A 115343-nucleotide genomic window follows, 5' to 3' on the forward strand; every position below is an offset into this window, starting at 1 on the left:
CTATAATACACAGTATAGGGCATTAAGAAGAATTGGAGCTGATTATGGGAAAAATTTTTTGAAATTTATAAAAGATATTAAATTTCATGAAGGTATAAATTTTAAATTCACTCCAGTAAATGAGAAATTTTTAGTTACCCATGGACATCAAGCAGATCCAATTAATTCTGATTATTGGATGATATCAAGATTTCTAGTAAGATATGTATGGAAGTTTCTAAATGGATTAGCAGGATTTAATGATCCAACAAGTCCAGCTAAAAACAATAAAAAGGGAAGTAAGGTTGATAGGAAACTTGAAAAATGGACAAAAGAAAATAGTAAAATGATTCTTTGTGGACATACTCATAATAGTAGAATGCCAGGAACATTTGAACCACCATACTTTAATGATGGTTGTTGTGTTTTACCATATGCAATGACAGCCATAGAAATAGAAAGTGGAAAAATATCTCTTATAAAGTGGAGTGTGGAATCACAAGAATCAGGAGTTCTTTGGGCAAGAAGAAAAGTTATAACTGGGCCAGAAAATCTAGAAGATTACTTATTATGGGCAAGAAATGAGAGAATAAGAATGATAAATAAGGCTAAAGAAGGAACTGAAATTAAAATAGAAAATAAAAAATAAAGGAGAGATATATATGAACTCAATTGACTTACATTGTGATACTGCTAGTAGGTTATTATATGAAAATTTAAAGCTTAAGGAAAGTATTTGCAAAGTTGATATAAAAAAATTGAAGGAAGCAAAAGCATTAGCACAGGTCTTTGCACATTTTATAGAATTAAATATAGTAGATAATCCATATTTAGAATTTAAAAGAATGCATGAAGTATTAATTAAAGAATTAAAAGAAAATTATAATGATATTGAAGTAGTAACAAATTTAAAAGAGTTAGAAAGAGTAAATAATAAAGGGAAAGTAGGGGCCTTATTATCAATAGAAGAAGGTGAAGTATTAGAAGGAAAAGTTGAAAGAGTAAAAGAAGTTTATGATATGGGAATAAGATTCATAACATTAACATGGAATTTTCCAAATAGTATAGGCTATCCAAATGCAGGATATAGATATAAAGATAATGGTTTAACTGATAAAGGAAAAGAAATAGTTAATGAGATGGAGAGGATTGGAATAATACCTGATTGTTCCCACTTATCAGATGGGGGATTTTATGATCTAGTAGATATATGCAAGAAGCCTTTCATTGCAACTCATTCTAATGCAAGATATATTACTAATCATTCAAGAAATTTAACAGATGATATGATAGTTAAATTAGCTAATAAAGGTGGCGTTATGGGATTAAATTTCTGTGCACCATTTTTAGGCAAAGAAAAGGTTCCTACAATTGAATCCATGATATCACATATTAAACATATAAGGAATATTGGAGGTATAGATATACTTTCACTGGGAACAGATTTTGATGGAATTGAAAATGAAGTAGAAATTAGAAATATTGGAGAAATAGGAAAGCTTAGAGATGCTTTAATAAAAGAAAAATTTACAAATTCAGAAATTGATAAGATATTCTTTAAAAATATAAAAAGAGTAATTAAAGAATGTTTATAATATAAATTGAAAACTAGGAGAAAAAGATGGAAAACTTACAAGGGAAAATAGCCTTAGTTACAGGCGCATCACGTGGTATTGGAAAAGCAATAGCCATTGAATTAGCCAAAGAAGGGGCAACGGTGATAATAAATTATTCAAAAGATGATAAGGGTGCAGAAACTACATTAGCAGAAATAATTGCATTAGGAGGATATGGTAAGTTATATAAGTGTAATGTATCTGATTATGATATGTGTAAAGAGATGATTGACTATATTATAGAATCCTTTGGTAAAATAGATATATTAGTAAATAATGCAGGAATATCTACTATAGGGTTATTTATGGATACCTCAAAAGATGATATCGATAATGTTATGGGTGTAAATATCCTTGGAGCTATGTACTTAAGTAAACATGCACTTACGCATATGATTTCTAAAGGAAAAGGAAATATAATTAATATTTCCTCTATATGGGGGGATGTTGGTGCTTCATGTGAAGTAGTATATTCTAGTTCTAAAGGTGCAATAAACTTGTTTACTAAATCACTTGCTAAGGAAGTTGCTCCAATGGGAGTAAGGGTTAATGCAATTGCGCCAGGGGTAATTAATACAGAAATGAATTCCTTTTTATGTGAAGATGAAAAGAATGAACTAGAAGAGGAAATACCAATGGGGAGATTTGGAGAAGCTGATGAAATTGGAAAATTAGTAGCTTTTATATGTAATGATTCATGTAAGTATTTAACTGGGCAAGTAATAAAAGTCGATGGAGGACTTATTTAGAATTAATAATAGACAACAATTAAAATTTTAATTTAAAAATGTCTTTAATCAAGTAAAATCAATGGTTTAAAAGGGGGTCGCGAAACGCGACTCCTTTTACAAAATAAGATATTAACTTTTTAAGGCAATAAAGCTTACTTGAAATTGAATAAATTTTACATTAAATAGATTTCTTAGATTGAGCCTTTTACTAATAATCAGATTATCATATGTATTTTATAATTTTACTAATATAAGTTCATTTTAAATAAAAATTATATGTTAAAGTGATATTCAATATTATAAGTCAATATGGAAAATAGATAATTATTTTTTATATTTCTTATATATTTTATTAATTACTATTATAATAATTTTTATAAGTAAATAGATAAGAAATATATATATGAAACCATATAAACCATAAGCAATATCAGCAAATTCCATATTACCTCTATTTGTTAGTTTTTGTTGTATTTCGATAGCAAAAACTATAACTATCATAACTGTTAAGGTATATATAAAAGATATTGCAGTAATGCTATATTTTGCAAGTTTTTTAAAGGAAATTTGTGTTACTCCAAATATAACTATTCCGATTAAAGCCATAAATATAAAGTGAAGTTGCTTATCATTTAATGAATATCCAGCGATGCTTATAATATCTAAAACTTTATCATGTAAGTCATTAATGATGTTAGCTATTAATTTTAGTATTTCTACCATAGATATTCCCCCTAATTTGTTTTATCATTTATTATATCATTGAATATGGGAATTTACTAATTATGAACACCAAGATATCTTAAATATAGATATCTTATATATAATGTTTATTTAAAGAAGGTTTACAGAATATTATAAATTAGATATAGTTTAATTAGTTAAAAGAAAATAATTAAAGGTAGATTTTATTAAGAGATAAAAATATAGCTCTTAAAAGAGAAAGGATTTAATAATATGGGAAAAGTATTAGTGCTAGCAGAAAAACCTTCTGTTGGTAGAGATATAGCAAAGGTTCTAAAAAGTAATCAAAATAAAGGATCATATATTGAAGGAAATAAGTATGTAATAACTTGGGCATTAGGGCATTTAGTTGGGCTTCAAGATCCGGAAGGATATGATGAAAAATATAAAACTTGGAGTATGGAAACTCTTCCAATGTTACCTAAGTATATGAAGCTTTCAGTTTTAAAAAAGACATCAAAGCAATTTTATGAAGTAAAAAAGCTTTTAAATAGAACTGATATTGAAGAAATAGTAATAGCTACAGATGCTGGTAGAGAAGGTGAGCTTGTAGCAAGATGGATTATAGAAAAAGCAGGTGTTAAGAAGCCTATAAAAAGACTTTGGATATCATCTCAAACTGATAAGGCGATTTTAGATGGATTTAAAAATTTAAAGCCAGGAAGCCAGTATGAAAATTTATATAAAGCAGCAGTATGTAGAGCAGAGGCTGATTGGATAGTTGGACTTAATGCAACAAGAGCATTAACATGTAAATATAATGCACAGCTTTCAGCAGGAAGAGTACAATCTCCAACTTTAGCTATGATAGTTGATAGAGAAGATGAAATAAAGAATTTTAAACCAAAAGACTTTTATACTATATCTGCAAAAGCAAATGGAATATCACTTCAATGGGTTAATAAAGATAATAATTTGAGGATTTTTAATGAAGAAGCAGCAAATAAAATTTTAAATAATTTAAAAGGACATGATGCTAAAATAATATCTATAACAGAAACACCTAAAAAGAAGTTTTCTCCAGCTTTGTATGATTTAACAGAGCTTCAGAGGGATGCAAATAAGATATGGGGATTTTCAGCAAAGCAAACTTTATCAATAATGCAAAGACTATATGAAAATCATAAGATTTTAACATATCCAAGAACTGATTCTAGATATATATCTACAGATGTTGTTTCAACTATTCCAGAGAGATTAAAAGCAATATCTATTGGTGAATATAGAATGGCAGCTTCGGATATATTAAAAGGAAAAATAAATGCGAGTAAGAGTTTTGTAGATAACAACAAGGTTAGTGATCACCATGCTATTATACCAACAGAACAGAAGCCAAACTTAAGTAATTTAAGTTCAGAAGAAAAACATATATATGATCTTGTAGTTAAAAGATTTTTAAGCGTTTTAATGCCTCCTTTTGAATATATACAAACAAATATTAAAGCAGAAATAAATGGAGAAAGCCTTATTGCAAAGGGGCAAGTTATAAAATCAAAGGGATGGAAAGCTTTATATGATAAAGAAATAATAGATGATAATTCAAAAGAAGAGGATTTAAAAGACCAACTCCTTCCAAAGCTTAATAATGGGGATGTATTAAAGATAAACTCAGTAGATTTAAGTAAAGGTCAAACTAAGCCACCAGCTAGATTTAATGAAGGAACTCTTTTATCAGCTATGGAAAATCCACAAAAATATATCAGTGTAGATAAAGATTCTGCTAAAACATTAAATGAAACAGGTGGACTTGGAACTGTTGCAACTAGAGCAGATATAATCGAAAAATTATTTAATTCTTTTGTAATAGAAAAGAAAGGCAAAGAAATTGTACCTACATCTAAGGGGAGACAACTTATAGATTTAGTTCCAAAAGAGCTTAAATCACCATTATTGACTGCAAAGTGGGAAAAGAAATTAGATGGAATAAGCAAAGGAAAAGAAGATTCTAATTTATTTATAAAAGAAATGAGAAATTATGCTATAGCTTTAATTGAAGCTATAAAAGGAACTGATAGTAAATTTATTCATGATAATAAAACAGGTAAGAAGTGTCCTAATTGCGGCAAATATCTTTTAGAAGTAAAAGGCAAAAATGGAGTAATGAATGTTTGTCAAGATAGAGAATGTGGATATAGAGAAAGCGTAAGTAGAAATACAAATGCAAGATGCCCAGAATGTAAAAAGAAACTAGAGCTTAGGGGACAAGGTGAAGGTAAAATATATGTTTGCACAGGGGCAAATTGTAACTTTAGAGAAAAAGCATCACAATTTGAAAAGAGATTTGATAAAAATGCTAAGGTAGATAAAAAAGCAGTTAACAATATAATGAAAAAGATGAAAAAGGAAGCAGAAGAATTTAATAATAATCCTTTTGCGGCTCTTCTAGGTGAAATGAATTTAAAGAAGTAATACAATAATAAAAGCAAAAGAAATAGGTAGAAATACTTATTTCTTTTGTTTTTAATAGAAAATAATTTTTTATAATAATTTTAGAATGTTTATACAAAATAATAATATATTTGCTGAAAAATTTCTATGATAAACATAAAGTTATTTTCAGTTAAAATAAAAAACTTAACTTATGATAAAAATATAAGTACAAGGAGGGTGAAGAAGATGGAAGTGAATAAATTGGATTGCACATGTGGCAAATGTGGATATACTTTTGAGGAATTAAAAGATGAATGTTTAATAATATGTCCACACTGCAAAAAAATTAAAAAATTGCAGGATTTTAATTTAATAGAAGGTTAAATTATAAAGGATTGTATCAAAATAATTTTTGATACAATCCTTTATATTATTTCTGAATCATCAGCTTTTTTTAATGTAAATTCAAATTTAACTCCGTCAGTTGTATTATTGAGTGAATAAGAACTTTCATGTAATGTTAAAATCCTCTTTACTATTGAAAGACCTAGACCATTACTATTTTTAGAAGTTGTTCTAGCCTTATCAATCCTATAAAATTTAGTATATAAATTTTCTATTTCATCTTCAGGAATATAAGCGCCTTTATTTTCGATAGAAATATTAACTAAGTCATTATTAGGAATTACTTCTACAATAACTTCTTTTCCACCAGGAGTATATTTAAGAGCATTACTTATAAGATTTGTAATTACTTGTTCTAATTGAAATACATCTCCAATTACATAACAGTATTCAAGATTTGTTTTTAATTCTAAGCTTATATTTTTTGAAGCAAATTCTAGGGAAAAGCTTTTAATCAGCTTTTGAATAAGTCTAAGTATATTGAATTTTTCTAAAACTAAATCTATATCTCCGGATTCAAGCTTTGAAAGTTCTAACATATTAGTTACTAATTTATTCATTTTATGTGATTCATCAATTATAGTATCAAGGTAAACTAATGCATCTTCACCAGTTGCAATTCCATCTTTAAGTCCTTCTGCATATCCTTCTATTATTCCAATAGGTGTTTTTAAATCGTGAGAAACACTTGCTACAAAATCTTTCCTCATTTCTTCAAGCTTACGTTCCTTCTCGATATCTTCTTCTAATTTTTTATTCTTTTGTTTTAAATCATCTAACGCATTTTCAAGTGTAGAGGATAAAAAATTTAATGTTGTAGCAAGATTACCAATTTCATCATCAGAATTTGCTTCACATTTAATTGTAAAATCCATTGCAGACATTCTTTTTGCGACTTTATTTATATTTATTAATGGTTTAGAAATTAAATTAGCATATACAGATGATAAGAAAATAGCAATTATACTAAAACCTAAAAGCAAATATCCATAAAACTCCTTAGTTACACCAGCAGCTTCATTTATAGGTTGCATTGATGAAACAGATACAATAAGAGAATCATTTTTAGAGTATAACGACATTGGAGATAAAATACCAATTTTCTTAGAATTACTTAGTTTATTTTCAAAAATGCTAGCTTGTGGGTTACCAGAAATTAAAACTTGATTAATAAGATGTTTATCATTAATAAGCTCAGTACAAAATGCAGTTAAAACTTGAAAATCATCTGTATTTTTACCGTAATTTGGTATAAATCTGATTTTGCCATCTAAAGAAAGAATAAGAGCTTTAGAATCAGTTTCTTGTTCAAATCTAATTAATGCCTCAGTTAAAAGAGTTTCATCGGTATAGTAAGAATTTAAAGTGCTAAATTTACTAGCTTCCTTAATCATCCCTTTTACTTTTCGATTTAAATAAAAATCTTCAAAAAATAGAATTTGAAATAGCATACTAAATATTAATAAAACAAATATTAATCCAAATGTTATTAAAAATAATTTTTTTGATATGTTAAAGTTATTTTTGTGCTTCAAATCTATATCCACTTCCTCTAACTGTAACTATATAAGATGCTTTGTCTCCAAGCTTTTCTCTAAGTCTTTTTATATTTGTATCAACAGTTCTTAAATCTCCATAGTAATCTAATCCCCATACATTATCTAATATAGTATCTCTAGATAGAGCGATTCCTTCATTATCAGATAAATAGGATAAAAGTTCAAATTCTTTTGGGGAAAGATTTATAACTTCATTGTTTACCTTAACTTCATGAGATAATTTATTTATAGTTAAACCATCATATTCATTTAAACCAGAAAATGTATCTTCAGAAGTTCTTTTAAGTAAAGCTTTTACTTTTGCTATTAGTATTTTAGGTGAAAAAGGTTTGGTTATATAATCATCAGCGCCCATTTCATAACCAAACAATTTATCTTCTTCCTGACCTTTAGCAGTTAATAATATAACAGGTACTGTAGAAACCTTTCTTATCATTTCTAAAACTGTAATTCCATCGACCTTTGGCATCATTATATCTAATATAACTAGATCTATTTTATTACTAATAAAATAATTAAGGCCTTCATCTCCATCAGCTGCTTCTATAATATTAAATTTTTCTTTTAAAAAATAATCTCTTAGTAAAAATCTAATACGAGTTTCATCTTCTATTAATAAAATGTTTTTTTGCATAAAACCCTCCCTATTATGAAATCTTTAATATAATTATAAATGTCAATACTTATGAGGTAAAGATTAATTGCGTAAATTAAATAAAAAGTAATATTTACTTAACTATAAAACGAATTATATTTTAATATTAATAAATAGTATTAATATTAGAAAAGTTTTCATAAAAATAAATAAAGATAGACTTTGATTATAATTATTTTATTTGAGTATTTATAAATAGTAAGTAATTATTTGATTTAAAAAGACTAATAATGTAGATTCTTAGTTGAAACATATATATAATTATAGTATTGTATTTAGAATATAGTCATATTATATTTTTAATAATCAAGTAGTATGAAGAATGGGTGGATTAATATGTTTAAATTGAATTTTGATGTTGAAAGACATTTTTTAGATAATGGATTAGAAGTTATAACAATAAAAAAAGATACAAAAATATCAGCTATAAATGTTGGGATTAAGGTTGGATCACTTTATGAAAATATGAATGAAAAGGGAATTTCTCACTTTATAGAACATATGTTATTTAAGGGAACCAAAAAAAGAAGTTATGAAGAATTAAATGATGAGCTAGAGTTTTTAGGGGGAGAGTATAATGCATATACAGATTATACATCTACAGTATATACTATAAGCTGTTTGGAAGAGGAATTTAAAAATGCTATAGAAATTTTAGGAGATATGATTATAAATCCTTCATTTAACAAGGCAGAATTAGAGAAGGAAAGAGGCGTAATACTTGCAGAAATGAGAACTAGCAAAGATGATGTTGAAGATTTAAGCTTTAAAAGAACAAACGAAGTAGCATTTAATAAAAGTCCATTAAAATATGATGTTGCAGGTATTGAAGCAAATGTAAGAAATTATAATAGAGATGATTTGACTAATTTTTATAAGAAGCATTATATTCCAAATAACGCTTTAGTTACAGTAGTCTCTTCATATAATCATGAAGAAGCATTGAGTGAAGTAAAAAAGATTTTTGAGGGATGGAAACCTGGAGAAAAAATTAAAAAGAATGTTTTAGAAGAAAAGAATATATGTAAGTCTATAACAACAACTAAATCTAATATAGAGCAAAATACAATAGTTTATTTATATACTTTCTATAATTTAAATAGAGATTTAGAACTTCCTCTTAGAATTTTAAATCATAGATTAGGAGAAAGCTCTAATTCACTTCTATTTAGAGAAGTTAGAGAAAAAAGAGGACTTGCATATGATATTTATACGAGTATAGATATGACTAATAGTGTTAAGACTTTATATATCTATACAGCAGTTGGAGAAGAAGATTTGGATGCAGCTGTAAGAGCAATAAATGAAACAATATCTGGAGTTAAAAGCGGAAGTTTATCAATTGGTGAAAGGGATTTAGAGCTTATGAAAAAAGTTCATAAAACAGCTGTTATTTCGACTTTAGAAGATCCTTCGGAGCTATGTAATTATATGCTTCATCAAGGATTAGATGGAGAGGACTTACATGAATTTGTTAAGGATATGGAAAAGCTACATTATCTTGATATAAATAAAATTCAAGAAGTTGCTAGAGAAGTTTTAAGTAATCCAACAATTCATATATTAAAATCTTAAAATATTGGAGATAATTATGGATATTATTACAAAAATAGAGGTACAAAAGAGAAACAAAGAAAGAGTAAATATATATATCGATAATGAATATTCATTTTCTCTAAGTGCTGAATTGGTATATAAAGAAGCACTTAAAACAAATGAAAAAATTGATTTAGAAAAAATAAAATCTATTGCTAAAGAAGATGATTATATAAAATGTAAGAATGCTGCACTTAAAATAGTAGAAAAGTCATATAAGAGTGAAAAAGAGCTAAGGAATAAACTTTTATTAAAAGGATATGATAATTTAACAATTGATAAAACTTTAAATTTTTTAAAAGAATATAATTTTTTAAGTGATACAAATTATGTGAAAATGTATGTTAAAGATAGAAGTAGACTACAAGGTAAAAAGAAGATAAAATATGATCTAATAAAAAAAGGGATTAACGATAACCTTATAGAAGAAGAAATATCTAACATAGATGAAGAAGAAGAAAGAGAAGTAGCATATAATATGGCATTAAAAAAGTATAATGTTTTATCAAAAAGAGAATCTGACAAATATAAGTTATCTCAAAAGATATATAGATTTCTATTATCAAAAGGATATGATTACGATATAGTATCATATGTTGTAAAAAGAGTAACAAATACTGATGATATGTAGATTATTAAAAAGGAGAGACATTAATGGTTACATATTTAGCTTATATTTTATGTGCTATATTAATGCTTTTTTCAATAAAGGGTAGTATACAAGGGGCTTTAGAAGAAGGAAGTGCTAAGTACTCTTTAACTAGATTAATTTATTATTTTTCTATTTTTATAACATTTTTAATTATGCTTACAAATTTAGATAAGATATATTTAGCAATATTGAAGTTTGTGAGTGATAATTCTAATGTTACTTTAGTTAATAATAATTTATTTAAAGCATTAATATTAGGGATAGTTTTTTTAGCTATACAAACTATAATTTATTGGATTTTAAAATCTTTAAGTGAACCATTAACAAAAGCTTATAAATTATTATTAAGCAAAGGTAAGTTAAGAATAGTATTATTTTCATCGCTTTTTGGATTTTTAAAAGGACTCGTTATTATTTTAATAATGTTTATGGGAATAATCACCTATAATACAACCTTTGGAAGAAGTATGAAAATCAATTTGTTTAACAGTATTAATGGATATAATACTTTAGAAAGTATTATGTCCATTAATAAGCCGGTTCTATCTTATGATGATTTTAAAGAGTATATTCCGGCAAATTCCAATGTGATAGTATATTATAATGGGGTTACCTTAGAAGACGGTATTAAATCATCAAAAGAAATAGATGAAAAGGCAATTGAAATAATAGGAAATGCTAAAAGTGATAGAGAAAAGGCAAAAAGGTTATATTCATGGATAGGATCTAATATAAAATATGATTTTACAAAAGCCGAAAAGGCATTAGGACCAGAAGGTGTAACTAATAGTGGAGCAATTGAAGCTTGGAATACAAGAAGTGGAATTTGTTTTGATTATGCATGTCTTTATGTAGCAATGGCAAAATCAGTTGGCTTAGGAAGTAGAATAGTAACTGGAGATGCATTTGATGGTCAAAATTATGGACCACATGCATGGAATCAGGTGTATCTTGCAGATGAAGGGATTTGGATTAATGTTGATCCAACATTTTATTTAGCAGGAGATTACTTTGATAACAAAGACTTTAATGAAGATCATTTAAATGCTCAAATAGCAGGAGAATGGCTTTAAATATATAAATTAAAAAAGCATTATAACCTACTTAAGGTTATAATGCTTTTTTGTTTTTAGACATTATTAAATTTATTGCTTTTTCACAATCAGTATCAGAACTATCTAAAGACCAAGCTATGTTGAAATAAATTAATGCTTTTTTTATTTCTTCTTTCATTGCATAACAATATGCTAAGTTAAAGAAATATTTGCTTTCTTGCTGCATAGCAAGAGCTTTTTTTATCATTGTTATTGCTGAATCAAAATTCTTAAGTTTTATATAACAAACTCCGCAGTTGTAGTAAGAGCAAGTTGTGCTTTCATTGTTTTCAATTGCCATAGTGTAATATTCAATTGCTTTTTTATATTCCTTAAGATTATAGTATTTATTACCTTCATTAAAGTAATTCATTTTTACCCTCCAAGCGATAATTATATGTATTTAAATTATTGACAGCTGAATAAGTTAATATTCAATATATGAATTTTAAAAGAAAGTGTAGCAAAATTTAGAAATTTTTAAAGAAATTATATTGATAATAAGTGCTATTAAAAAATAAAATTCGACAAAGTTTGTAAAATTGACTTTATTTTTTTATATTTCTCTAATATAATATATTTATGTTTTTTAGTAACGGATTTTAAAGAGCAGGAGAGATGGTATGTGTAATAATAATCCTTATATATTAGTATTAGGAGCGTCAATAGTAGATATAATAGGTTTTAGTAGAAAAAAATATCATGAAAGAGACTCAATACCTGGAAATATAAAAATATCTTTAGGTGGAGTATGTAGAAACATTGCAGAAAACCTAGCAAGAGTAAATGTTAATACGGAGTTTATCTCTATTTTAGGTGGAGATGATCAAGGAAGAAATATCCTAGAAAATTCAAAGTTAATAGGATATAACATGGAACACTCATTGATTTTAGAAGATGAGTATACACCAACATACATGGCAATCTTAAATGAGAATGGAGAAATGGAATCTGCAATAGTTGATATGGACAGCTTAGATAAGATGGAAAGTTCTTTTATTGATTCTAAATCTCATATAATTGAAAATGCTGAATACACAATATTAGATTCTGATAATCCAGAACTTTTAGAGTATATTTTAACTACTTTTAAAGGTAAAACAAAATTTATTTTAGATCCAGTTTCAGCTACAAAAGCAGAGAAAATAAAACATTTAATTAAATATTTTCATACTGTAAAGCCAAATAGGTTGGAAACTGAAGTTTTATGTGGGTTTAAAATTGAAAATGATGATGATTTAAGAAGGGCAGCAGATTATTTCTTATCATTAGGAGTTGAAAATGTATTTATAAGTCTTGATGCGGATGGAATATATTATAAAAACTCTAAGGAAGAAGGAAAGATAGGAACTAGTAGTGTAGAAGTTAAAAATGTTACAGGTGCTGGTGATTCTTTTGTTGCTGGTGTTGGATATGGATATATGAATAATCTTTCTATGAAGGATACTGTTAAATATGCTATTGCTATGTCAATAGTTACAATAACTCATGAAGAAACTATTAATCCAAGTATGAGTGAAAATTTTGTTAATGAGTTTATAAAAAATATGGAATGGATTGAAGGATAATAATAATTACATATTTTCACTTTCTTTCTTAAGATTAAATAAAATAAATAAATTTCTTTTACATAACCTAAGTATATAAACTTGGAGGTGAAAGAAATGGGTAAGAAATCAAAGAATAGTCATAAGAAACATATTAATCATAATCCACAAGTGGAAAGTGTAAAAGCAGCTTTTGGAGAGCCAAAAGCAAAAGAGCATGATAAAAAAGATTTTATAATTTAGTAAATAATAAAAAGATGCTATAATATCATAGCATCTTTTTATTTATTTTATTATAAGGACAATATTGACAAAAATAATAATATATTATAAGATAACCTTACAAAATCATATTATAAAAGCAATGATAAAGAGGAGTAAGGAATACAATATATAAAGAGAATGAAGGTCATCGGCTGAAAGCCTTCTATATTAGAGTATCCTGAAGGTAGCTTTTGAGCATCTTTACTGAACTAAAGTAAGTAAAGGCGGCTTTCTTAGTCGTTAATAAATAAAGAGCTTAATATAAAAAAATTTATATTAAGAAAAAAGGTGGTACCGCGAGTCTTCGTCCTTTTGTGATGAAGGCTTTTTTTATTGCTTAAAATTAATAATCAAGATTATATAATTTTATTTTATTTCTAAATTACAAAAATGAATTTATAAATTAATTATGTGAATCTAAAGTATGAACCTTCAATTTAATACTTTATTACCATTTAGTACATATAATAAAGTTTATTAATTATCTTGATTATATAAAAATTTAATATGTAGTTAGTAAAGATTAATAAGTTATTATATGAACCTTCAAATTATATAATAGAAATAAAATTAATATCTTTATTAAGCTAGTTTTATTAATTTCAATAAAAGCAAACTTTTAGGTATCTATCTTTAATCTATATAAATAAAAAAGGAGGCAAAAAGGATGTCTGAAAAGAAAAACTTAGCAACGACATATAATCCAAAGGAATTCGAAGAAAGAATTTATAAGCTTTGGGAAGAAAAAAAATATTTCACACCAATAATCGATAAAAATAAGAAGCCTTTTTCTATAGTTATGCCACCACCAAATATAACTGGAAAGCTTCACTTAGGGCATGCGCTTGATAATACACTTCAAGATATGCTTATAAGATTTAAAAGAATGCAAGGATACTGTACTTTATGGTTACCAGGACAAGACCATGCTTCTATTGCAACTGAAGTTAAGGTTGAAAATGAACTTTTAAAAGAAGGCTTAATCAAAAAAGAAATGGGAAGAGAAGCATTCTTAGAAAAGGTTTGGGAATGGGCTGATGAGTATAGAGATACAATAAGAACTCAATTAAAGAAAATGGGAGTTTCTTGTGACTTCTCAAGAGAAGCATTTACAATGGATGAAAATTTAAATAAAGCAGTTAGAACTGTTTTTGTTAAGCTATATAACGAAGGCTTAATTTATCAAGGAAATAGAATAACTAACTGGTGTCCAAAATGTACTACAGCACTTTCAGATGCTGAAATAGAGTATGAAGAAAAAGAAGGAAGCTTCTGGCATATAAATTATCCATTAGCTGACGGTAGTGGATATTTAGAAATTGCAACTACAAGACCAGAAACTTTACTTGGAGATACAGCTGTTGCTGTTAATCCAAATGATGATAGATTTAAACATCTTATAGGAAAAACATTAAAATTACCTCTAACAGATAGAGAAATTCCTATAGTTGGTGATGATTATGTAGATATAGAATTTGGAACTGGTGCCGTAAAAATTACTCCTGCTCATGATCCAAATGACTTCCAAGTAGGTCTTAGACATAACTTACCTCAAATAAGAGTTATGGATGATAATGGTGTTATTAATGAGCTAGGTGGAAAATACCAAGGATTAGATAGATATGAAGCTAGAAAGCAAATGGTTAGCGATTTAGATGAGCAAGGTTTATTAGTTAAAGTTAAACCACATACTCATAATGTAGGTACTCATGATAGATGTGGAACTGTAGTTGAACCTATAATATCAAAACAATGGTATGTTAAAATGGAATCTTTAGCGAAACCAGCTATAGAAGCAGTAAAAAATAATGAAACTAAATTTGTTCCAGAAAGATTTGATAAAATATACTTCAATTGGATGGAAAATATTCAAGATTGGTGTATATCAAGACAATTATGGTGGGGACATAGAATCCCAGTTTGGTATTGTAATGATTGTAGAGAAATAATAGTTCAAGTAGATGCACCAGAAACTTGCCCTAAGTGTGGATCAAAACATATGCATCAAGATGAAGATGTATTAGACACTTGGTTCTCCTCAGCTTTATGGCCTTTCTCAACTTTAGGATGGCCAAATGAAACGGAAGATCTTGAATACTTCTATCCAACAAATGTATTAGTTACAGGATATGATATTATCTTCTTCTGGGTTGCAAGAATGATATTCTCAGGAATACACAATATGGATAAAACTCCATTTGATACAGTTTTAATTCATGGAATTATAAGAGACTCTCAAGGAAGAAAAATGAGTAAGTCCCTTGGTAATGGTGTTGATCCATTAGAAGTTATAGATGAATATGGAGCAGATGCTTTAAGATTTATGCTAGTAACTGGTAACTCTCCAGGAAATGATATAAGATACATTCCTGAAAGAGTTGAATCTGCTAGAAATTTTGCAAATAAGATGTGGAATGCTTCTAGATTTGTTATGATGAATCTTGATAAAGAAGTAATGGAGAAATATGCTGATTGCAAAGAATATAGTTTAGCTGATAAGTGGATTCTTTCAAGAATGAATACTTTAGTTAAAGAAGTAACTGAAAACATGGAAAAATATGAACTTGGAATTGCTCTTCAAAAGGTATATGATTTCATGTGGACTGAATTCTGCGACTGGTATATTGAATTAGTTAAAGGCGTATTATATGGCGAAGATGAAAAGCAAAAAGGTATAGTTTATAATGTTTTAAATGATGTTCTTAAAACTGGACTTAAGTTATTACATCCTGTAATGCCATTTATAACTGAAGAGATATATACTACTTTAACTGACGGCGATTCAATAGTAGTTGCAAATTGGCCAGAATATAATGAAGGCTTAAATGATGAAAAAGCTGAAAAGGATATGGACTTTATAATTGAAGCTATAAAAGGTTTAAGAAATGTAAGAGCTGAAATGAATGTTCCACCATCAAGAAAAGCTAAAGTAATTAGCTATGCTACAAGTGAAGCAAAAGATGCATTTATTTCTGGAGTTCACTATATAGAAAAGTTAGCATCTGCATCTGAAGTATCATTTATAGATGATAAAACTATGGTTCCTGAAAATGCAGTATCACTAGTTGTTAAAGGTGGAGAATTATTTATGCCGCTTTTAGATTTGGTAGATAAGGAAAAGGAACTTGAAAGATTAAATAAAGAAAAGAAAAAGTTAGAAGGCGAAGTAGAAAGAATAGATAAAAAGTTATCTAATCAAGGATTCGTAGCTAAAGCACCACAAGCTGTAATTGATGGTGAAAAAGAAAAGAGAGAAAAATATCAAGAAATGCTTAATGCAGTTTTAGTTAGAATAGATACTTTAAAATAGAATATATTATTTTTTAATATTAAAATAATATTCATTGCTATACAACATTAAAAGAATTTATTTTATTATTAAAGAAAATTTTTGTTTCTAATTTAGAGTATTTGGTTTATAATATTTAAGATAAAAGATTTAATAAGATAAAAGGCATTAAAGGCTCTAGCTTAAGCTAGGGCCTTTAGTGTTTTTAAAACATTTGTAATATAGTATTAGCTAAAGTACTACTTGGATCTTTTTCAATAACTTCTTCAGCAATTTTTATTGCATCATAAGTTTTTATAAAGTTATTTGGAAGAGTTGAAAAAATAAGAAACCACTCCTTATATTTAAGTTCATCTTTATATTTTAATGCTTTATTAATATGATTAAATGCTAAATTTTCATATGATAAAGGTGTTAGGATAATAAAAATAAAGTAAGACATTAAATAATGAGCATATGCTAGCTCATCATAAAGATTTTCATTTTCAAAATAATTTATCTTATTAATTAACCAAAAATAAAAATTTGTTTGCATATAGTAATCGTAAGATTTAAGTTCTATCAACTTTTCTTCATCTATTTCAAAAATAGATATTTTATCTAAATTTAACTTCAATGCTTCATTTAAATTGTTCATAATAAGCTCCTTCTTTAGGTTTTATATTTATTATTGTAAAGTACCTTAATATAAAATTCAATTAATAAAAAGTAATAAACTAAGATGCTATATTGACAAAAAAATTTAAAAGTGATAAAAGTAGGATAATTAAGAGTTATTACATAATTAAAAACTTATAATTTATAATGAATTCAAAAGCTTGTTAAAGTAGTTTTAAAGAAATGCAAATTTGACATTATACATTAAATGAATTGAATTATTTATAATTATGAAAAAATAGGAGATATAAAAATGAGAAATTTTAATATATGGTGGCAGCCATTTAAATCCTTAGGTGAAAAGAGTTTTATAAGAAATTTAATTATAAGTTTATTAGTATTATTTTATTTGATATTTATACCAGTAGTAATGATAAATAAAATAAATATAGCAAATAGATTTTTAATAAGTATTACAATTATAATAAATGTTTTACTTATTATAATTGGATATTTTTTAGGTAAAAAGTTATGGGAAAAAGGCGAAAGCATTAAATAAATATTAAGTATAGAAAGAGTGGAGTACTTATGACAGGATGGATAATTTATAATGGAACATTAAATATTCCTAAAATAAATAAGCTTGTAAAATCTTTGATAACTGAAGGAAAAAAGTTAAATATAAGGTTAGAGGCAGTTAAAAATACGGAGATAATACCTACATATAATAATGAAGGAAAAGCTGAGCTTTTATATTTAAAAGAGCTTGAAAGCCCAAAATTTATTATATTTTGGGACAAAGATGTATTATTAGCAAGGCACTTAGAAAAGATGGGATTTAAGGTCTTTAATTCAAGTAAAGCCATTGAATATTGCGATCATAAGGGGTTAATGCATTTAGAACTTTCTAATAATGATATACAAATGCCAAGAACAATATTATCACCAATGATTTTTGATTATTTACTAAATAGTGAAGATTATTTAATAAAATGTTATGAGGAACTTGGCAAAGAAATAATAATAAAGGAATCAAAGGGTTCTTTTGGTATGCAGGTTTATTTAATAAAAGATAAAGAAGAGTTTATTAAAAAGGTTACAGAATTAAATAAAAGAAATGTAGACTTTATTATGCAAGAAAATATAAAAAGTAGTTATGGAAAAGATATAAGAGTAAATATCATAGGGAATAAAGTGATAGGGGCTATGCTTAGGGAGTCTGATAAAGACTTTAGAGCTAATATATCTCAAGGTGGAAAAGGTAAATTAATAAACTTAACAACAGAACAAGAAGAGATTGCATTAAAAGCTCATAAGGTATTAGGTTTAGATTTTTCAGGCGTAGATTTATTATTTGGTGAAGATAATAAACCTATATTATGTGAAGTGAATTCCAATTTAAATTTTTTAAGCTTTGAAGAGCTTTGGGGAAAAAGTTTTGGAGCAGAAATATTAAAATATATATTAGAGGAATGTTTATGATAAAAGGGTTAGTTATTTATGATGAAATAGATGTAGAAAAAAATAAAAGCTATATAAATTGGTTAATAGAAGATGGAATAAAATACAATTTGGATTTGGAACTTATATTAACAAAAGATATAGATTACAAAATTGTAAATTCAAAATATAAATTTGCTATAAATAGATCTAGAGATTTTAAAATAACTTATAATTTAGAATCAATAGGCTTAAGAGTTTTTAATAAATTTAAATTTTGTAGGCTTGGAAATGATAAATTAGAAGCATATAATTTTATGGAAACTTTAGATATTAAATATCCAAAGATTTATAGATGTATTGAAGAGTTAAATAGTAATAAAAAGATAATAGAAAAACCTAAAAATGGACATGGTGGAATAGGTATAAATATATTAAAATATTTTAATTCTGTAGATTTTAATAAAAATGTTTATCAAGAGTTTATTGAAGATTATGTTGGAGATATAAGATTTTATATTATAAATAACAATATAGTAAATTCAGTAATTAGGATTCCTAAAGAGGATAATATTTTATCTAATTTTACAAGAGGTGGCGAGGTTAAATTATTTGAATATTCATCTTTGCAAAAAGAAATATTAGATAAAATACTAAATAATATAGACATAGATTTTGGTGGGATTGATTTCTTACTTTTAGGAAATGGTGAAATATTATTCAATGAATTTGAAGATGCAGTTGGAAGTAGGATGTTAAGTCATTTAGGAGTAAATAATACTATGGAATTATTTTTAGAACATATAAGAAACAGTGTTAAAGGAATGAAATAAATATGAAAGATTTAAAAGCATTAAAATATTTAGAGGAGCTAAGAGTATTAGGTTCAAATTATGGGTTGGAGCGTACAGAAAGATTATTAGAATTACTTGGAGATCCACATAAAAAATTAAAGCTTATACATATAGCAGGAACAAATGGAAAGGGATCAACATCATCTATATTAGGTAAAGTTTTAATTGAACATGGGTATAAAGTAGGATTTTTTAATTCACCATATTTAGAAGAAATAGAAGAAACAATAAGAATAAATGATGATAATATACCTGAAGAAGACTTAGTATATTTATTAGATGAAATAAAGCCATATGTTAATAAAGTAGTAGAAGAAGGATATAAGCATCCAACTGAATTTGAAGTATTAACATGTATTATGTTTTTATATTTGTGCAGAAAAAAAGTTGATTTTGGATTAATAGAAGTAGGCCTTGGAGGAAGACTAGATTCAACAAATGTTATTACACCAATTTTATCAATAATAACTTCTATAAGCTTAGATCATACAAATATTTTAGGAAACACAGTAGAAGAAATAACTAATGAAAAAGCTGGGATAATAAAAGAATCTATTCCAGTTATAACATGTAAGCAAAAGGATGAAGCTATTAATATTATTAAAAGTAAAGCATTATTAATGAAATCTAAATTAACTATTGCAGATTTAAATGATTTTAGTTTATTGGAAATAGTAAATGATGATATTCCTTATCAAAGGGTTTCAATAAATTTTAATAATAATAAACATGACGTAGATTTATCTCTCCTTGGCAAACACCAAATAATTAATTTATCTTTAGCAATTAAAGCATTGGAAGAACTTCAAAATTTAAATTATATAAATGTTAACATTAATAAATTATATAAAGGCGTAAAAAGTGTTAAGTGGAAAGGAAGACTTGAAGTATTGAGGAAAGCTCCATATGTAGTAATTGATGGAGCTCATAATATTGCAGGTATAGTATTTCTTAAAAGTAACATAGAGGAGTATTTTAAATATAAAAATATATATTTAATACTTGGAATTTTATCAGATAAAAATGTTGAAGAAATGGTTAAAATAATAGCTCCATTAGCTGCTGAAGTTTATACAGTAACTGCAAATTCAATAAGAGCAACTAGCTCAAATGAATTAAAGGAAGTGGTATTTAAATATAATAATAATTGTGTTGCTTTTGATGATTATGATAAAGCAATAAATATAGCATTAAGTAAAGCAAATAAAAATGATTTAATAGTTGCATCTGGTTCACTTTATATGATAGGAGAAATAAGAAAGAAATTTAACAATATATAAGGATATTTGTAGATTTTTATTAAGAATAATGTCAGATAACATAATCATTGCATATTTTATATTGAGGTGATTAATATGAAAATAGTGTTAGATTATGGACACTGTTTGTCAGGACCTGATACTGGAGCATCGGGAAATGGGTATAGAGAAGAAGTTTGTACAAGAGAAATTGGAAAAAAGGTTAGAGCTAAATTAGAGAGTTTAGGACATTCTGTTGTTGTTGTATCACCAGATTATGCTTTAAGCGTATCTGAGAGTTTAAGAATTAGAGTTTCTTCAGCTAATTCAGCAGCAGCAGATATTTCAGTATCAATTCATTTAAATGCAGGTGGGGGACGAGGGGCTGAAATTTATACAAAAGGTGGCTCTATTCTTGTAGAAGCATCTAATATTTTAAGAGAAATGAATGCTATAGGATATATAAACAGAGGAATAAAAAATGGTAGTGAACTAGCTGTAGTTGGAGGAATAAGAACTAAATCAATGCTAGTAGAGTGTTGTTTTATTGATTCTAGTGATATGAATATTTATAATCCTGAAAGAATCGCAACTGCTATAGTAAAAGGATTAGTTGGTCAGGAAGTATCAACACCAAATGAACCAGAAACACCAGTATATCCACCAACAACTACCCCTGGTACAGACAGATATTTAAATTTAAATAAATCAGTTAATAGTTGGAGAGTATACCCTTTAAATAAAGCACCTATTATAGGAAATGAAGTAGGATTTTTAGCACCATCAACTTATGGAGGACTATCATATAAAATATTAGGAAATCCACAAAGTAATGTATATACTATAAATACACAAACCTTTGGAAGCGTAAATATATATGCTCCTAGTGATAATGATAGTTCAATTACTACTAATGCTTTATATGGCGATAGCACAGGGGTTTTACCAGGAACACCAGGATCATCTGGAGGTTCATCATCAAGTAAAAGGTATTTGAATTTAAATAAATCAGTTGTTACTTGGAGGGTATATTCATTAAATAGAGCACCTGTTATAGGAAATGAAGTAGGATTTTTAGCACCATCAAGATATGGAGGATTATCTTATGAAATCTTAGGAAATCCACAAAGTGATGTTTATACAATAAACACTGAAACCTTTGGAAGAGTAAATATATATGCTCCAAGAGACAATGACAGCAGTATTACAAATAATCCAATATATTAGATAAATTTTAGTGTAATTAGTAAAATTAATTCTACTAATTACACTTTCTTTATATTTTGCAAAGCAAGATAGTGAAAAATGGAAGAGTTAAGGATTTTTCACCTTAATTTTTTCATTTTTTAATTACTTCATTAAAAATAAATTGATTCGCAATTTATAACTATGAGGAAAGAGTGAATAATATATGATGAAGAGTAAAAATTATTTTATTTTTGATAACAAATGTAACAATAATGATAATTTGAAGTGAAAATGTTTATTTGTTTTTAGAAATATGATAGTATTTTATTAATCATAAATTAAGGAGGCTTTTAACAGATGGCAAAGCATTTACACATAATGGCTGATGAAGGAGCTATAGCAGAAACAGTATTATTACCAGGAGATCCATTAAGAGCTAAGTTTATAGCTGAAAATTATTTAGAAAATCCTGTTTGTTATAATGAAGTTAGAGGAATGTATGGTTATACTGGTACATATAAAGGTAAAAGAATATCTGTACAAGGAACAGGAATGGGATTACCATCACATTCTATATATGTAAATGAACTAATTCAATTTTATGGAGCAAAAAGACTTATTAGAATTGGATCAGCAGGATCTATGAATGAAGATGTTAATGTAAGAGATATAGTTTTAGCACAAAGTGCTTCAACAAACTCAGCAATAAATAAAAGAAGATTTCAAGGTATGGATTATGCGCCAACAGCAAACTTTGATCTTTTATTAGAAGCATACAATAAAGGAAAAGAAAAAGGATTAAATATTAAAGTTGGTAATGTTTTATCTTCAGATTTATTCTATGATGATACTAATGTAGGAATAAAGTTATGGGCTGATTATGGCTGTTTAGCTGTAGAAATGGAATCAGCAGAGCTTTATACACTAGCAGCAAAATTTGGAGTAGAAGCATTATCTATTCTTACAATTTCTGACCACATATTTAAAGGAATAGAAACTAGCCCTGAAGAAAGACAAAAAAGCTTTACTGATATGATGGAAATAGCTTTAGAACTAGCAAAATAATTATTTGTAATTTAAGTGAAGACAGTAGATAATTATTCTACTGTCTTTGTTAATATAAAAAATTAACTAATATGTAATAATAAATAAATATATTTTGGATTATAAGTTTTAAATATGATAAATAATAATAGAGATACTATGTTATTTACTAATATATAGATTATTAAAAATATAAATTTAAAATTTACAACATAGTAAGAAGGAAGGTGATTAATTTGATTGATATATCACTATTAGGATGTGGTGGAGGAATGCCTATGCCAAATAGAAATTTATCTTCACTGTTTATAAACTATAAAGGAAGAAAAATACTAATAGATTGTGGTGAAGGTACACAGGTAGCAATAAGAAGAATGGGACTTGGATTTAAGGCAATAGATTTAATACTTATAACTCATTGTCATGGTGATCATATTGTTGGACTTCCAGGACTTCTTTCGACTATAGGGAATAGTGGAAGAGAGCATCCTTTAACTATAATTGGACCAATAGGAATTACAAATGTAGTAAATAGTCTTAGAGTAATTGCTCCTTATTTACCTTATGATTTAAATATAATAGAAAATCCTAATGAATTATATTTTAATGTAAATAAAGATTTAATCGAATTAGATACAAGTGAAAAAAGTGATTTGATATTAAGATCCATAGAACTTGAACATTCATCTACTTGCTTGGGGTATAATTTTTATTTTAAAAGAAAAAGAAAGTTTGATATAGATAAAGCTACTAAAAATAACGTACCTAAGATATTGTGGAACAAATTACAAAAGGAAGATGAAATAATTTATAATGAGTTTAAATATGACTATACAATGGTTTTAGGAGAAGAAAGAAAAGGAATTAAAGTAAGCTTTATTACAGATACAAGACCAATAAATAGTATTGCAAGCTTCATAAAAAATAGTGATTTATTCATATGTGAAGGTACTTATGGAGATGATAAAGATATAGAAAAGGCTATAAAAAATAAACATATGACTTTCAGAGAAGCAGCAGGTTTAGCGAAAAATGGTAATGTGTGTGAAATGCTTTTAACACATTTTAGCCCAGCTATGTTAAATCCAAATGAGTATTTAGAAAATGCTACTGAAGTTTTTAGTGATGTAATAATTGGAGAAGATGAAATAACAAAAACCTTAAAGTTCAAAGAATAATATTTAAACTTTAAGGTTTTGATAAATTTAATTACTTGAAGCAGCAGCGGCAGCGGCTGCAGATGTTGCAGCAGTTGCTGCTGCTATTTGCATTATAATAACTATATTTAAAGATATATTGTTAGTTGTCTCTATTAATTTTTCTTTGATTAAAGAATTAGTATCTTCTATAGATTCTAATGATAGTAAAGAAGCTATAATCATATTTCTCACATCTCGGCCTAAAGTAAAGCTTCCAAATCCACGTTGTTTCTTTAATGAATTACTTATTGAATTTAAGTCAGTAGCAAATTTTTCATAATCAGCATTAGTAAGAGCTGCAACTCCTAAAATTGGTAAAGAATAGCCTTTTAATGGAACAGATTGATTTCTTAAAACTTTATCCAATAAAATAACTTTATTACATTTTTCCTGGGGTAATCCTTCAAAAAGTGATAGTATATGAGATAAAGCTTGAAGATTATTTCCACTATAAAAACCATTATTTCTTAAAATATTATAACATTCCTCCATATCCAAAAATGTTTGCTCTAAGTTATTGGAAGTTGTTGCAATAAGAGCTGCAGCGCAAATATCATCCTGGCCAGTTAAAAATAAATGATTTTTTTTCATAGTATCATAAGCTTTTCTAGTATTTTTAACTATTAAATCAATATCATTTGTATTTTTGTAATTGTATATTATTTGAGAAGCTAAAACCAAAAACTGATTGTTGAAGAAATGATTCTTCAACTTGCTATATATAATCATAATATCATTAAAGCTTTCTTCTGGATTAGTTTGCATAGATAAATTAACGGCAGTAGTTAAAAGGTTATTTCCCCTAAAGTTAGAAAAGATAGAAGAATTACCTCTTATTATATCTATACAGTTATTAATCTTTTCTACATTTGCGGTAATATTTCTTAATGTTAAATTTAGCGCATTACATCTCTTAAATGTACCCATACCAAAAGTGGATTTTACATTTTCTAAGTTATTACTATTATTGATTAGTAACTCAATTTTATTTTCTATCATAAATTTTCATTCCTCTCAAAATTATATAATAATATTATATATATAAAATAAGATAATATCAATATAAAAACTGCCTTATGTGATAAAAAATAACTCATAAAGAGGTGGTGATATTGTATTAATTGGTATTGAGTATATTAAGGTTAATGTTATAATGGTAATATATAGTAAGTATGGAGGAGTAGGTAAAATGATAAGAAGTAATAAAATTAAATTAAGTATTGTCTTTATGGCTACTATATTTTTTATGTTCACAGGCTGTAAAGCAAAAGTGGAGGAAAATGTAACTCAAGATGCGGAAAGAAAAGAAATATCAATAGTTGTTCCAAATGGAGTTCCATCTACAGCAATCTCAAAATTAATAAAAGAAAATATACAGATTAATGATAATTATAATATTAATTATTCTATAGAAAATACATCAGATACATTAGCAACTTCAGTTATGAAAGGAGAACCAGATATAGCTATAGTTCCATCTAATCTAGCAGCACAAGCTTATAATAAGGGACTCGGTTATAAGTTAGTTGGGACAACTGGGTATGGAGCTTTGTACTTAGTTTCAACTGAAGAAAAAATAGACTTTAATGATATAAAAGGAAAAGAAGTGTATAACATAGGGAATGGACTAACTCCAGATATAGTTTTTAAAGCTTTATTAAAGGAAAGTGGAATATTAAATTATGTAACTTTAAGTTATGTAGGAGGAGCTACAGAATTAGCACCAGCAATATTAAGTGGTAAGGCTAAGTATGCTGTGGTACCTGAACCAGCATTAACTACTATATTAAGTAAAAATCCTAATATAAATATAATAGCTAGTTTAAATGATTTATGGAAAGAAAAATTTAATAGTAAAAATGGATTTCCACAAGCAAGTATAATAGTAAAAGAAGAAATAATAAATAATGATAAGGATTTTCTTAATGAACTTATAGATAAGGTAAATAACTCTATTCAGTGGGTAAATGAAAATAATAAAGAAGCTGCAGATTATTCAGTAGAAAATGGATCACAAGTAGAAGCTTCTATAATAGAAAAATCAATAAAAAATAGTAATATAAGCTTTTCAAAGGCAAGAGATAGTAAGGAAGACTACTTAGAGTATTTTAAGGTTTTAGAAAATGAAAATGCAAAATCAATAGGAGAAAAGATACCAAATGAAGACTTCTTCTATGAAGGATAAAAAGATTATATTCATATCGCTATTTATAATAGTAGTGATATGGATATTTTTATCCAATAAAATTAATAACTCTATTTATTTGCCTAAAATAAGTGAAATAATAAATGAAATATTAAGGATAATGAAAGAAAAGAACTTTTTATTAAATATAATCAATTCATTGCTAAGAGGATTTATAAGCTTTTTTATAGCATTAATAATAGCAATAGTTTTAGGAATATTTTCTGGATTTAATAAATTTGCATATAACTTTTTATATCCAATTAATTCAATATTAAAATCTATACCAACAATAGCATTTATATTAATAGCACTAATTTGGCTAAATAAAAATTATGCACCTTATTTGATAGGAATAATTATAGCATTTCCTATTTTATATGAAACAACTGTGAATTCGATTTTAAATGGAAATAGTGAATTAAATGAAATGGTTGAAGCTTTTGAGGTTAGTTTTTTTGATAAACTTTTAAGCATACATATTCAAGCAATAATAATTAGTATTTCATCTATAGTGACATCAACATTTTCTTTAGTTCTTAAAGTAGTAATAGCAGGGGAAGTTTATGGTCAACCGTTATATGGAATAGGAACTGCAATACAAGGTGAAAAAATTAATTTTAATACATCAGGTATATTTGCGTGGATAATTATAGTAGCAATATTATGTTATATAACTGATAAGATCATTATATACTTTACAGGCAAGCTAATTAATGGGAGGAGGTATATAGTTGATTAAATTTAACAATGTTAACATAAGGTTTGATGATAGAGTATTATATGATGATTTCTCAATAAACTTTGAAGAAAACACTGTAAACTTTATAATGGGAGAATCAGGTATAGGTAAGAGTACTTTAACTAAATATATAAAAGATCAATTAATTTCAAGTGGAAATAAAGTTAGTGTCGTTTTCCAAGAAAGTAGATTAATACCTTGGAAAAATGTATATAATAATTTAGATATTGTGATTAAAAATAGATTAAGGAAAGATGAAAGAAAAGCAAAAATCAATGATATATTACAAAATATGAATTTATTAAATTGCAAAGATTTATACCCACATGAGTTAAGTGGTGGTATGAGGCAAAGAGTAAATATAGCTAGAGCCGTGATATATGATGCTGATATTTTTATCATGGATGAGCCTTTTAAAGGCTTAGATAAGGCAAATAAAGAAAATATTATTAAATATATAAAACAATATTTTTATGATAATAAAAAAACAGCTATAATTATAAGTCATGACATAAACGAAGCAAAAGAGTTTACAAAGAAGATAATTTTTTTAAAGAACGAGCCTGTAAAAAAAGAAATAATTGAAGTTTAAAAGAAGTGAGATTATTAAATAGAGTAATATAGATATAGGATAGTTAGTGTAATAACTAATAAATCCTATATCTTTTTTTATTATATTTTAAAAAACATGGAAAAACATATTTAAACAATTTGTTAATTATATAACAATCAATTATAAAACTGTGATAATCATCACAGTTTTTAGCGATAGTTAATGATAAAATTAAAAATCATAAAATAATATAACGAGTTTAAAAATTATGAATTGGAGATGTAAGTTATATGAAAAAAATTCAATCAACTTGTAATTTATGTGCTTTAGCATGTAACATAGATTTCTATGTAGATAATGGTAAGATTCAAAAGGTTTCACCTACTGTTGATTATCCAGTAAATAAGGGGTTTTGTTGTATTAAAGGATTAAACTTAGATAAGCAACAAACAAAAGTTAAGGCAAGAAAATCCCCATTATTAAGAGATGAAAATGGAGAAATGAAAGAAATATCTTGGAATAAAGGCTTTGAAGTTTTTGCTAAAAAAATGACTGAAATTCAAGCTAAATATGGTAAAGAAAGTGTTGCATATATTAGTACTGGACAAATGACAACTGAAGAAATGGCGTTGCTTGGACATATAGGAAGAAATTACATGGGTATGCATGGAGATGGAAATACAAGATTATGTATGGCGACATCAGTTGTAGCGCATAAGCAAAGTTTTGGTTTTGATGCTCCTCCTTATACTTTAAATGATGCTGAACTTTCAGATACTATAATTTTAATTGGAGCTAATCCAGTTATAGCACATCCAGTTTTTTGGGGAAGAATAAGAAAAAATAAGGATGCAAAAATAATAACAGTTGATCCAAGAAAATCAGAAACAGCAATAAATTCTCATATGTGGGTAGATATTAAACCTAAATCTGATTTAGTTCTATTATATACATTAGCAAATGTATTAATTCAAAATGGTTGGATTGATAAAAAATATATAGATGAGCATACAGAGGGATACGAAGACTTTAAAAATCATGTTTCTAAATTTACTTTAGATAATGTAGAAGAAGAAACAGGAATATCTAAAGAAAGAGTTTTAGAACTAGCAGAAATAATACATAATGGGAAAAGAGTATCATTTTGGTGGACAATGGGTGTAAACCAAGGATATCAAGCAGTAAGAACTGCACAATCTATAATAAACTTAGCACTGATCACTGGAAATATTGGTAGACCAGGAACAGGTGCAAATTCATTAACTGGTCAATGTAATGCTATGGGATCAAGAGCATTCAGCAATACAGCAGGACTATATGGCGGTGGAGATTTTGATAATCCAGTAAGAAGAAAAGCTGTAGCGGAAGCCTTAGAAGTTGACGAAAGTGTATTAGCAACTAAGCCAACGCTTCCTTATAACGTTATAATAGAAAAAGCAATTGCAGGAGAAATTAAGGGATTATGGGTAATATGTACAAACCCAAGACATTCATTTACAAATAATGATGAATTTAAAAAAGCAGTAGAAAATTTAGATTTCTTAGTTGTACAAGATATATATGAAGATACTCACACTGCACAGCTTTGTGATTTATATTTACCTTCAGTTCCAGCTATAAAGAAAGAAGGAGTCCTTATTAATACTGAGCGTAGATTGTCAAAAGTTAATCCAGTAGTACCAAAAGAAGAGGGCGAATTATCTGATTTTGAAATATTCTTAAATATAGGTAAAGCGTTAGGTATGGGAAGTTTACTTGATAATTGGAAAACTCCAAGAGACGTATTTGAATTATTAAAAAAATGTTCTAAAGGAATGCCTTGTGATATAACAGGAGTTACTTATGAAATGTTAGAAGGCAAAAATATGGAAGGCTCAAGAGGAGTTCAATGGCCATTCAAAGAAGGACAAGTTATAGAAGAGGATGAAAGAAGACTTTATGAAGATGGCAGCTATTATACACCATCAAAGAAGGCTAAGTTCCATTTTGAAGATATAGCAGAAAATCCAACAGAGACTTCAAAAGAATTCCCTTATATATTAAATACAGGAAGAGGAACTGTAGGACAATGGCATACTCAAGTTAGGTCTAGAGAAATAGAATATAATAAAATTTATAGCAAAGAATCTTATATTTTAATGAATCCAGAGCTAGCAAGAGAATTAAATATTAATGAAAATGAAAGAGTTAAAATAGCTTCACAAAATGGTAATACTAATGAATTTAATGTTGTTTATTCAGAAAATGTGAAAAAGGATCATATATATGCACCAATGCATTATATTGAAACAAATTCCTTAACTCCTTCAGTTTATGATCCTTATTCAAAAGAACCATCTTTTAAAACTGTTGCAGTGAATATTTTTAAAAAATAGGGGGATTCAATATGAAGAGAATAAAAATAGATAGATCGAAATGTGTTGGATGTCTGACTTGTACAACGGCATGTATTGTTTCTCATAATTCAGAAGATACAAGAAGCAGAATAACAATAGATAGTAGTGGAAAGTATGCTCCAATTTTTTGTAGACATTGTGATAAACCAGAATGTGTTTACACATGCATGACTGGAGCTATGAGCAAAGATAAGGAAACAGGATTAGTTACTTATAATAAAGAGCGTTGTGCAAGTTGTTATATGTGCATAATGGCATGTCCTTATGGAGTATTAAAAGCTGACAGTAGAGCACAAAAGGAAATAATGAAATGTGATGCATGCAAAGATAAGGGGACACCACAATGTGTAGAAAAATGTCCAATGGCAGCTATTACATTAGAGGAGGTGCCTAATTAATGAAATATGTAGTTATAGGAGCATCTGCAGCTGGGATTAGTGGAGCAAAAACATTGAGAGAATTAGATAAGGATGCAGAAATAATATTAGTTTCAAAAGATACTGAAGTATATTCAAGATGTATTTTGCATCATTACATTTCAAATCATAGAAATGTAGAACAATTAAACTTTACATCTATGAATTTCTTTGAAGAGTACAATATAAGATGGATAAATGGTGTTGAAGTTATTTGTGTAAATGATGAAAATAAAACTTTAACTTTATCTAACGATAAAGTTTTAAGTTTTGATAAATTATTGATTTGTAGCGGAGCTTCATCATTCATTCCACCAGTTGAAGGATTAAGAGAAGGAAATAATGTAGTTGGACTTAGAAATTTAGAAGATGCAGTGCTTATAAAAGAAAAGGCAGCTAAGGTTAAAAATGTAGTTGTATTAGGAGCAGGACTTGTTGGAATAGATGCAGTAAGTGGACTTATTGATACAGGTGTAAATATATCTTTAGTAGAAATGGGAAATAAGGTTTTACCAATACAATTAGATGAATATACTTCAGAAGTTTATAAAAAGAAGTTCACAGAAAATGGAGTGAATTTAAAGCTTGGTGTTAGAGCAGAAAAATTAATTTTAGATGAAAATAAAGATCCTAAAGCTTTAGTAATTAATACTGGTGAAGAAATACCATGTGAATTAGTTATTGTAGCTACAGGGGTAAGATCTAACGTTAACTTTTTGAACTATAGTAATGTTGAATGTGATAAGTTTGGATTAATAATAGACGAAAAAGGAAAGACTAATATTAATGATATTTATGGAGCAGGAGACGTAACCGGAAGAAATCCTATATGGCCAACAGCAGTAAAAGAAGGGATAATTGCTGCAAACAATATGTTAGGAAAAGAAATGATAATGACAGATTTCTTTGGAAGCAAGAATACTATGAATTTTGTTGGTGTTGCAACTATGTCTTTAGGTGATATAGAACCAAAGGATGAAACTTACAAAGTTGAAATAAGCATAGATGGCGAAAACTATAAAAAGATAATACACAAAGATGGCAAAATTTATGGAGCAATAATCCAAGGAGATTTATCTTACGCAGGCGTGTTAACACAACTTATAAAAGAAAAAATAGATATATCCAAAGTAACAAAAAATATCTTTGATATAGATTATGCAGATTTCTTTAATATAGAAAAGAATTTTGAATTTAGTTATAAATAATAATCTTTATATGGAAATTAGTATTTTAGCTAATTTCCATATAGTTTAATTAAATATTAAATCTTTATTGCAAATTATGTAGTTAATATTTTATTAATAATATATTTTAAAGAAGGATTATTATAAAAAATATAGAACATAATAAGTATAAATTTAAAGTTAAATAAAGCTATTAAATAAAGCTATTAAAAATTAATAGTTAAAATATACTTAAAGGATGAAAATTATGTCTAAGGTAATTAATATAATTGGAGAAAAGTCAAATGTGGGAAAAACATTTGTAATGGAAGGGTTAATAAGGGAATTAAAAAATAGAAATTTAAGTATAGCAACAATAAAGCATGATGTTCATGGGTTTGATATTGATAAAAAAGGAAAAGATACATATAAACATAGGGAAGCGGGTTCAGAAACTGTAATAATATCTTCAAGTTCTAGGCTTGCAATAATAAAGGAATTAAATGAAGAAACTGAAATTTACGATCTTATAAACTTAGCAATGGATAAAGATATAATTTTAGTAGAAGGATATAAGAAAAGTAATTTAAGAAAGATAGAAGTATATAGAAGTGGTGTTAGTAGTAAAATAATAACACCTAAGAATAATCTTATAGCAGTAGCAAGTGATACAAATTTAAGTTTAAATGATGTTTTAGTTGTAGATAAAAATAATTTTGAAGAACTTGCTGATTTAATAGAAAAAGAAGAAGATTTTAAATTCGAACATTATCAATGATATTTTCTAGAGCATAGTATTGCCTAAGGATACATTCTATGGATACTACGCCTGAATTTTAGATTCACAGGGTGTTTATTTGAAAAGATAGCATCTCCACGATTTGGGAAGGAAAATAAGTTGATTTAAATATAGTATACTTATAGTTAATATAGGTCTAAAAATAAAAGTAAACTTGCTATTATTTTTAGGTTTATATATTAAGTACATTTTAACACTATTTAAAGTGTTTATTTATATTTAAATTAAAAGCTTATTACTCACCAAATTTATGGGTAATAGGCTTTTTTGTATAGAAAAGTATAAAATATTATTATTCTAAAATGATAATTGTATAAGTTTATAGTTATTTTATCTTAATGATTGAAAAGTATGTGTATTTTGCATTTCTCATTCTTCTATTTTCAAGTTGATGTATGTAAATTTTTGTTGACTTGGAGGGAAGTGATGGAATGAATAAGTTTACATACAATATTTTTAAAGGGAGGAAGAACGTGAAATCCTTTATTTCATTAGAAGAAGCAATAGAAATATTAAATAATAATGTGAATAATTTGAGTATAGAAGAGATAGATTTAATTCAGGGATTAAATAGAGTAATAAGTGAAAATATCTATGCACAAATAAATAATCCACCTTTTGATAAATCAGCAATGGACGGGTATGCATTAATTTCTAAGAATACTGAATTAAGTAATAGGAAGCTTAGGGTAATAGATAAGGTTTATGCCGGAGGTGTTTGTAGTAGTGTTGTTAATGACAATACAGCAGTTAGAATCATGACAGGTGCACCAATTCCTAAAGGAGCAAATGCTGTTATAAAACAAGAAGATGTAGATTTAGAAGATGATTTTATTATCTTAAAGAAAAGTATAAATGAAAAGGAAAATATATGCATAAAGGGAGAAGATATCTCAAAAGGAAGTCTGCTTTTAAAATCAAACAAAAAACTTGATTATGCTGATATTGGAATTTTAGCTTGTTCTGGAATAAATAAAATAAAAGTATATAAGAAACCTAAGATAGCGTTTATAAGTACTGGTGATGAAGTCATAGATATAGAATATGAACTAGGAGAAGGGAAAATTTATAATAGTAATAAATATTCCATTTTATCAAGAATAAAGGAGCTGGGTTATGAAGTTAAATACATTGATCATATAAATGATAATTTTCATGAAATAGGTAGCTATATTGAAGAAGTTTCAAAGGAAGTTGATTTGATAATTACAACTGGAGGGGTTTCAGTTGGAGAAAAAGATTTATTAAAAGATGCTATAGACACTACAAGTGGAGAAAAACTTTTTTGGAAAATAACTATTAAGCCTGGCTCAGCGGTTTTATGTAGCATGGTAAATAAATCAATTGTAATTAGTCTTTCAGGTAATCCTACAGCAGCTTTAACAACATTTGAATTATTAGTTAAACCAACTCTTGAAAAATTATCTGGATATAAAGAAATTAAAATAAATCGAGAAAAAGCAATATTATCAAAAGATATCAAAAAGAAAAGTCCTCAAAGAAGGTTTATAAGAGGATATGTAGAGGTTAATAATTGCAAACAATATGTACATATAACACAAATTAAATCAGGAAATGGAATACTTAGTTCTGCAATAAATTCAAATTGCATAATTGAAATAGAAGCTAATAATGATGGGAAAAATCAAGGAGATTTAGTAGATATTATAAAGCTTTAGGAGAAAAAGATGATAGATAAAACATTAGCCATTTTAGCAGGTGGAAAAAGTAGTAGGATGAATTATAATAACAAAGCATTATTACTTTTTAAAGAAAAAACCTTTATAGAAAATATAATGGATGCAGGAAAAGATTTTGATGAAATAATTATCATATCTAATAAAAAAGAAGATTATAGAAAGTTTAACTTAAAAATTTTTGGTGATATTTATTTAGGAAATGGCCCTTTAAGTGGAATACATTCAGCACTTAAAAATGCAAAAAATGATAAAGTTTTATGTATTGCTTGTGACATGCCTTTAATTACAAAAGATACTTTAAACATTATAGGAAATGCAAGTGAAGAATATGAAGTTATAGTACCTAAAATCAATGAAAGACTTCAGCCTTTATGTTCAGTGTATTCTAAAAGTTTAATTCCTAAAATTGAAGATGTTTTAATAAAAAATGAAAATAAATTACAAAAGTTTATAATGTCAACAAAATACAAAATATTAGAAAATGAAACATATAAAGATCTAAATGAAAGAGATTTCTCAAATATAAATACAATTAATGAATATAATGACTTGGAGGAGATTTGATGTATACTGTCGGAATAATAACAAGTAGTGATAAGGGATACGCAGGAGAAAGAGAAGATAAAAGTGGAGCAGTTATTAAAGCGATAATAGAAAATGCAGGCTTTAAAGTTGAAAGAGTGGTAATTGTACCTGATGAAAAGGAAATGTTAAAAAAGGAATTCATACATATGAGTGATGAGTTAAAGGTTAATTTAATATTAAGTACAGGTGGAACTGGATTTTCGAAAAGAGATATAACTCCAGAAGCAACTAAGGAAATAATTGATAGAGAAGCACCAGGAATCTGTGAAGCTATAAGAATGTATAGCCTTCAAATAACTAAAAGAGCAATGCTTTCAAGAGCAGTATCTGGAATAAGAAAAGATACTCTTATAGTAAATTTACCAGGAAGCCCAAAGGCATGTGAAGAAGCTTTAGATTTTATATTAGATGAATTGAAACATGGAATTGGTATATTAATAGGAGAAGCAAAGGAATGTGCAAGAAAATAGGCACATTTATAAAAATATCTATTGAAAATTTGTAACCATGCAAATGATTAACTTTATAGGAGATGCATTAGAATGAAGATGATAAGCGTATATAATTCTGTTGGGTGTATATTATCTCACGATGTTACACAAATAATACCAGGAGAATTTAAAGGAAGACTTTTCAAAAAGGGTCATATTATAAAAGAAGAGGATATTGAAAAACTATTATCTATAGGAAAAGAGCACATTTATGTATGGGAACCTAGTGAAGGAGAACTACATGAAAATGATGCTGCAATTAGAATTTCTAATCTTGTACTTGGGGATGGAGTTTGTAAATCAGAAGAAATAAAGGAAGGAAAAGTTGACTTTTTTGCAGATATTGATGGAGTTTTAAAAATAGACAAAGAAGAGTTATTTAAGATTAATAGTCTTGGAGAAATAATAGTATCAACTCTGCATAATAATACTCCAATAAGAAAAGGTGAAAAAATTGGTGCAACAAGAGTTATTCCATTAATAATTGATGAACAAAAAATCATTAATGCAGAAAAATTAATAAAGGATAAAATAATTTATATAGAGGAAATAAAACCTAAGAAATGCTTACTTATCACAACTGGTAATGAAGTTTATAGTGGGAGAATTAAAGATGCCTTTCTACCAGTAATAAAATCAAAACTTGGATATTATGGTAGTGAAGTTATTAATCAAGTTATTTTGCCAGATTCTAAGGAAAGAATAATAGAAGAAATAAAGAATGGGTTAAAAGAAAATGTAGATATGATTATATGCACAGGTGGAATGTCTGTTGATCCAGATGATGTAACTCCAACAGCAATAAAAGAATGTGGTGGAGAACTTGTTACATATGGTTCACCAGTATTACCAGGAGCTATGTTTTTATTAGCTTACTATAAAGACATTCCAATACTAGGAGTACCAAGTTGCGCTATGTATTCAAAAAGAACTGTATTGGATTTAGTACTGCCAAGAATACTAGCAGATGAAAAATTAACTTTAGGGGATATAGCAGATTATGGACATGGTGGATTATGTTTAGATTGTAAGGTTTGTACCTTTCCACATTGTTCTTTTGGGAAGTAGGAGGATATAATGAATAGTAAATTTACTCATTTTGATAATAGTGGAAATGCAAGAATGGTAGATGTATCAGAAAAAAATAAAACTGAGAGAGTTGCAATTGCAGTTTCAAAAATAAAAGTAAGAAAAGAAACATTAGAACTTATAAAAGAAGGGAAAATAGGTAAAGGAGATGTTTTAGGAGTAGCTAGAGTTGCAGGAATAATGGCAAGTAAGCAAACATCTAATTTAATACCTATGTGTCATCCTTTAATGATATCTAGCTGTAACATTGATTTTGAAATAAGTGAAGAAGAAAATAGCATTGAAATAAAAGCCACTGTAAAAATAGTAGATAAAACGGGCGTTGAAATGGAAGCTTTAACTGCAGCTACAATTTCAGCATTAACAATATATGATATGTGTAAAGCTGTAGATAAAAGAATGGTTATAGAAGGTACTCATTTACTTAAAAAAACAGGGGGTAAGAGTGGAGAGTTTAATTTTTAGATAACTCTTCAAAATAATATGAAAGATAAGTATGATAGAGAAATAGACTATTTAAGAATTTCATTAACTGATAATTGTAACTTAAGATGTATATATTGTATGGAAGAAAAGAATAATACCTTTCTTAAAAATGAAGATAAATTAACTAATGATGAAATATATAGAATAGTATGCGAAAGTGCAAAGCTTGGAATAAAAAAAGTTAGATTTACTGGTGGAGAACCTTTAGTTAGAAAAGATATAGTAGAGCTTATGCAAAGAATAAATACAATACAAGGTATAGAGGAAATATACTTAACTACAAATGGAATATTGCTTGAGGAAAACGCAGAAATTCTTGCAAAAGCAGGATTAAAAGGTGTTAATATAAGTTTAGACTCATTAAGAGAAGAAACATTTAAAAGATTAACTAGATTAGGAGACTTAAAAAAGGTATTAGCAGCAATAGATAAATGTATTTCACTTGGAATAAAAGTGAAATTGAATACAGTTATGATAGAAGATATTAATGATGATGAAATAATAGATTTTGTAAATTTAACATTACAAAAACCCATAGATGTGAGATTTATAGAGCTTATGCCTATTGGGGTAGGAAGTAAATATAAAGGAATTAATAATGAAGCTATTATAGAATTTATAAAAAATAATTATAAAAATTTTGAAGAAGTTAAAAGAATTAAGAGTGGTGGACCAGCAGCTTATATAAAATTAGAAGGTGCTAAAGGTAAGATTGGATTTATTAGTGCTATAAGCAATTGTTTTTGTGAGGATTGTAATAGAATTAGATTAACTTCAGAAGGATTTTTAAAGCAATGTTTACATTTTAATTATGGGATTGATTTAAAAGAACTGATTAGAAATGGAGCTTCTGATAATGAATTATCAATTGCAATAGAAAAGAGTATTTTTGATAAACCAGAAAAACATTTATTCATGAAAAATAGTAAGGATAAAGAATTAAAATTTATGAATCAAATTGGAGGGTAAGAATATGAGCAAAGTTTTAGCTATATGTACAAGTAAACATAAGGGAACTTTAAAAAATGAGGTTGAAGAAGCAAATTTCATAGAGGAATTTGGAATAGAAGGTGATGCTCATGCTGGTAAGTGGCATAGACAAGTGAGTTTATTAGCTTTTGAAAAGATTGATGAATTTAGAAATAAAGGCGGAAATGTTGATTTTGGTGCATTTGGGGAAAATTTAGTTGTTGATGGAATAGAATTAAATAAACTCCCAGTTGGACAAAGGTTAACAGTTGGAGAAGTACTTTTAGAAGTAACTCAAATTGGTAAGGAATGTCATGATAAATGTGCTATATACTATCAGGTCGGAGAATGTATAATGCCTAAGAATGGAATATTTACTAGAGTACTAAAAGGTGGAAAAGTAAGAGTTGGAGATAAATGTACTTTATTAGATAATGAAAAAAAAGTATTTACATTATAATAAAGAAACATCTAGATATTAGATTTTAATAATCAAGTATCTAGATGTTTTTTATTTATACGAAAGTATAAAAGTTTGAAATTTTAAAAATTAAATTATTGATGGTGTTAGAATTTTAATATTTAAGAATACACTAATTTTATAGTTATGGTTTGCTAATTTTTAATTAGATAGATATAAGTTTTTGTTGCTCTCAAAAGCTATGAATGAATAAGTAAATTTATACATACCCAGTTGTTTAATATGTATATAATAAGCGAATAATACTAATAATAGCTATAAAATGTTTAATGAAGAGGAGTAAAAATATGAAAGTTGTTAGATCTACTTGTAACTATTGTTCTATAGCATGTAATTTTGATTTTCATGTTGAAGATGACGGATTTATACAAAGGGTTAAGCCAGCAAAGGATTATCCTGTAAATAGAGGCTTTTGTTGCGTTAAGGGGCTGAACTTAGATAAACAAAATACTATATATGAAAATCCAGTATTACCACTTTTAAGAAATGAAAAGGGAAAGCTAGAACATATATCTTGGGATAAAGCATTTAATATATTTGCAGAAAGAGTAAAAAAAATTCAAGATAAATACGGTAAAGAAAGCTTTGCATTTTTAAGCACGGGACAGTTATGTACAGAAGAAATGGCATTAGCAGGGCATATTGGAAGAACATTTCTAGGTGGAAATGGAGATGGTAATACTAGACTTTGTATGGCAACAGCTGTTGTTGCATATAAACAAAGTTTTGGATTTGATTCCCCACCATATACATTTGAAGATTTAGAACTATCTGATGTAATGGTATTTATAGGATGCAATCCTGTTGTGGCTCATCCAATTCTTTGGAGCAGAGTAATAAAGAATAGGAACAAAGATAAAAAAATTATTACTATAGATCCAAGAAGAAGTGAAACAGTTACTAATTCAGATATGTGGATAGATTTAAAACCAAAAAGTGATTTAAGACTTTTATATACATTAGCGAATATATTGATTGAAAAAGGTTGGATAGATGAAGAGTTTATAAAAAACAGTACAGAAGATTTTGAAGGTTTTAAAAAACATGTTAAAAAATATGATGTAAATGATGTTGAAGAGTATACAGGAATTTCAAAAGGAAGAGTATTAGAATTAGCTAAAATAATACATGAAGGTAAAAGAGTATCACTTTGGTGGACTATGGGAGTAAATCAAGGATATCAAGCAGTTAGAACTGCACAAGCAGTAATAAATTTAGCTCTTATGACTGGGAATATTGGTAAACCAGGTACTGGAGCAAATTCAATAACAGGTCAGTGTAATGCTATGGGTTCAAGATTATTTAGTAATACTACTGGACTTTATGGTGGCGGAGAATATACTGATAAAGCTAGAAGAAAAGTTGTAGCTAAAGCTTTAGAAATTGATGAGGATATGCTACCTAAAAAGCCTACAATACCATATAATGCAATAATTGAAGGTATAAACAATGGAACAATAAAAGCTCTTTGGGTATTAGCAACAAACCCAGTTGTTTCATGGATAAATAGTTTGGAATTTAAAAAAGCAGCCGAAAAATTAGAGTTTTTAGCAGTGCAGGATATTTATAGTGATACAGAAACATCTAAATATGCCCATCTTATATTACCTTCAACAAATGGACTGAAAAAAGAAGGTGTGCTAATAAATACAGAAAGAAGATTATCTAAAATTCAACCAGTACTTGAAAAGAGAAAAGATGAGTTAAGTGATTATGATATTTTACTAGGAATAGGAAAAGCTCTTGGAATGGGAAGTCTTTTAGATAAATGGAAAACACCTAAAGATGCCTTTGAAGTATTAAAAGAATGCACTAGGAATATGCCTTGTGATATAACTGGTGTAAGTTATGATATGTTAAAAGATTCTAAGGGGGTTCAATGGCCTTTTAAAGAAGGCGATGATATTGAAAAGGAAGAAAGAAGATTGTTTGAAGATAAAAAGTTTTATACTCCAAATAAAAAGGCAAAATTTATTTATGAAGATATTATGAGTCCTCCTTTTGAACAAAATGAAGAATATCCATATATTTTAAATACAGGTAGAGGAACTGTTGGGCAATGGCATACACAAACAAGAACAAGAGAAATTCCTGATGTAGAAGCAATTATAATGAAAGAGGGATACATAAATCTTAATACGGACTTGGCAGAGGAGCTTGATATTAAAGAAAATGATATTGTTAAAGTAAGCTCGCCAAATGGAGTAAGTAACAAATTCCTTGTTAAGTTAAGTAGAACTGTAAAAAAAGACCAACTTTATGCGCCAATGCATTATATAGAAGCAAATTCTGTACTACCATCAATATTTGATACATATTCAAAGGAACCTAATTACAAATATGGTCCAGTAAAAATAGAAAAAATTAATTAGGAGATTATTATGAAAAGAATAAAAATCGATAGAAAGAAATGTATAGGATGTTTAACTTGTACTACTGCTTGCAAGGTCTCTCATGGCTCTAGAGATACAAGAGGAAGAATAGTTATTAATAGTGAAGGAAGATATGCACCAATTTACTGCAGACATTGCACAAGACCGGAGTGTGTATATTCATGTCCAACAGGGGCAATGCGAAGAGATGATGAAAGTGGATATGTTATTTATGATAAAAGCCGATGTGCAACATGCTATATGTGCATTATGGGTTGTCCGTATGGAGTATTAAAAATGGATTATCAAACTAATAGAGAAGTAATGAAATGTGATATGTGTTTATCTACAGATACTAAATATCCACATTGTGTAGATAGATGTCCTATGGGAGCATTAACCTTAGAGGAGGTATATAAATAATGGCATATGTTATAGTAGGTGCATCAGCATCTGGAATTAATGCAGCAAGAACAATTCGAGAACATGATAAAGATGCAGAAATAACTTTAGTATCTAAAGATGATCATGTTTATTCAAGATGTATACTTCATCATTTTTTAGATGGAAGAAGAGATATAGAAGATTTAGACTTTTCACCAGACAATTTTTTTGAAATGTATAAAATAAAATGGATAAAAGGAGTAGAAGTTATTGGAATAGATATAAAAGAAAAATTATTAAAGTTATCTAATGAAGATAGTTTAACTTATGATAAAGTTTTACTTGCTACTGGATCATCGTCATTTTTACCTCCAATAGAAAATTTAAGAAGTGCTAATAATGTAATAGGATTAAGGAATTTAGATGATGCTATAAAAATTAAAAATATTGTGCGAAAAGTGAAAAATGTTGCGATTTTAGGTGCAGGACTTGTTGGTGTTGATGCGTTAGCAGGATTATTAGATTACAATTTAAATATAACATTGATTGAAATGGGTGATAGACTTCTGCCACTTCAATTAGATAAATATGCTGCAAATATATATGAAGAAAGATTAAAAAAAGAAGGAGTAAATTTGAAGTTTGGTGTAAGAGCAGAAAAAGTGATTGTAGATGATGAAAATAATCCTATCTCTATAAAACTTAATACTGGAGAAGAAGTACCATGTGAATTGATAATTGCTTGTACGGGAGTTAGAGCCAATGTAGGATTTTTGAAAGATAGTGGAATAGAATGTGACAAGTTTGGTCTTATAATAAATGCAAAAGGTGAAACAAATGTCAGAGATGTTTATGGCGCAGGAGATGTAACAGGAAGAAATCCAATATGGCCAACAGCAGTTAAAGAAGGTATGATAGCTGCAAATAATATGGTTGGTAAAGAAACATTTATGGAAGATTATTTTGGAAGTAAAAATACAATGAATTTTTGTGGAGTGGCTACTATGTCATTAGGTATGGTTGTTAAGCCAGATGAAAGTTATGAAGAAATAACGGATATTGACGGGAAAGATTATAAAAAGATAATTTATAAAGATGGAGCAATTTATGGAGCTATAGTGCAAGGAGATTTATCATATGTTGGGGTTTTGACGCAACTTATAAAACAAAAAATAAATGTTGATAGAGTTAAAAAAACTTTGTTTGATATTGATTATTCAGACTTCTTTAATGAAACAGAAAACTTAGAGTTTGTATACTAAAGAAAAATGAAAAAGGAGTATATTATGGAGAATAAATCTCTGTTAAAAAAGATAAAAAATATGCCTGTACCAATTTTACCAACAATGGTTGGAGCAGCTACTTTATCTAATGTATATCAAATTTTGGGATATACATGGATAAGGCACATAACAATGGTATGTGCAACTATAATATTAATTGCTTATGTTATAAAGATAACAATTTATTTTGACACATGTAAAAGTGAATACAGTAATACAGTTCCTTCAAGTTTATATGCAGGATTTACTATGATATTAATGATATTAGGATCTTATTATTTTGATTTTAATGAAATAATAGGAAAGGGCCTGTGGTATATAGGTATAATATTACATGCAATACATATAATAATTTTCACGTATAAAAATGTATTTCCAGGAGTAGATAAAGAAACGTTTGTTCCAAGTTGGTTTGTAACATATAATGGTATAATGGTTTCGACTGTAGTTGGAATTCCTATGAAGGAACCTTTTATTTGTAAGATTATAGTGTATTATGGGATTGTAGTTTTTTTATTAATAATACCGTTTATGATTTCTAGGTTAAGGAAAGAGCCTATAAATGATGCCTTATTTCATACTCAAGCTATATTATTAGCGCCATCAAGCCTTTGTTTGGTAGGTTATTTAAATTTTATAGATAATCCTAATAAGATATTTGTATATATTCTTTACTCAATAATATTTTTAACACTATTATTTATTTTATATATGTTGCCTAAGTTTTTTTCTTACAATTTTACGCCAGGGTTTGCAGGTTTAACATTCCCTATGGCAATAGGTATAGTTGCATCAATTAAAGCATCTTCATTTTTTATAAAATTGAATAATCATTTTTTAGGGTATGCTATAAAAGAAGTAAGTGGAATACAAATATATATTACTACAACGATAATAGCATATGTTTTGTATAAATTTGTATACATATTATTTAAAAGTTTAAGAACTAATTAAATAAGAATATTACACTTCATTAAGCTAGATATTATTATAGTTAAGAGAAGTGTAGTATTTTTTTATTTTAATAAAAATGATAATTTGTGATAAATATCACGGAAATTATATTTATTAGTGATATAATGCTAGTGTTGAATTATGATAAAAGATCTTTTATACATATATAAGTGAAAAAATTAACAATAAGTATTGAAATTATAATGTGAATTTAATAGAATAATTAAAACTAGCTTAGGAGGAATTATGAAAAATAATTTAATTTTTAGAAAAATAGAAAAATTACCTGTTCCAATATTACCTACAATGGTAGGAGCAGCAACATTATCAAATATTTATTCATCATTAGGATATACTTGGGTAAGACATTTAACAATGTGGATAGCAACTGGTATTTTAATAGCATATTTGATTAAAATTTTAGCATTCTATCCTACTTGTAAAAAAGAATATTCAAACACAGTTCCAGCTAGTCTTTATGCAGGAATAACTATGATAACTATGATATTAGGTGGTTATTACTTTGACTATAATAATTCTTTTGGAAAAATGCTATGGATTACAGGAGTGTTATTACATACAGTACATATAATTATATTTACATATAGAAATGTTATTAAAGGAGTAAATAAAGATACATTTGTTCCAAGCTGGTTTGTAACTTATAATGGTTTAATGGTTTCAACAGTTGTAGGTTCTGTAATGAAAGAACCTTTAATAAGCAAGATAGTACTATACTATGGTATAATAGTATTATTATTAATATTACCATTCATGATTATAAGATTAAGAACACAACCTTTAAAAGAAGCATTTTTTCATACACAAGCAATATTATTAGCACCATCAAGCCTTTGTGTAGTTAGTTATATAAATGTCGTTGAAGAGCCTAATAAAATTCTATTATATTTATTATATATTTTAGTGTTAAGTACACTTTTATTTGTAGTGTACAAGCTACCGAAATTTTTCTCTTATAAATTTACTCCAGCTTTTGCAGGATTAACATTTCCAATGGCAATAGGTACTTTGGCTTCAATTAAAATGTCAGGTTTTTTAATTAATGATGGATATGAAATAATAGGAAATATCATAAAGCAAATATCAGGAATACAAATATATATTACTACAGGCATAATAACATTTGTTCTATTTAATTTTTTTACTATGTTTATGAAAAATATTAAAGAAAATTAAAATATGTTTAATTTAAAAGAAATTGTATAATAATAATGATACAATTTCTTTTTTTATAATTCAAAAAATATATTCACAAATTAATAGAAATAGAGTATTATATAATTATAAAATAAACATATCGGAATAGTGGGATAAATAAGGAGAGGTTAAAATGAAAATAGCAAAAAGTTTAGTTGAATTAATAGGGAATACACCATTACTAGAATTATCTAATTATAATAAGGAAAAGAACACTTTAGCGACTATTATAGGTAAATTAGAATATTTCAATCCAGGAGGTAGTGTAAAAGATAGAATTGGATATGGAATGATAATTGATGCAGAAAAAAATGGAGTTTTAAATAAAGGCTCTGTAATTATAGAACCTACAAGTGGAAACACAGGAATAGCTTTAGCATTTGTTTCTGCTGCAAAAGGGTATAGATTAATATTAACTATGCCAGAAACTATGAGTTTAGAAAGAAGAAATCTTTTAAAGGCTTTAGGGGCTGAATTGGTTCTTACTCCTGGATCAGAAGGGATGAAGGGAGCAATAGCTAAGGCAAATGAACTTAAGGGCACAATAGAAAATTCAGTTATCCTACAACAATTTGAAAATCCATCTAATCCTGAAATTCATAGAAAAACTACAGCTGAAGAAATATTAAGAGATACAGATGGAAAGGTTGATATATTTGTAGGCGGAGTTGGTACAGGCGGAACAATTACTGGAGTAGGAGAAGTTTTAAAAGCTAAAAATCCTAATGTAAAAATAGTAGCTGTTGAGCCAACAAATTCTCAAGTTATTGCAGGTGGAAAGCCAGGACCTCATAAAATACAAGGAATAGGAGCAGGATTTATACCACAAAATCTAAATGTTTCAATAATAGATGAAGTAATTGCAGTAGAAAATGAAGATGCTTTTAAAGCTTCTAAAGATATTGCTAGAACAGAAGGATTGTTAGTTGGAATTTCAGCAGGAGCAGCTATAGTAGCAGCTACAGAACTTGCAAAGAGAGAAGAAAATAAGGATAAAAATATTGTGGTTCTATTACCAGATACAGGAGAAAGATATTTATCAACTGATTTATATAAATAATTCTAATAAAGTCATTGCTATTTATAGTGGTGGCTTTTATTATTAAATATATGAGTTATAATAAAGATTATGTTCATAATTAAAAGATGTAATAATGAATAGAATTTAGATAAGGATATTATTTAATAATAAGAAATTATAGTATATACTTTTAAATTTGCTATTTAAATTGTTTAAATTCAATAACTATTTATTTGATATTATATTTTTGTTTGGATATATATTAATTGAAATATATAAAATAAAAAGGAAAAGGTGATTATGTGAAAATTTCAACTAAAGGAAGATATGGTTTACGAGCATTAATAGACTTAGCTATAAATATGGATTGTGAAAATGTAAGTATAAAGACAATATCTGAAAGGCAAAGTATTTCAGAAAGATATTTAGAACAAATATTTTCTTTATTAAGAAAAGGCGGTATCATAGTTGGGAGAAAGGGTGCTCAAGGGGGATATACATTAGGAAAAAATCCAAGCGAATTAACAATTAGTGAAATTTTAAAAGTTCTAGAAGGCGAAAATATATTTATAGATATAAATGAAGAAGAAGAAAATGAATTAGAAGATTTTATAAATAAAAATTTATGGAAAGATATAAATTGTTTAATAAGCAAATATTTTTCAGATATAACATTAGAAGATTTAGTAAATGATTATAAGAAATCAAAAGATACAATTATATACTATATTTAAGAAGTGGCTTTGCCACTTCTTTTTAAAAGCATTTAGAATCTAGTTCATTTGAGATTGCCATATTATAAATATATGAATTGCAAATTTCAATAATAAATTCTTCTTTTTCCTGAGCTGTAAGAGTAAGTTTGTTTAGCATATTGTGATATTTCATAACATAAGCTTTCATATCTCCAAGAGCCTTATAAGAGTAATAGTTTAAGCTATCGTTATTTATATTATAGTGGTCTTTTAGCAAATTATAAAATATTCTACCACCAAATAAATCTGCTAAAAATCTTGTATATGCATGAGCAATTATTAAATTAGGATTCTTTTCACAAACATGATTAATTCTATCTACATATGCTATAGTAGACGATAGAGGCTTAAATGAGTTAGTTGATAAAATGTTTTTTAAATCTTCTTTGATTAATTCAGATCTATATAATTCTGTTGTTACAAATGGAGTAATTTTTTCTATATCTTTTAATTTCTCTAAATTACTTTCAATAGCTTGATAAACGTAATATAAGTTATATATATATTCAGCGTAACTTTCAACAGTAGCATTTTTTTCTAGAAGTCTTCTTGTAAAACCGTTATTTTCAGTTGCTTTGTGCAATATATTACTTCTATTTCTAATTTCCATCATTAAATTATTCATTATAGTCACTCCTTTAAAATAATAATTAAGTAAAAATTGTTATTACTTAAGTCTTTATATTAATAATAGTTTTTAATCTCTAAAATATCAAACTCCGTATATCCTTAAATTCTTTAAAATTTTTCCTTGAAAACTGAAATTAAGAAGTAAGCATTTCATATCTTGAACTTTGTTCATAATAATCAATATATGAACAAAGTTCATATATTTTATGAAGAATTTCAAAAAGTAGAGCCTATAATTAAAAAAGTTAGTTAATTGTGATATAAGAAATCTTAAAAGTCATATAAATATATTTATATGATAATACATTTATATATATATTAAATTATGAAGAATTATAAATGCAATAAATGTTAATTTCTTTAAAGATAAATGTAAAATTTTATAATATTAATAATTTAAATAAAGACTAGAGTTTAATACTATGTTGTAAGAAAATGGCTAGAATGCTATAATGTAATTGATTTCAAAGGAAGGTGGATGGTGATTCTTATGATTAAAAAAAATTCCAAAACTTTTTCAAGATTTATAACTATCTCTATTATTACCTTGATAGTTTCTTTTATCTTAGGGCAAATTATTTCTAGTTTCAAAGGGTATAATTTTAGCGATGTGCTTTTTGTTGAAGGCATAATAATATTAATGATGGGAATATTTTCTGCAGTTGGAGGAAATCCTATGAGCTTATCTCTTCAAGATTTTGGTCAAATTAATCCACAGTGGCTAGCTAATATAAGCTTAGAAACAAATGAAATCGATAGAAGAAGAATAATTGATTCATGTAAAGTTAATATAAATATTGATATTACAACTATATCTTTAGTAATTGTAGGATCAATATCTTTGCTAATAAGCTTTATTTTATAGAAATATATATAATTTGGGTAAATATTCTCTTTTAAGAATATTTACCCTATTTTTATAATAATTTAAGAGTGATAAATAATATAATATTATAAAGGTGACGAATTTGAAATTAAATAAAGTTTTATTATTAGTAATTATCCCAATTAGTCTTTTGGTTATATTAGTATTATGTAAAGAAAATTTAAGAAGCTATTTTAAGATAAGTTATAGAACTTTTTATAATATAAATATTAGTTATAATGATCTTAACTTATTAGAAAAAGATTTAAATGTTATAGATTTAGACTATAAATGGAAAGAAGATTTAGAATTAAATAATAATCCAAATAAGATAATATATCATCATTCTGCAAGAAAAGAATGGAGTCCTGAAGGGATAAATGAATATCATAAATCTAAAGGTTGGATAGGAATAGGATATCATTATTATATAAGAAAAGATGGAAGTATATATTCTGGAAGACCAGAAAATGCAGAAGGTGCTCATACAAAGGGTGAAAATAACAATTCAATTGGAATTTGTTTGGAAGGAAACTTTGAAGATGAATATCCAAGAGACGAACAATTAGAAAGTTTATATAAATTATCATTATATATATCATTAAAATATGATATATATAAAATAATAGGCCATAAAGATGTTTATAGCACTCTTTGTCCAGGAGAAAACTTTTCGATTGAAGATATTAGAAATCAAGTAATAAGTTTAATTAAAAATTATAATAATGCGCAGTCTCAGAAATCTATTTAATATAAAATTATTGAATTTTAAGTAAGATTTATAGATTTAAAAAAGTTAACCTCTTTTAAACCATTGATTTTACTTACTTAAAGACGTTTTTAAACTCGAATAAAATTTTTATCTATTATTTATATATGAGAAAAAAGAGAAATTCAAATTAGAAATTCCCTTTTTATCTGCTGATATCAAAATTTATTTTGATGCAACCCATGATTATGCAGTTTTTTTATATTCTTCTAATGCTTTAGATAATTGATCTGGACAAGATGTACCTTTACCTTTACAATCAATTCCTTTTAATTTATCAATGGCTTCATCGATGTTCATGCCTTTTAATAGAACTGATAGACCCATAAGGTTACCAGCGCATCCTCTAACAAATTCAACATTTCTAATAATATTATTCTCTACATCTAAATGTATCTCTGTAGAACAAACCCCATTAGTCTTATAAACAAACATTTTATATCCCTCCTAAATATTGTACAAGTAGTATTATATATCTATATTAAGTAGAAATGAAGAGAAAATGTGGAAATTTGAAATAAAAGATAAAAAGTTGTCCCGTTTAACTAAATAAATCATATATTGTAAATGTACATAGTATTTATAGAAATTATTATAAAATATCTTAATTTATATTTAATTTCTAGAAAGGAAGGTGCTATATGAACTCTTTAATTGTATGTAATACAGGTAGTGATTCTATAAGTAAAGTATCTATAGATAAGGATTTTGGTAAAGAAGAATTAGTAACTGAAGAAATATTTTTAAGAAAGATAGACAAGCCTTTAGGACCTAGTAGCGTTTACTTAAATGACAATATAGCGTATACTGCAAATAGTTATAGTAATTCAATATCTTTAATAAATATGAATACATTTAAAGAGGAGAATAGTATTTACGTAGGAGCTCATCCAAATGACTTAGCTATTGAAAAAAACTATTTATATATTGCATGTTCTGAATCAAATTCAGTTGTTATTTATGATATAAAAGAAAAAAGGATAGCACTAGATATAGCAGTTAATAATTGGCCTCATAATATAGAGTTATGTAGAAGTCTTAATTTATTATTTGTATCAAATTTTCAAAGTAATAACGTGTCTATTATAGATGTGACTACAAATAAGGTTATAAAGGAGTTAAGTACATTAGAATATCCAACAAGAGTTAAAGTATCTAATGATAAAAAATTATTATATGTATGCGAAAGCTATATGGGTGACGATAAAGATGGATATATAGAGGTATTTAATATAAAGACATTTGAGTCTTTATATAGAATAAAGGTTGGGAAATCACCTGTAGATATTTTAGAAGATGAGGAAAATATATATATTTGTAATTTTGGTGATGGAACTCTTACTATAATAGAAAAAAGCAATTATGATAAATGGAGAAAAATGAGCTTAGGTGGTATGCCTAAATCAATAATTAAATTTGGTAAAATAGCTTTTGTATCAGATTATTTAAATGGAAGAGTTATATGTATTAACTTAAATGAAAATAAAATAAAAGTCATAACAGTAGGGAAGGAACCTAATGCTATGACTTTGTATTAATTATCATCACTAAATAAAGAGTTCATTATTTTAGTATAAATATCAGAAGGGTCACTTTTCCATCTGTTGCATAAGGATAATGCTTGTTTTTTAGAAGGAACAGATACCTTTAAAGAAATTAAAAGATTTTCATTTTCTAATGCTTGTAAATCGACTATAAAAGCATTATCTTTACCTAATGTATAATCACTATGAATAGTTAACTCCTTTTTTATAGAGTCAATCATGGAAAGAAGATAGTCATCGATTATCTTCTTTTTCATAGTAGAAATTCTATCAGAAAAGAAAGAAAGAACATTTGATCCCTTTTCAGTTATATAAATCAAGTTTTTATCATTTACAATGTCATATCTTAAAAATTCTGATGAAACAAGCTCACTAATATATTGTTGAAGAGTGAAATAATTTATAAAGTTATTTTCTAATATAATTTCAGTAAGTTGAGTATTAGTAATGGGAGACTTTAAAGATTCCATTACATATAAAACTAATAATTTGTTTTCTGCTAATTCTGCCGAGTTTTCGTACATATTAAACCTCCATTTTAGAAAGTATAAATTAATTATATCATAAATTTTACTAAGTTGTTATTATAGTCATTAATAATATTTTTTAGAATATAAATAAATGATAGCAATTTAAGGAGTTTTTTGTGAAAAGGAGATATAGAGTAGTAGTAAGTTTATTATTATTATCATGCTCAATGGTTTTGTCTATTTTATTTAAAGAGGACTTTAAGGAGGTGTCTTTAGAAGCATCTAATGATAAGCCCATTTATAGAGTTAATAAAGATGAAAAGGTTATAGCATTAACTTTTGATATAAATTGGGCTGAAAAAGATGAAATTTATAACATATTAGAGGTACTAGATAAATATAATGTAAAGGCAACCTTTTTTATAATGGGAGGTTGGGTAAATTATAGTGAAGAAAATAGAGAGAAGCTTGTGAAGATAAAGGAGGGAGGTCATGAGATAGGAAACCATAGTTATATTCATCCTATGTTTACCAAGATAGATGAAACTAGGATGAAAGAAGAACTAGATAAAACAGATAAAATTATAGAAGAAACTATAGGAGTTAAACCTAATTTATTTAGATTTCCAAGTGGGGATTATAGTAAAAAATCTTTGGATTTTGTAAGTAGTCAAGGATATAAATGTATTCAATGGGATGTAGACTCAGTTGACTGGAAACAAGTTAGTGCGGATGAAGAGTATAATAGAGTTATGAAAAGAGTAACTTCAGGATCTATTTTACTTTTTCATAATAATGCAAAATATACACCAGGAAATCTAGATAGAATGATAAAAAAACTAAGTGAAGATGGATATAGCTTTGCTAAAGTAGGGCAAATGATATATGAAGATAATTATTATATTGATGATAAAGGTGAGCAAATAAAAAAATAAATTAAAAAATATTGAAAAATGATGATATAATGTATTATAATGGAAATATATCCAGTGGGGTTAAAAAGTATAACTAATTAAATTTATTACTAAGGGAGAGAGGGGTTAGAGATGGACAACTTGATGTTAAATAACAAGATTTATTTAGAGGGAAAAGTAATATCAGAACTAGAATTTAGCCATGAAATGTATGGGGAAGGGTTTTATACATTTTCAATGGAGGTAATGAGACTTAGTGATTCAGTTGACATTTTAAACATAACAGTATCAGAAAGATTAATAGCTAATATGGATTTATCAATTGATAAGGAAATAATAGTAGACGGACAATTAAGATCATATAATAAGTTTGTTGATGGATCAAATAAACTTATTTTAACTGTATTTGCTAGAAATATAGAACCTTGTATTGAAAGAAGTAAAAATCCAAATGAAATTTTCTTAGATGGATATATATGTAAGGAACCTGTTTATAGAACAACTCCATTTGGAAGAGAGATAGCTGATGTATTATTAGCTGTAAATAGGGCATATAATAAATCGGATTATATTCCTACAATTGCTTGGGGAAGAAATTCAAGATTTTGTCAAACTCTAGAAGTTGGAGACAATATTAGAGTTTGGGGAAGACTACAAAGTAGAGAATATCAAAAGAAAGTTAATGATACTGATGTAATTAAAAAAATTGCTTATGAAGTATCAGTATCAAAAATGGAAAAAGTTCAAAATGATCATTTAGAATCAGAACATGAAGGTAATGAGCAAGAAGTTATGTAATATAAAATAAAGGTGAAAAGCTTTGCTTTTCACCTTTTATTATGTAGGAGCTATTTTCTAAGATCATCCAAAAGTTTTGTCTTATCTCTTGTCTGATCATCAACTATTTTAATTATTTTAGCTGGGCTACCAGCAACTACAACACCAGAAGGTACATCTTTAACTACTACCGATCCAGCTGCAACAACAGAACCATTACCTATTTTTACGCCTTCTAATATAACAGAATTAGCACCTATTAAAACATCATCTCCAATCTCACAAGGAGATTTGCTTGGAGGTTCTAAAACTCCTGCAACTACGGCGCCAGCTCCTAGATGTACTCTTTTACCTAATTTTCCTCTAGCACCAACTACTGCATTCATATCTACCATAGTGAATTCTCCTATTTCAGCTCCTATATTAATTACAGCGCCCATCATAATAACAGCATTTTTATCGATTTTCACCTTATCTCTTATTATTGCACCAGGTTCTATTCTTGCATCAATATTTAAAAGGTTTAGCATAGGAATAGCTGAGTTTCTTCTATCATTTTCAAATCTATAATGATTTATAAGGTGTTTATTTTCTTTTATAAATTCATTAATTATATTAGATTCTCCAAAAAGTATATAAAAGTTATTATTACCATACCATTCTAGATCTTTTAAATCGGCATTACCTAAATCTCCGTTAATATATGCTTTCACTGGTGTTGTTTTTTGTGTATCCTTTATGAATTTTGCAATTTCATAAGGATCTATTAACTCATTATAGTTCATATTATACCCTCCTATACTATAAGGTTAGAATGAAGAAATTATATCAATATATTTAATGTATATCAATAGGAAAGAAGTAAAAATATGTTAAAATATATTTAGTTTACAATATAGTTGTACATAATGTACAATTTAAAAAAGGAGTTGATAGTATGAAATTAAATAAAGGACTAGTCCAAGTTTATACAGGAAATGGTAAAGGGAAAACTACTGCAGCCATAGGTCAAGGTATGAGAGCTTATGGAAATGGGTTAAGGATATATATGCTTCAATTTTTAAAAGGAGGCCCAACTGGTGAGCTAAAAACAATTGATGAACTTGGTGATAACTTTAAATTATTTAGATTTGAAAAACCAAGAGACTTTGTTTGGAATTTAAACGAGGTCGAGAAAGAAGAATTGAAGCTTGAAATAAGAGAAGGCTATAAATTTATTTTGAATACAATAAAAGAAAATAAATGTGATGTTTTAATAATAGATGAAATAATGGGAGTTTTATATAATAAGTTCCTAACAGTAGATGAGGTTGTATATATTATTGATAATAAACCTAAAACTATGGAACTTATACTTACAGGAAGAGATATACCAGAAGAAATTTTGAAAAAGAGTGATTTAGTTACAGAAATGAAGTGTATTAAACATTATTTTGAAGATGGTGTTGAAGCAAGAAAAGGAATTGAATATTAGTTATAAATTGTGAATATAAAGGCTACGATAACGAGATATATTTCATAAGTTAAATAGCTACGCAGGCGTTGAATACTTAGTGAAGTTGAACGGAGTTACAACTGATCTTAGTATGAAAGCACATCTACTGAAGCTTGTCTGAAGTAGATGTTCCTATAAATAATTAGGGAAAATTACTATGCTAAAAGTTTTGGTTAACTCGCTGCTCTCAAACAATTAAGCAATACTAAGACCTAGTAGTTCTTCCAACGCCATATAACAATTATTAATCATCAATTAGAAAATGGGGACTGTTAAAATGAATGAAAATTTGAATAATGTTAAAATATCAGGCATAAGAAGATTTTTCAATAAAGTAAAAAAAGTAGATGGAGCAATTTCATTAACTTTAGGTCAACCAGATTTTAAAACACCAAAGGAAATAAAAGAGGGTATGATAAAAGCTATTGAAGAAGATAAAACGGTTTATACCGATAATTTTGGGCTTTTAGAATTAAGAAAAGAAATTTCTACTTATTTAAATAGAAAAGGTATTAATTATTCAGTGGAAGAAATATGTGTTACAGTTGGAGGAAGTGAAGCTTTATATTCATCTATTTCTTCATTAATAAATAGAAATGATAAGGTGCTTATTCCTAATCCAAGTTATCCAGCTTATGAAAATATAGTTAATATTTTAGGGGGCGAATTTATTAGCTATAATTTAAATGATGATTTCTCCATAAATTTTAACGAGTTAAATGAGTTATTAAAAAAGGAAGATATAAAGTATCTAGTATTATCATATCCATGTAATCCTACAGGGGCAGTTCTTAAGAAAAATGAATATTATAAATTAATAGGTTTAATAAAAAGATACAACCTAACTGTTGTTACTGATGAGATATATGAAGCTTTTTGCTATGACAATTATTATAGTGTGGCGATGTGTAATGAAATAAAAGAGAATATCATTTATATAGGAGGATTTTCAAAAATGTTCTCTATAACTGGTGTTAGAATAGGGTTTATTGCTGCAGCTGAGAAATATTTAAAAGAAATAGCAAAAGTTCACCAGTATAATGTATCTTGTACTAATTCAATTGGCCAGTATGGTGTTTTAGAAGGATTAAGGTATGGGTTGCATAATGTAGAAAAAATGAAAGAGGAATTTATAAAGCGGAAAATTTATGTGGAGAATAGATTGACTGATATGGGATTAGAATATTTCTCACCTAGTGGAGCTTTTTATATATTTCCATCTATAAAGCAATTTAATATCAGTTCAGAAGAATTTTGTGAGAATCTATTAAAAGAAGAAAAGGTTGCATGTGTTCCTGGAAGTGATTTTGGTAGTGGTGGAGAAGGATATATTAGAATATCATATTGCTATTCTATTGAAGAATTAGAGATTGCGTTAAACTCTTTGGAGAAGTATATTAATAACTATATATTAAAGAAGGAATTTTTATAGATCTAGAAGTTAGTAAAAGCTGATTAGTATAATTTATAAATATTATATTAATCAGCTTTTAATTTTGAATAAATATTCTTACTTTGTTATATAATAGTTCAATAAAGTGCATAAATTTTGTTTAATAAAGTGCATAAATTTTGTTCATGGTAAACGAACATATTTCAATAAATGTCCGTATGATAAAAAGATTGAATAAATATATTATATTAAAAAAAATATAGATTAATAATAATTAGAAAAATGAAGGATTAATAATTATACTTGCATAAAACAAGAGAAAATGCAAATGTAAGCGTTTACCAATGGTGGGGGGTAATCTTTTGCGAATTTTGAAAAAAACTTTAAGTATTTTGATATATTATTAAAATACTATATGTAAAATTAAAATGTTAATTGACAAATTTCAATAATATAATATAATTATTAATATCTACAAAATGGAATGTGCGTAGAATCATGAATGGGGGTTGAAAACAAATGGTAAAGTATATAGGAAAGAGGCTTTTAACTAGTATAGTTACTGTTTGGGCAGTTGTAACTATAGTATTCTTTCTAGTAAGAATGATGCCGGGTGGTCCATTTGATGGAGAAAAAATAACACCGGATATGAAAGCCCAACTAAACGAAAAATATGGGTTGGACAAACCAGTTGGAGAACAATATACGATTTATATGAAGAATCTTTTAAAAGGTGACTTCGGTAAATCAATGAAGTATAAAGGAAGAGAAGTTTTAACAACAATAAAGAAGAGTTTTCCAAACTCAGCGAAAGTTGGTATGGCATCAATAGCATTCTCAGTTGTAGCTGGAGTTTTACTTGGAATAATAGCTGCTTTAAAAGCGGACAAGTGGCCGGATAGAGTTTGTATGGTACTAGCTACATTAGGGATAACAATACCAAGCTTTGTTATGGGAACATTTTTGATTTATATATTTACAGTTAAGTTGAAATTATTACCGGCAACTGGAATAAGTAAGCCAAGCAATTATATCATGCCAGTTCTAGCCCTTTCAGGAAGTTCTATGGCATTTATAACAAGATTAACAAGAAGTAAATTAATAGAAGTATTAAAGTCAGATTATATAAGAACTGCAAAGGCTAAAGGGTTAAGTGGAAAAACAATTATATTTAAACATGCATTAAGAAATTCATTAATACCTGTTGTTACATATTTAGGACCATTAGTAGCAAGTGTATTAACAGGATCATTTGTAGTTGAAAAAATATTCGCAATACCAGGTCTTGGAAATGAATTCACATTATCTATAACTAATAGAGATTACACATCATTGTTAGGGGTTACAGCATTCTATTGTACTCTAATAGTTATATGTAACTTATTAGTAGATATAGTATATGTATTAATAGATCCAAGAATTAAGTTAGAGGCATAAGAGGGGGTAAAGACATGGAAGATTTAAAAATGAATTTAGATATAGACAAAGAATTATTTACTCCTTTAAGTGAAGAGGAAAAGAATTTTGAACAAATAGTAAGACCAAGCGTTGGATATTGGGCAGATGCTTGGAGAAGATTAAAAAATAATAAAGTGGCATTATTTTCATTAATTATGATTATAATAGTAGTATTATTTGCATTCTTAGGGCCAGTAATAATGCAAAAAGTAATGGGATATACTTATTATGATACAAATTTAAGTGCAACAGATTTAAGACCAAGTGCACAACACTGGTTTGGTACAGATAACCTTGGTAGAGATTTATTTGTAAGAGTTATGTATGGATCTAGATACTCTCTTATAATTGCTATTTCAGCAGCAGCTATAAACTTAGTTATAGGTGTATTATATGGAGGAATAGCAGGTTTCTTCGGTGGTAAAGTAGATAATATAATGATGAGAATAGTAGATGTATTATATTCTATTCCTACACAAATATATGTAATAATCTTAATGGCTACATTTAAAAAGGAAGGATCAACAGGATTAACTACTATTATATTAGCAATGGCAATTTCTTATTGGGTTGGTATGGCAAGAATAGTAAGAGGAGATATCCTTTCATTAAAACAACAAGAATTCGTTCTTGCAGCAAAAGCTCTTGGAGCTTCAAAAACAAGAATTTTATTTAGACACTTAATTCCTAACTGTTTAGGATCTATATTAGTAACATTAACTTTATTCGTACCGCAAGCAATCTTTACAGAAGCATTCTTAAGCTTTATAGGTTTAGGTATAAACGCACCACTTGCATCTTTAGGAACTTTAGCAAATGATGCTAGTGGGTTATTAAGTACTGCTGCATATCAATTATTATTCCCAGCAGGAGCTATTTGTATAATTATTTTAGCATTTAACTTATTTGGTGACGGATTAACAGAAGCTTTAGATCCAAAGAATAAGAGATAGGAGGAATTACAGATGAGTAGATTATTAGAAGTTAAAAATTTAAAAACCTCCTTTAGAACACATATAGGTGATGTACAAGCAGTAAGAGGAGTATCCTTACACTTAGATAAAGGAGAAGCATTAGGAATTGTTGGAGAATCTGGGTGTGGAAAATCAGTAACTATGATGTCTTTAATGAGATTATTAGCTGATAATGCAATTATAGAGTCAGATAACATTATGTTTGATGGCAAAGACATAACGAATCCTACTGAAAAAGAAATGCAAAAAATAAGAGGAAATGAAATGGCAATGATCTTCCAAGATCCTATGACTTCATTAAATCCTTTATTTACAGTAGGACAACAATTAACTGAGCATTTAATAAAACATAAAAATGTTTCAAAAAAAGAAGCAAACGATTTAGCAATAAAGATGCTTGATATGGTAGGAATTCCAAGTCCCGAAAAGAGACTTAAACAATATCCACATGAATTTTCAGGTGGAATGAGACAAAGAGTTATGATAGCTATGAGTCTTATTTGTGAACCTAAGCTTATAATAGCAGATGAACCAACAACTGCTTTAGATGTAACAATTCAAGCACAAATTTTAGATTTAATGAAGGATTTAAAAGAAAAAGTTAATAGTTCAATTATATTAATTACACATGATTTAGGAGTAGTAGCTGACCTTTGTACAAGAATAAATGTTATGTATGGTGGATTAGTAGTAGAAGAAGGATCTGATGAAGATATATTCTATAATGGAAAACATCCATATACATGGGGCCTATTAAATAGTGTTCCTAATCCAAAGAGTGAGATTAAAGAAAAGTTAACACCAATTGAAGGACAACCACCAGATCTTTTAAAACCACCAGTAGGATGTCCATTTGCAGCAAGATGCAAATATACAATGAAGGTTTGTATAGAAAAACAACCGCCGTTATTTGAAATATCAGAAGGACATAGAGCAGCGTGCTGGTTATGTCATGAAAATGCACCAAAGGTTGAGTCACCAATAAGGAGGGAAGAATAATGGAAAAGAAGAATGATGTTATTTTAGAGGTTAAAAACCTTTGTAAATACTTCCCTGTGAATAAAGGAATGTTTGCTAAGAAGAGCTTTGTAAAAGCAGTTGATAATGTTTCTTTTAGTATAAAAAGAGGAGAAACATTAGGATTAGTTGGTGAATCAGGTTGTGGTAAAACTACAACTGGAAGAACTATATTAAAATTATATGAGCCAACTTCTGGACAAATAATTTTTAATGGTGAAGATATAACTAATTTTAGTGAAAAGAAAATGGTTTCTTTAAGAAAGAATATGCAAATGATCTTCCAAGATCCATATGCTTCATTAAATCCAAGAATGACTGTAGGTGATATTATAGGTGAGGCTATAGATATTCATGGATTATATAAAGGCGAAGAAAGAACTAAGAGAATAAGATATCTTTTAGACAGGGTTGGGTTAAATGGAAGCCATATAAATAGATATGCTCATGAATTTTCAGGTGGGCAAAGACAAAGAATAGGTATTGCAAGAGCACTTGCAGTACAACCAGATTTTATAGTATGTGATGAGCCTATATCAGCACTTGATGTATCAATTCAAGCTCAGGTTATTAATATGTTAGAAGAGCTTCAAGAGGAATTTGGTTTAACATATTTATTTATAGCTCATGACTTATCAATGGTTAAGCATCTTTCAACTCACATAGGAGTTATGTATTTAGGAAAAATGGTTGAAAAGGGACCGGCAGATGATGTTTATTTAAAACCTAAACATCCATATACACAAGCATTACTTTCTGCAGTGCCAATTCCAGATCCTAAGGAAGCTAAATCAAATCAAAGAATTGTTTTAGAAGGCGATATTCCATCACCAATAGATCCACCACCAGGATGTAGATTTAAAGGTAGATGCAAATATGCTAAACCAATTTGCGGAGAAGTTGATCCAGAACTTAAGGAAGTTGAACCAGATCACTTTGTAGCATGTCATTTATTCAACGATTAGATATTTATTGCATTAATGCAATTAGTATAAATTTATATATTAAGGGGGACTAACAATGAAGAGCAATAAGCTTCGAAAGATTTGCGCAGTTGCGCTAACACTTACGCTTGGAATGTCTGTTTTCGCAGGTTGTGGAAATAGTGATTCAGCAGATGGCGGAAGAAAATTAATTTATAATTTAGGAGAGGATCCAGAAACAATCGATCCTACGTTAAATACTTCATCAGGAGCAGGATCAATTATTGAAAATGCTTTTGAAGGATTAATGAGACTTGATGAAAATGAAAAAGCTACGCCAGGTGTAGCTGAAAAAATGGATGTATCTGATGATAAGTTAGTTTATACATTTACATTAAGAGAAGATGCTAAATGGTCAGATGGAGAACCAGTTACAGCTAAAGATTTTGAATATTCATGGGTTAGAGCTTTAACTAAGGAAACAGCATCTGAATATGCTTACCAATTATTTTATATAAAAAATGCTGAAAACTTCTATGAAGGAAAAGCTACTAGAGAAGAGTTAGGTATTGAAGTTGTAGATGACCATACATTAAAAGTTACTTTAGAAGCACCTACAGCATACTTTGCAGAACTTACAGCATTTACAACATATTTCCCATTAAGAGAAGATATAGTTTCTGCTAATCCAGAAGGATGGGCAACTGAACCAGAAACTTATATTTCAAATGGACCTTTCAAATTAACTCAATGGGATATGAAAGATCAATTAGTATTCGAAAAAAATGAAAATTACTGGAATGCTAGTGAAATTAAACTTCCAGGAGTAGTATTCAAACTAGTTACTGATCAAAATACTGCATATGCTTCATTAAAATCTGGAGATTTCGATATGGTTGATACAGTTCCACCAGCAGAAATTGAAGGTGGTAAAAATGAAGGCTTAGTTACAATTTATCCAAATCTTGCAACTTATATGATAGTATTAAATGTTGGTAAACAAGATACATTATCAGAAGATGTTAAAAAAGCATTAAGTAATGCAAAGGTTAGAAAAGCATTAAGCCTTGCAATTGATAGAAAAGGTATTGTTGAAAATGTTACTAAAGCAGAACAAGTTCCAGCATACAGCTTTGTTCCAAAGGGAATTTTAAATGAGAATGGTGAAGAATTTGCAACTAAAGAATATTATGATGCAAATGTAGCAAATATAGAAGAAGCTAAGAAATTATTAGCTGAAGCAGGATATCCAAATGGAGAAGGTCTTCCAACATTAGAGTTTATGTATAACACTGAAGGAGACCACAGTTTAATAGCTCAAGCAGTTCAACAAGATTGGGCTAAGATTGGTGTAAAAGTTGAATTGACTAATCAAGAATGGAAAGTATTCTTAAACTCAAGACAACAAGGACAATATCAAATTGCTAGACATGGTTGGTCTGGAGATTATGTTGATCCAATGACATTCTTAGATTTATGGGTAACTGGCGGAGGAAACAACGATGCTGGATATTCAAACCCAGAATATGACAAGATAGTTGCACAAGCTAAGGTAGAAGCTGATCAAACTAAGAGATGGGAATTAATGAGACAAGCAGAAGACATTATCATGGAAGAAATGCCAATTATCCCATTATACTACTACACTAAAGTAAAAGGTGCTAAACCAGAAGTTAAAGGTGTTAGAGTTTCAGCTTTAGGACATGTATTCTTTGATAAAGCATACATCGAAGGTGAAGAATAATCTAAGCAAGAGAGAAGAGTCGAAAGACTCTTCTTTTTAATTGCCTGCTCTATTAAAATGTTGACTTGAAACGCCTTCTCTTTTTATAGATTTATGCTTTGCATTAGGATTATGATTATGTCCTTCTTCAGTTATAGGAGTTTGATAATTACATTTTTCCATTCTAGCTTTTTTATTGTCAGGTTGACTATCTTTTGTCATAATATTACCTCCTTATAATTATTGATATTATAGTTTTACACTATAATAGATTTTTAAACTGGAAAAAGATTCTTAAAGAAAAAGAGATGAAAAGTATTTAAAATTTTCATCTCTTTATATATTGAAAAGTATTTAAAAATCTTATCCTTTATAAATTTAAATTCCTAATACATCGTCCATATTATACAATTTAGCCTCAGTAACACCACTCATAAATTCACATGCTTTTAATGCACCGACTGCAAAAACTTCTCTTGACATTGCCTTATGAGATAATTCGATTATTTCTCCAGAGCCAGCAAATATAATATCATGATCACCAACTATTGATCCGCCTCTAATTGCATGAATTCCAATTTCATTTTTTTCTCTTTTACTTTTCCCGCTTCTTCCATAGACATAATTTGATTCATTTGGAATAGAATCCTTTATTGTATCTGCTAGTAAAAGTGCAGTTCCACTTGGTGAATCTACCTTTTGATTATGATGTTTTTCTATTATTTCAATATCATAATTTTCATATAGTGTAGGAGCTATTTTCTTTAGCAATGAATTTAATAAGTTTATACCTAATGACATGTTAGCTGACCTAAATAAAGGTATAACTTTACTTTTTTCTGAAATAAGTAGTAATTCTTCATCTGTATATCCTGTAGAACATAATATAGCAGGTTTATTTTTCTTTAGTGATAATTTTAAAATATCAGTAAGTGCTTCAGGTCTAGAAAAGTCCAATAAAACATCATAATTTACATCAACTTCATCAATATTAGTATATAACTTAAAATTAGGTTGAGTATTTGGATATTTGTCTATTCCTGCCACTATATCTATATTAGGAAAGTTCTTAGCAGCTTCTATAATTACTTTTCCCATTTTTCCACAAGAACCATTTAATAAAACTTTTATCATAATGAACTCCTTAAATCAAATTATATTCTTTTAAAGAATGTTTTAGTATTTCAAGATTTTTATCATCCATATCGCATAATGGTAACCTAAATATACCGACACCTTTTCCCATTAAATTTAATGCCGTTTTTACAGGTATTGGATTAGTTTCTATAAATAATTTGTTAGCTATATCTAAAGTATCTAATTGTATTTGTAGAGCTTTTTTAGTGTCACCAGATAAAAATGCTTGAGCCATATCATGAACCTCTTTAGGCATTATATTAGCTAATACAGAAATAACTCCAAAACCTCCAAGGGCCATAATAGGAACTGCTTGATCATCATTTCCAGAGTAAATATCTATAGTATCTTTGCATAAGGCCTTCATTTGTGCAACTTGACTTATATTTCCACTAGCTTCTTTTATTGCAACTATATTTTTAAGCTTAGATAATTCAAAAAGCTGAATAGGTGTTATATTTACTCCAGTTCTACTAGGAACATTATATAATATTATAGGTGTATCTACTGAGTTATTTATTGCCTCAAAATGCTTAAAAAGTCCCTTATTGTTTGTTTTATTATAATAAGGTGTTATAACTAAAAGTGCATCTACTCCTACACTTTGAGCATATTCACTCATTTCAACAGAGGCTTTAGTATTATTAGTACCTGTTCCAGCAATTATAGGGATTCTTTTGTTTACTACATCAACAGTAAATTTTATAGCCTTTTTTCGCTCTTCATTAGTCATTGTACTAGCTTCACCGGTTGTACCACAAATTACAATAGCATCTGTTCCTTCGTTTATATGCCATTCTATTAATTCTTTAAGTTTTACATAATCTACACCAGAATCATTAAAAGGTGTAACTATTGCAACAGCAGAGCCTTTAAAAATTGACATTACATATCACTCCTTATTAATAGTTCAGCTATTTGAACTGCATTTAAAGCAGCTCCTTTTCTGATATTGTCAGCAACTACCCATAGATTTAATCCATTATCTATACTAAAATCTCTTCTTATACGACCAACAAAAACATCATCTTTTCCAGATGCCATTAAGGCAGTAGGATATTGGAGCTTGTATATATTATCATAAACAGTAAGGCCTTTAGCATTGATAAATAATTTAATTACATCGTTTAATTCATAAGGTTTTTCAAGTTCAACATTTATACTTTCACTATGGCTATTAAGAACGGGTACTCTAACTGCAGTTGCTGTAATTTTTAAATTATTATTATGAAGTATTTTTTTTGTTTCCTCAATCATTTTTATTTCTTCCTTCGTATATCCATTATCTAGGAAAACATCTATATGAGGTAAGCAATTTCCTGCTATTGGATAAGGAAATTTTTTAGGTGCAAGCCCTTTAATTCCTTCTTCTAAATCAGCTATACCTTGCATACCAGCACCTGAAACTGCTTGGTATGTAGAATATACAATTCTTTTAATACCATAATTATCTAATAGAATTTTTAGAGGTAGCATGGCTTGTATGGTAGAGCAATTAGGATTTGCTATAATACCATTGTGCCACTTTATATCTTCAGGATTAACTTCAGGAACTACTAAAGGAACATTTTTGTCCATTCTAAATGCACTTGAATTATCAATTACAACAGCACCATAAGATACAAAAATTGGTGAGAATTTTAAGCTTATATCTCCACCGGCTGAAAATAGAGCAAAATCTATTTTCTTATTTCTAATATTTTCCTCCGAGGTTTCTTCTACAATTATCTCATTTTCTTTAAATTTTAATTTAGAGCCTGCTGATCTTTTTGAAGCAAAAAGATATAGATTTTTTATTGGAAAATTCCTTTCTTCTAAAATTTCTAAAAACTTTCTACCTACGTTACCAGTAGCCCCAACTATTGCAACATTGTACATAAGTTTGTCCCCCTTTTTATTAATGTGAATATATATGCTTCAATAATAATCTACATAATTCAAGCTAATATTATATTAAATAATGAATATAATTTTTTTTAGAAAAATAGAAAAATTGAAATCATATATATTATTCGATTTTTATATAAGCTGCTTAAGATGAAAACTATCAATAGTTTCTTAATACTAATCTTAATAGTAACTTATATATAAATTATACTTACTAATACTATAGTTAAATATTTCAATAAATTCAATACTTTATTATAATATATAAAATTTTGAAGTATATAGTGAATAATTAATTTTAATAGTATATTAGAAAAACTTTTGGAAAAAATATAAATATTATATTTATAGGGGGTATCAAAATGAGTAAAACACCATTAAAAAAAATAATAAAATCAAAAATAAAATCAAATAAAGAATTATCAGAAGCTGAAGTTTTAAGAGAAAAAATAAAGTATGAAATAGCTGATGAACTAGGTTTAAAGGATAAAGTAGATCAATATGGATGGGGAGGTCTAACAGCAGAAGAAACAGGGCGTATAGGTGGTATAATGACAAAGAGAAAGAGAATGTTAAAGATACCAACAAATGAAGAAATTCTAGGGAGAAAATAAAGTTATTTTTAGCTAATTAATATTTAAGCAATAATATATATAATTATTATTTGTATAATCTTAAATACTAATTTTACTTTATAATATAAATTTAAAATATATTTAAGATGAATATAAAAAGTATAAATTATAAATATATATAATTTTTATTTTTGGTATAGATTGACTAAAGGAAATTTTACATTTAATATAGTTTTAGAAAACTCTATAAAAAGGGGGAGGGAAGTTTTTTGACATATGGAGAGTTTGCTAAAATATATGATGAACTAATAAATGAAGATATAAATTATGAAGAAATGTGCTCAAGAATTATTGAAATTTGCAAAGAAGAAAATATAAACTTCAATAATTATCTAGATATAGCATGTGGAACTGGAAATGTTACAGTTAAGTTAGCTAAAAATTTCAAAGAATCTTTTGCTGTAGATTTATCAGATGATATGCTTAGAGAAGCTTTTGAGAAATTGAAGAAAGAAAAAATTAAATGTAAGTTAATCTGTCAAGATATGAGTGAGCTTAGCCTAAATAGAAAATTTGATTTAATAACATCTGTTTTAGATTCATCTAATTATATAATAGAAGAATCTAAATTTGTTGATTACTTAACAAGAGTTAAGGAGCATTTAAATGATGATGGTATTTTTATATTTGATGTAAATTCATATTATAAGCTATCAGAAATATTAGGTAATAATATATATACATATAGTGAAGAAGAGGTATTTTATACTTGGGAAAATTCCTTTGAAGATGATCTTTTAAGTATGTTTTTAACTTTTTTTGTTAAAAAAGGTGACTTGTATGAAAGATTTGAAGAAGAGCATTTGGAAAGGGCATACAAAGAAGATTTTATAGAAAATAAGCTTAAAGAATTGGATTTAAAAGTAATTGGCAAATTTGATGGATATTCAAATAGAAAAGTACAAAATATGACAGAAAGAATAATGTACATCGTTAAAAAGTAATGGAGGAATATAGATGGATAAAATTATAAGAGCAACAGCAAAAGATGGAATGGTAAGAATTATTGCTGGAGAAACTACTGATTTAGTTAATACAGGAAGTAAAATACATGAGTGTACTCCAGTAGCAGCAGCAGCACTAGGAAGAATGCTTACTGCAGGAGCATTAATGGGTACTACATTAAAATCAGAAAAGGAAGTAATGACTTTAAGGATAAATGGTGGTGGAGAAGCTAAAGGAATTACTGTAACAGCATATGAAGGTGGAAATGTTAAAGGATTTATTGGAAATCCATATGGAAATCTTCCTTTAAATGCAAAAGGAAAATTAGATGTAGGCGGATATGTAGGTGTAAATGGTGAATTTACAGTTATTAAAGACTTAGGAATGAGAGATCCTTATGTAGGTCAAGTTCCTATATATACAGGGGAAATTGGTGAAGATTTGGCATATTACTTTACAGTATCAGAACAAACACCATCTGCAGTAGCTTTAGGAGTTTTAGTAGATAGAGATTATTCAATAAAGGTTGCAGGTGGATTTATAATTCAAATGATGCCAAATGCCGATGATTTATTATCAGATTTAATAACATATAGATTGGAAGAAATTCCTTCAATAACTCAAATGTTACAAGAGCATGGAAGTATAGATAAGGTGTTAGAATATATATTTGAAGGGATGGACCTAAAAATTTTAGAAGATGCTACACCTGAATATACTTGTAATTGCTCAAGGGAAAGAGTTGAAGCAGCTTTAATATCTATAGGAGAAAAAGAACTTCAAGAAATATATGATGATGGTAAAGAAGAAGAAATTAAATGTAATTTCTGTAATACCGCATATAATTTTTCAAATAAAGAAATTGGAGAAATATTAGATAAAGCAAGAAAATAAAAAAATTAAAGGCTTAGATTAATCTAAGCCTTTTCACTTTGGAGGCGCCACCCAGATTTGAACTGGGGAATAAAGGTTTTGCAGACCTCTGCCTTACCACTTGGCTATAGCGCCGAGCTTTATAATTATATCTTATGTAATAATATTTATTTTGATACTAAATTAAAATAAAAAAATGATTAATACAAATAATAAACTAGGAGGTGAAAGTATGCAGGTAGAAATATTTAATAGAATAAATAAAATATTGCTTGAAAATGATAGACCATCTATAGAAATAGATAAACTAATGAAAAATGAAGAATTTAGGAATAGTGACTTTAGTATAATATCAAAGCTTAAAGATATACCTCAAGAGAAGAAGTTTCATCCTGAAGGAAATGTATGGAATCATACTAAAATGGTAATAGATGTGGCAGCTAAAATAAAATGTTTTTCTAGTGATAGTAAAAAATTCATGTGGTCTGCATTATTGCATGATATTGGTAAGATACCTACAACTAAATTTATTAAAGGAAGATATAGATCTTATGAGCATGATGTAGTAGGATCAAAAATGGTATATGAACTTCTTGAAAAGTATGAAAACATTAAATTTGTAGAGGATGTAACTGAAATAGTAAGATTTCATATGCATCATATTTATATACTAAAAAATTTGCCTTTTTCAAACATTACTAAATTATTGAGTAGTAAAAATTTTGATGATATAATTCTACTTTTTATTTGTGATAAATTAGGTAGAGGAAATCAACAAGTACATGAAAATAGAAATAATATAAATGAGGTTATTACTATATTAGATATTTTGGAAAAAGAAAATAATGAAAAATATTATAAGTTAAGAGACGACATTAGAGAAATAGAAAAAATGATATTAAATTAAAAATAATTTTAAGCAAGATATAATTTAAATAATATTATCTTTTATAAATAGTTTTTATTTATAAATATTAATATTATTAAATTAATAAGTTTTGTAAGGTTGGAACAATAAGTCCAACCTTCTTGTAAGTTATATATAATTATAGTATTTTTATTAAAGATAAAATTATTTAAATATATACATAAGTAAATTACTTTAAGGAGGATATTTATAATGAAGTACATATCAATATCGGGCGGGGCAGGACATGGAAAAGATACTCTTGCAAATAAATTAAAAAGTATACTTGAGAAAGAAGGAAAAAGAGTATTTATAATTCATTATGCTGACTATCTAAAAATGGTTGCAACTCAAGTGTACAACTGGAACGGACTAAAAGATGAAGAAGGGAGGGATTTACTTCAAAAATTAGGAGATAGGATGCGAGAGATTGATGAAATGTTTCTAATAAATGAACTACTAAAAATACTTAAATTAGTAAAAAAAGACTTTGATGTTGCAATTATACCTGATGCAAGGTTTCCTAAAGAAATAGAGTGTTTAAAAGAAATAGGAGAGACCATATCTATACATATTACTAGAATAGATTATAATAGTATTTTAACAGAGGAGCAAAGCAATCATAATACCGAAATAGCGCTAAAGAATTATTCTTATGATTATGAGGTTTACTCCTATACGAATAAAGAAATTGATTCTATAGATTTAATTATAAATGATATATTAAAAAGCTAGAAGTTAAAAATATAACTTCTAGCTTAACTATTTTTGTTAAGATTTATAAGTTGATTTAAATGTAAAAATAAATACTATTTTAGAAATAAATAGATTTAAGTTATCAAATTTATTAGTTCAAAATGTTTATATATTACTTTATTTTTAATATAAACAAAGAATTATAAATTAAATTGTTAAATCAATAGTAGAAACATTTATATATATATAACGTATTATATAAAAGACTATAAGACAAGTAGGCTGCCTCTATCATGAAGTTTTTCATTCATTAGATAAATAGGGGTTACTCCATACTTTTTTAAAAAAGATTTAATTTTATCACCATAAATATATAAATCTAAATTACCATAGAAAGCCATTAAATCTTTATTGATAAGGCCACCTACACCACCAATAAATCCATAGTCTAAACCTTCTAGTATTATATCTCCTGGAGGTAATAACAGAATATCAAAACCATGACCTTTTAATGTGTTATATATTCCAGTATCATTTGTTATAAAAGCTTTATCATTTACGGGTAAGCAAGAGCATTTGGTATATCCTTGTTTAACATTAATTAAATTTTTGTGAGATTGAGTTAAAAGTAAATTTTCGTCAGTATATTTTAAATTATGTATAAAATGATTTTCTAGAATCAATGCATTTAAAAATATATTTTTAGGATAAGAAGAGTTTAAGGATCTTGAACTTTCTATATAGTTTATATTAAAAATATCAAGTTTTTCTTTGAAAATTTTTGATATATCTTTATGAATTATTACTTTTTTCGACTTTTTATCTATTATATTTAATTGTATGTCCACATGACCATCAATAGCTTTGTACAAATTATTACACTTTGGTATTTCTAATATTGATAAATTAAGAGATTTAAGTGTTTTTTTTTCTAATTCAGTAATTCTATAATCAACAAAACAAATCATAAATAGTCTCCTAAAAATTAATAATAAATATAAGTTAATTATAGGTTAGTTATGTATCTTTGTCGATTGTTAAGAAATGTTTTTTGAATATAGTTTTAAAATTTATACATACTATTACTAGAAAGGGAGTGAAATCCATGCTTGTACTAAAGCTTGTTTATAATGACGATCTAGATTTTGTAAGTGAAATTCAGGAGTTAAGGACTATTCTAAGGAAAAAAGACATAAAGATTGGGATAGTAGAAAGTGTGGAACTTGATAATCATATAGTAAAAATATTATGTGATGATGATGGTTATAATCAAAGAATAAAAGATATCATAAATTTATATATAAGTAATGTGTTATATAAAATTGTTATAGAACAATATAAAGAAAAAGAAATGTTTGATTTTTTAACTGAAAATTATTTCTTTCTTAAACAAGAAGAAGTAATAGAAGTTGAAGAAGAAATTATGAAAGTATTATTAGGAGAAGAATCTCTAAAATTTGATAATCTAGTGTATTGCATGAATAAAATGAATAATGTAATAGAAAAAATTAAGGGGTGTTTAGAAGAAAATTCAGAAATAAATATAAATGGGTTTATTAGATTTAGAATGAAGGAGCTAAGAGAAGATATAGAAAATATAATAGATAAGGTTATCGAAAGTTACATGGTAGAAAAAGAATACAGGGAGTTTGTTAAACTATTAAAGTACTTTGTAGATATTCAAGAAAGCAAAATAGATGAAGTAAATATATTTATTGATGAAATTGGAAATTATTCTATAAAAGATAAAAATAAAGAGGATATATTTAATGAGTTTATGAAGGAATTAGTGGAGTGTAGAATAGATACAGATGCTAAGATGGAGGATATAATAATAAGCGGATTGATAACAAATGCTCCAAAAAGAGTAATAATACATGGAAAGAAAAATTGCTTAAATAAAGAATTTATAGATACAATAGAAAATGTATTTGAAGATAAGGTAAGTTACTGTTCTGGATGTTCTTTATGTATAGAAAAACAAGTTAAATTTTAAAATTATGTTGACAAGTTTTTTATCAAATAATATAATTACAATTGTTAAGAAGAAACAAAGCCGTTTCTCACCTTACGGCAGAGCTTAGTAAGGTAATATATTCTTATTTTAATTTATTGTTTAAATTAAAGCATGAGGATGATGAGGACGGCATATTGCTGTCTTTTTTATTTTGTTTAAATATAATAAGCTACAAGATAAAAAAGAAGTTTAAAGTTTAGCATTATTAGATATACATAAAATGCAATTTAAAAGTGATTCTAAATAATTCGATATATCAGGGTTAATTTAAAATTACTACTTATAGTTAAGGGGTTAATCAAGATTGGAAAATTATTGTTTAATAAATATTTTTCAATTTGGTTTAAGATAGTTTATAATTATTAGAATTTATGCCCCTTAATAAAGCATAATCTGAGAGGAGGATTTTATTATGCCAAAAATGAAAACGCACAGAGGTGCAGCAAAAAGATTTAAAAAAACAGGTACAGGAAAGCTAAAAAGAGCAAAAGCTTTCAAGAGCCATATCTTAACAAAGAAAAGCTCTAAGAGAAAGAGAAACTTAAGAAAGACTGCTTATGTTTCAACTACTCAAGAAAAAGCAATGAAGAAGTTATTACCATATTTATAAGATTGTAGGAGGTTTGAAGCATGGCAAGAGTTAAAAGAGCGGTAAACTCACGTAAAAATCATAAAAAAGTATTAAAGCTTGCAAAAGGTTATTATGGTGGAAAGAGCAGATTATTTAAAACTGCTAATGAATCAGTAATAAGAGCTTTAAGAAATGCTTATGTTGGAAGAAGATTAAAGAAGAGAGATTTCAGAAGATTATGGATAGCAAGAATTAATGCTGCTACAAGAATGAATGGTCTTTCATATTCAAAATTTATAAATGGAATCAAATTAGCTGGAATTGATATGAATAGAAAAATGTTATCAGAAATAGCTATAAATGATCCTAAGGCATTTGCAGATTTAGTAGAAGTAGCAAAAAGCCAACTAAATAAATAATTACTGCGACCTTATGGTCGCATTTTTTGTAGATAAATATAAATAATATATATATAAATAGTTTATAATAATTAGTATTACTATATAAGTTGTAAAATTATTATATTAATAAGTAATACTGTACTAATATCAATTACGTAGATTATTAATTCAAACTTATATATAAATTTAGTATATCTAAGAGGTGAAGATATGCAATTTAATTCAAAAAAAAAATTTAGATTAAACGGAGTCCAAATATTGGCGTTAGGATTCTTAATAGCAATTTTAATAGGTGCAATTATATTATCTCTACCTATCTCGTCTAGAACAGGTGAGCCAACAAATTTTCTAGATGCTATTTTTACATCTACATCGGCAGTATGTGTAACTGGATTAATAACATTAGATACTAGTACACATTGGAGTGCTTTTGGTCAAACAGTTATTATGACATTAATAGAAATTGGTGGGCTTGGGTTTATGTCTTTTGCAGTTCTTATATCCTTAATATTAGGTAAGAAAATAACTTTAAGAGAAAGACTTGTTATGCAAGAAGCAATGAACACGTATTCTATTCAAGGCCTTGTAAAAATGGTTAAGTATGTTCTGATGTTTACTGTATCGGTACAATTCTTTGGAGCTTTATTGTTATCAACACAATTTGTGCCTGAATATGGTATTGCTCGAGGGTTATTTTACAGTATCTTTCATTCTATTTCAGCTTTTTGTAATGCAGGATTTGATTTGTTTGGAACAAGCCTAGTTGGTTATTCAAGTAATAGCGTAGTGATCTTAGTAATAAGTGCCTTAATAATAATTGGTGGATTAGGATTTACAGTTCTTTTAGAGATATATGAATTTAAGGGGATGAAAAAGTTATCCCTTCACTCTAAATTAGTACTTATAACTACGGCTATATTAGTATTTGGAGGAGCTATTTTAATGTTCATATTTGAATATAGTAACGTTGAAACAATGGCGAATATGAATATTAAAGATAAATTATTAAATTCATTTTTTGCATCTGTAACTACAAGAACAGCAGGATTTAATAGCGTATCAACTAGTGGTATGACTTTGGCAAGTAAATTTTTAACTATAATATTAATGTTTATTGGAGGATCTCCAGGATCTACTGCTGGTGGATTAAAGACAGTGACTTTTGGTATATTAGTATTAACTGTTATTTGTGTAATAAAAGGAAGAGAAGATACTGAAGTATTTGGACGAAGATTTACAAAAGAAATTGTATATAAATCATTTACTTTATTATTTATAGGGGTATCTTTAGTAATATTTGCGACAATGATTTTATCATATACTGAAGTTGGTGCTAGTTTTATAGATTTACTATATGAAACGACATCGGCATTTGGGACTGTAGGTATAACATTAGGGCTTACTTCTAATCTAAGTCCTATAGGTAAGGTTTTAATTATGCTTATGATGTATTTTGGTAGAGTTGGTCCTCTTACTGTAATGCTTGCATTAACAAGAAAACGCAAAAAATCTGGTTATAAATATCCAGAAGGGAAAATTTTGATAGGTTAGGAGATGAATATAATTGTCTAATAAACAATTTGTAATTATAGGACTTGGAAGGTTTGGATCTTCAATAGCAAAAACTTTATATTCTTTGGGTAATGATGTATTAGCAATAGATAAAGATGAAGATATAGTACAAGAAATAGCTGATAGTGTTACACATGCTGTGCAGCTAGATGCAACAGATGAAAATGCTTTAAGGGCATTAGGAATAAGAAATTTTGATGTAGCAGTAGTTACAATAGGTGATAATATTCAATCGAGTATTATGGCTACGCTATTAGTAAAAGAACTTGGAGTTAAATATATTATAGCTAAAGGACATAGTGATTTGCATGCAAAAGTTCTTTACAAAATTGGAGCAGATAGAGTTGTACTACCAGAAAAAGATATGGGAGTAAGAGTTGCTCATAATTTAGTTTCTGCCAATATATTAGATTATATTGAGCTTTCGGAAGATTATAGTGTTATGGAAATTCAAGTTTTAAATGAATGGTCAGGAAAAACTTTAAATGAATTAAGACTTAGAAGCAAATATGGAATAAATGTTATGGCAATTAAAAGGGGAGATGAAGTTAATTTATCGCCATCAGCAGAAGATATAATTGAAGATAATGATGTAATTGTTGCTATAGGATCAGCTGATGATCTAAATAGATTAGAAGGTATGATAGCTAAATCAAATTAACGAGGTGTAAATTTTGATTTATATAGAAAGTAAAGAAAATAATTTTTTTAAGTCTACAAAGAAACTTAAAGAAAGACGATTTAGACAAAAAGAAGGTAAATTTATTTTAGAAGGGTTTAGATTAATAGAAGAAGCTACAAAAGCTAATATGGAAATAGAATATATAATTTTATCTCAAGGTGATGAAGAAAAATTACATAATAGTAGTTTAAAAGAAATCATTAATGATGATAAAATATATGTTTTTTCAAGTAGTTTATTTTTACAAATATCTTCTACAGAACATCCTCAAGGTGTTATTGCAGTAGTTAAAAGTAAAAAAATAGCTATTGATTTAGAGGGTGAATTTTTCTTGGTATGTGATAAGGTTCAAGATCCAGGAAATTTAGGTACTATAATAAGAACAGCTCATGCATCAGGAGTAGATGGAATAATTCTCACAAAGGGGACAGTAGATATTTATAATGATAAAACAATAAGATCTACTATGGGCTCTATATTTTATATTCCTATTTTTTATGATGATGAAGATTTTAGTATTATTAAAAAACTTAAAGATAATGGAGTTGCCTTGGTAACAACATCTCTTGAAGAGTCTAAAAACTTTTTTGAAGAAAACTTAAAAGGGAGAATAATGTTAGCTGTAGGAAATGAAGGTAATGGGATAAGCAATGAACTTTTTGAGCTTGCAAGCAAAAAGGTTAAAATTCCAATGCCAGGTGGAGCTGAATCTTTAAATGTAGCAGTAGCAACATCCATAATTTTATTTGAAAAAGTAAGACAAAATCTAATGTAGAAATAAATAGAAACTTTCTATTGAAATTAATTAAGTTTATTTGTATAATAAATTGTAAATTGAATATAAAAAGACAATGAATGAGAAAGTAGATATAAAGGACTTTGCAGGGAGAAATAGTCTAAGACTGGAAGCTATTTTAAAGAAGTTTATATTGAAGTTCCCTCAGGAGTCCTAGAAGTGAAATTAACAGTAGTTTCTAGCGGGTTTAACCGTTATTTAAATTTGAGTTGGGTTATAAAATTATAAAATTTTATAACCAATTAGGGTGGTAACGCGGCACTTCGTCCCTTTTATTAGGGACGAAGTTTTTTTATTTTAATCAAAAAGGAGGAACAAATATGCAAGAAAAGTTAATGTCTATTAAAGAAAATGCATTTAATGAATTAACAAATGTAAATACTAGCTCAGAATTAGAAGAAATAAGAGTAAAATATTTAGGTAAAAAGGGAGAGCTAACTACTATATTAAGAGGAATGGGATCATTATCTCAAGAAGAAAGACCGATAATAGGAAAGCTTGTAAATGTAGTGAAAAAAGAAGTTGAAGATAAGATTGAAGAAATATCAAGAGGAATTAAGGAAAAAGAAAAAAATGCTAAATTAGCATCAGAAGTTATAGATATATCTCTTCCAGGAAAGAAAAATTTAATTGGTAAGAGACATCCATTAGATTTAACATTAGAAAGTATGAAGAATATTTTTATATCAATGGGGTTCACAGTAGAAGAAGGCCCAGAAGTAGAATTAGATCATTATAACTTTGAGGCTTTAAATATTCCAAAGGATCACCCAGCAAGAAGTGAACAAGATACTTTTTATATAAATGATAATTTAGTATTAAGAACACAAACGTCACCAGTTCAAATTAGAGTTATGGAAAATCAAGCTCCACCTATAAAAATGATAGCGCCAGGTAAAGTATATAGATCAGATGCAGTTGATGCAACTCACTCACCTATATTCTATCAAATGGAAGGATTAGTTATTGATAAAGGAGTTACATTTGCAGATTTAAAAGGAACTCTAGAGCTTTTTGCAAAGAAGATGTTTGGAGATAAGGTTAAAACTAAATTTAGACCTCACCATTTCCCATTTACAGAACCTTCAGCAGAAATGGATGCAACTTGCTTCGTATGTGAAGGAAAAGGATGTAGGGTTTGTAAAGGAAGTGGATGGATAGAACTTTTAGGTTGTGGTATGGTTCACCCACAAGTATTAAGAAATTGTGGTATAGACCCAGAAGTTTATAGCGGATTTGCCTTCGGATTTGGTGTTGATAGAATGGTTATGCTTAAGTATGGAATAGATGACATTAGACTGTTATACGAAAGTGATATGAGATTTTTAAATCAATTTTAATTATAGGAGGTAAAAGAGATGAAAGTACCATTTAATTGGTTAAAAGATTATGTTGAAGTGAATATAGATGCAAAAGAACTTGGAGATAGATTAACTTTATCAGGTTCAGCAGTAGAAGAAGTTATTACTCAAGGTGATACAATTAAAAATGTAGTTACTGGAAAAATAGTTGAGATAACTACACATCCAGATGCTGATAAATTAAAAATATGTCAAGTTGATATAGGAGCAGATGAAAAGATTCAAATCGTTACAGCGGCAACAAATATGAAGGAAGAAGATATAGTACCAGTTGCCCTTCATAAATCAATTTTAGCAGATGGAACAGAAATTAAGAAAGGTAAACTTAGAGGGGTAGTATCTAATGGAATGTTCTGCTCAGAAGAAGAACTTGGAATAGCTGGTGATGAACCAGTTCATGGCTTAATGATTTTACCTAAAGATGCACCGTTAGGAATGGATATTAAAAAATATCTAGGTCTTAACAAATCAATATTAGATTTTGAAATAACGTCAAATAGACCAGATTGTTTAAGTATTGTTGGTATGGCAAGAGAAACAGCAGCAACTCTTTCTACATCTTATAAAATGCCAAGTTTTAATTATGAAGTAAAGAACTCTGAAAATATTAATGATAAGTTAAAAGTTGAAGTTAAAGATGCTTTATGTAGAAGATACATGGCAAGAGGAGTTAAAAACGTTAAGGTTATGCCTTCACCAGGTTGGATGCAAGAAAGATTATTAGAAGCTGGTGTTAGACCTATAAATAATATAGTTGATATAACTAATTTTGTAATGTTAGAACTTGGAGAACCAATGCATGCTTTTGATGCAAGAGAAATTCAAAGTGGAAAAATAGTTGTAGAAAGAGCTAAAGATGGAGAAATTTTTGTTACTTTAGATGAAACTGAAAGAAGCTTAGATTCTAGTTTCCTATGCATAAAGGATGAAAACAAAACTATAGCTTTAGCAGGAATAATGGGTGGATTAAATTCAGAAATTAAAGAAGATACAACTGAAGTTATTTTTGAATGTGCAAATTTTGATGGAACTAATATAAGAGTCAATTCTAAAAAGCTTAATTTAAGAACTGAAAGTTCATCAAGATTTGAAAAAGATATAGATCCAAATCTTGCAAGTCTTGCAATAGATAGAGCTTGTGCTTTAATCTGTGAGCTTGGATGTGGTGAAGTAATGGAAGGAACTATTGATGTATATACTCAAAAGAAAGAAGAAGGAAGTATTACAGTAGATTCTAGATGGATAAATAAATTCTTAGGAACAGAAATAGCAAAAGAAGATATGAAAAAATATCTTGATTCTTTAGAGTTAAGAACAGAAATTGTAAATGATGATTTAGTTATAAATATACCAACATTTAGAATCGATATAGCAATTAAAGAAGATATAGCTGAAGAAGTAGCAAGAATATATGGATATGATAAGATTCCAACTACAATATTTAAGGTATCTACTGAAAGAGAGCCTAAATATAAAAATGAAATATTAACTGAAGAAGTTATAGATACTATGATAGGAAGTGGATTGAATCAATCAATCAGCTATTCATTTGTATCACCTAAAGTTTTTGATAAAATTAATTTAGCAAAAGATAGCGAATTAAGAAATGTAGTTAAAATCAAAAATCCACTTGGTGAAGATTATTCTGTTATGAGAACAACTACTATTCATTCAATGATGGAATCTCTAGGAAGAAACTACTCAAGAAATAATGAATATGCTAGATTATTTGAGGTTGGTAAGATATATATACCAAATGAAGATGAAACTGCACTTCCAACTGAAAAAAATATACTAACAATTGGTATGTATGGAGACTGTGATTATTTAGATTTAAAGGGAGTTGTAGAAAATATTGTTGAAGCTTTAGGTTTAAATAAAGTAACATTTGTTAGAGAAACTGAAAATCCTAGCTATCATCCAGGTAAAACTGCTGCTTTAATGATTGGAAAATCAAAAGTAGGGGTATTAGGTGAAGTTCATCCTGACGTTTCAGAAAACTATGGTGTTGATGTAAATTGCTATTTAGCTGAATTAGATTTAGATTTATTATTTAATAGTGCTGAAACAACTAAGAAGTATAAGCCACTTCCAAAGTTCCCAGCAGTTACAAGAGATATAGCTTTATTAGTAAATGATGAAGTATTAGTACAAGAAATAGAAGATACTATTAAAAAAGCTGGTGGAAACCTAGTTGAAAAAGTAAAATTATTTGATATTTATAAAGGGGCTCAAATACCAGAAGGTAAAAAGAGTATAGCATATGCAATTGCATATAGAGATGAAAAGAAGACACTTACAGATAATGATGTTAATAAGGTTCATGATAAAATATTAAGAAGCCTTGAATATAAATTAGGTGCTACTTTAAGATAATAAAAATTTTATATAAAATATTAATAAAGCTGTATGAAGAGAGAATTCTTAAAATACAGCTTTATTATTAATAATATTTGTGTATATATAATATGTTTTTTATAATATAAAATATATGATAAAATAAGACATATTCTTATTTATGTAAAGGAGAAAAATATGAATTATATCATTAATGCATTAAAAGGGATAGTTATAGGAGTATCCAATGTTATTCCAGGGGTAAGTGGTGGAACTATGGCTGTTGTAATGGGAATATATGATAAAATAATATATTCTGTTAATAATTTTTTTAAGGACATAAAGAAAAATATATTATTTTTAGGCTCACTTGGTATTGGAGCTGTAGTAGGAATATTATTGTTTACTAACTTAATTGATTATTTACTTAAAAGTTATAATGAACAAACTAATTTTTTCTTTATTGGATTAATATTAGGCACAGCACCATTATTATTTAAAAAAGCAACAGAAACAAAAGTAAGTGCTGGCAATTGGATAGGATTAGTGATAGGATTTATGATTGTTGCTGGATTAGGATTATTAGAAAAAATTAATCCTGATGCTGCTTTTTTAAGTTCAATATTTAAACCTAATTCAATAGGATTCTTTGTAGCTGGATTTATAGCAGCTGCAACAATGATATTACCTGGAATAAGTGGTTCATTTATGTTATTACTAATAGGTTTATATGAACCAATAATAGAAATAGTAAAAAGCTTTGATATCGTAAATATGGCTATCGTTGGAGTTGGAGTTGTTGGTGGATTCTTATTAATGACTAAACTTATAGAAAAAATATTTAGTAAGTATCCTCAGACTGCTTACTGTATAATTTTTGGATTAGTAATTGGATCAGTATTTGTAATCTATCCAGGTTTTACATTTGGATTAATGGGAATAGTATCAATAATTTCCTTAATAGTAGGATTTGTTATTGCTTATATAATAGGAAAAAATGAAATATAAATAACAAAAGGATATTTTAGGTTTTAATATTGTTAAGACTAAAATATCTTTTTTATTTTATCAATTCATATAGTTTTTAGTAGACCTATATGAATTGATTATATATTTTTAGTTAAATTTAAATCTTTATTGCAACATATATACATTCTTTGGAATATTTATGTTAGAATAAAATTAGTTATAATTATTATGTTAACGAGGTGTATTATGAATACTGTAACTATAAAGATAAATGGGATTGAATATAATCTAAAGGGAAGAGAAAATGAAGAATACTTATTAGAAGTAGCAAAATACGTAGATGGAAAAGTGAGAGATATTATGGCAAACAATAGAAAGCTGAGCTCTACAGCAGCAGCTACTCTTGTTGCGTTAAATATAGCAGATGAACTATTTAAAGCAGATATAGAAATAGAAGGATTAATGAAAAAAAATACTTCTTTAGATGAAAGAAACTTAACATTGAAAGAAAGAATAAAAGAAATTAGAGAAGAAGCAGAAGGAATAGAATTCAATGCTTCTAGAGAAATTAATAAACTAAATAAAACAATAGATGAATTAAACAAAAAACTTTTAGAGGCAGAAGAACTAAAAAATAAAGTTACACTTCTTGAAAATGAAAATGAAGAAAATAATCATTTAAGAGAAAAAATATCAAAATTAGAGAAGGAAATAAGTGAAAAAGAAGTAGCCATAAATGAAAAAGACTCTTTAAAGCTAGAAATAAATTCTTTAAAAGATGAAAATCTAACTCTAAGAGAAGAAGTAGAAAACTGCTACAAAGAAGTGGAAAACTTAAAGGAAACTAATGGACTACTAAAGAATAATGAGGCAGATTATAAAGAAAAGTTTATAAAGCTTAATGAAGAATCTAAAATAATAGAAGATGATTTTAAAAAGACAAAAGCAGAAAAAGATTTATTAAAGCAAAGAAATAAGGAAATAAAATTCCAATTACAAAACTCAAAATATAAAGTTTTAGATTTGGAAAAGAAATTGATTGATATTCAAGTAAAGCTAGCTTATGAGAAAAAACAAAAAAATGCTTTGCTTAAAGATGTTTAATTATAATGTATCTAATGTTTTAAAGACAGCTTGATTTTTCTTAATTAAGCTGTTTTTATATATCAGAAAGTAAGTTATAAAACTACAATAGAAAAAAGTTAGAATTTATGATATATATAATTAGGAAAGATAAAAGCATAATAAACTAAAGTTTAGGAGAAATAGTTATGAAGAAAGTGGAAATTTTAGCTCCAGCAGGGAGCATGGAAAGTCTTATTGCAGCAATGAATAAAGGTGCTGATGCAGTTTATTTAGGTGGAAATAAATTTTCAGCTAGAGCATATGCATCTAATTTTGATAATGATAATATGATAAAAGCTGTTGATTATGTGCATAGCTATGGAGCTAAGGTTTATGTAACATTAAATACTATATTGAAAGAAAATGAAATTGAAGAAGCAGTTAGATATGTAGGATTTTTATATGAAATAGGAGTAGATGCAATAATACTTCAAGATTTAGGATTATTTAAAAGAATAAAGGAAGATTATCCTGATTTTGAGATACATGCATCTACGCAAATGACTATACATAATGGAGAAGGTGCGTTATTTTTTAAGGAAAGAGGTTTTCATAGAATAGTTTTATCTAGAGAATTATCTGTAGATGAAGTTAAATATATTTCTAAAGATTTAGGAATAGAAACAGAAATCTTTGTTCATGGTGCATTATGTATATCGTACTCTGGACAATGCCTTATGAGCTCTATGATAGGTGGTAGAAGTGGAAATAGAGGTAGATGTGCACAACCTTGTAGAATGGAATATACATTAAAGGGAAATACAGCTGGAGAAAGAAAGGCGTATCTTCTAAGTCCTAAGGATACATGCACAATAGAAGATATGAAAGATATTATAGACTCAGGAACATATTCATTAAAAATAGAGGGAAGAATGAAAAGACCGGAGTATGTTGCAGGAGTAGTAGAAAATTATAAAAATGCAGTAGAAAAAGAATTATATAATACTGAATATAATGTTAGCAAAGGGAAAAGAGAATTGCTACAATTATTTAATAGAGGCGGATTTTCTAAGGCTTATTTACATAAAAACGTTGGTATGGATATGATGAGCTTTAAGCATCCAAGAAATACTGGCGTGCCTCTAGGAAAAATAGAGAAAAATGGAGAAGTGGTTTTAAAAGAAGATATTGCTTTAGGTGATGGATTTAGGTTTAGGGAAAGTGGATTTTCAATAAATAAAATTATTACTAATGGAAAAGAAGTAAAAGAAGCTAAAAGAGGAGAAAGAGTTAAAATATTTCCAACTGCATATAAGGTAGGAGACGAGATATTTAAATCATTAGATAAAAAACTATTTGATTCTTTAGAGGATTCTATAAAACCATATAATAGAAAAATTTCCTTAAAAGCAAATGTTACTTTTAAAGTTTCAGAACCATTAAAAATAAGCATAGAATATAATGATAAGAATTATGAATTCTTAGGTGAAGTTGTTGAAAAGGCAGAAAAAAGACCTTTAGAAAAAGATAGAGTTATAGATTCACTATGTAAATCTGGAGAGAGCGCTTTCAAAATAGATGAAATTAATTTTGAGGCTTTTGAGGATGGATTTATAAGAGTTAGTGATTTGAATAACCTAAGAAGAAAGGTTTTAGAAGGAATTCAAAAATCTATTACAAAATCTTTTAGAAGAAAAAGACCTGAAAAATTAGATAGAATTAATAATATTAAGAGCAGTAATATTAATTTAGATATAATATATCAATGTATTAAGAGAGAACAGCTGGATACTTTAATAGAAGAAGGGGTTAAGGATATAATAGTTGATGTATTTAATAGAGATAAAGATGCTATAAAGGTTAAAGATTTAATAGAAGTATCTCAAAATAGAGAGCTTAATATTTATTTAAAGGTTCCAAATATAATTAAAAGTGAATTTAATAATGTAATAAATATAATAGAAAAGGTAAAAAAATATATTAAAGGAATAGTGACTGTTAATGTTGGAGTGATTCGTAAATATCAAGATGAAATGATGATAATAGGTGATTATAAACTGAATATAATAAATTCAGAAGCTTTAAAGTTTTATCAAAATGAAATTGATATTCCTACACTAAGTTTAGAGCTTAATAGGAAAGAAATTAAAAATATGTTAAAAGGAAATAAGGGGAATGTACAAGGAATAATATATGGCAAAACTGAGCTTATGATAAGTGAATATTGCCCTATTGGAAGTACTTTCGGTGAAAAGTCATCTTGTAGTGATTGTAATCTAGCATGTACAAGGGATGAATTTACACTAATAGATAGAATGAATGAAAAGTTTAGAGTAATGACTGATATTTTCTGTAGAAGCTATATTTTAAATCCTCATCCATTAAATCTTATTGAAGAAAAAGAAGATTTAAAGAATCTTGGAGTAAATTCTTTTAGAGTTGAATTTAGAGATGAAAGTTTAAATGAAGTAAAGAAGGTACTTAGAATGATAAGAGGAGAGGAAAAAGTTAATACTAATAATTATACAAAAGGTCATTATAGAAGAGGGATAGAATAGAGGCGAAAATATGAGTATTACATTACTTAAATATTTACTTTTAGGTGTAGTTTTATTAAATTTATTAGTTATATTAGGAACAAGAAAATTTAAAAAAAATAATGAAATAGTAAATACAAATTCTGAATATAGAAGAGAAGGAATTAAATTATTAAAAGATCTTTGGAAAAAGCAAATTATAATGATTGCTATAGGAGTAACATTATTTTTATTAGCTATATTAATTAAAGAAAATGATAATAAGATTGCAATTAACACATTTGCAGTTATAAGTAATTTATATGTACTAATTTCAGCATTATTAGCTACCTATAATTATAATAATTTTAATAGAAGCATAGCTGATTTATTAAGCAAAATTAAAGGCTAAGGTAATGAAGAGGAGATATTATGGAAAAAAGAACTCTTAGAGTATTAGAATTTAATAAAATAAAAGAAAAATTAAAAGAATATGCAATAACACATGGTGGAAAAAATATTATAGATAATCTTATACCTTATGATACTGTATTTGAAGTTAAAAATAAGCTTAAGGAAAGTAATGAAGCATTGGATTTATTAATAACAAAAGGAAATCCTCCATTCGAAGGATTATTTGATGTCAGAGAGGGAATTGAGAGAGCTAAAAAAGGAGGAGTACTATCAGCAGGTCAATTATTAAAAATTGGTGGTATGCTTAAATGTTCAAGAAGATTTAAGGAATATATATCTAGAAGAGAAGATGAAGTTCCTCATGTTATTTTAGAAGATTTAGCATATATACTAACTCCTATAAAAAATCTTGAAGACATTATAGAAATGTCTATAATTTCTGAAGATGAAATAAGTGATAAAGCAAGTAGTACTTTAAATGGAATAAGAAGAAATTTAAAAGAAAAAAATTCTTCGGTTAGAGATAAAATAAATTCAATTGTAAGAGCAAATGCAAAGTATCTTCAAGATACTTTATATACAATGAGGGGAGATAGGTATGTTTTACCTGTAAAGGCTGAATATAAGGGAGCAGTTCCAGGTCTTGTACATGATCAAAGTTCAACTGGAGCAACACTATTTATAGAGCCAATGAGTCTTGTAAATTTAAATAATGAAATTAAAGAACTTAAGCTAAAGGAAAAAGCAGAAATCGAAAGAATATTAATGGATTTATCTAATAGAGTTTATGAAAATATTGAAACTGTTGAATCAAACTATAAAATTCTTACAGAATTAGATTTCATATTTGCAAAAGGGAAATATGCTTCTAGTTTAAATGCTATTTGTCCAGAAGTTAATGAAGATAGAAGCTTTGATATAATTCAAGGAAGACATCCTTTAATTGATCCTAAGGTAGTTGTTCCTTCTGATATTTATTTAGGCAAAGAATTTAATACTTTAATGATTACTGGACCAAATACTGGGGGAAAAACAGTAACGTTAAAGACAGTTGGATTATTACATTTAATGGGACTTAGTGGACTTTTAATACCAGCAAAAGATGCTTCAAGCATAAGCTTTTTCACAAAGATATTTGCTGATATAGGAGATGAACAAAGTATAGAGCAATCACTATCTACCTTTTCATCTCATATGACTAATATAGTAAAAATAATGAAAGAAGCAGACGATAGTTCATTAGTTTTATTTGATGAATTAGGGTCAGGTACTGATCCAGTTGAAGGTGCAGCTCTAGCAATAGCTATAATAGATACATTAAGAGAGCAAGAAGCTAGATTAATAGCAACAACACATTATAGTGAATTAAAAGGATATGCTTTAAGAACAGCTGGAATTGAAAATGCATCTGTTGAATTTGATGTTGAAACTTTAAGACCTACTTATAGACTTTTAATTGGTGTTCCAGGAAAATCAAATGCCTTTGAAATTTCAAAGAGATTAGGACTTCAAGAGGATGTAATAAATAAAGCTAAAAGTAATATTTCATCAGAAAACCTTCAATTTGAGGATTTAATAAGGGACCTTCAAGAAAAAAGTATTTTAGCTAATAGAGATGCAAGAGAAGCTAAAAGGATAAAAACAGAAGCGGAAGAACTTAAAAAGAAGTATGATGAAAAATTTAAAAAGTTAGAAGAAGTTAGAGATAAGGCCTATAATGAAGCTAGAAGAGAAGCAAAGGATATTATAGCAAAAGCAAAAGATGAAGCTGATGAAATCTTAAAGGCAATGAGAGAACTTGAAAAGCTTGGAATTTCTCAAGGTGGCAGAGCAAGATTAGAAGAAGAAAGAAAGAAACTTAAGGATAGTTTAGAAAAGAAGGAAGAGTCATTATATAAAACAAGAGAAAATACTGGAGAAGCCATTGAAAAAGTAACTTTAGGAATGGATGCATATTTACCTTCTTTAAATCAAAATGTAATAATTATTTCAATGCCTGATTCAAGAGGAGAAGTTCAAGTAGAAGCAGGCATAATGAAAATAAATGTAAAGTTAAAAGACTTAAGAAAAATTAATAACGCGCCTGCTAAAAAAGAAAAGAAAAAGAGAGAGCTTAAGTTAAACTTAAAATCAATAGAAAGCAGAGTTGATTTAAGAGGAATGGATGCGGAAGAAGCTTGTTATAAAACAGATAAATATTTAGATGAAGCATATATGGCTAATTTAGGAGAAGTAACAATAGTTCATGGAAAAGGAACAGGAGTTTTAAGAAAAGCTATAAATGATATGTTAAAAAGGCATTCACATGTTAAAAGCTATAGATTAGGTGAGTATGGTGAAGGTGGAGATGGAGTAACTATAGCAATACTTAAATAAAATAATAATTAAAATACTATTAAGATAAGAAGAGACTCGTGTTTTAGAGTCTTTTTTTATGCTATAATTGTATATGAAAAGAGGTGTATATATGTATCTTATAAGTAGTTGTTTATGTGGGGTTAATTGTAAATATAATGGCAGTAATAACTTAAATAGTAAGTGTGTGGATATTTTTAAAGAAGGTAAAGCCATATTGATATGTCCTGAACAACTAGGAGGACTTCCTACACCTAGAACTCCAGCAGAAATTCAAGGAGATTCAGAAGGCGTTTTAAATGGTAATGATAAAATTATAACTAAAGAAGGTTTAGATGTTACCAAAGAGTTTTTAAAGGGAGCATATGAAACTTTACATATAGCGAAATTAAGTAATATAAATAAAGCTATTTTAAAGGAAGGGAGTCCATCATGTGGAATCAATTATATTTATGATGGAAATTTTAATGGAACAAAAATAATTGGAAAAGGTTTGACTGCTACTATTCTAGAGAAAAATGGAATAGATGTTATAAGTGATATTGACTTGAAGGGAGAATAATGATGGGGATATTAGACATTTTTAAAAGAGTAAAAAGAAAAAATTACGAAGATGATTATGAAGAAGAATATGAAGATGAATTTGAAAAAAAGATAGATGATTCAAAGGACAATGATTATGAAGAAGAACTTACTTATAAAGAAGAAATAGATTTGAAAGTAGAAAAAAATTCTATTGAAAATTTTGAAGAAATAAATTTAAAAGAACAGGTTAAATTATCAAAAGAAGAAATAGATAATTTAATTTCTAGTGAAATTTTAAAGGTAATTGAACTATATGATGATTTTAATCAAGTTAGGATAGTAGCAAGAGAAGCAGCAAGTAATATAGGAAGAGAATATATAAGTGAGTTACCAAATTACTTAAATGGGAAAATACATAAGCCAAGTAGGTTTATAGATAAGTACGACGAAATAGGAGAGTGGTCTATAGTTGTTGAAAATTCGGTATTAATGATAATTTATAGCTATAAAGAAGATGCAGTTCCTATTTTAGAGAGAGTTTCACAGAAAAATTCAAATTTAAATTTAAAAGCTACAAATCTATTATGCAAGCTAGCAAGTGAAAATATAAGAACGGAAGAGATAATTAATTCAATTATGAATAATTTAATTGCATTTAATGATGAAAATAAAATTATTATTTTAGGGTTTATGTCTCAAATAAAAGAGAATAATCAAGTAATTGGATTAATACAACATTTCTATAAGAGTTTTGTAAAGAATGGAGAAATAAAAAATGCTTATAATACATTAAAGCATTTAATAAATGCAGCAGAAAGATTCACTAAAGGACATTTAAAATTCCTTAAAGCAATAGCTATGGGTAAAAATACAATTAACTTAGAAGAAATTATGATGATAGAAAAGGATGATCCAATAACTATTTCAATTGATAAAATTGATGAGTCTTTAAGGATTGATGCAGCAATTACTTATTTTACATTAGATAATAATGATGCTGATATAAATAGTAAGCTATACTATCTAAGTGAATATTCTTTAGATAAAAATATAAGAGAAAAAATAAAGATTTTATTAAATAAATAGAAAATTTATAGAATATAAATTATATTTAAATTTATATGCACTAATGAATGCAAAAAATAATGGAGGTTAGATTTTGAAAAAGAAGAAAGCAAGCAGAAAAAGGCAAATGTTAAGACGAAGAATTATGGCATTAACTATTTTTGGAGTTATAATTGGATTGTTTTTATATACCCCTATTAAATTTAAACATTTTAATTTATTGAACTCCGAAGCAGAAGCTAGTGAGAGATTTAGTCTTCAAATGGAAGCTTTAAATGATTATAAATCTATTAAAGATAGTTTTAACAATATATATGCTACAGATGAAACATTAAATGAAATTAGTACATTTATAAAAAATATTGAAAAGAATTTGTCTGAAGGAATAACTGAAGAGCTAGAAAGTTTAATTTTAGAATTAAAATCAAAAATAAATCAATTAAGTGCCTCAAATCAAATAGAACTTGAAAAGATGTTTAATGAAATAAATGAGGATAACTTAAAAGGCTTTTCAGAAGAAGAAATGAATAAGGTTAATGAGCTTACTGATGAATACAATCAATTATTCAGCGAGAAAAAATACAAACAGGCTAAGGAAACATTAAATTCATTGATTAACTATATAAATGAAACTAAAAAAATTGCTAATGAAAGACGTATAAAGGAAACATATGAAGAAAAGTCAAATGAAGATGCAAGTTTAAGGGAGCCTAAATATATAAATGGAATTTTAATTGTAAATAAAGAATTCGGATTACCGGATAGCTTTGCACCAGGCGAAGGGGTAGAAGCAAGGCAAGCATTTGAAAATATGAAGGCAGATGCTGCTAACGAGGGGATTTATCTAAATGCATTTTCAACTTATAGAAGTTATTGGAGTCAAAATAGACTATATTGGAATTATGTATCAAATTATGGTCAAGATCCTACTGATACATTTTCTGCTAAACCTGGATTTAGCGAACATCAAACAGGGCTTGCTTTTGATATAGGTGGTGTTGATAGATCACTTTGGGCAGAAGAAGATTTTAAATATACTGATGAAGCAAAATGGCTAAAAGATAATAGTTATAAATATGGATTTATTTTAAGATATCCAGAAGGAAAAGAATGGAAAACTGGATATATGCATGAGTCGTGGCATTTTAGATATATTGGAGTTGATCATAGTAAAAACTTCAAAGATAATGATTTGACTTTAGAAGAATATCTAGGATTATAAAAAAAGTAATTTGATTTTATCAAATTACTTTTTTTATTGGTTATAGAAATTATAAAATATTTTTTATTTAATAATGAATAAAGAAATCTTTTAAAGTTTTATTTATTTACAATTTTAATATTTTCTACAGTTAAATCTTCAGTTCCTTGAACATATAAATTAGCTCTTTTTAAATCATGAACATAATCTACAACTTCTTGAGTTATTTCCTCTCCAGGACAAAGTACTGGAATTCCAGGAGGATAAGCAAGTAAGAATTCACCAGAAATTTTACCTATGCTTTCATTTAAAGGAATTGAAATTTTATCACTATAAAAAGCTTCTCTTGGATTAAGTATTTTTGTTGGTATAGCAGGAATATCTAAAAAGTCTTGAACAGGTTCCTTTTTACCATAATACTCATTAGATATTTCTCTAAGTGCAGATAGTAATCTATCCATACCTTCTTTAGTGTCTCCAAAAGAACCAACAGCTAAAATATTATAAAAATCTGATAATTCCATTTGAATATGATATTTATCTGCAAGGATCATATCAAGTTCAAATCCTGTTATTCCAAGCTCTCTAGAGGAAATAGTAAGTTTAGTTGGATCAAAGGAATATGAACCAGGCTTGCCTAAAACTTCTTCTCCAAAGCAATGGAATCCAGGGATTTTATTTATTTCATCTCTAGTATATTTACAAAGTTCTATTGTTTTTTCAAGTAAGTTTTTTCCTTCTAATGCAATCTGTCTTCTAGCACAATCTAAAGATGCCATTATTATATATGAAGGAGAAGTTGTCTGCATTAAATTTAAAATTTGCTGAACTCTTTTAGGATTTACATATTTACTTTTAACATGTAATAAAGAGCCTTGAGTTAATGATCCTATTATTTTATGTGTACTTTGAGCACAAATATCAGCACCAGCTTTTAATGCTGACATAGGTAATTTTTCTGAAAATGCTAAATGAGGACCATGTGCTTCATCTACTATTAATGGAATATCATAGCTATGAACTATATCAGCAATTTTCTTTATGTCTGTTGCAACTCCATAATAAGTAGGATTTATAATTAATACGGCTTTAGCATCTGGATTTTCTTTAAGAGTTTTTTCAACAGTTTCAGGAGTTACACCGTGGGCAATTCCTAATTTCTTATCAATTACAGGTTCCATAAAAACTGGAACAGCACCACTTAAGATAATGCCAGAAGTAACTGATTTATGTACATTTCTAGGAACGATTATTTTATCACCATCATTTACTACTGCAAGTATCATAGCTTGTATAGCACCTGATGTACCGTGGATTGAGAAAAATGAAGCATGTGCTTCATAAGCATCAGCTACTAATTCTTGGGCTTTTTTTATAGGGCCAGTAGGATGATGTAAGCTATCAACTAGTTTAAATACTGTAACATCTATTTTAAATGGATTTTCACCTATAAAATTCTTAAACTCTTTATCTATACCTACTCCTTTTTTGTGTCCAGGAACATGAAATGGTAGTGTGTCTCTATTTACATATTCTTTAAGGGCATCAAAAAGAGGAGTTTCATTTTGATTTAATTTATACAATCTAGAACACCTTCTCTCTTATAACTATTATTGGTTATCAAATAAGTTTTATACAAACAATAATATTATATTTTATTAGGTTAAACTATGCAATAAAATACTCAATTTAATTAAAAGAAATATGTAAATTAGTGAAATTTGAATAAAAAATAGTATTTCTGACAACAATATTTGAAGAGAAGCTGAATAATAGGAGGAATTATCTGTGAATAACTTAAACTTAAATAAGAGAGATGTAAACATACCTAACAATGCAAAGAAGGTAAGAAGAGCTGGAAAGGTTCCAGGAATATTATATGGTAAGAGTTTAAATGATTTTATGTTTGAAGTTGGAGAATTAGAATTATGTAGAGAAATTTCTAAAAATGGAGAACATGGAGTATTGGACTTTGATTTAAATGGAAATGCTCATAAAGCTTTAATAAAAGATGTCCAAAGAGATCCAGTATCACATAAAATAATTCATTTAGATTTAGAAGAGTTGGAGCAAAACCAAAAAATAGTATCTTCTGTACCAATTCATTATGTTGGAGAAGGTCATCTAGGTAAAAGAGGAATGGTATTACAAAAAGAAAAAGATAGTATAAGAGTAGAATGTACAGCAGATACATTACCAAAATATGTTGATATAAATATCAATGGAAGTGGTGATGGATATGTTTATAGAGTAGGGGATTTAGAAGTAGCATCTGAACTTTCAATAATTGATGATTTAAATACTGTAATTGCTTCAGTAAGCTATGAAAGAAAAACTGTAAGTGATGATATGGAAGAAATAGCAGAAGAAAATAGTAAAAAATAATAAAAGTAATTTTAAAAAGTGTAAAGAGGTGCAATATGGTGTCTCTTTACATTTTTTTATTCCATAATTAAACTCTTTAGTGTATAATATTACCTGATTATTAGTTTTAGGAGGGGTAGCATGTTATATAGAGAAAAATATAATGATTGGTTAGAATCAAACATAGTTGATGAAAAGATGAAAGATGAATTAAGAGCAATAAAGGACGAAAAGGAAATTGAAGATAGATTTTATAAGGACCTTGAGTTTGGTACAGGTGGACTTAGAGGTGTAATTGGTGCAGGAAGCAATAGAATGAATATATATACTGTTTCTAAAGCAACTCAAGGATTGGCAAATTATTTAAATGGAAGATTTGAAAATCCTTCAGTAGCAATAGCATATGATTCTAGAAATATGTCAAAGGAATTTTCAAAAGCTGCAGCTTTAACTCTTTGTGCAAACAATATCAATGTGTATTTATATGAAAGTTTAAGACCAACTCCAATGCTTTCTTTTGCAGTAAGACATTTAAATTGTACTGGTGGAATTGTTGTTACAGCTTCACATAATCCAAAAGAATATAACGGTTATAAGGTTTATGATGAGTTTGGTGGTCAAGTTACTGATGAAAAAGCTAACATAATAATAAGTGAAGTTAATAAAATAGATAATTTTGATAAGATAAATACAATGAATGAAGAAGAAGCTTTAGCAAAAGGTTTATTAAAATATATTGGAGAAGAAGTAGATAAAGCTTATATTGATTTAGTAAAAGACTTAACTATTAGAAAAGAACTAGTAAAAGAAAATGCTTGTGATTTAAAGGTTATATATACTCCAATACATGGATCAGGAAATATGCCAGTAAGAAGAATTCTTAATGAACTTGGATATACTGGGGTATCAGTAGTTAAAGAACAAGAAATGCCAGATGGAAACTTCCCAACTTCATCATATCCAAACCCAGAGGAACCAGCAGTATTTAAGTTAGCATTAGAAATGGCTAAAACTGAAAATCCAGATGTTATTTTTGCAACAGACCCAGATGCAGATAGAATTGGTGTTGTTGTAAAAGATAGTGAAGGTGAATATAGAGTATTAACTGGAAATCAAACAGGATTATTGTTAACCCAATATATTTTAGATGCTTTAAAGGAAGAAGGGGAACTACCAGAAGATGGAGTTATAATTAAAACTATAGTAACTACAGATGGTGCTAAGAAAATTGCAGAGGCGTATAATATTGAACTTATAGAAGTATTAACTGGATTTAAATATATTGGAGAAAAGATTCAAGGATTTGAAGTCAATAAAGATAAGGCTTATATTTTTGGATTTGAAGAAAGTTATGGATACTTAGCAGGAGATTTTGTTAGAGATAAAGATGCTGTAATAGCAGCTATGCTAATAGCAGAAATGACTTTATTCTATAAGGAAAAAGGAAAAAGTCTTTATGATGGTTTAGTAGAGTTATATGAAAAGTATGGATACTTTAAAGAAACTCTAGTATCATTTGAGTTAAAAGGAAAAGAAGGAAGCGAAAAAATAGCTAAGTGTATTGATTCTTTAAGAAATGAAAATCTTGTGGAAATTAATGGAGTTAAGATAGCTACAAAGTATGATTATAAGTTAGGAACTGAAGAGAATATAAGTAATGGAGATAAAAAAGAAATTGATCTTCCAAAGTCAAATGTTCTAAAGTTCGTTTTAGAAAATGGTGCATGGTTTGTAGTAAGACCTTCAGGAACAGAGCCGAAAATGAAAGCTTACGTTGCTGTTAAAGGAAATAGCTTAGAGGATTCAAAAGAAAAACTAGAAAGCTTTAAAAATGAAGTAGTAAACTTAATCAATTCTAAGTTAAATTAAATATAAAAAGTTATATAATTATAGATAGTAGGGTAAGTTATTAGGTTAATAGCTTACCTTATTTGATATGGTAAAATATAACCCTAAATTTTAGAAAAGATGACAATGTAAAATTTAAAATTAAATTTAATAAATATAGTTGTTTAAAGATTAAAGAAGGTGAGTTTTATCAGAGCTTAAATAAACATTAATTTAGAATGGAGAGAAAGATGTATAATAAAAGTTTAGAATAGTATTTGAACTTTAAATAAGCAAACTTTATATATTAACATTCTTATTTGAAAGCTATTAAAATATATAGTATTATTTATAATAAAGCTATTTTTAAGGAGGTATCTGTATTGGATTATAATGCAGCATTTAAAGAAAAATTAGGTAAGTTATTATTTTTAGAAATGGATAAAGAGGGGTTTAAAGAAAGTGTACATATTCCTAGTTATGTAGATTTTAAAAATAAAGATTTATATTTACCTATTTCTCCAGAATATATAACATCAAATGTTAATAATGAAGTTAAAATTAAAAATTTACCTATATATTATTTTATAGAAGGAATGTTTTTTGCAATAGGAGCAGATGAAAATTTAAGATTTAATGAAGATTATGAAACTATATTAACATATATTAAGGATACAGAAAATTGTATAAAAAGTATAATTTCTAAAAAAATAAATGATGAGAAATTAATAGATGCTTATTTACTTTTAAAAGGATTTTATAGATATTCAAAAGATATGGATGTTATGAAAAAACTTTTATTAGTTGGTGAAAATTTAAGAGAAAAGGATAGTGCTTTTAAAGACATTTTATTGCAAGATATAGAGTATTGTGAAGAAAATTCTTTAAAAGTCCCAGAAGCATATCTTTATAAGACTTTGATATTAAAAGATGACGGGGACTTTAAAGGAGCAAAAGTTGCAATTAATGAGTATTTAAATAATGGTGGTAAAAAAACAGAAGAGGTAAGCATATTAATTGATGATATCACTAATATATCAAATTATGAAATTGCAATAGAACATTTAAAAGATGATCCAGTTAAAACAGTGAAATTATTACTTGAGTTACTAGAAAAATTTGAAAATAATCCATTGGTTTATTATTATTTAGGTGTTGCTTATAGAAAACTTGAAAATTATGAAAAAGCTATTTATTATTTAAATGAAAGTTTAGGAAGAGAAAGTGGAATATATGAAGTAGTTGTAGAGCTTGGAATAAACTATGCGTGTATAAATGACTTTGAAAGTGCAATTAAATACTTTAAGAAGGCTTTTGAGGTTACAAAAGAAGTAGAAATATGCACAAATATTGTTATGTGCTATATGAATTTAAATAATTTAGAAGAAGCTAAATTACATCTTGATATAGCAAAAAAGTTAGATCCAGAAGATGAAATTGTAAAAGACTTAGAAAAGATGTTAAGCAAATAGTTATATTTTGCGAAGCAAAATAGTGAAGAGTGAAATAGTTAATAGGGAAAAAGTTAAGGAGAAAATCCTTACAGGATTTTTTTGAATAAAAGGTGTTTTGCACTTATAGATTAAATTTTGCGAAGCAAAATATCCTAAGCTTTTCACTCTTTCACTCCTAACTTTTCACTAATAAATTGCTTCGCAATTTTTAACTTTAGTAAGTTAGATAAATATGGTATTATAATTATGAATAATTTTACTTATGTATTATTAAGGAGAGAAGATGAAAGATAATGATTTTATTAATGTATTAGGATACAAAGTATATAAAAATAAATTACTAGATGCATTAAAATATATTGATAAGTTTGATAAGGTTCATATTATATCAGGGAATCCAGAAGTGCTGTACACAGGACTTTATAATAAGGAATTATTAGAAAACTTTAAAAGTGATAAAGCATTTATAATACCAGATGGTGTGGGCCTTCAAATTGCAGCTAAATACTTAAAGACTCCTGTTGAAGAAAAAATAGCAGGAATAGATTTAATGAAAGGAATAATAAAAAAGTGTTCAAAGGAGAATAAAGGTATATATTTATTAGGAACAAGTGATGAAAATCTTAATGCTTGTGTTGCAAATTTAATGGTTAAGTATCCAAATATAAATATTGTGGGATATAGAAATGGCTTTTTTGATATAAATAAAGCATATGAAATAATAAATGAAATAAAAGAAAAAGAACCATATGCTATCTTTGTAGCTATGGGCTGTCCAAGACAAGAAGAATTTATAGTAAGATATATGGAAGAGTTGCCATGTAAAATCTTTATGGGGGTTGGCGGAAGTTTTGATGTGATTGCAGAAAAGGTTAATAGAGCACCTAAGTGGATGATAAAACTTGGATTAGAGTGGCTCTATAGAGTTTCAAAAGAACCATGGAGGATAAAGAGACTTGGAAGTATACCTAAGTTTTTATTGCTCGTTGTCAAAAATAAAAAGGTGAAGTATGAGTAAAAATAAGATTTTTAAAGCAACTTTTATAGTAATGTTTATGACTATAGTAAGTAGAATAATAGGTTTTGGTAGGGATATGTTAGCAGCATATCACTTTGGTGTAGAAGGTTCTTATGACATATATGTTGCTTCAGTTGCAATACCTGAGTCAGTATTTATGATTGTTGGTCTTGCAATATCAACTACTTTTATACCAATGTTAAGTGAAATTAAACATAATAAAAGTAAAGAAGAGATGTTTAAGTTTTCAAATAATGTTATTACTATTTTAAGTATATTATCAATATTTATAATTATCTTAGGATTAATATTTACAAAGGAAATAGTTAATATTTTTGTGCCTAAGTTCACTATAGAGCAAATTGAGCTAACTATATTTTTAACTAGAATAACTTTAATAAATGTAGTTTTATTATGTATTAATGCTTGTTTTTTATCAATACTACAAGTGTGTGAAGATTTTATTGTCCCATCAATATTAGGATTGTTTTTTAATCTTCCAATAATAGTTTATTTAGCTTTTTTTGGAGAGGTAAGTATTATAGGGTTAACTATTGCAAATATATTAGGAAATTTATTAAGAGTATTAGTTCAAATCCCATCTTTATATAAGCAAGGTTATAAATTAAAATTATATATAGATTTGAAAGATGAAAAGCTTAGAAATATGATGATTTTAATACTTCCAGTTATAGTCGGAGCTGGAGCAAATTCAATTAATATGTTAGTAGATAAAAGCTTGGCATCAGGATTAACTACAGGTGCAATGGCCTCATTAGAATACTCTCAAAGAATAGTTACATTTGCAAATACAGCAATAACAACATCAATAGTATCAGTAGTTTATCCTTTAATGGCAAATAGATTGAATGCTGGAGATAATACTGGATTTATAAAATATTTAACTAAATCAATAGTAATAATATGCTTATTTTTAATTCCTATAACTTTTGGAATGCTATTTTTAAGTAAAGAAATAGTTGCAGTATTTTATGAAAGAGGAAAATTTGATTCAAGTGCTGTTATTTTAACTTCTATGGCATTGCTTGGATATTCCTTGCAACTACCTTTTGCAGGAATAAGAGATATTTTAAACTCTTCATTATTTTCAATGAAAAAAACAAAACTTACTACCATTAATGGAATAATAGGTGTTGTTATAAATATAATTTTAAGCGTCATTTTATCTAAATACATAGGGGTACTGGGTATAGCTATATCTACATCTGTATCATCATTAGTTATAGCTTTATTATTATTAAATTCAACTAGGAAGTTAGTTGGAAACTTTAATATAAAAGAAGTTATTATAAAGATTAGTAAAATTATATTAAGTTCATCATTAATGATTTTAATTCTTTACTTAATAAATAAGTTATTAGGAATAGAAAGTTCTTTAATTATTATTTTAATTGACGGAAGCCTTGGAGCAATATTATTTATGATTATGTGCAAAATTCTAAAAATAGAAGAATTTGATGAGGCTTTAAATATGATAAAAGGAAAAGTTAAGAAGGAGGTTTAAATTAATAAAATGAAAATATTATTTATTGCATGTTATTCTCCATTAATTAATAACTCAGCATCAATTGAAACTCTTCAATATTTAAATAATTTAGCAAAAATTAAAGAGAATACTATTCATTTATTAACTGTTAACTTTCCTTCAAATTCTATTTATTATGATGAACACATATTTAATATGTTAGATAAGAGAATTAAATTACATATAATTTCAGGTGGAAAGTTATTTGAGGCAATAATGCCAAAAAAAACTCAAGAAACAGCAATTGTTAATACTAGTTTAGGAAAGATTAAAGTTAAAGGTATTTTAAAAAAGGTAAAAAAAATACTTGCAGTGCCAGATATGTATTTATATTGGGCTTTTAAAGCAAGTAAATATGGTATTAATCTTATGAAAAAAGAAAAATTTGATGTTATGTTTTCTATGCATGAACCTCCATCTAGTCATATATGTGCATATAAAATTAAGAAGAAATTTCCGAGTCTTAAATGGATAACATATTGGAGTGATCCTTGGCTTAAAGATTCTACCAGAGAAGGATCTAATTTAATAAGAAGAAATTTTGAAAAAAATTATGAAAGAAATATAATTTCTTTAGCAGATAAATATATTTTTGTTACAAAGGCCAATAGAGATGATTATATAGAAACATATAATATAAAAAAAGATGATACTTATATTATAACAAGGGGATATGATGAAAAAGTATATTCAGATATAAAAGAAAAGGAAAATCCAAAGTTTATAAATAAGAAGAAAATAAATATAGTTTACACTGGAGAAATATTTTCAAGGCTTAGAGATGTTAGACCATTTATTAAAGTAATCAATAAACTTAAGGTAGAAAATAATGATTTGTATGAGAGTTTAAATATACTTTTCTTTGGGAATATAGATGATGAAAGTATTAAAAATGAATTATCCACTATAAGCAATGTGAAAGTATCAAATAGAATACCTTATAGAGAAGCTCTAGCATATATGGTTAATGCTGATGTGTTATTGCTTTTTGGCAACAAGAATTCAAAGCAAATACCAGCAAAAATATATGATTACTTTGGGTGTAATGGATATATTTTAGTTATTTTAGGGGATGAAAATGACCCTATAATTGATGTGGTAAATAATTTAGATAAGTGTAGTATAGCTTTAAATAATGAGCAAGACATTTATAAAAGTATTTCTGAACTATCACAAAATATTTTAAGAGGAAATAAATCAAATCAAATTAAAGAATATGAGTGGGAAAATATATCTAAAAGATTAAATTCTATTTTAAAGGGGGAGTAGTTATGCACGTTATGTTTATACCATCATGGTATCATAATAAAAGAAACCCCGTGCATGGAAGTTTTTTTAAAGAACAAGCAATAGCACTTAAGGAACGTGGAATAAAAATTACTATTGCTTATAATGAAGTTTGGCCATTAACATTAGCTTTTAAGATAAAAGAAAAAATAGGATTAAATTATGATATTGAAGAAGGATTAAAAACATACCGATATAAAAATTTTAATTATCTTCCTAAGAATCCTATGATGTTTAAAGTATTTAATAGAAGATTAGAAAAGTTATACAAGGAAATAGTAAAAAGAGAAGGAGAAGTAGATTTAATACATTGTCAATCTTCATTTTGGGCTGGAATAAGTGCTAATTATATTTCAAAAAAGTATAGTATACCAATAATAATAACTGAACATTCTTCTTTGGAGAAAGCAGTGTATATAAAAGAAAGTTATAAACCTTTAATAAAAGAATCTTATTTAGAAGCAGATGAATTAATAGCTGTGGGCAATGGATTAAAGAAAGAAATATCAAAATTTTGTGGAAGAAAAGATATAAAGGTGATACATAACTTAATACCAATGGAGAATTTCTATATAAGTAAAAATAAAAATAAGAATTTTACCTTCTTTTCTTTAGCATTTTTGGAAGGTGAAAAAGGAATGGATACCCTTATAAGATCATATGCTAAATACTTCAAGGGAACTGATTCTAGACTCTTAATAGGTGGGGATGGAAGTCAAAAAGATTTTTTTGTTAAACTATGTGAGGAGTTGAAAATAAAAAGTCAAGTAGAATTTTTGGGTGCTCTGTCTAGGAAAGAAGTTTCACATTATATGAGTATATGTGATTCTTTTGTATTAGCCTCAAGATATGAAACTTTTGGAGTTGTTTATATTGAAGCTTTAGCATCAGGAAAACCTGTAATAGGAACTTATAATGGTGGTGCTGAGGATATTATAAATTCTAAAAATGGATTGATTGTTAAAGTTGATGATGTTGATGAATTAGGGAATGCAATGAAATATATAATGGAAAATATTAATTTTTATAATGCAGAAGATATAAGGAGAGATTGTATTGTAAAATTCTCTAAAGAAAAAATAACAAATGAAATACTAGAGATTTATGATATAGTATTAGATAAGAGAGGTTAATTATGTTATTTAAAGATTATAGTATAGATGAATTTATATCGGAACTATCTTCAGATGCGCCTTCTCCAGGAGGTGGAAGTACTGCAGCGTTAGTAGCAGCTTTATCTAGCAGTTTAAATTCTATGGTTTATTCATTAACAATAGGTAAAAAAGTCTTTGAAAAACTAGGTGATAATGAAAAAAATAAGATGATTAAACTACAAGAAGAAACTAAAGAGTTTACTAAGAAAGTTCAAAATTTCATGGAACAAGATAGAGATGATTTTTTAAGGTTAATGGATAGCTATAAATTACCTAAGGATAATGAAGAAGATATTATTATGAGGAAAGAAAAAATTGAAGAAAATACCATGAAGGCAATGGAAACACCGCTATCATTGGCAGAAGAATGTATTAAGTTTTATGATAATATTGAATTTGCAATTAAATATGGTAATAAAAATTTGATTTCTGATGCTGGTGTTGCAACTGTTTTATTACATTCAGCAATAGAAAGTTCAATAATTAATGTAAAAGTTAATTTAAATTTCTTAAGAGAAGAAGAGATTTGCGTGGAAATAGAAAATAAATGTAAGAGTATACTTAATATTTCTTATGTTAAAAAGTGCAACTTAATGAATGAAGTTGAAAATATAATATACCCTAAAAAAATATAGTCTCAAAAGAGACTATATTTTTTTAGGGTAATTCATTTAAGGATCTAAATTCATATCCTTGAGCTTTAAGTTCTTGAATTACAGTTTTTAATATTTTTGTATTTGTATCAGATACTGAATGTAATAACATTATAGAACCTGGATGAGCACCATTTACTATCTTTTTTATTGCCGCAGATTCTTCGGGTTGGTTATCAACAAGCCAATCCTTATACGCAAAACTCCAAAAAATTGTTTTATATCCCAAATCTTGAGTTTTCTTTAAAGAATTTTTAGAGTATTTACCCATTGGAGGTCTAAAGAATTTAGGCATGTCTTGTGATGTCAATGCTTTAAATTCTTCTTCTACTTCAGTGAATTCTTTTTTGAATTTTTCATTATCTAAAATACTAGCCATAGATGGATGATGAGATGTGTGGTTACAAACTAAATGTCCTTCATCTACCATTCTTTTAACTATTTCTGGTTGCTCTTTTATATAAGGTTTAACTACAAAAAATGCAGCAGGTACTTGTTCATCTTTTAAAATATCTAAAATTTTTGGAGTATTACCATTTTCATAACCCTCATCAAAAGTTAAATATAATACTTTTGAATTTGTATCACCTACATAATAGGCTCCAAGATCACTAAAGAAGTCAATTGACTCTTTTGGGGATTCTGGAGTTTTACCTTTTTCTCTGTTTACAAAATACCAATTTAGCTCTAAGTCATCAGAGGCTAGGGCGTTTACAGGTATAAAAGAAGAGGGAATGATAAAAATTAAAGAGAGTAGAAAAGTAGCAAAAATATTTATTTTTTTCATTAGCTCACCACCTTTTATAAATAATATCTATTTTTATAAGTTGTTTATAAAAAATAACATTTTTAACTACAACTTATATAAGTTATTTTTATCTAAAATAATTCTTTTACACATAGAAATACAATGTATAAATGCTATTAATTGCCGATTATAAATATTTTAGTTAATAATATACATAATTAACGTTATTTAAAAGAATTTTGGATAGATAATAATATTTAATGAAGAAGTGGAAGAATGATGATATTTTGCTAAGCAAAATTCAAAATTAAATTTATGAACTCATATATAATTTAAAAATTCATTGAGTTTTTTATTTTTTCATTTTTAGTTATTAATTCTTAAATTTATTTATAAACTATCTAATACTAGAAATTATTTTAATTTTTTATTAACCTATAAATTTTCATTATAACTTATAAATGTTGAAATAATTAATATTGTAGAGTATAATTTTAAGGATATGATTTAAGAGAAGAAAGGAATGTACATAGATGAATTTAGGAATAGTTGGTTTACCAAACGTAGGTAAAAGTACTTTATTTAATGCAATTACAAAAGCTGGAGCAGAGTCAGCAAACTATCCTTTTTGTACTATAGAACCAAATGTTGGAGTAGTTAGTGTACCAGATAAAAGATTAGATGTTCTAGAAAAAATGTATAATACTAAGAAAAAAGTTTATACTGCAGTTGAATTTTATGATATAGCAGGACTTGTTAAAGGTGCTTCTAAAGGTGAAGGATTAGGAAATAAGTTTTTATCTCATATAAGAGAAGTTTCTGCAATAGTTCATGTTGTAAGATGTTTTGATGATGGAAATGTTGTGCACGTTGAAGGGTCAGTTGATCCAATAAGAGATATAGAAACTATAAACTTAGAGCTTATATTTGCTGATTTAGAAGTATTAGAAAGAAGAATGGAAAGATCAATCAAACAAGTTAGATCTGGAGATAAAAAAGCTAAGGAAGAATATGCTTTAATGGAAAAAGTTAAGGCTCACTTAGAAAAAAACTTGCCTATAAGAACATTAGAAGTAACAGAAGAGGAAGAAGAGTTAATAAGAGGATTATTCTTAATAACTTCAAAACCAGTTCTTTATGCATGTAACATATCAGAAGACGATATGATGGAAGGTAATACAAATAATGAGTATGTTCAAAAGGTAAGAACACATGCAGAAAGTGAAAACTCTGAAGTTGTTGTTGTTTGTGCTAAATTAGAAGAAGAACTATCAGGTTTAGAAGAAGAAGAAAAACAAGAAATGTTAAGTGAATATGGATTAACAGAATCAGGGTTAGATAAGCTTATAAGAGCTAGTTATAAATTGTTAGGTTTAATAAGCTATTTAACAGCAGGAGTTCAAGAAGTAAGAGCTTGGACTATAAAAGAGGGGACAAAAGCACCACAAGCAGCTGGTAAGATACATTCAGATATAGAAAGAGGATTTATTAGAGCAGAAATAGTATCATATAATGATTTAGTAGAATGTGGTTCAGAAGCAGCAGCTAAGGAAAAGGGACTTTACAGATTAGAAGGTAAAGAATATGTTATGAAAGATGGAGATGTAGTAAACTTTAGATTTAATGTATAACTACTTCTTTAAAAAGGCTGATTTTTAATCAGCCTTTTTATTTTTTGAAATTAATAATTACAAATTTTATAACTTTATATTAATTATGTAAAATAAATTCTTAAAAAATCAAATAATCCTTGAAGAATTAGTTGAAATTCTATAAAATAATACTATAGAGTGGTTGAAAGTGGTTGAAAGTGGAGCAGATATATTATTATATTGTTATGAGGTAGGAGTAAAGATGTTTATAGGAGAATATCAACATGCAATAGATGCTAAAAATCGAATGATAGTCCCTGTAAAACTAAGAGAGGGGTTAGGTAATAATTTTGTTATTACTAAAGGCTTGGATGGATGTCTTTACGCGTATCCAATGGAAGAATGGAGAGCTCTAGAAGTTAAATTGAAATCTTTACCACTTACAAATAAGGATGCAAGAGCATTTGTTAGATTCTTTTTTTCAGGAGCCTGCGAAATTGAAGTTGATAAACAAGGAAGAGGGTTAATTCCTCAGAATTTAAAGGAATATGCATGTATAGAAAAGGAAATAGTAAGTATAGGAGTATTAACTAGAGTTGAAATTTGGAGTAAGGAAAAATGGAAAGAATATAATGAATCAGATATAGATTTTGATTCTATTGCTGAAAAAATGAGCGATTTAGGAATATAAGGAGTAATATTATGGAATTTAAGCATGTATCGGTACTTTTAAATGAGTGCATAGAGGGATTAAATATTAAAGAAGATGGAATATATGTTGATGGAACACTTGGAGGAGGCGGGCATTCTTTAGAAATCCTAAAGAGTTTATCAAAAGATGGAACTTTGATAGGAGTAGATCAAGATAAAGATGCACTTAAAGCAGCTGGTGAAAGGTTACAAGATTTTGAAAATGTAAAGTTTATCCATAGTAATTTTTATAATATTGATTCAATTTTAAATAACTTAGAAATTGAAAAAATAGATGGAATGCTTATGGATCTTGGTGTGTCATCTTATCAACTAGATGAGGGTGATAGAGGATTTAGCTATATGCAAGACGCACCTTTAGATATGAGAATGAATAGAGAAAACTCTTTGTCTGCATATGAAGTTATAAATGAGTATGAAGAGGAAGAAATTTATAGAATAATTAGAGATTATGGTGAAGAAAAGTTTGCTAAAAGAATTGCAAGATTTATAGTAGAAAACAGAGAAAATAAACCAATAGAAACTACTTTAGAATTAGTAGAAATAATAAAAGCTGCTATACCTGCTAAGGCTAGAAGAGAAGGACCACATCCAGCAAAAAGAACTTTTCAAGCTATTAGAATAGAGGTAAATAGCGAATTATCTATATTAAATAAGGCAATTGAAGATGGTGTAAATAGATTAAATAAAGGTGGAAGAATGGCTATAATAACTTTCCATTCTTTGGAGGATAGAATAGTTAAGATTAAATTTAAGGAATTAGCAACATCGTGCACTTGCCCAAAAGAATTTCCAATTTGTGTTTGTGGTGGCAAAGCGAAAGTTAAGTTAATTAGTAGAAAGGCTATTGAACCATCGAAAGAAGAAGTAGAAGAAAATCCAAGAAGTAGAAGTGCTAAATTAAGGGTTATAGAGAGAATTTAAAAAAAGTTAAGTAAAATGTATGGGGGATGTAATAAAATGGTTGAGAGAGAATATGATTATATAAGGGGTAATACAGTATTAACTCCAAAGAGAAAATATAATGAGATAGACAAGAGAATAGAAAGAGAAAAGCAAGAAAGAAGACAAAGAGAACTACAAAGAAAAGAAAAGGCAGCAAAAAAGGCTACTGTAAAAAGTATATTACAAGTATCTTGTATTGCTTTAATTTTAGGTGTTAGCACTATTGCAAGAGATGGTAAGGTTTATAGAATGCAAAATGATCTTTCAAAAGTAAAAAGTGAAATAAAGACTGTTACTGCAGAAGGAGAAGCATTAAGAGTAAACTTATTAAGATATTCATCACTAGCAGATATAAAGGATGTAGCTAATAAATCTGGAATGAAAATTCCGGATAAAAATGATTCAGTAGAAGTAGATTTAACTAAAAACTTTTTTGCTAACTTAGGGGAATAAACATAAGTTATAGAATAGTACACTTGCCAAGATAAAGAGTGTTAAGTTTACACTCTACATGTTATTAAAAAATTACATGGAGGCATTGATGTGAATAAGAAGAATTATAGAGATAAAGCGCTAATGAAAAAAAGAATATCATTAGCGCTTACCGCATTAACGTGTTTATTTTCTCTTTTAATAATAAGACTGTCCTACATAATGATAGTTAAAAGAGGAGAGTACTCAGCAAGAGCTGAAGAACAGTGGACAAGTGAAGTTAGAATTGATGCAAGAAGAGGAAGGATACTTGATAGAAATGGAGTAGAACTTGCAGTATCTGCAAATGTTTATAGAGTAGATTTTGACTTAAACTCGATAAGGTCACATTTAAGGAAAGAAAATTTAACTAATGATTCAATAGCTCCTAAAATAGCAGAAGCGTTAGAAATGGATGTAGAAAAAGTTCTTAAAAAGCTAAATACAAAGCTTCCAAGTGGAGCAGATGCAGGTGCAGCAACGTTAGTCAGGAGAATTGAAAAAGAACAGGCAGATAAAGTTAAAGATTTAAACATACCTGGAGTGATTGTATCTCCAGATACAAAAAGATATTATCCAAATGGAAACTTTTTAGCTCATGTTTTAGGTAGTACTAATATTGATGGGCAAGGTTTAACTGGAGTAGAGTTACAATATAATGATTATTTATCAGGTACTCCAGGACTTCGTATTTCAGAATTAGATAAATATAATGATCAATTACCATATACAATATCTAAATTTACACCTCCAGTAGATGGAAAGGATGTTACATTAACAATAGATGCGAATTTGCAGTCTTTTGCTGAAAAAATAGCTGAAAAAGGTTATAAAGATAATCAGGCAAAGCAAGTTTCTATAATTATAATGAATCCAAGCAATGGTGAAATATTAGCAATGGTGAATAAACCTGATTTTGATCCAAATAGCCCATATGAAGGTGCAGAAGATTACGAAGGTTCAACTACAGGAGAAAAAGTTCAAAAAATGTGGAGAAATCATTTAGTCAATGATACTTTTGAACCAGGATCAATTTTTAAGGTTGTAACTATGATTGGAAACTTAGAAGAAGGTCTCGTTAAGGAATCAGATACATTTACTTGTAACGGAAGTTTAAAAATTGGGCCTCATACAATTAAGTGTTGGAAAACATCAGGTCATGGCACACAAATATTACCAGAAATACTTCAAAACTCATGTAACGTTGGATTTATGGAAATTGGTAAAAGAATAGGAAAAGAAAAGTTAAATGAGTATATAGCTAAATTAGGCTTTGGTAAAGTTAGTGGAGTTGACTTACCAGGAGAAGCAAAGGGAATTGTTAAAAAAACAGAAAAGATCAATGAAGCTGATCTTGCGACAATTTCATTTGGTCAAACAAATACTGTAAATGCAATACAATATATGACGGCATTTAATAGCATTGTAAATGGTGGAAAGTTAATTCAACCTCATATAATGAAAGAAGTTACTTCTAAAGATGAAAATGGGAATACTGTTGTTGATGATACATTTGAACCAAAAATAACAGAAGTTTTAAGTGAAGAAAATACTGCAATTTTAAGAGATTATTTAGAAAGAACAGTTTCATATGGAGGTTCAAGTAAAGCTTATGTTGAAGGATATCATATTGCGGCTAAAACAGGAACAGCTCAAAAAGTTAATCCAAATGGTGGTGGATATGAATCAGGTAAATATATATCTTCCTTAGCAGGATTTGCACCAGCTGATAATCCACAGGTTTCGGTATTTATTTCTATAGATGAGCCTGGAACGGGAACTTATTATGCTGGACAAATAGTAGCTCCACTTGCAAATGAGTTATTTACAGATATATTTAATTATATGAGTTCAGAAATATCAAAGGATGATATAGATAGTATTGTGAAGGATGTAGTTATTCCTGAAATAAGAGGGCTTGAAATAGATGAAGCAAAAAAAATATTAAAAGAATATAATTTAGAGTATAATATTGAAGGAAATGGGTCTATAATAACAAGTGTGAAGCCTTATCCAGGATACACGGTTAAAGAAAATTCCAAGATTAATATAGACACAGGAGACTCAGAGTCTTATAATAAAAATGTCGTTATGCCTGATTTAAGGGGGTACTCCTTAGAGTCTGCATCCAAAATTTTAAATGATTTAGGTATAAATTATACATTTGAAGGTGAGGGCGCAATAGTGAAGCAAAGTATTCCAAAGGGTGAAATGATAACAAAAGGAACAAATGTAAAACTTGTATTAAGCGAAGAATATGGAGATTAATTTAGAATATCCCTTTACATTAGCATGTGGGACACTCACATGCTAAATTTTTATACAAAAGACATAGGGAGTTCTTTTTAGAATATTAAGGAGATGGTGAAATGAAGTTATTAGATTTATTAAAGGGAGTAAATTATGAATTGTTAGAAGGGGCATTAGAAAAAGAAGTAAATCACATTCAATATGATAGTAGAAAAGTAAATGAAGGTGATTTATTCGTATGTCTTACAGGTTTCGAAGTTGATGGACATGATTATGCTAATAAAGCTATAGAAGCTGGTGCTAAGGTAGTGCTTTGTGAGAAAAAAATAAATATTAAAAGAGAAGGAGTAACAGTTCTTCTTGTTAATGAGGGAAGAAAAGCTCTTGCTACAATGTCAGCAAATTATTATGGTCATCCAACAAAGTCTTTAAAATTAATAGGAGTTACAGGTACAAATGGTAAAACTACAACAGTATATTTACTTAAATCAATGCTTGAGAAAGCGGGTAAGAAAGTTGGACTTGTTGGAACAATAGCTAATTATATTGGAGAAACTAAGCTTAAATCTGAAAGAACTACTCCTGAATCATTAGAACTTCAAAAACTATTTAAGGATATGGTAGAGGCAAATTGTGAGTATTGTGTGATGGAAGTTTCATCACATTCATTACAATTAAATAGAGTTTATGGTTGTGAGTTCGAGGTGGGAATATTCACTAATCTAACTAGAGATCATTTAGATTTCCATAAAACTTTTGATAATTATTACAACGCCAAATTTAAACTATTTGAAAGAAGTAAGGCTAGCGTAATAAATGTTGATGATGATTATGGATATAGAGTTTTAAAAGATGTTGAAAAACTAGAAAATAAAGAGATTAAAACTTATTCAATAAAGAATAATAGTGACTTTAAAGCATCAGAGCTTATTCTAAAAGAAGGAGATATACATTTTAAGATAAATGGAGAAGAATTTAATTCAGTTTTACCAGGAGAATATAATGTATATAATGCTTTAGGGGCAATAGGAGCAATGAGTATTTTAGGAATTAATAGTGAGTCAATAAGAAAAGGACTATTAGATGTTGTTGTACCAGGAAGATGCGAAAGGATAGGTTATAAATATAACATACCATACGATATAATAATAGATTTTGCTCATACTCCTGATGGATTGAAAAATATTTTAGAAACTTTAAAAGGATTTACTAAAAATAGATTGATAGCCGTATATGGATGTGGTGGAGATAGAGATAAAGTAAAGAGAGCTGAACTTGGAAGGATTGGAACAGAACTTGCAGATTTGGCAATAATTACATCAGATAATCCAAGAGAAGAAGATCCAATGGCAATTATAAAAGAAATAGTTTCAGGTATTACAAAGTCAAATTATTTAGCAATTGAAAACAGAGTTGAAGCAATTAAGCTTGCTTTAGGTATGGCTGAAGAAGGAGACGTTGTTGTTTTAGCTGGTAAAGGACATGAAAATTATCAAATAACAAATGAAGGTGTAATTCATTTTGATGAAAGAGAAGTAGTAAATGAAATTTTAGTAAGTAAGAAGAAGTAATTAGAGGTGGATAAATTGGAATTATCTTTAAATGAACTTTTAGAAGCCATGAATGGTGAATTAATAGTTAAAGGAAAAACTGATTTCAACAGTGTTTGTATTGATACTAGAAAAATAGAAAAGAACAATATTTATTTTGCTATAAAAGGTGAAAGATTTAATGGAAATAAATTTGTTATAGAAGCTTTTTCAAAAGGAGCTTCTGTAGCAATAGTTGATGAAATATTATTTGATTTAAATAATACAGATAATCTACAAACAGTAATAAAAGTTGAAGATACTGAAAAAGCTCTATTAAATCTTGCCAATTACTATAGGAAAAAGCTAGGTTTAAAAGTTATAGGAGTTACTGGATCATGTGGAAAAACATCTACAAAGGATTTGATTGCTGCATTTTTAAGTGAGAAATATAAGGTTTTTAAAACAAAAGGAAACTTTAATAATCAGATAGGGTTACCTTTAATGATTTTAGAACTTGATAGCTCTATAGATGTAGCGGTTTTAGAAATGGGAATGAGTAACTTAGGCGAAATAGATGTTCTTGCAAATTGCGCAAGACCAGATATAGCTGTTATAACCAATATAGGATTATCTCATATAGAAAATCTAAAAACTCAAGATAATATATTAAAAGCTAAAAGTGAAATATTTAATTATTTTGATGAAACAAACACTCTTATAATAAATGGAGAAGATGAAAACTTGTTAAAAATAAAAGACAAGTGTTTTGAAATTCTAAAAATTGGATATAATCATGAATATGATGTTTATGCATTTAATATTATACTAGAGGAGGACAAAACAACATTTACAGTTAAGGATAAAAATGAAGAAAGTATATTTACAATACCTATGGCTGGCAAACATAATATATTAAATTCTATGCTTGCAGTAGAAGTGGCTAAAAAATTAAATGTTACTTTTGATGAAATGAAAAAAGGTATAAAAAATTTAGAAGCTACATCAATGAGGCTACAAGTTATTAAAGGAAACAAAATAACAATTATAAATGATTGTTATAATGCTAGCCCGGATTCAATGAAATCTTCGATGGATGTACTTAGTACTTATAAAACAGGAAGAAAAATAGCTATACTTGGGACTATGAATGAATTAGGCGAAGAGGCTGTAAAATCACATATTGAAGTAGGAAACTATGCGTTAAGTAAAGTTGATTTATTAATAGCAATAGGAGAATACAAAGAGTGTTTTAAAAAAGGATTTACAGGAGAAAATATCATTACTTTTGCTACAAAAGAAGAGTGTATAGATAAAATAGATACTATAATTAAAGAAAGTGATGTAGTTTTAGTAAAGGCTTCAAGAGGTATGAAGTTTGAAGATATAGTTAGTTCATTAGAAGAAGTCTCAATATAACGAAGGAGGTGAACTGCCTTTATAGGCAGGTACAATGGGGGAGAAATTAATAGACATATTTACGTCGAACTTAACAATAGGATTAGTACTAGCGTTTATAGTATCATTAATACTGGGTCCTATAACAATACCAATGCTTAGAAGATTAAAGTTTGGTCAAAATATAAGAAAAGAAGGGCCTCAAAGCCATCTAAAAAAAGCAGGGACTCCAACTATAGGAGGAATTATATTTATAATTTCAACAGTGATAGTTATGGTGGTAATGAGATTTAGTCCTACAGATGAAGCAATGATTGCACTATATTCATTACTTGCTTTTGGATTTATAGGATTTTTAGATGATATCCTAAAAATTATAAAGAAACAAAATGAAGGCTTAAAAGCATGGCAAAAAATGTTGCTATTAATCATTTTCTCAACTGCAATTGCAGTATATGGATATGTTAATTTAGGAACGACTTTAAGAATACCATTTATAGATACAAAAATTCCACTTGGAATTCTTTATATTCCTTTTGTAATAGTGTATTATGCTGGTGCAACAAATGCAGTAAATTTAACGGATGGATTAGATGGATTAGCATCTACCGTTAGTGTTTTAGTGTTAACATTTTTTGCAGTTATAGCATTTACAATGAAGCATGAGTCTTTAGCAGTATTTTCAATTGTATTAGCAGGAGGATTGCTAGGATTTTTAAAGTTTAATGCATATCCTGCAAAGGTGTTTATGGGTGACACTGGATCTTTAGCAATTGGAGGTGCGATAGCAACTATTGCATTAGTTTTAGAACTGCCTTTAATATTAGTTATTGTTGGTGGAATTTATGTATTTGAAACTTTATCAGTAATTTTACAAGTTTCATCATATAAATTAAGAGGTAAAAGATTATTTAAAATGGCACCAATTCATCATCATTTTGAGCAAGTAGGATGGAGTGAAACAAAAATCGTTACAGTCTTTTCTATAGTAACTGTAATATTATGCTTCATAGGATTTATAGCCCTTTAATCACTAGATTGGAGGAGTTTTTATGAGAGAAAAAAAGCCCAAAGTAAGAATGGGCGAAATTGACTATGGTATATTTTATGCTGTTATATTATTATTAGCAATAGGGGTAATTATGATATATTCAGCGAGTTCATACTATGCTATGTTTAAAGAAGGTGATAGCATGGTGTATCTAAAAAAACAATTGATTTGGGCTATTAGTGGATTAGCTATTATGGGATTTATGGCTAACTTAGATTACCATAAGCTGAAAAAAATTACTCCCCATCTTTTAATTGTGACTATACCGTTACTAGTAGCAGTATTTTTCTTTCCAGCAGTAAATGGAGCAAAGAGATGGATACAGCTTGGACCTTTATCTTTCCAGCCATCTGAGCTTACTAAATATGTAGTAGTTTTATTTTTAGCGATGAGCTTAGATTTAAAGGGAGATGGTGTTAAAAAGTTTTGGACTGGTATAGTACCATATTTAGGAGTTGCAGGTTTTTTCGCAGGTATGATATTATTAGAAAAAAACTTAAGTATAGCAGCTATTATTATGATAGTTACATTCATAATGTTATTTGTTGCTGGTGGAAGAATCCAAGATTTATTTGGAAAAGTTGCTCCAGTGTTATTAGTTGCTGTTATGTTTTTTATATTTGGAGAAGATTATAGAAGAGCAAGAATGCTTAACTTTTTAAATCCATGGAAAGATCCAGCGGGAGATGGTTATCAATTAATCCAATCATTTTATGCCTTGGGAGCTGGAGGGGTAACAGGACTTGGTCTTGGACAGTCAAGGCAAAAAACTTTATATATGCCAGAACCGCATAATGACTTTATTTTCTCTATTATAGGAGAAGAACTTGGATTAATAGGATGTTTATTTATAATTGCACTATTTGTATTCTTTGTTTGGAGGGGAATTAAAGTTGCCATGAAAGCTAAGGATACTTATGGAACACTTTTATCTATAGGAATAACATCTATAATTGCAGTTCAAGCTATTATCAATATTGCGGTTGTAACAGGATCAATGCCTGTAACTGGTGTACCAATGCCTTTTATTAGTTATGGTGGAACATCGTTAGTAATAAATATGATGGCAATGGGAATACTTTTGAACATATCAAGGCAAGTACAAGGAAAAGAAGTATAATTATAACTATATAAAATGAAAGAGTAGGATATTAAAATTCTTACTCTTTTTTTACTTTATAGGAAAGTAAAAGAATGCATTAAGAATGTAATTATATAATAAAAAATAGAGAGTTAACATTTATAAAAAGATCTACTATTTGATAATTTTTTTCATTTTTAGCTGAGATATATAAATAGAATTAATTAAAAATGAAGTTATATAATAAGCAAATAAATGTATATGATTTTTTATAGATAGCAAATTATTTAAGAAAATATTAAATTATTATAAAAAATTTAAATTTAGTAAAAATAATAATGAAAAAATACCCAGAAAGTGATATTATTATATTATGTCATTATATTATGTAAAAGTAGGGGAATTATGAAGAATAAGTCGAATAAATTTATAAGAAGAAAAAAGAGAAATAAAATAATTAAAAGATTAACATTAGGATTATTTGTTATTATAATCGGTATTATAATATTCATATATAAATCTCCAATTTTCAATTTAAAGAAAATAAATATAAGTGGGTTAGTTACATTATCTAATGAAAGTTTACAAGAAAAGTTGAAATATCATATAGGTGAAAATATATTTACTATAGATTATAATGAAATAGAAAAAGAGCTAAAAGAAAATCCCTATATAAAAGAAATAAAGATTAATAAAAAAGGAATAAATTCTTTGAACATAAATATAAAAGAAAATAAAATTGCATATTACTTTGAAAGTGATGGAAAAATAAAGGCCATTAATAATGAAGGTATAATAGTTGAAGAATTAGCTGTAATGGACGATAGAAATTTAATTAAGTTAATAGGAATAGATTTATCTGGAAAAGTTGTTGGAGATAAGATATCAGATGATATAAATATTCCAGATACTCTAGAAAAATTTTATAACATAATAGAATCTATGCCACAAGAATATGTTTTTTCGCAAATAAATATTGAAGATTTGAACAATATAGTTTGTTATATACAGAATGTAGAGATAATGATTGGAGATAGCAATGATTTAACAGATAAAATGAATTTAGCGCTTAATGCTATTGAACAAGGAGTTATTTCAAAAGGTTATATAGATATGAGTTTTAATGGACCACCAGTTATAAAGCAAATTAACTAAATAAGGGGGAAACTATATGAAAAGAGCAACATCGCAAATATTTATTGCTATTGTTTGTGCGCTTCTTGGATTTTTGCTTGCACATCAATTTAAGTTATTGAATGAAAAAAATAAAAGCAATATAGAAGCACAAAATTTAAATATAATTTCTGAAATAGAGGCTTTAAAGAAAGAAAAAGAAGAATTAATTAAATCAAATAGTAGCTTATCAGAGGAATTAAAACAATTAGAAGAAACAGCAGCTAAGGAAGGCGAAGTTGAAGCTGAAATAAAAAAACAACTTGATAACGCAAGAATGAACTTAGGATTAGTAGATGTTAAGGGACCAGGTATAGTTATAACTATAGCTCCTAAAAATAATATTTTTGGATCTAATAATGCATCTACAAATAGAATTATTAGTGAAGAGGAATTAACTCACATAGTTAATACTCTTAGATACGTAAAAGCAGAAGCAATATCTGTAAATGATTATAGAGTTACTCCTCAAAGCGGTATTAAAAATTCAGGTAATTGGATTTGGGTAGGAACTGCTGGGCAAATAGATCCAAATGATAAGATAGTAATAAAAGCTATAGGTGATAAGCAAGCATTAAAAACTTCAATAAATTTTATTGGAGTATTAGAGTATGGGGCATTAAAAAGTTATGACATTAAAGTGGATGAGAGTGATGAAATTATTATAAATAAAACTACACAGTCTTTAAAGAGTGAATTTATTAAGCCTGTGAATTAAAGAAGGGAGATTTTTATGATAGCATTTATAGGATTATTAATAGGTGTGCTCTTAGGGTTATTATTAGATGTAAATATACCAGATACACTATCTCCCTATATGTCGGTTGCTATTTTAGCATGTTTAGATTCCGTTTTTGGAGCAGTAAGAGCAACCTTATCAAAAAACTTTAAATCAGATATATTTATTTCGGGATTTTTTGGTAATGCAGTATTAGTAGCAGGTCTTGCATACTTAGGAGATAAACTTGGAATTCCAATGTATATAGCAGCAGTTATTGTTTTTGGAGGTAGAATATTTGATAACTTTGCAGTTATAAGAAGACTATTAATTGAAAAGCTAAAATCTCGTAAACGAGGTGAATAAATGAAGAATATAAAATCAGGATTTCTTATTTTAGTAGCTGCAATCATAACAGGATTTCTTATAGTAAATAGTATTAATTTAAATAATACACAAACAAATATATCTTTAAATGCATTAGAATATAAAAATGCAGTAGAAGAAAGAAGTAAGTTGTATAATGAAATAGAAAAAATAAAGAGTGAAAATATAGATTATAGGTATAAAATAAACAAATATAAAGGAAATGACCCTGAAAAAAAAGAGAAATTAGTGCAAGATATGAGAAATCAATTGATTGATTATGGAGCCTTAAGCGGAATTACATCAGTTAAAGGACCAGGTTTAGTAATAGAGATAAAAGACGGCGATATAGATAGTAGTTTAGATGCTGATTATGAAGTATGGAGAAAGATATTTCATGAGAATGACTTAGCAATGGTTTTAAATGAACTAAGAAATGCAGGAGCAGAGGCAATTACTATGAATAATCATAGAATATTACCTAATACAGGAGTAAAGTGTTATTCTTCTCAGATAGGATTTGAAGATGAGTCAATGGCTTCAGCTCCATTTTATATTTATGCTATAGGTAATCCAGAAGAAATGAAAGCATATCTATTAGCAGAAAATAGTTTTATACAAAAGTTGATTATAAGAAAGATAAAAGTAGAAATAGAAGTAAAGGATGAAATAATTCTTCCTGTTACAAAGCAAAGCGTAGAAGCAAGATATATGCAAAGATATGAGGAAAAATAAAATTTTATTAAAAAATATTTAGAAATTGAAGGAATTTAAGTTTTTTTGAAGAATATTTACAATGTGTAAATAACTTCTTTAGGAGGAAATGACTTGGATATAGACGAAAGTATAATTAAATTGAGAGGAAGTTTACCTAAGGATGTCACACTAGTAGCAGTTTCAAAAACTAAGCCTATAGAAGCTATAGAAATTGCATATAAAACTGGTCAGAGAGATTTTGGAGAAAATAAAGTTCAGGAACTTATTGATAAAGAGGAATCTCTTGAAAAAGATATAAGATGGCATTTTATAGGTAGCTTACAAACTAATAAAGTTAAATATTTAGTTGGTAAAGTTCACTTAATACATTCTTTGTCAAGTATTAAGCTGTTAAAAAAGATAGAAAGTGAATTTTCTAAAAAAAATTCTATAGCTAATCTTTTAATACAAATAAATATAGGTAAAGAAGAAAGTAAAAGTGGAATTTTTGAAGAAGAATTAAATGATTTGATAAATGAAATTGAAATCTGCAATAATTGCAAGGTTAAAGGATTAATGGCCATAATTCCAAAAGGAAATGAAGATACAAATAGATATTATTTTAAAAAAATGAAAAGTATATATGATGATTTAAGTGAAAAATCATATAAAAATATTTCAATGGAGATTTTATCTATGGGAATGACAAATGATTATGAAATAGCTATTAAAGAAGGGTCTAACTTAATAAGAGTTGGAGAAGGAATATTTGGTAAAAGAAATATAGTAGGAGGAGCGAAGAATGAGTAATATGTTTGGAAAGTTTAAGGAAATAATTGGGCTTGGTGAATATGAGGATGATTTTGAAGATTTAGAAGATACTGAAGCAGAGGAAGAAGAAATACAAGAGGAAATTGAGCCGATTATATCAAAGCAAAAAGGAAATAAAGTAGTAAATATTCATACTGCATCAACTGCCAAAGTTATGGTAACAAAACCTACAAATTATGATGATGCTAGAGAAATAGCAGATGCAATAAAAGCAAGAAAGATAGTTTTAGTTAATGCTACTACTTTAGAAACAAAAATAGCACAAAGATTAGTAGATTTTATTAGCGGATCTTGTTATGTTTTAGGTGCTACCTTACAAGAAATAGAACAAAGAGTTTACTTATTATCACCTTCAAATGTAGAAGTTACAAATGAATTAAAAAATGAACTAAGTTCAAAGGCATTATTCAATTGGAATAAGTAGGAGGAGATTTAAATAGGAATAATATTTACAGCAATAAATTTAATAACAAGAGTTTTAGAAATAACTATTTT

The 115343-nt window shown here is 27.5% G+C and carries 111 protein-coding genes, 1 tRNA gene, 1 pseudogene, 1 riboswitch and 3 other annotated features; of the genes and pseudogenes, 95 read left to right on the forward strand and 18 right to left on the reverse strand.

Annotation, left to right across the window (positions count from 1 at the left end; all coding sequences use genetic code 11):
• The 3 genes and pseudogenes from J7M87_RS18715 to J7M87_RS18725 all read left to right on the forward strand — a co-directional run.
• Positions 1-628 (forward strand): annotated as a pseudogene (locus J7M87_RS18715) (serine/threonine protein phosphatase); the annotation flags it as partial.
• Between the two features lie 13 nt (positions 629-641).
• Complete coding sequence (locus J7M87_RS18720; RefSeq protein WP_291653491.1) at positions 642-1574, forward strand: dipeptidase; 933 nt, start codon at positions 642-644, stop codon at positions 1572-1574.
• Between the two features lie 26 nt (positions 1575-1600).
• Positions 1601-2344: an SDR family oxidoreductase gene (locus J7M87_RS18725; RefSeq protein ID WP_291653493.1), complete on the forward strand. Its 744-nt coding sequence runs from the start codon at positions 1601-1603 to the stop codon at positions 2342-2344.
• Positions 2345-2650: 306 nt separating this feature from the next.
• On the opposite strand, the gene J7M87_RS18730 is transcribed toward J7M87_RS18725, so the two are convergent.
• Positions 2651-3049 carry a hypothetical protein gene (locus tag J7M87_RS18730; protein ID WP_291653495.1) on the reverse strand — a complete coding sequence of 133 codons (399 nt, stop codon included), beginning with the start codon at positions 3047-3049 and terminating at the stop codon, positions 2651-2653.
• Positions 3050-3283: 234 nt separating this feature from the next.
• On the opposite strand from J7M87_RS18730, the gene J7M87_RS18735 reads away from it, so the two are divergent.
• The gene (locus tag J7M87_RS18735; protein ID WP_291653497.1) at positions 3284-5479 is read left to right on the forward strand and encodes a DNA topoisomerase III; all 2196 of its coding nucleotides are present in this window, start codon (positions 3284-3286) and stop codon (positions 5477-5479) included.
• 207 nt (positions 5480-5686) lie between these two features.
• Complete coding sequence (locus tag J7M87_RS18740; RefSeq protein WP_291653499.1) at positions 5687-5824, forward strand: hypothetical protein; 138 nt, start codon at positions 5687-5689, stop codon at positions 5822-5824.
• 41 nt (positions 5825-5865) lie between these two features.
• Here J7M87_RS18740 and J7M87_RS18745 read toward each other — a convergent pair whose 3' ends face one another.
• Both J7M87_RS18745 and J7M87_RS18750 read right to left on the reverse strand, forming a co-directional pair.
• Entirely contained in the window at positions 5866-7380 is a 1515-nt protein-coding gene (locus tag J7M87_RS18745; RefSeq protein ID WP_291653501.1) for a HAMP domain-containing sensor histidine kinase, read from the reverse strand.
• Entirely contained in the window at positions 7364-8038 is a 675-nt protein-coding gene (locus tag J7M87_RS18750) for a response regulator transcription factor (protein ID WP_291653503.1), read from the reverse strand. Before J7M87_RS18750 ends, J7M87_RS18745 begins: the two co-directional genes overlap by 17 nt.
• A 357-nt stretch (positions 8039-8395) precedes the next feature.
• Here J7M87_RS18750 and J7M87_RS18755 point away from each other — a divergent pair, with 357 nt between their 5' ends.
• From J7M87_RS18755 to J7M87_RS18765, 3 genes are read left to right on the forward strand one after another with little or no spacing between them, the layout of a single operon-like run.
• The gene (locus J7M87_RS18755) at positions 8396-9634 is read left to right on the forward strand and encodes a pitrilysin family protein (protein WP_291653505.1); all 1239 of its coding nucleotides are present in this window, start codon (positions 8396-8398) and stop codon (positions 9632-9634) included.
• A gap of 16 nt (positions 9635-9650) precedes the next feature.
• A complete protein-coding gene (recX, locus tag J7M87_RS18760) occupies positions 9651-10286 on the forward strand; it encodes a recombination regulator RecX (protein ID WP_291653507.1) in 636 nt (211 codons plus the stop codon).
• Between the two features lie 23 nt (positions 10287-10309).
• Positions 10310-11380 carry a transglutaminase-like domain-containing protein gene (locus J7M87_RS18765; RefSeq protein ID WP_291653509.1) on the forward strand — a complete coding sequence of 357 codons (1071 nt, stop codon included), beginning with the start codon at positions 10310-10312 and terminating at the stop codon, positions 11378-11380.
• Between the two features lie 37 nt (positions 11381-11417).
• Here the strand turns inward: J7M87_RS18765 and J7M87_RS18770 are convergent, their stop codons facing one another.
• Complete coding sequence (locus J7M87_RS18770) at positions 11418-11774, reverse strand: tetratricopeptide repeat protein (RefSeq protein ID WP_291653512.1); 357 nt, start codon at positions 11772-11774, stop codon at positions 11418-11420.
• Between the two features lie 250 nt (positions 11775-12024).
• Here J7M87_RS18770 and J7M87_RS18775 point away from each other — a divergent pair, with 250 nt between their 5' ends.
• From J7M87_RS18775 to J7M87_RS18785, 3 genes are all read left to right on the forward strand, one after another.
• A complete protein-coding gene (locus J7M87_RS18775; protein WP_291653514.1) occupies positions 12025-12969 on the forward strand; it encodes a carbohydrate kinase family protein in 945 nt (314 codons plus the stop codon).
• 96 nt (positions 12970-13065) lie between these two features.
• Positions 13066-13191, forward strand: a complete 126-nt coding sequence (locus J7M87_RS18780; protein WP_008679326.1) for a CPC_1213 family protein — start codon at positions 13066-13068, stop codon at positions 13189-13191.
• A gap of 112 nt (positions 13192-13303) precedes the next feature.
• Positions 13304-13527, forward strand: a binding site (T-box leader).
• Positions 13528-13879: 352 nt separating this feature from the next.
• On the forward strand, positions 13880-16522 hold the full coding sequence (locus J7M87_RS18785; protein WP_291653518.1) for a valine--tRNA ligase: 2643 nt from the start codon (positions 13880-13882) through the stop codon (positions 16520-16522).
• 184 nt (positions 16523-16706) lie between these two features.
• On the opposite strand, the gene J7M87_RS18790 is transcribed toward J7M87_RS18785, so the two are convergent.
• Positions 16707-17138, reverse strand: a complete 432-nt coding sequence (locus J7M87_RS18790) for a hypothetical protein (RefSeq protein ID WP_291653521.1) — start codon at positions 17136-17138, stop codon at positions 16707-16709.
• A 273-nt stretch (positions 17139-17411) separates the two neighbouring features.
• Here J7M87_RS18790 and J7M87_RS18795 point away from each other — a divergent pair, with 273 nt between their 5' ends.
• The 7 genes from J7M87_RS18795 to J7M87_RS18825 all read left to right on the forward strand — a co-directional run bounded on the left by J7M87_RS18795 (position 17412) and on the right by J7M87_RS18825 (position 24040).
• Positions 17412-17657 (forward strand): hypothetical protein, encoded by a 246-nt coding sequence (locus J7M87_RS18795; protein ID WP_291653523.1) that lies wholly within the window; start codon positions 17412-17414, stop codon positions 17655-17657.
• Positions 17658-17686: 29 nt separating this feature from the next.
• On the forward strand, positions 17687-18580 hold the full coding sequence (locus tag J7M87_RS18800) for a RimK family alpha-L-glutamate ligase (RefSeq protein WP_291653525.1): 894 nt from the start codon (positions 17687-17689) through the stop codon (positions 18578-18580).
• Positions 18577-19371: an ATP-grasp domain-containing protein gene (locus J7M87_RS18805; RefSeq protein WP_291653527.1), complete on the forward strand. Its 795-nt coding sequence runs from the start codon at positions 18577-18579 to the stop codon at positions 19369-19371. The genes J7M87_RS18800 and J7M87_RS18805 overlap by 4 nt, the downstream gene beginning before the upstream one ends.
• Before the next feature lie 2 nt (positions 19372-19373).
• Positions 19374-20672, forward strand: a complete 1299-nt coding sequence (locus tag J7M87_RS18810; protein ID WP_291653529.1) for a folylpolyglutamate synthase/dihydrofolate synthase family protein — start codon at positions 19374-19376, stop codon at positions 20670-20672.
• Positions 20673-20747: 75 nt separating this feature from the next.
• Complete coding sequence (locus J7M87_RS18815; protein WP_291653531.1) at positions 20748-21857, forward strand: N-acetylmuramoyl-L-alanine amidase; 1110 nt, start codon at positions 20748-20750, stop codon at positions 21855-21857.
• Positions 21858-22175: 318 nt separating this feature from the next.
• Complete coding sequence (gene deoD, locus J7M87_RS18820) at positions 22176-22883, forward strand: purine-nucleoside phosphorylase (protein ID WP_291653533.1); 708 nt, start codon at positions 22176-22178, stop codon at positions 22881-22883.
• A gap of 215 nt (positions 22884-23098) precedes the next feature.
• A complete protein-coding gene (locus J7M87_RS18825; protein ID WP_291653535.1) occupies positions 23099-24040 on the forward strand; it encodes a ribonuclease Z in 942 nt (313 codons plus the stop codon).
• 27 nt (positions 24041-24067) lie between these two features.
• Here the strand turns inward: J7M87_RS18825 and J7M87_RS18830 are convergent, their stop codons facing one another.
• Positions 24068-25060 (reverse strand): DUF4003 family protein, encoded by a 993-nt coding sequence (locus J7M87_RS18830; RefSeq protein WP_291653537.1) that lies wholly within the window; start codon positions 25058-25060, stop codon positions 24068-24070.
• Positions 25061-25250: 190 nt separating this feature from the next.
• Here J7M87_RS18830 and J7M87_RS18835 point away from each other — a divergent pair, with 190 nt between their 5' ends.
• From J7M87_RS18835 to J7M87_RS18935, 21 genes are all read left to right on the forward strand, one after another.
• Complete coding sequence (locus J7M87_RS18835) at positions 25251-26246, forward strand: MqnA/MqnD/SBP family protein (protein WP_291653539.1); 996 nt, start codon at positions 25251-25253, stop codon at positions 26244-26246.
• Positions 26221-26988: an ABC transporter permease subunit gene (locus J7M87_RS18840; RefSeq protein ID WP_291653541.1), complete on the forward strand. Its 768-nt coding sequence runs from the start codon at positions 26221-26223 to the stop codon at positions 26986-26988. Before J7M87_RS18835 ends, J7M87_RS18840 begins: the two co-directional genes overlap by 26 nt.
• Positions 26981-27580, forward strand: coding sequence for an ATP-binding cassette domain-containing protein (locus J7M87_RS18845; RefSeq protein ID WP_291653543.1), 600 nt, complete (start codon positions 26981-26983; stop codon positions 27578-27580). The genes J7M87_RS18840 and J7M87_RS18845 overlap by 8 nt, the downstream gene beginning before the upstream one ends.
• A 251-nt stretch (positions 27581-27831) precedes the next feature.
• Complete coding sequence (locus J7M87_RS18850; protein ID WP_291653545.1) at positions 27832-29916, forward strand: nitrate reductase; 2085 nt, start codon at positions 27832-27834, stop codon at positions 29914-29916.
• A gap of 11 nt (positions 29917-29927) precedes the next feature.
• Positions 29928-30335 (forward strand): 4Fe-4S dicluster domain-containing protein, encoded by a 408-nt coding sequence (locus J7M87_RS18855; protein WP_291653546.1) that lies wholly within the window; start codon positions 29928-29930, stop codon positions 30333-30335.
• Positions 30335-31561: an FAD-dependent oxidoreductase gene (locus J7M87_RS18860; protein ID WP_008679301.1), complete on the forward strand. Its 1227-nt coding sequence runs from the start codon at positions 30335-30337 to the stop codon at positions 31559-31561. Before J7M87_RS18855 ends, J7M87_RS18860 begins: the two co-directional genes overlap by 1 nt.
• Before the next feature lie 226 nt (positions 31562-31787).
• Entirely contained in the window at positions 31788-32297 is a 510-nt protein-coding gene (gene mobB, locus J7M87_RS18865) for a molybdopterin-guanine dinucleotide biosynthesis protein B (protein WP_291653550.1), read from the forward strand.
• Positions 32289-32427: riboswitch (molybdenum cofactor riboswitch) on the forward strand. It overlaps the preceding gene by 9 nt.
• 364 nt (positions 32428-32791) lie before the next feature.
• The gene (glp, locus tag J7M87_RS18870; protein ID WP_291653552.1) at positions 32792-33997 is read left to right on the forward strand and encodes a gephyrin-like molybdotransferase Glp; all 1206 of its coding nucleotides are present in this window, start codon (positions 32792-32794) and stop codon (positions 33995-33997) included.
• Positions 33998-34006: 9 nt separating this feature from the next.
• Positions 34007-34582, forward strand: a complete 576-nt coding sequence (locus J7M87_RS18875) for a molybdenum cofactor guanylyltransferase (RefSeq protein ID WP_291653554.1) — start codon at positions 34007-34009, stop codon at positions 34580-34582.
• A complete protein-coding gene (locus J7M87_RS18880; RefSeq protein WP_291653556.1) occupies positions 34582-35073 on the forward strand; it encodes a MogA/MoaB family molybdenum cofactor biosynthesis protein in 492 nt (163 codons plus the stop codon). Before J7M87_RS18875 ends, J7M87_RS18880 begins: the two co-directional genes overlap by 1 nt.
• Before the next feature lie 72 nt (positions 35074-35145).
• Positions 35146-36162, forward strand: coding sequence for a molybdopterin-binding protein (locus tag J7M87_RS18885; RefSeq protein ID WP_291653558.1), 1017 nt, complete (start codon positions 35146-35148; stop codon positions 36160-36162).
• Between the two features lie 9 nt (positions 36163-36171).
• Positions 36172-36648, forward strand: a complete 477-nt coding sequence (moaC, locus tag J7M87_RS18890; RefSeq protein ID WP_291653560.1) for a cyclic pyranopterin monophosphate synthase MoaC — start codon at positions 36172-36174, stop codon at positions 36646-36648.
• A gap of 18 nt (positions 36649-36666) precedes the next feature.
• Positions 36667-37638, forward strand: a complete 972-nt coding sequence (moaA, locus tag J7M87_RS18895) for a GTP 3',8-cyclase MoaA (protein ID WP_291653562.1) — start codon at positions 36667-36669, stop codon at positions 37636-37638.
• A 4-nt stretch (positions 37639-37642) separates the two neighbouring features.
• On the forward strand, positions 37643-38098 hold the full coding sequence (locus tag J7M87_RS18900) for an MOSC domain-containing protein (RefSeq protein WP_097032876.1): 456 nt from the start codon (positions 37643-37645) through the stop codon (positions 38096-38098).
• A gap of 308 nt (positions 38099-38406) precedes the next feature.
• A complete protein-coding gene (locus J7M87_RS18905; RefSeq protein WP_291653565.1) occupies positions 38407-40491 on the forward strand; it encodes a molybdopterin oxidoreductase family protein in 2085 nt (694 codons plus the stop codon).
• Positions 40492-40500: 9 nt separating this feature from the next.
• Positions 40501-40914, forward strand: coding sequence for a 4Fe-4S dicluster domain-containing protein (locus J7M87_RS18910; protein WP_291653568.1), 414 nt, complete (start codon positions 40501-40503; stop codon positions 40912-40914).
• Positions 40914-42137 carry an FAD-dependent oxidoreductase gene (locus J7M87_RS18915; RefSeq protein WP_291653570.1) on the forward strand — a complete coding sequence of 408 codons (1224 nt, stop codon included), beginning with the start codon at positions 40914-40916 and terminating at the stop codon, positions 42135-42137. The genes J7M87_RS18910 and J7M87_RS18915 overlap by 1 nt, the downstream gene beginning before the upstream one ends.
• Positions 42138-42161: 24 nt before the next feature.
• Positions 42162-43112, forward strand: a complete 951-nt coding sequence (locus tag J7M87_RS18920; RefSeq protein WP_291653571.1) for a TDT family transporter — start codon at positions 42162-42164, stop codon at positions 43110-43112.
• A 246-nt stretch (positions 43113-43358) separates the two neighbouring features.
• Positions 43359-44309 carry a TDT family transporter gene (locus J7M87_RS18925; RefSeq protein WP_291653573.1) on the forward strand — a complete coding sequence of 317 codons (951 nt, stop codon included), beginning with the start codon at positions 43359-43361 and terminating at the stop codon, positions 44307-44309.
• A gap of 154 nt (positions 44310-44463) precedes the next feature.
• A complete protein-coding gene (gene cysK / locus J7M87_RS18930) occupies positions 44464-45390 on the forward strand; it encodes a cysteine synthase A (RefSeq protein WP_291653575.1) in 927 nt (308 codons plus the stop codon).
• 263 nt (positions 45391-45653) lie between these two features.
• Positions 45654-46085 carry an Rrf2 family transcriptional regulator gene (locus J7M87_RS18935; protein WP_291653576.1) on the forward strand — a complete coding sequence of 144 codons (432 nt, stop codon included), beginning with the start codon at positions 45654-45656 and terminating at the stop codon, positions 46083-46085.
• A 22-nt stretch (positions 46086-46107) separates the two neighbouring features.
• Here the strand turns inward: J7M87_RS18935 and J7M87_RS18940 are convergent, their stop codons facing one another.
• Complete coding sequence (locus tag J7M87_RS18940) at positions 46108-46731, reverse strand: biliverdin-producing heme oxygenase (RefSeq protein ID WP_291653578.1); 624 nt, start codon at positions 46729-46731, stop codon at positions 46108-46110.
• A gap of 495 nt (positions 46732-47226) precedes the next feature.
• On the opposite strand from J7M87_RS18940, the gene J7M87_RS18945 reads away from it, so the two are divergent.
• Entirely contained in the window at positions 47227-47601 is a 375-nt protein-coding gene (locus J7M87_RS18945; RefSeq protein WP_291653580.1) for a hypothetical protein, read from the forward strand.
• Positions 47602-47704: 103 nt separating this feature from the next.
• The gene (locus tag J7M87_RS18950) at positions 47705-48352 is read left to right on the forward strand and encodes an N-acetylmuramoyl-L-alanine amidase (protein ID WP_291653582.1); all 648 of its coding nucleotides are present in this window, start codon (positions 47705-47707) and stop codon (positions 48350-48352) included.
• Positions 48353-48556: 204 nt separating this feature from the next.
• Here the strand turns inward: J7M87_RS18950 and J7M87_RS18955 are convergent, their stop codons facing one another.
• A complete protein-coding gene (locus J7M87_RS18955; protein WP_291653584.1) occupies positions 48557-48805 on the reverse strand; it encodes a TIGR03905 family TSCPD domain-containing protein in 249 nt (82 codons plus the stop codon).
• 206 nt (positions 48806-49011) lie between these two features.
• Here J7M87_RS18955 and J7M87_RS18960 point away from each other — a divergent pair, with 206 nt between their 5' ends.
• Positions 49012-49908 (forward strand): YncE family protein, encoded by an 897-nt coding sequence (locus J7M87_RS18960; protein ID WP_291653586.1) that lies wholly within the window; start codon positions 49012-49014, stop codon positions 49906-49908.
• Here the strand turns inward: J7M87_RS18960 and J7M87_RS18965 are convergent.
• A complete protein-coding gene (locus tag J7M87_RS18965) occupies positions 49905-50438 on the reverse strand; it encodes a DUF4364 family protein (protein ID WP_291653588.1) in 534 nt (177 codons plus the stop codon). The two genes, J7M87_RS18960 and J7M87_RS18965, sit on opposite strands and share 4 nt — an antisense overlap.
• Before the next feature lie 173 nt (positions 50439-50611).
• On the opposite strand from J7M87_RS18965, the gene J7M87_RS18970 reads away from it, so the two are divergent.
• Entirely contained in the window at positions 50612-51319 is a 708-nt protein-coding gene (locus J7M87_RS18970) for a polysaccharide deacetylase family protein (RefSeq protein WP_291653718.1), read from the forward strand.
• A 111-nt stretch (positions 51320-51430) separates the two neighbouring features.
• Positions 51431-52096 (forward strand): single-stranded DNA-binding protein, encoded by a 666-nt coding sequence (locus J7M87_RS18975; RefSeq protein WP_291653590.1) that lies wholly within the window; start codon positions 51431-51433, stop codon positions 52094-52096.
• Positions 52097-52146: 50 nt separating this feature from the next.
• On the opposite strand, the gene dapD is transcribed toward J7M87_RS18975, so the two are convergent.
• A complete protein-coding gene (gene dapD, locus J7M87_RS18980; protein ID WP_291653592.1) occupies positions 52147-52860 on the reverse strand; it encodes a 2,3,4,5-tetrahydropyridine-2,6-dicarboxylate N-acetyltransferase in 714 nt (237 codons plus the stop codon).
• Between the two features lie 152 nt (positions 52861-53012).
• On the opposite strand from dapD, the gene J7M87_RS18985 reads away from it, so the two are divergent.
• The 7 genes from J7M87_RS18985 to J7M87_RS19015 all read left to right on the forward strand — a co-directional run bounded on the left by J7M87_RS18985 (position 53013) and on the right by J7M87_RS19015 (position 61079).
• Complete coding sequence (locus J7M87_RS18985; protein ID WP_291653595.1) at positions 53013-53549, forward strand: cob(I)yrinic acid a,c-diamide adenosyltransferase; 537 nt, start codon at positions 53013-53015, stop codon at positions 53547-53549.
• A 298-nt stretch (positions 53550-53847) separates the two neighbouring features.
• Positions 53848-55002, forward strand: coding sequence for an aminotransferase class I/II-fold pyridoxal phosphate-dependent enzyme (locus J7M87_RS18990; RefSeq protein WP_291653596.1), 1155 nt, complete (start codon positions 53848-53850; stop codon positions 55000-55002).
• A 480-nt stretch (positions 55003-55482) separates the two neighbouring features.
• Positions 55483-56400: an ABC transporter permease gene (locus J7M87_RS18995; RefSeq protein WP_291653597.1), complete on the forward strand. Its 918-nt coding sequence runs from the start codon at positions 55483-55485 to the stop codon at positions 56398-56400.
• A gap of 14 nt (positions 56401-56414) precedes the next feature.
• Positions 56415-57374 (forward strand): ABC transporter permease, encoded by a 960-nt coding sequence (locus tag J7M87_RS19000; RefSeq protein ID WP_291653599.1) that lies wholly within the window; start codon positions 56415-56417, stop codon positions 57372-57374.
• Positions 57375-57386: 12 nt separating this feature from the next.
• On the forward strand, positions 57387-58394 hold the full coding sequence (locus J7M87_RS19005; RefSeq protein ID WP_291653601.1) for an ABC transporter ATP-binding protein: 1008 nt from the start codon (positions 57387-57389) through the stop codon (positions 58392-58394).
• A complete protein-coding gene (locus J7M87_RS19010) occupies positions 58394-59377 on the forward strand; it encodes an ABC transporter ATP-binding protein (protein ID WP_291653603.1) in 984 nt (327 codons plus the stop codon). The genes J7M87_RS19005 and J7M87_RS19010 overlap by 1 nt, the downstream gene beginning before the upstream one ends.
• A 55-nt stretch (positions 59378-59432) precedes the next feature.
• The gene (locus tag J7M87_RS19015) at positions 59433-61079 is read left to right on the forward strand and encodes a peptide ABC transporter substrate-binding protein (RefSeq protein ID WP_291653604.1); all 1647 of its coding nucleotides are present in this window, start codon (positions 59433-59435) and stop codon (positions 61077-61079) included.
• Between the two features lie 36 nt (positions 61080-61115).
• Here the strand turns inward: J7M87_RS19015 and J7M87_RS19020 are convergent, their stop codons facing one another.
• The 4 genes from J7M87_RS19020 to J7M87_RS19035 all read right to left on the reverse strand — a co-directional run bounded on the left by J7M87_RS19020 (position 61116) and on the right by J7M87_RS19035 (position 64073).
• Complete coding sequence (locus J7M87_RS19020) at positions 61116-61280, reverse strand: hypothetical protein (RefSeq protein ID WP_291653605.1); 165 nt, start codon at positions 61278-61280, stop codon at positions 61116-61118.
• A gap of 156 nt (positions 61281-61436) precedes the next feature.
• Positions 61437-62192 (reverse strand): 4-hydroxy-tetrahydrodipicolinate reductase, encoded by a 756-nt coding sequence (dapB, locus tag J7M87_RS19025; RefSeq protein ID WP_291653606.1) that lies wholly within the window; start codon positions 62190-62192, stop codon positions 61437-61439.
• Positions 62193-62202: 10 nt separating this feature from the next.
• Complete coding sequence (gene dapA, locus J7M87_RS19030) at positions 62203-63081, reverse strand: 4-hydroxy-tetrahydrodipicolinate synthase (protein ID WP_291653608.1); 879 nt, start codon at positions 63079-63081, stop codon at positions 62203-62205.
• On the reverse strand, positions 63081-64073 hold the full coding sequence (locus J7M87_RS19035) for an aspartate-semialdehyde dehydrogenase (RefSeq protein ID WP_291653610.1): 993 nt from the start codon (positions 64071-64073) through the stop codon (positions 63081-63083). The genes dapA and J7M87_RS19035 overlap by 1 nt, the downstream gene beginning before the upstream one ends.
• A 371-nt stretch (positions 64074-64444) precedes the next feature.
• Between J7M87_RS19035 and J7M87_RS19040 the strand changes: the two genes are divergently transcribed.
• The 3 genes from J7M87_RS19040 to hslO all read left to right on the forward strand — a co-directional run bounded on the left by J7M87_RS19040 (position 64445) and on the right by hslO (position 66556).
• A complete protein-coding gene (locus J7M87_RS19040) occupies positions 64445-64696 on the forward strand; it encodes a small, acid-soluble spore protein, alpha/beta type (protein WP_291653612.1) in 252 nt (83 codons plus the stop codon).
• 230 nt (positions 64697-64926) lie between these two features.
• On the forward strand, positions 64927-65661 hold the full coding sequence (locus J7M87_RS19045; RefSeq protein ID WP_291653615.1) for a class I SAM-dependent methyltransferase: 735 nt from the start codon (positions 64927-64929) through the stop codon (positions 65659-65661).
• Between the two features lie 13 nt (positions 65662-65674).
• Entirely contained in the window at positions 65675-66556 is an 882-nt protein-coding gene (gene hslO, locus J7M87_RS19050) for an Hsp33 family molecular chaperone HslO (RefSeq protein ID WP_291653617.1), read from the forward strand.
• Between the two features lie 39 nt (positions 66557-66595).
• Here the strand turns inward: hslO and J7M87_RS19055 are convergent.
• Positions 66596-66670 (reverse strand) — tRNA-Cys (locus J7M87_RS19055).
• Between the two features lie 97 nt (positions 66671-66767).
• Between J7M87_RS19055 and J7M87_RS19060 the strand changes: the two genes are divergently transcribed.
• Entirely contained in the window at positions 66768-67442 is a 675-nt protein-coding gene (locus J7M87_RS19060; RefSeq protein WP_291653618.1) for an HD domain-containing protein, read from the forward strand.
• Between the two features lie 213 nt (positions 67443-67655).
• The gene (locus J7M87_RS19065; RefSeq protein WP_291653620.1) at positions 67656-68177 is read left to right on the forward strand and encodes a hypothetical protein; all 522 of its coding nucleotides are present in this window, start codon (positions 67656-67658) and stop codon (positions 68175-68177) included.
• A 227-nt stretch (positions 68178-68404) separates the two neighbouring features.
• On the opposite strand, the gene J7M87_RS19070 is transcribed toward J7M87_RS19065, so the two are convergent.
• Positions 68405-69106 (reverse strand): DUF6873 family GME fold protein, encoded by a 702-nt coding sequence (locus J7M87_RS19070; protein ID WP_291653622.1) that lies wholly within the window; start codon positions 69104-69106, stop codon positions 68405-68407.
• 137 nt (positions 69107-69243) lie between these two features.
• Between J7M87_RS19070 and ytxC the strand changes: the two genes are divergently transcribed.
• The 16 genes from ytxC to J7M87_RS19150 all read left to right on the forward strand — a co-directional run bounded on the left by ytxC (position 69244) and on the right by J7M87_RS19150 (position 88006).
• A complete protein-coding gene (ytxC, locus tag J7M87_RS19075) occupies positions 69244-70134 on the forward strand; it encodes a putative sporulation protein YtxC (RefSeq protein ID WP_291653624.1) in 891 nt (296 codons plus the stop codon).
• A 40-nt stretch (positions 70135-70174) separates the two neighbouring features.
• Positions 70175-70310 (forward strand) — a sequence feature (ribosomal protein L20 leader region).
• Between the two features lie 257 nt (positions 70311-70567).
• A complete protein-coding gene (rpmI, locus tag J7M87_RS19080; RefSeq protein ID WP_008679235.1) occupies positions 70568-70765 on the forward strand; it encodes a 50S ribosomal protein L35 in 198 nt (65 codons plus the stop codon).
• A gap of 20 nt (positions 70766-70785) precedes the next feature.
• Complete coding sequence (rplT, locus tag J7M87_RS19085; RefSeq protein ID WP_008679234.1) at positions 70786-71145, forward strand: 50S ribosomal protein L20; 360 nt, start codon at positions 70786-70788, stop codon at positions 71143-71145.
• A 192-nt stretch (positions 71146-71337) separates the two neighbouring features.
• Positions 71338-72678 (forward strand): TrkH family potassium uptake protein, encoded by a 1341-nt coding sequence (locus J7M87_RS19090; RefSeq protein WP_291653627.1) that lies wholly within the window; start codon positions 71338-71340, stop codon positions 72676-72678.
• A gap of 13 nt (positions 72679-72691) precedes the next feature.
• Entirely contained in the window at positions 72692-73360 is a 669-nt protein-coding gene (locus tag J7M87_RS19095; protein WP_291653629.1) for a TrkA family potassium uptake protein, read from the forward strand.
• 13 nt (positions 73361-73373) lie between these two features.
• Complete coding sequence (locus J7M87_RS19100) at positions 73374-74156, forward strand: RNA methyltransferase (RefSeq protein ID WP_291653632.1); 783 nt, start codon at positions 73374-73376, stop codon at positions 74154-74156.
• A gap of 67 nt (positions 74157-74223) precedes the next feature.
• Positions 74224-74451 (forward strand) — a binding site (T-box leader).
• 46 nt (positions 74452-74497) lie between these two features.
• Positions 74498-75517 (forward strand): phenylalanine--tRNA ligase subunit alpha, encoded by a 1020-nt coding sequence (pheS, locus tag J7M87_RS19105; RefSeq protein WP_291653634.1) that lies wholly within the window; start codon positions 74498-74500, stop codon positions 75515-75517.
• Positions 75518-75535: 18 nt separating this feature from the next.
• Positions 75536-77914 carry a phenylalanine--tRNA ligase subunit beta gene (pheT, locus tag J7M87_RS19110; protein WP_291653635.1) on the forward strand — a complete coding sequence of 793 codons (2379 nt, stop codon included), beginning with the start codon at positions 75536-75538 and terminating at the stop codon, positions 77912-77914.
• 159 nt (positions 77915-78073) lie between these two features.
• Complete coding sequence (locus tag J7M87_RS19115; RefSeq protein WP_291653637.1) at positions 78074-78883, forward strand: DUF368 domain-containing protein; 810 nt, start codon at positions 78074-78076, stop codon at positions 78881-78883.
• Positions 78884-79090: 207 nt separating this feature from the next.
• Complete coding sequence (gene zapA, locus J7M87_RS19120) at positions 79091-79948, forward strand: cell division protein ZapA (protein WP_291653639.1); 858 nt, start codon at positions 79091-79093, stop codon at positions 79946-79948.
• Positions 79949-80115: 167 nt separating this feature from the next.
• Positions 80116-82467 (forward strand): U32 family peptidase, encoded by a 2352-nt coding sequence (locus J7M87_RS19125; protein ID WP_291653641.1) that lies wholly within the window; start codon positions 80116-80118, stop codon positions 82465-82467.
• A gap of 10 nt (positions 82468-82477) precedes the next feature.
• A complete protein-coding gene (locus J7M87_RS19130; protein WP_291653643.1) occupies positions 82478-82837 on the forward strand; it encodes a hypothetical protein in 360 nt (119 codons plus the stop codon).
• Between the two features lie 20 nt (positions 82838-82857).
• Positions 82858-85215 carry an endonuclease MutS2 gene (locus J7M87_RS19135; protein ID WP_291653646.1) on the forward strand — a complete coding sequence of 786 codons (2358 nt, stop codon included), beginning with the start codon at positions 82858-82860 and terminating at the stop codon, positions 85213-85215.
• Between the two features lie 91 nt (positions 85216-85306).
• Entirely contained in the window at positions 85307-85756 is a 450-nt protein-coding gene (locus tag J7M87_RS19140) for a DUF523 domain-containing protein (RefSeq protein ID WP_291653648.1), read from the forward strand.
• 2 nt (positions 85757-85758) lie between these two features.
• Entirely contained in the window at positions 85759-86805 is a 1047-nt protein-coding gene (locus J7M87_RS19145) for a hypothetical protein (protein ID WP_291653650.1), read from the forward strand.
• 73 nt (positions 86806-86878) lie between these two features.
• Positions 86879-88006, forward strand: a complete 1128-nt coding sequence (locus J7M87_RS19150; RefSeq protein WP_291653652.1) for a M15 family metallopeptidase — start codon at positions 86879-86881, stop codon at positions 88004-88006.
• A 98-nt stretch (positions 88007-88104) separates the two neighbouring features.
• Here J7M87_RS19150 and J7M87_RS19155 read toward each other — a convergent pair whose 3' ends face one another.
• Positions 88105-89568, reverse strand: a complete 1464-nt coding sequence (locus J7M87_RS19155) for an aminotransferase class I/II-fold pyridoxal phosphate-dependent enzyme (RefSeq protein WP_291653654.1) — start codon at positions 89566-89568, stop codon at positions 88105-88107.
• Between the two features lie 205 nt (positions 89569-89773).
• On the opposite strand from J7M87_RS19155, the gene J7M87_RS19160 reads away from it, so the two are divergent.
• The 8 genes from J7M87_RS19160 to J7M87_RS19195 all read left to right on the forward strand — a co-directional run bounded on the left by J7M87_RS19160 (position 89774) and on the right by J7M87_RS19195 (position 99270).
• On the forward strand, positions 89774-90370 hold the full coding sequence (locus J7M87_RS19160; RefSeq protein WP_291653655.1) for a 50S ribosomal protein L25: 597 nt from the start codon (positions 89774-89776) through the stop codon (positions 90368-90370).
• A 120-nt stretch (positions 90371-90490) separates the two neighbouring features.
• Positions 90491-92218 (forward strand): phospho-sugar mutase, encoded by a 1728-nt coding sequence (locus J7M87_RS19165; protein ID WP_291653657.1) that lies wholly within the window; start codon positions 90491-90493, stop codon positions 92216-92218.
• Between the two features lie 395 nt (positions 92219-92613).
• Positions 92614-93648, forward strand: a complete 1035-nt coding sequence (locus tag J7M87_RS19170) for a tetratricopeptide repeat protein (protein ID WP_291653720.1) — start codon at positions 92614-92616, stop codon at positions 93646-93648.
• A gap of 265 nt (positions 93649-93913) precedes the next feature.
• Entirely contained in the window at positions 93914-94648 is a 735-nt protein-coding gene (locus J7M87_RS19175) for a WecB/TagA/CpsF family glycosyltransferase (protein ID WP_291653660.1), read from the forward strand.
• Positions 94641-96173 (forward strand): murein biosynthesis integral membrane protein MurJ, encoded by a 1533-nt coding sequence (gene murJ / locus J7M87_RS19180; protein ID WP_291653662.1) that lies wholly within the window; start codon positions 94641-94643, stop codon positions 96171-96173. The genes J7M87_RS19175 and murJ overlap by 8 nt, the downstream gene beginning before the upstream one ends.
• 9 nt (positions 96174-96182) lie before the next feature.
• A complete protein-coding gene (locus J7M87_RS19185) occupies positions 96183-97463 on the forward strand; it encodes a glycosyltransferase (protein WP_291653664.1) in 1281 nt (426 codons plus the stop codon).
• Positions 97464-97465: 2 nt separating this feature from the next.
• A complete protein-coding gene (locus tag J7M87_RS19190) occupies positions 97466-98614 on the forward strand; it encodes a glycosyltransferase (protein ID WP_291653666.1) in 1149 nt (382 codons plus the stop codon).
• Between the two features lie 2 nt (positions 98615-98616).
• A complete protein-coding gene (locus tag J7M87_RS19195) occupies positions 98617-99270 on the forward strand; it encodes a cyclodeaminase/cyclohydrolase family protein (protein ID WP_291653667.1) in 654 nt (217 codons plus the stop codon).
• Between the two features lie 22 nt (positions 99271-99292).
• On the opposite strand, the gene pdaA is transcribed toward J7M87_RS19195, so the two are convergent.
• The gene (gene pdaA, locus J7M87_RS19200) at positions 99293-100075 is read right to left on the reverse strand and encodes a delta-lactam-biosynthetic de-N-acetylase (protein ID WP_291653668.1); all 783 of its coding nucleotides are present in this window, start codon (positions 100073-100075) and stop codon (positions 99293-99295) included.
• Positions 100076-100569: 494 nt separating this feature from the next.
• Between pdaA and ychF the strand changes: the two genes are divergently transcribed.
• The 15 genes from ychF (at position 100570) to sepF (ending at position 115272) form a co-directional block, all read left to right on the forward strand.
• A complete protein-coding gene (ychF, locus tag J7M87_RS19205) occupies positions 100570-101667 on the forward strand; it encodes a redox-regulated ATPase YchF (RefSeq protein WP_291653670.1) in 1098 nt (365 codons plus the stop codon).
• 223 nt (positions 101668-101890) lie between these two features.
• A complete protein-coding gene (gene mraZ / locus J7M87_RS19210) occupies positions 101891-102319 on the forward strand; it encodes a division/cell wall cluster transcriptional repressor MraZ (RefSeq protein WP_291653722.1) in 429 nt (142 codons plus the stop codon).
• 11 nt (positions 102320-102330) lie between these two features.
• On the forward strand, positions 102331-103263 hold the full coding sequence (gene rsmH / locus J7M87_RS19215) for a 16S rRNA (cytosine(1402)-N(4))-methyltransferase RsmH (RefSeq protein ID WP_291653672.1): 933 nt from the start codon (positions 102331-102333) through the stop codon (positions 103261-103263).
• A gap of 36 nt (positions 103264-103299) precedes the next feature.
• Complete coding sequence (locus J7M87_RS19220) at positions 103300-103737, forward strand: cell division protein FtsL (RefSeq protein ID WP_291653674.1); 438 nt, start codon at positions 103300-103302, stop codon at positions 103735-103737.
• Between the two features lie 90 nt (positions 103738-103827).
• Positions 103828-106023: a stage V sporulation protein D gene (locus J7M87_RS19225; protein ID WP_291653676.1), complete on the forward strand. Its 2196-nt coding sequence runs from the start codon at positions 103828-103830 to the stop codon at positions 106021-106023.
• Between the two features lie 101 nt (positions 106024-106124).
• Positions 106125-107576: a UDP-N-acetylmuramoyl-L-alanyl-D-glutamate--2,6-diaminopimelate ligase gene (locus J7M87_RS19230; protein WP_291653678.1), complete on the forward strand. Its 1452-nt coding sequence runs from the start codon at positions 106125-106127 to the stop codon at positions 107574-107576.
• A 15-nt stretch (positions 107577-107591) separates the two neighbouring features.
• The gene (gene murF, locus J7M87_RS19235) at positions 107592-108953 is read left to right on the forward strand and encodes a UDP-N-acetylmuramoyl-tripeptide--D-alanyl-D-alanine ligase (protein ID WP_291653680.1); all 1362 of its coding nucleotides are present in this window, start codon (positions 107592-107594) and stop codon (positions 108951-108953) included.
• A gap of 34 nt (positions 108954-108987) precedes the next feature.
• Positions 108988-109962, forward strand: coding sequence for a phospho-N-acetylmuramoyl-pentapeptide-transferase (gene mraY, locus J7M87_RS19240; RefSeq protein WP_291653682.1), 975 nt, complete (start codon positions 108988-108990; stop codon positions 109960-109962).
• Between the two features lie 22 nt (positions 109963-109984).
• Positions 109985-111103, forward strand: a complete 1119-nt coding sequence (gene spoVE, locus J7M87_RS19245; protein WP_291653684.1) for a stage V sporulation protein E — start codon at positions 109985-109987, stop codon at positions 111101-111103.
• 366 nt (positions 111104-111469) lie between these two features.
• Positions 111470-112219, forward strand: a complete 750-nt coding sequence (locus J7M87_RS19250) for an FtsQ-type POTRA domain-containing protein (RefSeq protein ID WP_291653685.1) — start codon at positions 111470-111472, stop codon at positions 112217-112219.
• Between the two features lie 16 nt (positions 112220-112235).
• The gene (locus J7M87_RS19255) at positions 112236-112955 is read left to right on the forward strand and encodes a DUF881 domain-containing protein (protein ID WP_291653687.1); all 720 of its coding nucleotides are present in this window, start codon (positions 112236-112238) and stop codon (positions 112953-112955) included.
• Positions 112956-112970: 15 nt separating this feature from the next.
• Positions 112971-113321, forward strand: a complete 351-nt coding sequence (locus J7M87_RS19260; protein WP_291653689.1) for a small basic family protein — start codon at positions 112971-112973, stop codon at positions 113319-113321.
• The gene (locus J7M87_RS19265; protein WP_291653692.1) at positions 113322-114056 is read left to right on the forward strand and encodes a DUF881 domain-containing protein; all 735 of its coding nucleotides are present in this window, start codon (positions 113322-113324) and stop codon (positions 114054-114056) included.
• A gap of 93 nt (positions 114057-114149) precedes the next feature.
• Positions 114150-114827 carry a YggS family pyridoxal phosphate-dependent enzyme gene (locus tag J7M87_RS19270; protein ID WP_291653694.1) on the forward strand — a complete coding sequence of 226 codons (678 nt, stop codon included), beginning with the start codon at positions 114150-114152 and terminating at the stop codon, positions 114825-114827.
• Positions 114820-115272 (forward strand): cell division protein SepF, encoded by a 453-nt coding sequence (gene sepF, locus J7M87_RS19275; protein WP_291653696.1) that lies wholly within the window; start codon positions 114820-114822, stop codon positions 115270-115272. Before J7M87_RS19270 ends, sepF begins: the two co-directional genes overlap by 8 nt.
• The last annotated feature ends 71 nt before the right edge of the window (positions 115273-115343 follow it).

The sequence above is a fragment of the Clostridium sp. genome, assembly GCF_017888565.1.
GTDB lineage: Bacteria > Bacillota > Clostridia > Clostridiales > Clostridiaceae > Clostridium.

Bases quoted from the DNA above. Each gene is read 5' to 3' on its own strand.
- dapB (WP_291653606.1), bottom strand. From the start codon at position 62,192: ATGATAAAAGTTTTATTAAATGGTTCTTGTGGAAAAATGGGAAAAGTA.
- rplT (WP_008679234.1), top strand. From the start codon at position 70,786: ATGGCAAGAGTTAAAAGAGCGGTAAACTCACGTAAAAATCATAAAAAA.
- J7M87_RS18835 (WP_291653539.1), top strand. From the start codon at position 25,251: ATGATAAGAAGTAATAAAATTAAATTAAGTATTGTCTTTATGGCTACT.
- J7M87_RS18840 (WP_291653541.1), top strand. From the start codon at position 26,221: ATGAAGACTTCTTCTATGAAGGATAAAAAGATTATATTCATATCGCTA.
- J7M87_RS19135 (WP_291653646.1), top strand. From the start codon at position 82,858: ATGGAAAAAAGAACTCTTAGAGTATTAGAATTTAATAAAATAAAAGAA.
- recX (WP_291653507.1), top strand. From the start codon at position 9,651: ATGGATATTATTACAAAAATAGAGGTACAAAAGAGAAACAAAGAAAGA.
- J7M87_RS19255 (WP_291653687.1), top strand. From the start codon at position 112,236: ATGAAAAGAGCAACATCGCAAATATTTATTGCTATTGTTTGTGCGCTT.
- rsmH (WP_291653672.1), top strand. From the start codon at position 102,331: ATGGAATTTAAGCATGTATCGGTACTTTTAAATGAGTGCATAGAGGGA.
- J7M87_RS18975 (WP_291653590.1), top strand. From the start codon at position 51,431: ATGGACAACTTGATGTTAAATAACAAGATTTATTTAGAGGGAAAAGTA.
- J7M87_RS18945 (WP_291653580.1), top strand. From the start codon at position 47,227: ATGATTAAAAAAAATTCCAAAACTTTTTCAAGATTTATAACTATCTCT.
- J7M87_RS18815 (WP_291653531.1), top strand. From the start codon at position 20,748: ATGAAAATAGTGTTAGATTATGGACACTGTTTGTCAGGACCTGATACT.
- deoD (WP_291653533.1), top strand. From the start codon at position 22,176: ATGGCAAAGCATTTACACATAATGGCTGATGAAGGAGCTATAGCAGAA.
- moaA (WP_291653562.1), top strand. From the start codon at position 36,667: ATGAAAGATAAGTATGATAGAGAAATAGACTATTTAAGAATTTCATTA.
- J7M87_RS19125 (WP_291653641.1), top strand. From the start codon at position 80,116: ATGAAGAAAGTGGAAATTTTAGCTCCAGCAGGGAGCATGGAAAGTCTT.
- ychF (WP_291653670.1), top strand. From the start codon at position 100,570: ATGAATTTAGGAATAGTTGGTTTACCAAACGTAGGTAAAAGTACTTTA.
- J7M87_RS19170 (WP_291653720.1), top strand. From the start codon at position 92,614: ATGGATAAAGAGGGGTTTAAAGAAAGTGTACATATTCCTAGTTATGTA.
- J7M87_RS18925 (WP_291653573.1), top strand. From the start codon at position 43,359: ATGAAAAATAATTTAATTTTTAGAAAAATAGAAAAATTACCTGTTCCA.
- J7M87_RS18940 (WP_291653578.1), bottom strand. From the start codon at position 46,731: ATGAATAATTTAATGATGGAAATTAGAAATAGAAGTAATATATTGCAC.
- J7M87_RS19010 (WP_291653603.1), top strand. From the start codon at position 58,394: ATGGAAAAGAAGAATGATGTTATTTTAGAGGTTAAAAACCTTTGTAAA.
- pheS (WP_291653634.1), top strand. From the start codon at position 74,498: ATGCAAGAAAAGTTAATGTCTATTAAAGAAAATGCATTTAATGAATTA.
- J7M87_RS19250 (WP_291653685.1), top strand. From the start codon at position 111,470: ATGAAGAATAAGTCGAATAAATTTATAAGAAGAAAAAAGAGAAATAAA.
- J7M87_RS18800 (WP_291653525.1), top strand. From the start codon at position 17,687: ATGACAGGATGGATAATTTATAATGGAACATTAAATATTCCTAAAATA.
- J7M87_RS18905 (WP_291653565.1), top strand. From the start codon at position 38,407: ATGAAAGTTGTTAGATCTACTTGTAACTATTGTTCTATAGCATGTAAT.
- J7M87_RS19195 (WP_291653667.1), top strand. From the start codon at position 98,617: ATGTTATTTAAAGATTATAGTATAGATGAATTTATATCGGAACTATCT.
- J7M87_RS18970 (WP_291653718.1), top strand. From the start codon at position 50,612: ATGGTTTTGTCTATTTTATTTAAAGAGGACTTTAAGGAGGTGTCTTTA.
- J7M87_RS18780 (WP_008679326.1), top strand. From the start codon at position 13,066: ATGGGTAAGAAATCAAAGAATAGTCATAAGAAACATATTAATCATAAT.
- J7M87_RS19070 (WP_291653622.1), bottom strand. From the start codon at position 69,106: ATGATTTGTTTTGTTGATTATAGAATTACTGAATTAGAAAAAAAAACA.
- J7M87_RS18735 (WP_291653497.1), top strand. From the start codon at position 3,284: ATGGGAAAAGTATTAGTGCTAGCAGAAAAACCTTCTGTTGGTAGAGAT.
- J7M87_RS19040 (WP_291653612.1), top strand. From the start codon at position 64,445: ATGAGTAAAACACCATTAAAAAAAATAATAAAATCAAAAATAAAATCA.
- J7M87_RS18750 (WP_291653503.1), bottom strand. From the start codon at position 8,038: ATGCAAAAAAACATTTTATTAATAGAAGATGAAACTCGTATTAGATTT.
- J7M87_RS19005 (WP_291653601.1), top strand. From the start codon at position 57,387: ATGAGTAGATTATTAGAAGTTAAAAATTTAAAAACCTCCTTTAGAACA.
- J7M87_RS19115 (WP_291653637.1), top strand. From the start codon at position 78,074: ATGAATTATATCATTAATGCATTAAAAGGGATAGTTATAGGAGTATCC.
- J7M87_RS18875 (WP_291653554.1), top strand. From the start codon at position 34,007: ATGATAGATAAAACATTAGCCATTTTAGCAGGTGGAAAAAGTAGTAGG.
- J7M87_RS19265 (WP_291653692.1), top strand. From the start codon at position 113,322: ATGAAGAATATAAAATCAGGATTTCTTATTTTAGTAGCTGCAATCATA.
- rpmI (WP_008679235.1), top strand. From the start codon at position 70,568: ATGCCAAAAATGAAAACGCACAGAGGTGCAGCAAAAAGATTTAAAAAA.
- J7M87_RS19060 (WP_291653618.1), top strand. From the start codon at position 66,768: ATGCAGGTAGAAATATTTAATAGAATAAATAAAATATTGCTTGAAAAT.
- J7M87_RS18955 (WP_291653584.1), bottom strand. From the start codon at position 48,805: ATGTTTGTTTATAAGACTAATGGGGTTTGTTCTACAGAGATACATTTA.
- murJ (WP_291653662.1), top strand. From the start codon at position 94,641: ATGAGTAAAAATAAGATTTTTAAAGCAACTTTTATAGTAATGTTTATG.
- J7M87_RS18785 (WP_291653518.1), top strand. From the start codon at position 13,880: ATGTCTGAAAAGAAAAACTTAGCAACGACATATAATCCAAAGGAATTC.
- J7M87_RS19190 (WP_291653666.1), top strand. From the start codon at position 97,466: ATGCACGTTATGTTTATACCATCATGGTATCATAATAAAAGAAACCCC.
- J7M87_RS18740 (WP_291653499.1), top strand. From the start codon at position 5,687: ATGGAAGTGAATAAATTGGATTGCACATGTGGCAAATGTGGATATACT.
- cysK (WP_291653575.1), top strand. From the start codon at position 44,464: ATGAAAATAGCAAAAAGTTTAGTTGAATTAATAGGGAATACACCATTA.
- J7M87_RS19130 (WP_291653643.1), top strand. From the start codon at position 82,478: ATGAGTATTACATTACTTAAATATTTACTTTTAGGTGTAGTTTTATTA.
- J7M87_RS19165 (WP_291653657.1), top strand. From the start codon at position 90,491: ATGTTATATAGAGAAAAATATAATGATTGGTTAGAATCAAACATAGTT.
- J7M87_RS18810 (WP_291653529.1), top strand. From the start codon at position 19,374: ATGAAAGATTTAAAAGCATTAAAATATTTAGAGGAGCTAAGAGTATTA.
- J7M87_RS18790 (WP_291653521.1), bottom strand. From the start codon at position 17,138: ATGAACAATTTAAATGAAGCATTGAAGTTAAATTTAGATAAAATATCT.
- J7M87_RS18920 (WP_291653571.1), top strand. From the start codon at position 42,162: ATGGAGAATAAATCTCTGTTAAAAAAGATAAAAAATATGCCTGTACCA.
- J7M87_RS18765 (WP_291653509.1), top strand. From the start codon at position 10,310: ATGGTTACATATTTAGCTTATATTTTATGTGCTATATTAATGCTTTTT.
- J7M87_RS18900 (WP_097032876.1), top strand. From the start codon at position 37,643: ATGAGCAAAGTTTTAGCTATATGTACAAGTAAACATAAGGGAACTTTA.
- sepF (WP_291653696.1), top strand. From the start codon at position 114,820: ATGAGTAATATGTTTGGAAAGTTTAAGGAAATAATTGGGCTTGGTGAA.
- J7M87_RS18850 (WP_291653545.1), top strand. From the start codon at position 27,832: ATGAAAAAAATTCAATCAACTTGTAATTTATGTGCTTTAGCATGTAAC.
- mraZ (WP_291653722.1), top strand. From the start codon at position 101,891: ATGTTTATAGGAGAATATCAACATGCAATAGATGCTAAAAATCGAATG.
- J7M87_RS19230 (WP_291653678.1), top strand. From the start codon at position 106,125: ATGAAGTTATTAGATTTATTAAAGGGAGTAAATTATGAATTGTTAGAA.
- dapD (WP_291653592.1), bottom strand. From the start codon at position 52,860: ATGAACTATAATGAGTTAATAGATCCTTATGAAATTGCAAAATTCATA.
- J7M87_RS19220 (WP_291653674.1), top strand. From the start codon at position 103,300: ATGGTTGAGAGAGAATATGATTATATAAGGGGTAATACAGTATTAACT.
- spoVE (WP_291653684.1), top strand. From the start codon at position 109,985: ATGAGAGAAAAAAAGCCCAAAGTAAGAATGGGCGAAATTGACTATGGT.
- J7M87_RS18915 (WP_291653570.1), top strand. From the start codon at position 40,914: ATGGCATATGTTATAGTAGGTGCATCAGCATCTGGAATTAATGCAGCA.
- J7M87_RS18995 (WP_291653597.1), top strand. From the start codon at position 55,483: ATGGTAAAGTATATAGGAAAGAGGCTTTTAACTAGTATAGTTACTGTT.
- J7M87_RS18830 (WP_291653537.1), bottom strand. From the start codon at position 25,060: ATGATAGAAAATAAAATTGAGTTACTAATCAATAATAGTAATAACTTA.
- pdaA (WP_291653668.1), bottom strand. From the start codon at position 100,075: ATGAAAAAAATAAATATTTTTGCTACTTTTCTACTCTCTTTAATTTTT.
- J7M87_RS18965 (WP_291653588.1), bottom strand. From the start codon at position 50,438: ATGTACGAAAACTCGGCAGAATTAGCAGAAAACAAATTATTAGTTTTA.
- J7M87_RS18885 (WP_291653558.1), top strand. From the start codon at position 35,146: ATGAAGATGATAAGCGTATATAATTCTGTTGGGTGTATATTATCTCAC.
- J7M87_RS18730 (WP_291653495.1), bottom strand. From the start codon at position 3,049: ATGGTAGAAATACTAAAATTAATAGCTAACATCATTAATGACTTACAT.
- J7M87_RS18960 (WP_291653586.1), top strand. From the start codon at position 49,012: ATGAACTCTTTAATTGTATGTAATACAGGTAGTGATTCTATAAGTAAA.
- hslO (WP_291653617.1), top strand. From the start codon at position 65,675: ATGGATAAAATTATAAGAGCAACAGCAAAAGATGGAATGGTAAGAATT.
- ytxC (WP_291653624.1), top strand. From the start codon at position 69,244: ATGCTTGTACTAAAGCTTGTTTATAATGACGATCTAGATTTTGTAAGT.
- J7M87_RS18720 (WP_291653491.1), top strand. From the start codon at position 642: ATGAACTCAATTGACTTACATTGTGATACTGCTAGTAGGTTATTATAT.
- J7M87_RS19035 (WP_291653610.1), bottom strand. From the start codon at position 64,073: ATGTACAATGTTGCAATAGTTGGGGCTACTGGTAACGTAGGTAGAAAG.
- J7M87_RS18860 (WP_008679301.1), top strand. From the start codon at position 30,335: ATGAAATATGTAGTTATAGGAGCATCTGCAGCTGGGATTAGTGGAGCA.
- pheT (WP_291653635.1), top strand. From the start codon at position 75,536: ATGAAAGTACCATTTAATTGGTTAAAAGATTATGTTGAAGTGAATATA.
- moaC (WP_291653560.1), top strand. From the start codon at position 36,172: ATGAATAGTAAATTTACTCATTTTGATAATAGTGGAAATGCAAGAATG.
- zapA (WP_291653639.1), top strand. From the start codon at position 79,091: ATGAATACTGTAACTATAAAGATAAATGGGATTGAATATAATCTAAAG.
- dapA (WP_291653608.1), bottom strand. From the start codon at position 63,081: ATGTCAATTTTTAAAGGCTCTGCTGTTGCAATAGTTACACCTTTTAAT.
- J7M87_RS18855 (WP_291653546.1), top strand. From the start codon at position 29,928: ATGAAGAGAATAAAAATAGATAGATCGAAATGTGTTGGATGTCTGACT.
- J7M87_RS18910 (WP_291653568.1), top strand. From the start codon at position 40,501: ATGAAAAGAATAAAAATCGATAGAAAGAAATGTATAGGATGTTTAACT.
- J7M87_RS19185 (WP_291653664.1), top strand. From the start codon at position 96,183: ATGAAAATATTATTTATTGCATGTTATTCTCCATTAATTAATAACTCA.
- J7M87_RS19260 (WP_291653689.1), top strand. From the start codon at position 112,971: ATGATAGCATTTATAGGATTATTAATAGGTGTGCTCTTAGGGTTATTA.
- J7M87_RS19090 (WP_291653627.1), top strand. From the start codon at position 71,338: ATGCAATTTAATTCAAAAAAAAAATTTAGATTAAACGGAGTCCAAATA.
- J7M87_RS18990 (WP_291653596.1), top strand. From the start codon at position 53,848: ATGAATGAAAATTTGAATAATGTTAAAATATCAGGCATAAGAAGATTT.
- J7M87_RS18755 (WP_291653505.1), top strand. From the start codon at position 8,396: ATGTTTAAATTGAATTTTGATGTTGAAAGACATTTTTTAGATAATGGA.
- J7M87_RS19000 (WP_291653599.1), top strand. From the start codon at position 56,415: ATGGAAGATTTAAAAATGAATTTAGATATAGACAAAGAATTATTTACT.
- J7M87_RS19175 (WP_291653660.1), top strand. From the start codon at position 93,914: ATGAAAGATAATGATTTTATTAATGTATTAGGATACAAAGTATATAAA.
- J7M87_RS18770 (WP_291653512.1), bottom strand. From the start codon at position 11,774: ATGAATTACTTTAATGAAGGTAATAAATACTATAATCTTAAGGAATAT.
- mobB (WP_291653550.1), top strand. From the start codon at position 31,788: ATGTCTAAGGTAATTAATATAATTGGAGAAAAGTCAAATGTGGGAAAA.
- J7M87_RS19020 (WP_291653605.1), bottom strand. From the start codon at position 61,280: ATGACAAAAGATAGTCAACCTGACAATAAAAAAGCTAGAATGGAAAAA.
- J7M87_RS18775 (WP_291653514.1), top strand. From the start codon at position 12,025: ATGTGTAATAATAATCCTTATATATTAGTATTAGGAGCGTCAATAGTA.
- J7M87_RS19065 (WP_291653620.1), top strand. From the start codon at position 67,656: ATGAAGTACATATCAATATCGGGCGGGGCAGGACATGGAAAAGATACT.
- J7M87_RS18805 (WP_291653527.1), top strand. From the start codon at position 18,577: ATGATAAAAGGGTTAGTTATTTATGATGAAATAGATGTAGAAAAAAAT.
- J7M87_RS18725 (WP_291653493.1), top strand. From the start codon at position 1,601: ATGGAAAACTTACAAGGGAAAATAGCCTTAGTTACAGGCGCATCACGT.
- J7M87_RS19145 (WP_291653650.1), top strand. From the start codon at position 85,759: ATGGGGATATTAGACATTTTTAAAAGAGTAAAAAGAAAAAATTACGAA.
- J7M87_RS19140 (WP_291653648.1), top strand. From the start codon at position 85,307: ATGTATCTTATAAGTAGTTGTTTATGTGGGGTTAATTGTAAATATAAT.
- J7M87_RS18985 (WP_291653595.1), top strand. From the start codon at position 53,013: ATGAAATTAAATAAAGGACTAGTCCAAGTTTATACAGGAAATGGTAAA.
- J7M87_RS18880 (WP_291653556.1), top strand. From the start codon at position 34,582: ATGTATACTGTCGGAATAATAACAAGTAGTGATAAGGGATACGCAGGA.
- mraY (WP_291653682.1), top strand. From the start codon at position 108,988: ATGGGGGAGAAATTAATAGACATATTTACGTCGAACTTAACAATAGGA.
- J7M87_RS18795 (WP_291653523.1), top strand. From the start codon at position 17,412: ATGAGAAATTTTAATATATGGTGGCAGCCATTTAAATCCTTAGGTGAA.
- J7M87_RS19015 (WP_291653604.1), top strand. From the start codon at position 59,433: ATGAAGAGCAATAAGCTTCGAAAGATTTGCGCAGTTGCGCTAACACTT.